Source organism: Dickeya aquatica (assembly GCF_900095885.1).
GTDB classification, from domain to species: Bacteria; Pseudomonadota; Gammaproteobacteria; order Enterobacterales; family Enterobacteriaceae; genus Dickeya; species Dickeya aquatica.
Genome location: NZ_LT615367.1, coordinates 1,153,182 through 1,268,524, shown reverse-complemented (window position 1 = coordinate 1,268,524; position 115,343 = coordinate 1,153,182). Strand labels below are relative to the sequence as shown.

The following is a 115,343-nucleotide window of genomic DNA, read 5'->3' as shown; positions in this document are numbered from 1 at the left end:
TATTCGGCGGTCAGCCAGCCGACGGTGCGGCTGGGATCAAGCCCGTCGGCACTGTCGCTGCGCCCGTGGGATTCCAGCATCAGGCGCAGCGGTTGCACGCCAAAACGCTGCTGACAGGCCGAAACAAACGCCGCCAGCAACACCTCATCAACCCGCGCCTGAAAACGCACAGGCAGCGTGGTCAGCACCGCCTGAGTCAGCCCGGCATCAAGGATGCGACGTTGCTGCCCGCGCGTGCCTTCACGATCGCGCACCGGGTCGAACGCCACGCGCCCGAGCCGCGCCAGCGCGGGGTTCATCACCGCCTGCCAGAAGGGCAGCTCGGCGCGGCGCGCCACAACCTGACTTTTCAGGCTGGCAGACCAGTCATACAACGAGCAACTTTCTGCGGGCAGCACGCACGATTGCCCAGCCATCGCCGCCATCGCCGCCTGACGCAGCTCCGGCAACAGAGTGCGCCATGACACGCCATCCACCACCAGATGATGCGCCACCAGCACCAAGGCGCACGCCTCTTCCGCACGCTGCAACAACACGGCGTGCGCCATGACGCCAGCAGCCGGATCAAGCCGGGCGACGGCATATTCAAACGCTTCATCGGCACACTGATCCAGCGTTTGCGACAGCGAAACCGGCCACACCGATTGCGCTATCGCTGGCGCAACTGATGCCTCAATCACCAACTGCCCGTCACGAAGAACCGCACACAACGCCGGATGAGCCTGCGCCAGCGCACGGCACGCCTGTGCCAGATGTTCTGCTTGCAGTGCGGGCGGCAATGATACAAACACGCCATGAGCAAAAAGCGTGTTCAGGCCCGCCTGCCGGGCAAAGCTGTGCACAATCGGCAAGCCATCCAGCACACCATAGCGTTGACTGGCGTTAATGGCCTGCTGCGTGTCAAGCGGTTGCAGCGCCTGCGCCATCCGCGCCGGTGTACGTTCGGCAAAGATTGTTTTCGGGCGCAGTACCCACCCTTCGCGGCGTAACAGCGTGCCAAGCCCCATGGCAGAAATACTGTCACCGCCGAGGGCGAAGAAATCCGCTTCAGCGCTCACGGTGGTGAGTTTCAGTAACCGGGCAATCGCCTGGCAGATCATCTGCTCGTGCGCGGTTTCGGGCGCACGCCCGACGGATTCCTGCGCCGGTTCAGGTTTGGGCAGCGCCTGACGGTCAATTTTGCCGTTTACCGTCAGCGGCAGTTCCGCCATCACCATCAGCACCGACGGCAGCATGTAATCCGGCAGGTGTTGCGCCAGTTGCTCTAGCAGGCGAGCAGCGATATCTGGCCGTTGCCGCTCGGCGGCATCAGGCAGCGAGCAGTAACCAATCAGGCGGTGCGTCGCGCCCAGCGGTTCGGCAATCACCACCGCGCTGCTGACCTGCTCGAGCGCCACCAGCGCATTCTCCACTTCACCGAGTTCAACGCGGAAGCCACGAATTTTAATTTGGTGATCGCTGCGGCCAATGAACGTCAGTTGCCCGTCATGACGCCAGCGCATCAAATCACCGGTGCGGTACATCACCGCGCCGGGAATAAACGGACAGGCGACAAAGCGGCTGGCGGTTAAATCCGGTCGATGCAAATACCCGCGCGCCAGCCCCGGCCCGGCGATATACAGCTCACCGGCCACGCCGACCGGCACCGGTTGCAGCGCATTATCCAGCAGCCACACCCGGGTGTTGGCGACCGGCTGGCCCAGCACCGGCTGGTCAGCCAGCGTCACGCGTGCGCCCAGCGTATCAATGGTGTATTCAGACGGCCCGTAATAGTTATGGATCTCCATCTGCGGATGCTGGCGCATCAGTTGCCACAGTCGCGGCGTGGCCGCCTCGCCGCCTATCATCACAAAGGCGGGCTGATGGTTATCGGCTTCCAGCAGGCCGCTGTCGATCATCTGGGTGAAAAACGACGGCGTAATGTCCAGCAGATCGATAGGCGTCTGCGTCAGGTGCTGTACCAGCGCCCAGGCGTCTTTGCGCAACTCTTCGTCGAAAATATGCAGCTCGCTGCCCATCATCATGCAAAACAGCGGCTCCCAGGAGGAATCAAACGAGAAGGAGGCGGTATGCCCGGCGCGCAAACGGCGACCGTGCTGTTTGGCAAAGCGCGCGATCGCCGGCCCGAACAGGAAACTGGAGTGAGACATCATCAGGTTCAGCAACCCGGCGTGGGTGCTCATCACCCCTTTGGGTTTTCCGGTCGAACCCGAGGTATAAATCATGTAAGCCAGATGCTCACCGCGCAGCGGCGTGCGCCGCTGTTGATCCGTCACCACCTCGCCAGACAAGCGGGCACAGACCGCCTGCCAGTGCGCATCATCCAGGCATTGCACCGGCGAAAGCGCCGGGATCTGCGCCTGCACGCGCTGGTGAGTGAGCACCATCGCTGGCTGTGCATCTTCGCACATCAGCGCCAGCCGCTCTTTGGGGTAATCGAGATCCAGCGGCATGTACGCCGCCCCGCAGGCCAGAACCCCGAAGATAGCCACCACCGAGTCTACCGAACGCGGCACCGCAATGGCGACCACTTCGCCGGGGCCAATGCCCTGCGCCATCAGCCACCGCGCCAGTTGCATTGCACGCGCCGACAACTGGCGATAGCTCAGCCGCACCTCACCGCACACCACCGCCAGCGCATCAGGCTGCTGCATTACCTGCTGTTGCAGGCAATCGAGCACGGTATGCAACGCCGGAGGGAGCGTCAGTTGCGGGCCTCGCCCCCAGCTGTCAATATTTCGCCACTCTTGCTCATCGAGCAACGGCAGGGTGCGAATATCCCGTTCCGGCTGTTGTGCCAGGCGTGTAATCAATGTTTCTAAACGCTGGGCGTGCGCCTGCAACGCGCTCGCGTCATACCGCGCCGGGTTGGCCACCAGCGTCAGTTGCAGTTGGCTGCCCTGCATGCCAAGGGTGAATTCCAGGTCGTCCACCGGCCCCATCGCCAGCACATGCGGCGTAACCGGCGTGTCGCCCAGCGTGATGTCGGTGTGGTACACCTTAACGTTAATCACCGGGCCATACAGCGCCTCGCTGCCACCCACCAGCCCCAGATCGCGCCGCAGTTGTTCGGCATCATAGCGCTGGTGGCGGCGCACGCGCTGAATTTCCGCCTGCACATCCCGCACCACGTCGGTTAGCGTCATCCCGGCCTGAATATGCAGTTGCAACGGCAGCACATTCACCACCGGCCCGGTGGCACTGAGCGCCGCCGACCCCATCCGGCGCATGAAAGGAAAGCCGACCGACAGGCGCGCGTCACCGCTCATGCGATGCAAATAGACCATCAGCGCAGCCATCACCACATCCGTCGCCTGTACCCGTGCGCCCAGTTGCTGCGCCAGCGACACCAACGGCGCGGCGGGCAGCGTCAACGCGTGGTGCAGATGGCGGGCGGCGGCGGGCGGCACCTCACCAATGTCTGCGGCCAGCGACACCGGCGCGGGCAAATCGCGGGCGTGCTGTTGCCAGAAAGCCGCATCACGCTGGTTATCTTCTGCATGTTGCCACGCCTGGTATTCTGCCACGACCTCGGCAAACGAGGTAAATGGCGACGGCGGTGGCGTTTCACCCCGCAAGCGCGCGTTATAAATCGTCACGATGCGTTGCGTCAGCGCCTCAAAGCTAAACCCGTCGAGCATCAGATGGTGAAAACGCTGATACCAGAACCAGCGTTCAGGGGCAGCCGACACCCGCATGATGACCTGTCGGTAAAGCGGCTGGTCGCCATCGGCTGGCAGCGCAGCGGCGAGATCGTCGTGCATCAGGGCAAAAGCGGCCTGCTCGCCATCATCGCGCGCACTCAAGTCGAGCACCTCTGCGGCAATGATGGCCGCACCGTCAGCCGGCTCAGGCAGCCATTGAACCGGCACGCCATCGGCATTCAGGCCAAAGCGGGCTTGTACGGTGTCAGCTTCCGCCAGCCCTTCGCGAATCGCTAAAGACAGGCAGGCTGGATCAATCGGGCCATGCAATTCCAGCGCATGGGCTACGGTAAACACATTCGGTTCGCTGGCGATTTGTTCCGCCATCCAGATACCGGGCTGGGCTGCCACTAACGGCAATTCGCGATACGCCGCGCCGTGCGCGGACGTTAAGCATGATTCTGACACGTTGTTTTCCTTACTCCCTCAACACACACCACGCTGACCGGCTTTCGGGTCAGGCTTCGTTCGCTTGCAGGACTGACGGGCGCATGTCCTGCCAATAGGTTTCGATGTACTCGATACAGGCGGCGCGCGGCTGTGGCCCAAATACGGCCTGCCACCCGTCGGGAACGGCGGCAAACATCGGCCACAGGCTGTACTGCTGCTGAGTGTTGATGAGCACCTGAAATGTCAGCCTGTCATCATCAAAGGGATTACATTGTTCCTGGCTCATGGTTGCTCCTGATTCATGGTGGTTACCTCGTGTGATAGGATGGCCGGGTCGTTTAACAGCCAGCTCAGGCCGTCAATCAGCCCGCCGCGCCAGCACAGCGTGTCATGTCCACCGGCGTACTCTCGCCAGTGAAGGCGATGTCCGGCGGCAGACAATGCCTGGCGCATTTGCTGGTTAACGAACGCAATATCGGCTTCACGCCGTCCGGCTTCCTGAAAAATCACCAGCGGCGTGGTGGTGCGTCCACCTTGCCGTACCTGATGGATTAACTGCCCCGGCTCCAGTGTGTCGCGCCGGTCAAAATCGGTAATAAAACGCACCTGCGGCCACCAGAATGAGCCGGACTGCGTAAGGATTCGTCCAAACCGCTCAGGCCAGTGCAACCCGGCATAGAGTGCCGCCAGCCCGCCATAGCTTTGGCCAGCCACCACGGTGCGGTCAGGATCTTCGCTAAATGGCGTTATTTGCGCCGCCTGCACAAGCAACTCCTGTTGTAGTGCCAGCCAGAACTCGGCGCAGCAGGGCAACTCGCGGCTGCGGGTCGGCATGTCAATGGCGTCTATCAACAGCCACACCGCCGGTGGCAGTGCACCGGCGGCGGTTTGAGCATCCAAAACCGCGAACACCGGTTTTTCTACCGCCCATTTCTGACCGTCGAGCAAAATCGCCAGCGGGCGTTGCGCGGGCTCGCGGCTATCGCCCGTGGTGTAGAGCCAGATACGGCGCTGGTTGCCGAGCCGCGGGCTGCGCCAGACAAACGTCGTCAGGCGTTTGACATCGGGTGCTGACGCCTTTCCGTAATCCACCACCTGCCAGGCGTGCTGTGGCAAGGCGTTTGGCATCTGGGCCAGCGAAAGCTGCGCTCCCCACGGCTGATAGCGGTTCAGCGGGTCGGCTATCGCGGCCTCAGACACGGAACGCCACCATGCCCGCTGCTGCTGCTCACACTGTTGGGCATCAGCACTGAACCGCGGTGGGCACTGCGCTGCCGACACCGGGATCAGTGAGTAACTGCCTCGCCAGTCACGCTCCAGCGCAACCGACCAGTGCCACACATCCGTGGCGGCTAAACGCTCCAGGCTTTGCGGGTCAAGGCTGTGATGATCGGTCACGCCGTTGACATCGGCATAGACCCGCACCGTCGTGGAGTGATGCTCATCACCCTGCGGGTCACGCCAAAAAAAAGTGGCCGTAACCCTGGCCTCATCCAGCGCTTCCACCAGCGGTGTACCTAACCCGGCAAGTTGCTGCCACCACGACTCGCTGCCAGCCTCGCGGGATGACAGCAATGCCGCGCTGAAGCCTGATGGCAGTACAGCCAACCGTTCAATGCTCTGGCTCATCCTGTAACGCCCTTACATTTGTTTAACAAAATTTATGCTTCACTTTAAACAATGACAAAACTATATATTGATACAAATCATATTGAGAACTATTTACATTTGCAATAAGATGCAGCCCTCGATGTCGGCCAGAGCATATCGGAGTGAACTCCGACAAAAATCAGTTTTGATAAACATCAAGATATTGATTTTAAAATAAACAACTTCAAAACCCAGGATGAAGACCCCGGCTGGCAACGAGGAGATAGGTAACACATAAAAAATAACGTTTTCTACAGGAGGGGCTCACTGATGCTACGCACCAGGAAGAAACAATTAATAAAACTAACGTCTTGGCAAAAAAACAGAAATAGCATGCCGGTTGTTTTCGCATCCACCGTATTACTGGCAACATCGGCCAATGCGGCACAAACCAACACCAGCACCGATACCATGGTGGTGGAGGCACGCGCAGGAGAAAGCGTGATCGCCCCGATGAAAGGGATCGTGGCAAAAGAGAGCGCATCTGGCACCAAGACCAGCGTACCGCTCATCAAAACGCCGCAATCGATAACCGTTGTCACCCGTGACCAGATGGATGCGCAGGCGGTTTCCTCAGTTTCTGATGCACTCAACTACTCCAGTGGCGTTCTCACCAATTATCGCGGCTCATCCAACCGAAATGATGAAGTGATTACGCGCGGCTTTCGTTACGCGCCCAAGTTTCTTGATGGGCTGAGCTATGGCCTGAGCGGGCAAGGGGCTGCATTAGGGAAAATTGACCCGTGGCTGCTTGAGCGGGTTGAACTGGTACATGGGCCTGCGTCCGTACTCTACGGTCAGGTCAACCCCGGCGGGCTTATCAGCATGACCAGCAAACGCCCCACCGCTGAAACCATCCGTAAAGTTCAGTTCAGCACAGGCAACCAGCATCTGGGCGAGGCGGCGTTTGATTTTGGCGGCGCACTCAACGATGACAAAACCCTGCTCTACCGCCTGAATGGTATTGGCAGTACCCGCAATGAATTTGTCAATGATTACAAGCAGCAGCGTGTCGCCATCGCCCCGGCGCTGACCTGGCTGCCCAACAGCGATACCAGCTTCACCCTGTTAACCAGCTACCAAAATGACCCTAAAGCAGGCTACCGTAATTTCCTGCCCAAAATCGGGACAGTCACCGAAGCCAGTGCGGGTTATGTGCCCTATGACATGAATGTCAGCGATCCGCACTACAGCCGTTCTAAACGTGAACAAATCGGCCTCGGCTATATTTTCGACCATTCCTTTAACGACAACGTCTCTTTTCAGCAAAACTTCCGCTATTCACAGTTGAAAGAGCGCTATAAATATCTGGTTTACACTTGGAGTAACCCAGAAATCTCCGACACATCACTGTCTCGACGTCAGGTACGTGAAGAGTTGAACGCAGATGAAATGGGGCTGGATAATCAGCTCAAGATCAAACTGGCGACAGGTGATGTAGAACATACGCTGTTAAGCGGCCTTGATTACAAATGGCAGGATCGCGATTACAACTACTGGCGTAATGGTGGCAATCAATACAACTTTGACTGGTCAAAACCGAACTATGATGGTTCCTATCTGGTCAGTGACAGTCAGTTAGCACTCAATCAGTCTCACAAGAAGAAACTCAATCAACTGGGTGTTTATCTGCAAGACCAGATGGAGTGGAATCAGTGGAATTTACTGCTGTCCGGGCGTCATGACTGGAGTGAAATACGCACACAAGATCGCACCACCGGCACCACGACCCAGCAAAACGATGGTAAATTCACCGGCCGTGCCGGTTTGTTGTATGCCTTCGACAACGGAATTTCTCCCTACGCCAGCTATAGCACCTCATTCGAACCTAACCTCGATTCTGGCGCACCCGGTACTCCGGCTTTTAAACCAACCACCGGTGAACAAAAAGAGGTGGGGATAAAATTCCAGCCTAAAGGCAGTAATACCCTGCTAAGCGTATCGCTGTTTGATATCACGCAGAAAAATATCACCACTTACAACAGCGTAACCCAATACAACGAGCAGATCGGTAAAGTCACGTCCCAAGGGGTAGAAACGGAACTCCGCACCCAGTTAACTCCGGCTATTAGCCTGATGGCCGCCTACACCTATACCGATGCGGTGACGAAAGAGAGCAACACGGCAAGCCAGGTCAACAAGTCGCCGTCATCTATCCCGCGCCATACCGCCTCGACCTGGGGCAGTTACACCGTTCAGGATGGCCTGCTGAAAGGCACCACATTCGGCACGGGTGTGCGTTATATCGGCACCACCTATGGCGATAACGCCGAGAGCTTCAAAGTACCGGCTTACACCTTGTATGACGCCATGGCCCGTTACGACTTGGGCGAGGCCTCAGCCAGCCTGAAAGGCGCTACGGTGCAGTTGAACGTCAATAACCTGACCGACAAGCACTATGTAGCGTCATGCGGCGGTGAGGCGGCCTGCTTCTACGGCAGCGGGCGCACTGTTGTCGCCACCGTCAATTACAGCTGGTAACACCGGGTCATGGACGACACCACCACAGGGTGGGCAACTGCCCTGTGGTGACATCGTACCGACAGGTTCACTCATAGCCCTTTTTATTCACCCACGACAAAAGGAGCGCACCGTGTCAATCGCTGCTACCCCGTCTTCCTCGCTGGATGCCCGTCAGCTCCAGCCTGAGGATTTTCTGTTTTTGTCACCGGAACACCATCAGCACGCCTGTGCCAGCCTGTATGCGCGTGGGTGCTACGCTGATTTCTCACCGGTGCTGGAGCACGCCAGCCAGTCACCGGGCGAGCTCACGCAACAACTGATGACACATTTTCATGCCGCACGCCGCGAAGGGATTACCCGCCCGGTGCTGGTTGGGGCCATTCCGTTTGACAAGCGTCAGCCTGCCCGGCTGTTTATCCCTCAGCATACCCAGTGGTTTGCACGCCACACCCTGAGTGATGACGCCCCAGCGGCAACGCCACTGAAAGTGAACACGGTTCGCGAAATACCGGAAAAAGATCGCTTCTGTCAGATGGTCAGCGCCGGTGTCGCCGCCACGCGCAGCGGCGAGCTCGATAAAATCGTCCTGTCTCGCCTGTTGGATATCGACACCGCACAACCGCTCAACTCCATGCGCCTGTTGCTGCAACTCAATTTGCAAAATCCCTGGAGTTATAATTTCCATGTTCCGCTGGGGAAGGGAGCGGCGCTTATTGGTGCCAGCCCGGAACTGCTGTTACACCAGCAAGGTGAGCAGATCCTCACCCAGCCGTTAGCCGGTTCAGCTCACCGCAGCGCCGACCCGCAAGAAGATAACCAGTTGCGGCGCACATTGATGGCATCGGCCAAGGACAGGCATGAACATCGGCTGGTTATTGATGACATCCGCCGGGTATTGGCCCCCTACTGCACGACGCTCGAGATTCCTGATACCCCCACGTTGCTGAGTACGCCCGTTTTGTGGCATCTGGCAAGCCGCATTCAGGGCACGCTCAACGACCCACAGCTCAATGCCCTCACCCTCGCGTGCCTGTTGCACCCGACACCGGCGCTATGTGGCGTACCTTATGACGCCGCGCGCACGCGTATCGCCGAGCTTGAGCCCTTTAACCGTGGTTTATTTGGCGGCATTGTCGGCTGGTGTGATGAACACGGTCAGGGACAATGGGTGGTAACGATTCGCTGTGGTGAAGTACAGGGTCAACGGGTAAGGCTGTTTGCCGGAGCCGGTATCGTGCCTGACTCACAGCCGCTGTCAGAATGGCATGAAACCGGTGTCAAATTGAGCACCATGCTGCGCGCATTTGGTCTGAGTCAGAGTCAGGAGTGTGCAGCATGATGACTGAATTCACCCGCTGGCCTGCCGAGCTGGAACAACGCTATCGAAAGCAGGGTTACTGGCTGGACTTACCGCTGTGCGATATTCTCACCCGCCATGCCGGAAGCCATGCCATCGCGCTTATCGATGGCGAGCGAACCCTCAGCTACCAGCAAATGAACCAACAGGTCGCGCAACTGGCCAGCGCCCTGCAACGCCGCGGGCTTAAACCGGGGCAAACGGCGCTGGTTCAGCTCGGCAATGTGGCTGAGTTTTATCTGGTGTTCTTCGCGTTGCTGCGCGCCGGTATCGTGCCGGTCAACGCGCTGTTCAACCATCAGCGCAGCGAACTGTGTGCCTATGCCGACCAAATCGCCCCGGCGCTGCTGATTGCCGACCGCCGCCACCCGCTGTTCGCCGACGGTAACTTTATTGATGAATTACGCCAGCGCTGCCCATCGTTACAGCACGTCATTATGCATAATGAGGCAGAGTGCGCGCAGAGTCTGTCATCGCTTTTGCAAACAGACGACGCGCCGCTGCCTGCGACCGGCACCCCGGCGGATGATGTGGCTTTCTTCCAGCTTTCCGGCGGCAGTACCGGCACGCCAAAGCTCATCCCCCGCACCCACAACGATTACTACTACAGCATTCGCGCAAGCGCTGAGATCTGCCAGGTCAGTGCGCAAACCCGTTTTCTGTGTGCACTGCCGGCGGCGCATAACTACCCGCTCAGCTCACCCGGTGCGCTCGGGGTGTTTTACGCTGGTGGCACCGTAGTAATGGCAAGCGATCCCAGCCCGGAGCACTGCTTTGCACTGATAGCACGCCACAAGATAACCCTGACCGCCCTGGTGCCCCCGGCGGTCACTCTGTGGCTGGAAGCAGCAGCGCTCGCTGAGCAACGCCAGGCGTTATCCAGCCTGCAAGTGCTGCAAGTCGGCGGCGCACGCCTTGGCGAAGCGTTAGCACGGCGAATTCCAGCCGAGCTGGGCTGCCAGCTCCAGCAAGTCTTTGGTATGGCCGAAGGGCTGGTGAATTACACCCGTCTGGACGATGACGACACCCTCTGCTTTACCACTCAGGGCCGCCCTATCAGTGAAGATGATGAGGTTTGGGTGGCTGATGCCAACGGCAATCCGCTGGCCTATGGCGAAGCAGGCCGCCTGATGACACGCGGGCCTTACACCTTCCGCGGTTACTACCGCAGCCCGGAACATAACCAGCAGGTTTTTGACGCCAATGGTTTTTACTGCTCCGGCGATGTGGTGATCCAGCGCGCCGACGGTTACCTACAGGTCGTTGGCCGTGAAAAAGACCAAATCAATCGCGGTGGCGAAAAAATTGCCGCCGAAGAGATAGAGAACCTGTTACTGCGCCACCCTCAGATTCTCAATGTCGCACTGGTCGCCGTACCCGACCCCGTTATGGGCGAAAAAAGCTGGGCCTTTGTTGTTGCCCGTGAGCCGGTTAAAAGCGTGGTGTTACGACGTCATCTGCGCGAACAGGGCATCGCCGACTACAAACTGCCCGACCGGTTTGAACACCTGCCCACGCTGCCAGAAACCGCCGTGGGCAAAATCGATAAACAACGGTTGCGCCAGTTGGCGCAGCAATCGCTAACCGCCGCGAACGCAGGAGAATAAATCATGGCTATTCCGATGCTTAACAGTTACCCGCTTCCTACCAAGGCCGAGTTGCCGGTCAACAAAGTCAAGTGGCAGGTTGAATCACACCGTGCTGCCCTGCTGATTCACGATATGCAGAACTATTTTCTGAACTTCTGGGAAACCAGCAGCCCGCTGACGGCACAACTGATTGCCAATATCGTGCGTATCCGCCAGCTTTGCCATCAGCTTGGCATCCCGGTGTTCTATACCGCGCAGCCGAATGCGCAAAGCGATAAAGACCGGGCGTTGCTGAATGACATGTGGGGGCCGGGGCTCAACCGCCACCCGGATCAACAACAAATTACTGCCGCACTCACACCGGATGAGTGCGATACAGTGCTGGTGAAGTGGCGCTACAGCGCGTTTCACCGCTCCGATCTGGAACAACGCCTGCACACCGCTGGCCGCGACCAGTTAATCATTTGTGGGGTTTACGCCCATATCGGTTGCCTGACCACCGCCACCGATGCGTTCATGCGTGATATCCAGCCGTTCATGGTAGCCGATGCGCTGGCCGACTTTTCGCGCGAAGAACACATGATGGCGTTACGCTACACCGCTGGCCGCTGTGGCCGCGTTCTGGATAGCGAGCAGTTACTCAGCGAATTAACAGCACAGCCGGATAACAGCCTGACCCGCCTGCGCGCCGAGTTATTGCCATTACTGGATGGCGATGCCGACCCGGCTGACGATGAAAACTTGCTCGATTACGGCCTTGATTCAGTCAGCATCATGTCGCTGGTGACTCGCTGGCGTCAGCAAGGCCATGATGTTGATTTCGTCACGCTGGTGAAAAAGCCGACCTTACGCCACTGGCACCAGTTATTGATGCAGGTCAGGGAGGAAGCATGAGTATCCGCGCAGATTTCAGCGGCAAACAGGTGTGGATAACCGGTGCCGGACGCGGCATCGGGTATGATATTGCCTGTCGTTTTCTTGAGGCCGGGGCGGACGTCACCGGTTTTGACCTCGCGTTTCCCGGCGACACCCCGGCCTTTCGCGCCATTGCGCTGGATATCGGTGATGCCGCTGCGGTGGCGGATGCCTGTGCCACACTGCTGGCTCACACGCCCCGGCTTGATGTTCTGGTTAATGGCGCGGGGATCTTGCGCATGGGGGCGACCGAAGCGCTCAGCCAGGCTGACTGGCAGGACTGCCTGCGGGTTAACGCGGGGGAGCCTTTCACCTGTTTCAGGCGCCTGATCCCACAGTTTCAGCAGCAACGTGCGGGTGCCATCATCACGATAGGCTCCAATGCCGCCCATGTGCCACGGGTTGGCATGGCGGCTTACTGTGCCTCAAAAGCCGCGCTGCGCAGCCTGTGCCTGACCGCAGGTCTGGAGCTGGCTGCGTATGGCGTGCGCTGCAATCTGGTGTCACCGGGGTCAACCGATACCCCGATGCAACGCAGCCTGTGGCATTCGGCCGATGCCGAACAGCACACCATCAACGGTTTCCCGAATCAATTTAAGCTGGGTATTCCTCTTGGCAAAATTGCGCAGCCACGGGAAATAACCGATACGGTGCTGTTTCTGGCCAGTGAATCCGCCAGTCACATTACCTTGCAGGACATTGTTATCGACGGTGGCGCAACGCTGGGTGCCTGATGAGCAGAGAAAGCAAAAGCAGTGTTATCTGGCAACGCGAGGCATCACTTGACGCACTCAATCAGATGGCCGATGCCAGCCTGCTCTCCCACCTGGGTATCCGGTTTACCGGCATAACGGCGCGCAGCCTTGAAGCAACGCTGCCAGTGGATGCGCGCACCCGCCAGCCGTTTGGCCTGTTGCACGGTGGTGCGGCAGTGGTGCTGGCAGAATCGCTCGGCTCGATGGCGAGTTGGTTATGTAGCAAGCCGGGAGCCAGCGTGGTCGGCACGGAAATCAATGCCAGCCACCTGCGGGCGGTAACGGAGGGCGACGTGCGCGGCATTTGCCAGCCGCTACATCTGGGAACTCGTTCACAGGTATGGCAAACCGAGATAGTTGATAGCCATGGTCGTTGCTGTTGCATTGCCCGGCTCACCACCACTATCATGCAGCCATAATCGCGCGATAGACCGTTGAGCAAGACGAGAGACCAATACGGGCTTTCCCTGAAAAAAGCGGCGCGTGCCTGACACAAACCGCTTTTTTATTCTGCTTGTTTTTACTCTGTTTGTTTTCATTCGGCTTACCGTTCACGCGGTAAGCGGCTTCGCTTGACGATGGGCGCGGCGTTATACTTTTTCGTCCAGTAGCCCTTCAGCAAAGCGCGCCAAACGCTGCAACCCATACTCCCACGGGCCAAACCCTGACTCGGCATTAATATGGCCGCCCTCGCCGACATCAACCAAATCACTCCCCCAGGCATTCGCCCAATACTCCGCACGGGAGAATGTCATCAGTGGATCGTTATGGCTGGCAAAGGCAAGGCTGGGTACCGACAGCGGCAGGGCATGAATACTCTCTTCTATCTCAAAACGCATCGGTTCAGCGGGTGCAACCAACATCACACCAGCAATGCCCGGCGCATTCTGTTGCACCATTTGGCAGGCAGCAAGCGCACCAAAACTGTGTCCTATTAACACCACTGGCTTGTCACAGGTTGACAGTTCACGCCGGATGGCCAGCACCCAGCGATCCAGATGTGGCTGATACCACTCCTTCTGGCGAATACGCCGCCAAAACGGAAACCGGCGCTCCCAATAACTTTGCCAATGGTCGTCATCACTGTCGCGTAATCCTGGTACCAGCACCATGGTCAGGCGTGCATCAAGGGCCACCAGCCGGTTATCCACTTCTGTTGTCTGCATCAGGTTCTGTGTCTCCCTGTTGATTGTCTGCCAGGGGGGTGGCACACCCGGCGAATGGCGGACACCCCACATCCCTTCATTACAATTTGATAACAATATTAGTCTGGTTTACAGCCTACCACGGGATGAGCAATTTGTATTCTGCCTTCGACACCCCAGGACGCCGGCGTCTCAATGCCAGAAGGCATCCCTCAGCAACAAATAAAAAGCCACCGCACGTCGGCTTACCCAGGCAGGCGCTACTTTCGCTGTGATTAAATGCTATCGGCCAGGAATTTAGCACTGCACCTATTGAATTTGGCCCTTGCTCCGGCGTAGATTGAGCACCGATTCCACTATCGACTGTAGCTTGCCTTGGCTGTGTGTGACACATGACAGGTAAATGCAGCGATAACAGGAAGAACGGTGGCGGTTACCCCGTTCCTGAACGCTAAACTGCGCAATCGGAATCATTGCTGGCGTGACAAAGCTGGAGAGAAATCAGTGAAGTACTTATTCATGGGCGTTTCATTTATTCTGTTTTTATGGGTAGGCACTTTTTTACTGATGCTGGAATAATCCTGACGATATTTCCTCATCATTTTCGGCAGGCAACAGGCCTGTCGTGATAACAATAAAACATCATCAGGCACACAAGAAAGACGAATAGACGACAGGCTGGCCGGAGCAATCCGCCAGCCTGTTTTTTCTCGCTGTGATCCTGCGTGGCACAACAAGTACGGGTCGCTGTGCATTGCTCTTAGTCAATAGCTGCCGTTGCCCAAGGCATTCAGTATCAGCGCTATCGCTCCTGCCAGTGCCAGCCAGGGGCCAAACGCCAGCGGCTGTTGCATATTCATGCGGCGAACACTGCGCCATACCAGCGTTATCACCAGCCCGGCCAAGGACGCTATCAACACCAGATTGGGGAGCGCCTGCCACCCCACCCACGCACCTAGCGCTGACAGCAGTTTAAAATCACCATGTCCTAATGCCTCCCGGCCACTCAGCAGGCGAAACGCCCAGTAAATCAACCATAGCGACAGATAGCCTGCCAGTGCGCCGATCACCGCCTCACTGAGCGGGACAAAGGTATCAGACAGGTTAAACGCCAGGCCAAGCCATAGCAGGGGAAACGTCAAGACATCCGGTAGCAGTTGAGTGCGGGCATCAATAGTCGCCAGCACTAACAGCAAGCTGAAACACACGGAGGCCCCCAGTAGCGCAAACCCTGGTTGCCAGAGCGCCCCTGCCAGCATAAACAGCGCACCGGTGAGCAGTTCCGTCAGCGGATAGCGCCACGACACCTCGCCACCACAGCAGTGCGCACGCCCACGCAGCCATAACCAGCTCAGTAAGGGGATATTATCAATCACCCGCAAACGCTTAGAGCAGTGCGGGCAGGATGAGGGCGGCCAGATAAGATCATAACGGCTGGCGGGAACACCCGCTGGCATATTCAGGTGGAAACGCGCCTCCTGTTGCCAGCGGCGCTCCAGCATCTGTGGTAAACGATAAATAACCACATTCAAAAAGCTGCCAATCATCACCCCCAGCAACAGCAAGGTTGCCAGCCAAACGCGCGGAAACGCGCTGGCGAAGGCGAGCAGATCCATGTTTTTCTCCCATCCTATCCCTGACAGCCGCTATGCTGACATAAGCCGATAACCCACACCAGACTGACGGATAATTACGCCCGGCTTTTGCGCACAGGCTCGCAAATAGGTTGATACGCACGAAACTACATACAGCCAAAGCACGCACGTCCAGAGCACGCTTTTTACAGCACGCGTTCGAGTGACAGGCGAGTCACTTCCACCATACCGGGGCTATTCGGCACCGACGATACATCAAGCCCTTGAGTGGTCACGCCGTTTTTCTGCTCCAGTTCAGCCAGCCAGTGCAGCAGGTTATTAAAATCACTGCGCGCCAGCGTCACTGACACCTGTGACGCTTGTGGTTGCATGCGCAACACCGTAATGCCATAGCGTGCCGCGCTTTGCGGCACCAGCACCGTCAGGCTGATATCACGCCCGGCAATTTGCCGACGCGCCCCTTCAGGCGGCGGCAGCCGGGGAGACTGTTGCTGCATCCAGCGTACTGTCTGGCGCTCTCGGTCAATGGTCATCTGCCACTGGCGCGCCATCTCTTGCCACGGCATCCAGCATAAGTAGTAGAGCAGGCATAACGCCAGCAGTGCGCCGCAAGACAACGTCATCAACCGCTCCCGCGGGCTCATTACCTGCCAGCGACGACGTAACTCATTCATGGCTGACTCCTTAGCACCAGTTGACCTTCCACATGATCTTTTTCTTGCTTCATTTCACCCGGCGGGATTTGAAAATAGGCTTGCGCCTGTTGCCGAAATTGTTCCATTTGCGCATAGGACGTCGCCCGCAGACTCAAACGCAGTTCATCACGGCTGCGTTCATAAGAGAGCGACTGAAGCGAAACCCCCTCATTTTGCGCCACCAGTTGCTGTAGCCGGTTCATCTGCTCGGTCAGCGCAAACCCGCTGGTACCATTGCTGGCTTCTTGCAAGTGGCGCTGCATTTGTGCCCTGGGGTTAGACACCTGCTTCTCATCAGGAAAAAGCTTGCGGTAAACCCGGACACTCTCCTGACGCCAGTAATCAGCCTGACGGTATAACTGATAATGCGTCCAGACTGACTCACCCAGCACCAGCAACAGCCAGGCCGCTAAGGCAATCAGCACACTGCGCCAGGGCAAAATCGCCTGTTGCCAGGGTTTGACCGGCGTAAACTCCGCCTGGCGCAAATCCATACTTAAAGGGAGGTTGGCCTGCGCGGCCAGCGTGAGCAAATCCGTCACAGGTTGCGGCTGCCAGGTGAGTGCCGACGCAGGCACCGGGCTATAACAATGTACCGCAGGTAATGGCTGGAAACCGGCAAGCAATGTCTGATACCAACTGGCTTCTGCCGCCATCACCACGCCGGACGCTTGCCGAAACAGCCACACATTCTGATGATGGATAGCACTCCAGGCGCTGTCCGCCCGCGGCAATACCAGCGCATCCGGCAATAAGGTTTCCAGCGTGACACCAAGGTCGGCACACTGCGTAAGCCAGGCTTGCAGACGTGATTTCTGCACCACGGCAACGGTCGCATTTTCGCCTTGTATCTCCATAACGGCAAAATGCAGTTGATCGATATCGCAGGCCACCTGCTCCTCAAGCATAAACGGAATGGCCTGTAGCAACTGCCGACGCGACTGGCGTGGCAACGACAGCGAATGAAATGTCACTTCCGTTGACGGCACCAATACGCGTGCCGACATCACCGGATAATCCTCCAGCACGGCGTGTAACTGAGCCTGGGTGCCTTGCCCTTGTGTCACCACCTGATGACGGCTGACCGACCAAATCAGCCACTCCAGATGATCGGATGCATCAGCACTCAAACGCAGGATAACCTGCTGCTTACCGCTGACGTTTTCTGTCCTGTTCATGGGTTCACCGTCCTATATCCCCCGTACTGACGCTGTACCACCTCGATCTGTGTACCTCGATGAAACAGACTGCGTTGATAGAATTCACTGTCGTCTACCCGTATTTGAATATCGGCGAAAAACCAGTCGCTTTTGACCGCCAGAACTTGCTGTGCACCATTTTTGACGTTTTCTGGCAGACCGGATGCCGCCATAAAGTCTTTGAGGTTGCGCCATCCCTGAGGCGGACGCTGAGTCAAAATACGCTCGGCCCCATCAATGCTGACTTCTCCCCTAAACAGGGCTGATAACAACGGAGCGTGTTCTGGTGTCAGTGTATTGATATTGATAACCAGTTTATCGACGGGTAACACGCAAACGTAAGGTAGCAATCGGCGATATAGCCCGGCATTGACCCCTAATACCGCGCGCAATTCAGTGACATCCGTCATTCGTTGATTACCAGGATGAAAGTTAGCATAACTGTCATCTTCAGCACCGTTCATCAGCGGTTCCGTATCCTCATCAAGCCAGTCGCGCACGGCATCAGTCACAGCGTCAGCGTGTTTGGGGTCTTCCCCCAGAACCATCAGCAACTGACGAAAAACCTGTGCAGCGTAGGGCCCGTGTTCCTGATCCCCCCCACCCACTTTAGGCGGTGATGACGTCTCACTACGGTTGCTATTCCCTGATGTGTTCCCCGAGGCCGAAGTATTGCCCCCGTTACTGTTTGCAGGAGCTGGTTTTTTCGGCGGGCTGAGTGCATTCAGATTAAGACACGCTTGCCCGTCCTGAACCTGGGCGCGAATTTCACTGCCATCAGCCATCTGCTGGTGATCGACTTTCGACCAGGACTGACCAATGAACGTTATCTCCGGCGAATCGAGCGCATCGCGTTGCAAGGTACTGGCAATCAGCGCTTCGGCACCCAATGCATACCAGCGTGCCTGAGTACGATTGAGTAAATTGCTGGTTCGTTGCCACGCTTTACCGCTACGTTCAGTAATCGATGCCGCAATTGTCACCATCAGTGACAGCATCAACATCACAATTAATAGTGCGACACCACGTTGCCGACGACTCATGAATCACCTCCGCTATTGTCATCAGCCACTGGCGCACTCGGCTCATCTGACGAAGATGTGTCGGTATTATCCGCTGGCGTTTGCTCGCCACCCTCTTTGTTGTCTTCGTTGTTGGTATTGCCGTTCGCAGGCCCTTTAGCCTGAGCCGGAAGGTAGCGCGGAGTGACGATAAAGATACGCGTTATCTCACCGTAATCACGCAACGTCACCACGACGGCAATACCTTGTGGCAAGGCGGTGGCATCATCCCATTTGTCCTGCCATCCATCCTTACCAAAAAACCGTAATACAAATCCGCTGACGTTGGTGAGCAGTGGTCGTACCGCCGCTTCTTGCGTTGATAACGGTTCAGATGAGTCATGAAACAGGCGTTCAAGCACGTCACCACGCAGTCGATACCCTACCCGTTGCAGCTCGGAGCGCGGCAAGATTCCCAGCGGATTCAGCCAGCCATTTCGAATAAAACTGACCGCCCAGTCGGTACTCCCCAGTTGATAGCGCTCAGCATAAAAACCCAGCTCGTAGCCCTGACTGCGACGCGGTACAATTTGTGAAAAATCGCGCTCGATCAGAGAAAAAGCCCGCTGTAACTCCGACAATCGCGCCTCTTTACGCGCTGAAGCCTCATCGTTGCGCATCACGCCGTTCATCACCTGAGACGCCGCCAGGCTGAGGGCGGCGAAAATCGCCAGCGCCAGCATCACCTCCAGCAGAGTAAAGCCGTAAACTGAACGCCTCACCGTGCAGGCTCTCCCGGGTTGACCTGATAACTACGCAATACCGCATCAGCCACCCGGCTGTCACGATCGTGGCGCACTTCTACATCCACCGCCCGCACCGACGGGTCCGCCGTCGCCACGCCCTGAATGCGCCAAAACCAACTGGAGCCGGCAAAATTAATTTCACCATCAACCCATTGCGTTTGCGGCCACTGTTTTTCCAGTCGCATCGCCGCCTGCTGATTTTCGGCTATCCATAACGCAAGCGTCTTTTCTTCCAGCCGACTCAGGCTGTTTGCCTGCTGTGCGGTGGTTTTCAGCACCGTTAAGCCAGCCAGCGCGAAAATCACCAACGCTACCATCACTTCAAGCAACGTCATTCCCTGTTGTTTCATGCGCAGACTGTCCTTAATGTTCTGATTCCGATGAGGTTTTTACCTGCCCGTTGGTATCTACCTGAAGCCAGGTAACATCACTGCCATTACGCAAGCTCAGACGAAACGGCGTCACCTCACCGCCTGGCAGAATCAGAATATGCGGGTCGCCATTGCCTGGTGAAAACCCGGTTCCTTCACCCGCCACAGCCTGAGTAGAGAGCTCTATCTGGAAGCTGGCTGGCAGTTCGCTGGGGGATGACATTCGATACGGTTGCCAGGGTATCCAGACATAGCGCAAACGTTGCTGATCCTCCGGCGAATTCTCCACCACCTGACGTTGCAGTAATGCGTACTGCCAGCGGTGGGGCTGGATATAAATCCCCAGGATATGGTCATTCATCTGACTCTCCTCCACCGCATACTGCAATTGTGCTTTAAAACGGGCTATTTGCCATTCACTGCTCTGCTGTTTCGGCGCAGGGATTGCCATCATCACCAGCGTGGCAGCCACGCCAGCCAGTAACACGACCAGCATGATTTCCAGTAGCGTAAACCCGCGCTGACGCACGGTTACTGATTCCCGTTATTGCTATTGGCGTTACCGTGCGTACCGTTACCCACATTCCAGTTACCAATATCATCATCCGTTTCCGGCATGCCATCAGGCCCATAAGAGAACACATCAATCTTGCCGTGATGCCCAGGGCTTACCAGTTGATACTCAGCCCCCCACGGGTCCTGCGGCAGACGGCGGATATACCCATCCTGCGGGTAGTTACGCGCTTCCGGCGGCGTAGTCGGTTTTTTCACCAATGCCGCCAGACCTTGCTCGGTTGTGGGGTAACGGCTGTTATCGAGTTTGTACATGTCCAGCGCACTCTCCAGCGCCACTATGTCGCTGATGGCTTTCTGCCTGTCGGCTTTTTCTTTATTGCCCATCAGGTTGGGCACAACCAGGCTTGCCAATACGCCAAGAATGACGATGACCACCATAATTTCCAACAGGGTAAAACCTCGCTGACGTCGTTCCATCTTTTTCTTACCTCATTAACGTATCAATCTTTGCTACATACTCATCAGGGTGTTCAATTGCAGGATAGGCTGGAGAATAGCCAGCACGATAAACAACACAATCCCCGCCATACTGACGACCAGTAACGGTTCAAATAACCCCAACGCCAGCGTCATCTGAGCGCTGAACTCTCTATCCTGATTATCTGCTGCACGCGTTAACATGCTATCAAGTTCACCGCTACGCTCACCGCTGGCTATCATATGTCGCATCATCGGTGGAAACAGCGATGTCTGCTCCAGCGCCTTGTGCAGGCTCACGCCTTCACGTACAGCATCCGTGGCCTGTCCCAGCCGGAAACGGGCATAGTCGTTGGTCAACACATCGCCGCTAATACGCATCGCCTGAAGTAATGGCACTGCGCTGGAGTTAAGGATACTGAGCGTGCGGGCATAGCGGGCGGTATTAAGCCCGCGGGCAATACGCCCGATCAGCGGTAAAAACAGCAGACGGCGATGAAACACCAGTCGGTATTTTTCCTGACGCAGCAAAACCCGGCCGCCCATAATCAGCACCACCAGCAACAGCACCACCCAAGGGCCAAACGTTCTGACAGCATCGCTCACACTCATCAAAAGACGGGTCGAAAGCGGCAGAGCCTGCTTCATGTGAATAAACTGCTCAACCACCTTAGGTACCACCGCAGAAAGCAAAATGGACACCACCGAGATCGCCACCAGCGTCAACACACAGGGATAGATCATGGCTTGCTGGATACGGCTGCGCATCTGCTGGCGCTGTTCGGTGTAATCCGCCAGCCGGTTGAGCACGGCGTCCAGATGCCCCGATGCCTCCCCCGCTGCAACCATTGCACAGTACAAACGCTCAAAACTGCCGGGAAAATTCCCCATCGCTTCAGCCAGCGAGTGCCCTTCCACCACTTTGCCCCGCACCGCCGCCATTAATGCACTCAGTTTGGGTTTTTCACTCTGTTTGGCTACCGCATCCAAAGCCTCTTCCAGCGGTAACGCCGCCGCAACCAACGTTGCCAGTTGGCGAGTCAGTAATGCCAAGTCACTTGCGCTAATGCGGTGAGAACGGCGTAAGGATAAAGAGAAACCGTTACGGGTGTTCATTTCACCCCGTTGTTCTTCAATCCGAACCGGTATCAGCCCTTTTTCACGCAGCAACTGACGGGCATGACGTGCGGAATCGGCCTCCTGCATCCCCTGGCTCTTTTTTCCCTGAGCATTCAATGCCTGATACTGGAACAGCGCCATGTCATTCCTCTTTTGTTACACGTACCACCTCTTCCCAGGTGGTTATCCCCGCCAGAACCTTATCCAGGCCATCCTGACGAATTGTTACCCGCTTCTCTCCCAGCATACGGGCAATCCCTAACTCACTTTCGCCACGGTGAATGGCGGTACGCACCGTATCATCAATAAGCAACAATTCATGAATGCCTGTCCGGCCACGATATCCCGTGTAATTACACTTATCACACCCACCAGGATGATAAAGCGTGGTGCCTTGTGGCAGGCTGGTTTGCTCTGCCTGCTCCGCGTCAATCGTATACGGCTGGCGGCATTCAGGGCATAGCGTGCGCACCAGCCGCTGGGCCAGAACGCCCAACAACGAGGTAGAGAGCAAAAATGGCTCAACCCCCATATCCTGTAAACGAGATAACGCCCCCAGTGCACTGTTGGTATGCAAGGTGGACAACACCAGGTGCCCGGTCAGAGAGGCTTGCACCGCGATTTGCGCCGTTTCACCGTCGCGGATCTCACCGACCAGCACCACATCCGGGTCCTGACGCAAAATAGCACGCAGCCCACGGGCAAAGGTCATGTCTACTTTCGGGTTAACCTGTGTCTGGCCAATGCCGTCGAGTTCGTATTCAATCGGGTCTTCTACCGTCATGATATTACGCTCGGCAGAATTGAGACGGCTCAAGGCCGCATACAGGGTGGTACTTTTTCCCGAACCGGTAGGCCCGGTGACCAAAATGATGCCGTGAGGGCGATGGATAAGCGTATCTAACTGACGGCGATGATGAGCCGCCATGCCTAACGTTTCCAAATCCAGACGAACACTGTTTTTATCAAGCAGACGCAATACCACACGCTCCCCATAATTGGAGGGCAGCGTGGAGACGCGCACATCGATGGCACGACCACCAATGCGCAACGCCATGCGTCCATCCTGCGGAATGCGTTTTTCTGCAATATCCAGCTTCGTCATCACCTTGATACGCGATACCAGCAGTGATGCCAGTTGCCGCTGCGGGCGCAGAATTTCACGCAATACCCCATCAATACGAAACCGAATCAACAAATGACGCTCAAAGGTTTCAATATGAATATCCGACGCCTTGTGTTTAATGGCCTCGGTTAGCATGGCGTTGATGAGACGAATAATCGGCGCATCGTCCTCGGCATCCAGCAGGTCATCGCTGTCTGGCAGTTCCTCTGCCAGAGTATAAAAATCGATATCGTTACCGATATCTTCCATCAACCGGCGCGCCTCTTCGGAGTCTCGCTGATAGCGCATCACCAGTTGCCGCTCAAACTCGTCCGGGCTGACTTGTGTGATAGCGAGCTCCCGGCCCGCTACCCGCCGCGCCTCCAGCAACGCCTGAGCGGGCGTTTGCGGCACACAGAAAACCTCAGCCACGTCAGCAGCATCGCTCTGCAATAGCAAAATCTGCTGAGCCCGGGCAAATGCAAAAGGCAATACCGGCCGTAATTCAGCCGTGTTGATGGGCTGATCGCTCATCGGCCCTCCGGCTGATAAAACGCGGCGATAGACGACTGCACCTGACGGAAGGTGTAGCTATTGCCCCCGGGCAGACGCACCGTATTGCTGTCAAGCACACCTTTGCCATCACCGCGTTGCTGTTGCTGTTCATTATTAAAGCTACGGTATTTGCTGATAGACGCATCCTGAAACTGTTGAGGGTCACGAATAATCGTTGGGCGCAGGAACAGCATCAGGTTACGTTTGCTCATCGTCTGGCTCTTTGAACGGAACAGATTACCCAACACAGGAATATCCCCTAATAACGGTACTTTGTTATTGGTTTCAATCGTGCTTTTATCCAGTAAACCGCCGACCACCACGGTTTCACCGTTTGTCACCATGACGGCATTATTCACCGTGCGGGTATTAAACGTCGCACCCAGCGAGCTGTTTGTGCTGTTGTTACTGTCCGCCACACTGGACACTTCCTGCTCTATTTGCAACAGCACCGAGTCGCCCTCATTAATCTGCGGTTTCACGCGCAATTTAATGCCCACCGTTTTGCGCTCAACGGTGTTAAAAATATTGTTCCCAGATCCCACCGTCGTTTGCGAACCTGTGAGTACCGGGACTTCCTGACCCACATTGAAGGTGGCTTCCATATTATCCAGCGTAACGATACTCGGCGTAGCGAGTACGTCGTTTTTGCTGTCGCTGGACAGGGCTGTCAACAACATCGACCAGTTACCCCGGTAGAAACCAGCCGCAATACCGTTGAAGCTGCCGAGCGCACTCGCGTAGCTCGTCGTGAGCGTGCCATCACTGCGGTATTGATCGGTGCCAATAACCGCCGTCGAAATCGGAATGCCGGTATTGGTAAATTGGGTCATTCCGGCACGCTTATTGGCCCACTGGATGCCCAGATTCAGCCCATCTGCATCCTGAATTTCAGCAATAATAGCCTCAACCAGTACCTGTGGACGGCGAATATCCAGTTGATTAATCACCTGCTCAAGGTCACGCATGATATCGGGTGGTGCCGTGATGATGAGCGAGTTAGTCTGGTCATGCGCACGAACAATCACTTCCTTACCTTGAATGGTAATGGTGCGACCACCAGAACTATTGGCGGAGCCAAACGCTGAACCAAAGCCCATGCTTGAGTTCGATGATGAGGATGTGCTACCCGACGATGAGTTGGATGAGCTAGTGGTGCTGTTATTGTTAGTCGAACCGCTTCCCGCACGGGATGAAGACGACGAACGGGAGGAATTCGATGACGAATTGCGATTACCGCTGGTTCCATTACCTGCCAGTACCTCAATGAGATCCAACGCTTTAGCATACTTCAGGTAAATTACCTTGGTTCCGCCTTGCACCACCTGTTTGCGATCCAGTTGACGAATCATCTCGACTGCACGGTTACGCGCGTTCTCCTCACCGCTCACGACAACCGAGTTGGTGCGCTCGTCAGCAACCACATTGGCAACCATCGTACTTGGTAAGGCGTTTTTCTCGTCATTCTTACCCAGTTCGTTTATCAGCTTAGCCACATCCTCTGCCGAAGCATGCGTCAGTGGCACTGTCACCATCTCTCTGTCACCAGTTTTATCAACCGTATCAACGATTTCCACCAGACGTTTGATGACCGCTGCTCGCCCGGTCATCAACAACACGTTCGACGGTTCGTAATGCACCACCGTACCGGCACCGGCGTTATCATTTAACTGGCGTAACAACGGTGCCAGATCGCGGGCCGTCACATTACTCAGCGGCACCACTCGCGTTACCAGCTCATCACCAACGCCCGGCTGCGCACTGTTCGCCAGTGGAATCGAGGAGGATTTTGCGTCTTTTGAGCGAATGACTTTCAGTACCCCGTTATCCATTGGCACAACGGAAAAACCATAGACATCGAGTACGCTAAGAAAGAACTGATAATATTGATCTTCGTTCATCATATCGTAGCTGCGAACACTGATGGTGCCACGTACCGTAGGATCAATAATGACCGTTTTGTTTAAATTCTTACTGACGGTATTAATGAATTCTTGAATATCCGTCCCTTTAAAACTGGCAGAGAATTCCGCCGACCAGCTATATGTTGAGCCGAGCAGGAGAACGGTAAACCCCAGCCACCCCCAGCGTTTTTTTATCCTTTTGCCAAGCACGTTACTCGTCTCCCCCAAATTCCATATAAATATCCTGCCGTTGGCCATCCCGCTCCACGGTCAGGGTAAAGTTGTGCACATCAGCCATACGCTCCATAGCCTTTTTTGCCTGTTCCTCATCACGTAAATCCAGGCCATTCAGGGCAACAGCCATATCATTATCCTGAAGCCCGACACGATAGAATGAATCACTTTTCGGCCCAGGGTTCAGCCGATAACCTTGCAACTTGTTATCATTAATAATCGGGGAAAATGAAACATAATCGCTCATCGCCGTCGATGCTCGCTGTTGCAATTGCTCTTTTAACTGCGCGCCAGGTACACCGTCAGAACTCCCTTCCTCCTGGCCGTACAATCCCAGCACTTCATAGCGCCCCTGATATTGCAGCACCACCTTATCTGCGCGAATGGAGACAATTTTGGCGCTATAACCAGGCACGTCTTCATTTACTCCACGGCTAAATTGCTCATTATCTTTACTAATAATGGCGATAGAACGGGACGCATCGTCCCCCACCATGACACCAGTCAGTGAGAGATTCAGGGTTGAAGGCGGCAAGTCCGTCATCTGCGATGCGTCCAGCGCTCCGGCTTTGCCTTTATCAGGTGACAAACCAAACAGAGTGAAATCATTCAGGGTGACAGGCTGTTGCCGCGCCTGGGCTGGCGTTATTTGCACACTGGCTATCGGCGTGTTGTCGGGCAGGCCGATACGCCAGAAGATCATTGCCAATTGTTGGCAAATCAACAGCATCAAAAGATAAAACGAAATCCGTCTGATGACAGACGGAGATAACGGTGGCAGTTTCGTGATATTCATCTGCAAACATTATCCCTATGTGTTCGCCGATTATCCTTGCCGCATTCATCACACGGCATAAGGGCCATACAACGTCGTTTCAAAGCGTGCCAGCACACCTGCAAAATACGACGTATCTGTATACTACTTACTGTCTTTGCATCATCCGGCACTCCCCGCCCCCGGTGTTCAGGTCGATAACCCTGTGGCCATGACACGAATACTGATACACCCTAAAAGCGTGGAGACACCACCATGATACTGACTCGTCTGCGACTGTGCCTGCTGCAACAGCGTGCACAGCACGGGCTTTTGCCTGCCTAATCGTATTATCGGCAGACAGGCGTCCTGTTTCCTGTTGTGCCAGACGATTTGCCGCACCGATGGTGCCGGATAAAGGCTAAAAGCGCTCAACAATGTAACGCAGGTTTATGGCAAACAATCACCCGTTCAGCCACTGTTTTCCCCGCTATTTTTCAGTAACGAAAAATTTTTAACAACGAAGCACACCTAACGAACAAACCGGCCTGAACATCAAAATACAGCGCAGCAAAACAACTGGGACACATATGATTTCCGGATACGGAATAATCACATTTCATTTACATCAACACGATATATTTATATATCGTGACGTTACTTATTGTAATGAAAGAAACATCACAACGCTTATTTCTTCTCTATCCGTCTCTTGTCTGCCAAGGGGCGTTAAATACGATAAACACCGGAAAAATCATCACCCGTTATTTATTATTCACCCCGACAAGCAGAGTAACAGACTCCTCATATTGCTGTCTTACTCAACGTTGCAGATTGTGGACATTCCTCAGGATAGCCACCACTGAGTGACTGATGATATATTCCCCACGGTCATCTTTTTAAGCACACTTATTTTTCATACCGTGCCAATCAAACAGAAACATCACCAATCTGACAGTAAAACGCCGTTTCATTAAACCATATCCCTGGTTTTTTTTTGCGACCAGGCTCAAAATTTTACTGGCATTAGTGAGCAACGTAATAGAATGTTGTTGAAATGGCATTCAGGTCACATAAACAGGATTAAGCGTTGATTATTCCTTCTCTTTTCCTGAAAAATAAGGCAACGGGCAGTCATTCGATTGCACCTGTTGTCATGCGTCTGGGATAGGCGTAAGGCCGTATAACGTTTGAGGTAAAACGTGGAAAATACACCGGAAGTTAGCACATCATATCAAACGCATTATCGTATTCCCGGTTACTTGCTGATTGTCTATGCCGTGCTGGTATTTGGCTTAGGGTGGTTTGCTCACCAACGCTGGTCAGACATTCATCCCCCTTCAACATCAACAGCGTCTGCGGCGACCATCGCCCATCCATCTGGCGCTAACGACGTGGTGTTACCAACGCACAAAAACAATGATGATGCCTCACACCGCACATTGCTTCAGCCAGGAGCAACGGCACTGGCAACAGCGCTGGCAGAACCGTCGCCAGAAGGCACTGAAGAAACCAGCGCCGCCCCGACAGCCACCGTTTCTGCGGTAAAAGGCTGGCAAACCGCTAAACCAGGCGAACTGCCTTATATTGCCTTCAGTGCACATGTGTATACCTCTGATACAGACAAACGCAGCGTTACGCTGAATGGCGAGCGTTATCGTGAGGGAGACATGCCATATCCTGGGCTTATTATTGAGCAAATTGAACAGGATATGGTGATTCTGAGTTTTGATGGCGAGCCGTTTATTCTGGACTCACTGCAAGACTGGCCCGGCGGAAAACCGGATACGGACGCAACCACAACTAACGATGAGTCAGGCGAAAGCAAACCGACGCTGAAAGCGCCAAAGGCCGCAAAAACAGCAAAACGTGATTAGCCGGTGGCGTGATGCGTGGTCATCGGCACAATACAACTGCGGGCTACACCACGCAGTTGTATTGGCAACAGCATTTAGCGGGTGGTACGCATGGCATCAATAAACGGCGCTATCGAGCGATTAAAAGCAGAACACTGTGTCGTCTTGGGCGTGCCATCTTTCACCAGCCCCTGATACAGGTTCTCACTCAGTTGAGGTAACGACGTATAACGGCGCGTATCCCACCCTTTTTGCGCGGCAACTTTCATTGCCGTTTTAAGGAACACACCGTCATCAGGTAAATCACTGCGCTCACACTGCACCCGCAGGTATTTACTGGCCGCAACCAACGATGCCAGTTGGTTAATCTGTTCATTGACCGATACGCTGGCAGCCGCCCCCGTCGGTGCAGTGCTGGGTTTCTTCGGTGCATTCTGGCACGCAGCCAGCCCCAGACAGCAAAGCCCCAGCAAAGCCGTTTTAGCTGAAAATAACGCGCGTAATGAAGATAATGATTTTAGCGAAGATAATTGCATGACTCGACTCGTCTTATTGATTAAGTTCCATCTCAGGAATGGCTAGCAAACCACGCTCCCTTTGCCGCGACAAGCAGCGACAAAGGAGGGCGTGATCAAAGCATCAGAAAAATATTTCTGCAAGCCAGACTGACGGCTTACTCGGCTTTTTTAGTTGCGCCAAACACCCCATCCGCCCGGAACATGGCTTTAATGCCTCGCACCGCCTGACGAATGCGATCCTGATTTTCTATTAGCGCAAAGCGAACGTGGGTGTCACCATAATCTCCAAAACCGATCCCTGGCGACACACAGACCTTAGCTTCGGCTAACAGGCGCTTGGCAAACTCCAGCGATCCCAAATGGGCATAGGCATCTGGGATTTTTGCCCACACATACATCGACGCTTTTGGCTCATCCACCATCCATCCCGCCTCATGTAGCCCACGCACCAGCACATTACGGCGCTGGCGATATTGCTCGGCAATATCGCGCACGCATTGCTGGTCACCTTCCAATGCTGCGATTGCTGCCACCTGCAAGGGCGTAAACGTCCCGTAGTCGTGATAACTCTTGATACGCGCCAGTGCACTCACCAGCTCAGAATTACCAACCATAAAACCGATACGCCAGCCCGCCATGTTGTAGCTTTTAGAGAGGGTAAAGAACTCAACGGCAATCTCTTTGGCACCCGGCACCTGCATAATTGAAGGCGCTTGCCAGCCATCATAGACAATATCGGCATAGGCCAGATCGTGCACCACCAGGACACCGTACTGTTTCGCCAGCGCCACCACGCGTTCAAAAAAGTCCAGATCCACGCACTGGGCCGTTGGGTTTGAGGGAAAGCCCAAAATCATCATTTTGGGTTTGGGAATACTCTCTCTGATGGCACGCTCCAGTTCGGTGAAAAAATCGACCCCATCAACCAGCGGAACCGATCGAACCTGTGCGCCAGCAATCACGGCACCATAAATGTGGATGGGATAACTCGGATTTGGTACCAGCACCGTATCACCATGATCCAGTGTCGCCAGCATCAAGTGAGCTAACCCCTCTTTAGAACCGATAGTGACAATAGCCTCGCTTTCCGGGTCAATATCAACCTGATAGCGCTCTGCGTACCAACGGGAAATAGCCCGACGCAAACGCGGAATACCGCGTGATGTCGAATAGCCATGCGTGTCTTCACGCTGAGCCACCGTGCAGAGTTTTTCAACAATATGCGGCGGCGTTGGGCCATCGGGATTACCCATACTAAAATCAATGATGTCCTCACCGCGACGGCGGGCTGCCATCTTCAGTTCTGCGGTGATATTAAAAACATAAGGAGGGAGACGTTCAATGCGCGAGAAACGACGTGGAGAGTTAAAATCAGCCATAGGATCCTCAAAATAACGTGAGCGCCCGGACCGTCCGAGCGACGCCTGATCCGCGAAGCGGAGCGTTTTTCACCCTATCCCAGTTCAGTAAAGCTGTCGATAGCAGCGCGCATTTTTTTATCGTTCTTCCACTTTCGTGCAGTTCGGGTGAAGGCTGCGGTATTCACAGACGTCAATCACCGCGCCGAATAAAAGACGTTATCAGGCTCTTTCACCCGATAACCGAAATCAGTATCTTGGTGCGCCGTAGCGACATGTGACAATGTTTACCCGGTGACAGGCAGCCTATAGCAATACTGCCTGTCTTTCTCTTTGCGAACATTTCGCCATTACCTGAATCGCTTTTCTATCAATTCAGTGACCGCATAGTTGCTGACGTAAAATCTCACCAAAGGAGTGTTGCTGTGCCGCGTATTGTTTATCTGGATGGCCAATATCTGGCTGAATCACAAGCTAAAATTTCAATTTTTGATCGCGGCTTTTTGTTTGCTGACGCCGTATACGAAGTCACCAGTGTGATTAATGGTGGGTTGGTGGATATCGATGCGCATCTGGCACGGCTACAACGCTCTTGTCATGAATTATCGCTCTCTCTGCCTGTCTCGATTGATAAATTAAAAACGATTCATCAGCAGTTAATTGCCAAAAATCAACTTCATGAAGGCGCTATTTATCTGCAAATTAGCCGTGGTAATGCAGGAGATCGTGACTTTTATTTCCCGTCATCAGATATCAAGCCAACGCTGGTGCTGTTTACACAATCACGCCCGATTATCGCACACCCCAAAGCTGAAACCGGCCTATCGGTTGTCACCTGCCCGGATATTCGCTGGCATCGTCGTGATATCAAAACCGTTAGCCTGCTGGCGGCAAGCATGGCAAAAGAGTATGCCCACGCCCACCAGGCGGATGATGCATTGTTGGTTGAAAATGGCTTTATTACCGAGGGAACGTCCTGCAACTGCTACATGGTGCAGGCAGATAACACCGTCATTACGCGTCCACTGAACCATGATATTTTGCACGGCATCACCCGCCAGTCATTGCTGCGGCTGGCCGAACACCATCACATTCGCATAGAAGAACGCCCCTTCTCGCCGCAAGAGGCGCGCCATGCGCAGGAAATGTTCATCACCTCTGCCACCTCACTGGTTCTGCCGGTCATCAGTCTTGATGGACATACTATTGCAGAGGGTAAACCCGGCCCGATAACTCGCCGCCTGCGCGAGATTTATATCGATATGGCCCATGCACAGACGCGCTAATCCATCAGGCTCGCGGCCAGCCCATGCATAGCCCCGTTCCTCTCGGCGGGGCTTACAGGACGGCAGATAACGCAGATCTATCAAGGACGCTGAACATCCGTTTGCAGGGTCGCGATATCTACATTGCTTTCCAGCACCATTTTTTGCGGCACGGCCAGTGGAATACTTTCGGCTCTTAAACGCTTAATAATATCAAACAGCAGATCGCTCTTGGCAGATGACACCATTCGCGGGCTCCCCACAGATCCAGTCACACTCAATACCATACCATTAGGGGTTAACTGGCTAAACATCACTGACGGCGCGGGTGTCTCCAGTATTTTTTCATGGCCATGATAAGCCTCCAGCAGAATGCCTTTGACTTTTTCCGGGTCAATATCCAAAGGAAAAGTTAATGCCAATGTCGCCACACCCATGGGGTTACCCATAGTAATATTGCGCACATTCTGTGAGATAAACTGAGAGTTAGGGACAATCACCGTGGAGCGGTCACCTAATTGAATTTCCGTGGCTCGAACATTAATGCGCCGGATATCGCCTTCCACCCCGCTGATATTGACCAGGTCACCCACTTTTACCGGGCGTTCGGTCAGAAGAATCAAGCCGGAAATAAAGTTCTTCACAATTTCCTGCAAGCCAAAACCAATCCCCACCGATAGCGCACTGACAATCCAGGCCAGTTTGCTCCACTCAATACCCAATGTTGCCAGCGTCAGCAAAATAATCAGGATATAACCGATATTGGAAAAGAGTGTCACCAGCGAGGCTTTAATGCCTGCCTCTAACATCGTTTTGGGTAAGAACTCATGTTCCAGCCAACGCCGGGATACACGTAAGCTATAAACCCCCACTATGAGTAAAATAGCCGCATTAACTAAATGAGCAGGCACAATACTGATAGATTCAAGCCCTTTGCCGCCCCATATTTCAACCGCTTTTTGAACCACTTCCACCGGTGTTGTCGAGCCAAACGCACCGTTGAGCAAGGCGACAATCGACATCAGGACTAACAGCACCTTCAGCCCCGCAGACAAAATAGCCGCCGCCTGATCAAGATGGCGATCATCTAGATTCAACGTCCGTTTAATTTGCCTGCCGCTGGCAAATGCGGGTGAGAATAAACTTTCACTCACATCCTCAACAAAGGTCGTGGACAAGTACAGCAGCGAAATAACCATACCGACCCAAATCAATTCATACGTAAGGAAACGCGCCAGTGAGATATAACCAATCAATAATGACACCAGCACGGCGAACGTTGTCAACAACACGGCCAGATGAATAATGCCAGACAACGTTGACTGGGCTTCAGGTGTTTCACCTGCCTCCACCATCCGCTTTCTAATCTGGTTACTGCGCAGAGCAATTGCCCCAGACGTCAGCATCAAAAAGAGGGATGACAAGCCGTTCCCGACAATCGTCACCCCGACAGAAATTCCGCTGGTGGTATTAATTTGCTCAAGAACGCCAAACACAAACAGGAAACTGGTGGCAATAATCGCAAATGGTTCCATCGCCTTCGCCACCGGGTTGGCAATGGCAGGCAAACGCCATGACGGCCGCTTATTGGAAAGAAACGCGCGTCCGAGCCCGGAAATCATGGAGCAGAACACCACCAATCGCACCAGGCTATCCATAAAGGCAACCGCGCGATCGCTGGCATCACCATGACGAATAAACGCATAATCAACCAGCAGTGCTGCGCTCCCCACCATCAGCACCGTGGAAAACACCACGGCAATCGCTAAAAAGCTGCGCCGTAATCGACCTTCGGGTAGTAGGTGAATACCCGCCCATGCCAGATATTTCTCCAGCAAACGCCTGCCGATAGTGCTCAGCCCAATAGCCAGCAACAGAAAAAATATCGTCCCGTAGCGCCATTCCGCCTGCCAGGCTGTCAAAAACGACGCTTTCAGGTCGTCTTTCAAATCAGCCAGCCGCTGAATATCTTCAGCCGTTGTTTTTAACACCGGTGACCAAAAACGGCTGCTAAGGAGGCTACCTGAATTAAGTGCCAGTTGATTTTTTAGCGCATTACGACGCAAAGCCAGAATCTGTGTTGACAGATTTTCCGCACCGTTTTTAATCGCCTGCACCTGATTGAGTTGCGCATCCAGCTTCTGTTTTTGCTGATTGAGCGTCGCGCGTTTACGTGTAACTTCGGCAGTTTCACTCACCGCGGCCTGAGGCAATGGCGCAGGCCCCAGCACATCCAATTGCGCCTGCAATTGAGCACGCATTGGTACCATAACACCGGCGAGCTTATCCGCACTGGTTACCAGTTCCCGTGTCGTATCATTCAGCGCATTCAGCTTTGCATCCGCTGTTGTACCTGAAACTTGCTGCTTAATAGCATCAAGCTGTTTTTGCAATTTAACCAGTTCAGCATCGACATTGACTTTTTCTGCCGCCTGCTCCTGCCCTTCCGGTTCAGGATCGGTTGCCGCAATCCCCAGTGGGCTAAAAACCAGTAACGCTATCAGCCATAGCCAGCCATAAGACTTCAATAACCCTTTATGCATAACGCTCCACATACCTTTTTATACGGCTGCCAGCCACAGTTCATCTCTCATCAACACCACGCCACACGACGATAAAAGCGCCAAATCAAGAACCGTTTTCTCGACCATAGACCCAGTGGCGAATAACTTACTCACCTACGGGGGCGAAATTCAAACACTATTGACTGAATCGCTCAATATAGGAATCCACTTCCCAAATATCGATTATTTCACTGCGACGAGAAAAGACAGAAAAGACTGTTCAGGGATTCGCCGACTGACACGAATCCCACGCCAATTCATTGACTCAAAAAGGATGACCGGTATAATCCAGCGCACATTATCGTGCGGGTGAAAACATGACTCACGCACGGTACTCATCACGCTTCTTATCAAAGCGCCCTTAGCTCAGTTGGATAGAGCAACGGCCTTCTAAGCCGTAGGTCACAGGTTCGAATCCTGTAGGGCGTACCAATTAAATCAATTAGTTACACTAAAACTCCTCTCCTGTGTCATGCTCATGAAAAGTTTATGTAACGGCTAGTGTAAGTAAAATTTCTCAATGCAAATCAACGTTAGCGTGAACTAGCCAGCATCCCCGGATAATGCTTCGCCACGATATCATTCATCTTTTCTGTCAGATCGCACCGCTTAAAAGTGATGTGTGCAGTTCCCTTCTGGAAGTAACGAATACTGAAGAAATCATCTTCGTAGACATCCTGCGATGGGTTGTCCCGAATATGCTCCATCAATCGGGTAGTAACATCGCCACGGTTGTCGGGAATCGGTTTACCATCGAGCAGAAACAGCATTCTTTCCAGGTCTGCCAGCTGATCTCGTCTCCAGCCCCAGTTCAGACTAAATCCCCAGCGGTTATGCGTCACCAGATTGTTGACGATGATCTTTTTACCAAAGCTGCAGGGACTATTGGTTTTGTAATCCCACGACAGCCCTTTAAAGACATTGATGATCCCACGTTCGAAGACATCCATTTTGTTGAGATGTAACTGTTCAAAGGTGGTGAGGATATTGGCTTCGCTAATAGCAGGAAGGTCGCCCTCTTCCAGGTTTTTATGCCACTGGTCGCGGGCCTGGGCATCCATCAAGGCTATCATGCCGGACTTCAACATCAAGTCTCGCCAGATACTGCGGTCAATATTACGGGTAATGGCAGGTATGGCTTTATCCACCGTCTCTGTTAACCAGCTATCATAGCGGTGCCCGGATTTCATCGCCCAGTCTTGTGCGGTACCACCGCCGATTTCTGCGGTTAATCGGGAAAGACTATCAAGCATTTCGATAATCTGTTTAATCTGACTCAGGACAGCATCACGACCGCGTACAATGCGTTCAATATTGGTTGAGCAAATCAGTTCGCGATGCTCAGTTAAGACTTCAGCCTGTGTTTGCATGATATTTTATCCATAGAAAGAAAATGTCCCTGCCAACACCGGCAAGAACATTATGTAAGGAGTGAATAAGAAGAGAAGGTCAGGAAGGTAAATCAGGAAGACGGCACGCAAAATTTACTGGGCAATGTGCTTAGCCTTTTTTCGCAATAACCCCGTCGCTTGCCTTGCCCGAAGAATATCAACAGCCCGCAGATAAGGTGATGGCTCATGACCACTCAATCCTTGTCTGTCGATACGTACCAGCTGATACTTTTCAACCAGGAAGTTAACCGCATCGGCCAGAGTGATACCGGCGTCAATATGTTCCTGAATAACCCGCTTATCACTAAAAGGCGTGTCGTTTAACGCCAGTCCATAATGCTGTTGCAGCACGCGAGTTAAAAGTATCTGCCAGATAATCACCGGTGGCGGGCAGGACTTGCCCCTTCGGTCATCTGCTAAAGGAAAATTTTTCATATTTTATTCTCAGACGAGTGAATTGAGATTGATGTGTAAGGGATAAATAATGAGGATAAAATCACCAGACAGGCATGGGAATATCATTCCGTCAGAAGGAAAACCTCGCCAACACTCAACGTTTTTACTGAATAATGTTAATCAAATGTATGAGCACAATACTCACATTCATAGCGGTCGAAGATGACGCCATCCAGTGCAGCGCCTGTCACTGCCCCCGCTGTCGCTCCAGCGATAAATCGTCCGAATAATGTACCTATAGTTGCGCCTGCAATCGTGCCAACAACAGGAATGGCTGAACCAATGGCAGCCCCACTTAAAGCCCCTGATACACCGCCAGCAACAGCGCCCCCTTTCTTGCCGGTATGACGCTCCCGAACTCGGTGGGAGTTACATACTGGGCAACGAATGTTATTTTTCATCATAATTTCCTTCTGTGTTTGGGTAAGTTCCAGCTTCGTTTTTCAAAATAACGTTTTCATCATTGAATAATGTGCCGCTCAACGTCAGCCCACAGGACTGTAACAGCAGGCTTATCAGTAACATTAGCCAGCCCCCCCAGGCAGTGGATATGGCATCGTCACTCGCCGGATTGTTGCAGGTAAGATTTTCATTTTTTTTCTCGCGTGAATTAAAAAGGTTTAACGTTTTGTGGGGTAAATGACGATGTAGACGTAGCCATGCGAACCAAGAGTATCCGCTTCGCATGTCAGCCCCTTCACATACAGCGTGACGCTGTGCTGGTGGCGGGGATTAAGTTCGCCGCTGGTGAGCATTAGTTCCATCTGTTTCATCAGTACCGGAAAGTCCTGGTCCAGATGGCATAACTCTGCATCACTGAATGTCCCGGCGATGCTGGTACGGTCAGCCAGGTAATGCAGGCAGTTGCCTTCCTGGACCAGCCGTGCGCCAAAGCTCGGGGTGATATCGCGTTTCAGTCCCCACCAAGGCGCTTTCGTGTGGTTGCTTGCTGTCGGTGTTTTATTCGACAATGTAGCGCTCCTTAATTATGAGTTAATTCAGCGTGACACAACGCAGGGCCACATACGGGCCGTTGAAGTCCTGACGTCGTTCGGCGTATACAGCCAGTACCCCGCTAATATCCTGCACCTCGCGCCCGGCGTAGTGGCAGATGCTGCCGGACCACTTATATTTCCCTTTGCAAAACCGAAATAAGCGGGACTGCGGATGCTGACTGTAGATTGTCATCGCTTGACGCTTGCTGATGATATTCATCACTGTTTTCTCCTTATAGCCAGCCGCGTTCGGCAAACGAGACAATCTCGATCCCGCCGACAATCAGATGGTCCAACAGGTGGATGTCCACTAGGGCAAGTGCCTGCATAAGGCGCAGCGTGATGGTTTTATCTGCCTGGCTGGGTGTGGGGTCACCGGAAGGATGGTTGTGGGCGATAATCACCGTCGCCGCATTGAAGTACAGGGCCCGCTTGACCACCTCGCGAGGATGTATCTCGGTACTGTTAATTGTGCCGGTGAATAGTGTTTCATGGGCAATCAACTGGTTCTGCTGGTTCAGGTACAGCACTATAAACTCTTCGCGCTCTAGTCCAGCCATTTTCAGTTTCAGCCAGTCACGGGCAGCCTGAGTGGAGGTGAATGCCACGCCTGTTTCGCGCAGGTGTCGGTCAAGCAGCGCTAAAGCGCGTTTTACCGTGCGTTGTGCGGTTAGTGGAAGGACCGGAGTCAGTGGGATAAGTGACTGTTCCATCATGGGTATCCTTAATCAATAATGCGAAAAATGGCGTGGGATTCAGGGTGCTGCAGGGCGTAATCCTGCAGGCGGTAATAGTGCTCAGTCATGGCGTCACACTCCGTGCGGCAGGCGTGGTGGCTGTACGCGAGGAGACAGACGGCTATCCCGGCAGCTTCCGCGCTTATTTCCGCACCATTGCCGTTCACGTTGTTGAACAGATGCCATTTATCGTCACTGTCAGTATCAGGGGCCATAAACGCCCCGCCATTGCTGAGCGTGTAAAAAGACCAGATACCACCGCTGTACTCATCACAGAAGCGGTCCATCCAGGCGAAAATACGGGGTTCCAGCGTTATCCACTGCGGGATAGAGCCAAAGTGCTGCAGCCAGAAATCGAGACGCTGCTCGTCAGGTACTGGTGTTACAGTAAGGTCAAATTGAGACTCATTAGCGGATATCAATTCGCGTTGAGTTTGTGTCGTCATGGATATTCTCCGTCAATAAAAACGCCAGCGACGATGGCTGCCGTATGGGAAATAAAGGACATGCAGGGATGATGAATGAGTGTGGTCAGGAGGAGGATGCTCTGAGGATGCCTGACTTGCGGATATAACGGTTAAGCCCTTACCGGCATCAGGTTCAAAGCACCACGCCCGCCAGCCCTTAGACCTTCAGAGTCACGAACCACCAGGCGGAAGTGGCTACTCTGGTCATCTTCAATGCTGAGGTTGTGATACCGGCGGGTAACCGCTTCGGCCTGCTGTCGGGTAAACGGTCCCGGTGGCAGCATGTGAGATTCAGGCATTCGGTGTACCTTAAAAACAAAAGCCCCTGACGCAGATGCGTCAGGGGCTGTGGGAGTTTGCATGTGTGGTGGGATTGTCAGTAACCGGTTTGCACCTTATACAGCCGCAGGGTTTTGCTGCCCCGTACAATTTTCACATACAGGGCATTATCTTTCGTGCCACGCACAAAACCGGCCTGCACATCGCCCTTACAGTCACCACCATCGTAAGGAATGTTGACACCGGTCTGGCGCACGAGGTCGATAACCCCGAAGCTTAAGTCTTCACAGGCCGGGCCCGGCAGGTCGTGAATCAGAGCAAATTTATGGTCGTCGCTTAAACCGGTCAGTGAGCACATGGAGGTGTTGATGTCATTTCCCTGGCACCAGTACTCCTGGCCGGGATTGTCTTTATCCATCAGGCTTGCCGGAAGTTGAGCGGCACCGGCACTAAATGCGGCAAGTGACAGAATGAGGGCGGGTACAGCAGATGTCATTATTTTCAGCATGGTTTTCTTCCTGAATTAATCCAGCCCGCTGTCGGGCAAAATGAGGTAGATTGGTATCGGGTGTTATCAGAAGCGCCGGTAGCGAAACAGCTCTTTGCCCTGATAAAGTGCCACCAGGTCGTCATATTCCGGCTTCTTCTGGTTGGGCTTAAAGGTCACTATCGTGCCCGGACGGCACAGGTCTTTTACGGTGAGCCCAAATTTCTTGTCCGGAGTAATGGTGAATCCCTTCGACACATCGTTGTGCATGATGGTTATCCAGCCCCACAGGCCGCCTTCGCAGCCTTTAAAAGGTGCTGAACGCACCGTGACCATCACGCCCAGACGATCAACAGACATGGCTTCGCATTTCCCGGTAACCTGGCGATGCGCATCACACCAGAAAATTTTCCCGTTGTTGTCACTGACGGCTGCAGGGAGCGTCCGGTTATAAGGCTGGGCCTGAGCTCCTGCACAGAGCAGCAGGCTGCCTGTAATGCTCAGTATCTTAAGCAGTGTTTTCATTATGTTATTCCTCAAGAGGGGAGATATCCGCAGGTGATGGTTCAGGCCACCACAGTCAGAATTAACATCAACAACCATACCCAGAAGTAAGCTGGTTTCTGCCCAAGGGTTTTCGCCCGTCGCCACAGATAGAATGGCACCAACCAAGCCAGTTTACCGAACGTGGTGGTATCCACTCCGGCCTTACGCAGACGTCGTTCATCGAGATACCCCAGAGCGATATTGAGCAGCAGCGTGATAAACCAGTACTCCCCGTCCGAGACAGCCTCATATGCCTCGTCAAAAGACATTCCGTTCAGCCCAGCCGTCCACAGCTCAAGCGCATAACCAATGAAGGGAGCAAATGCCAGCGTCCATACCACTCCACCCGGAATGCGGTTTCCTGGTAATGCTGGTGGAGTTGTGCTGTGGAGCAGCGCCGAAGCCAGCGGGGTTGCGGAGATTGGCTGCCACTCAGTCATACCCTGTCGCCATACCAAAGTGGATGCAGTCAGTTCACCGCGCATAATCAGGCCGGTGATGTCGTCTTCAGTCACATTGTCGTGACGTATGCCATTTTTCTCGTAATGCCAGATCATTGTTTTTCCTTCTTAACAGAGGTAATTAAATCAGTATGTTGCCTGGATCCTCCTCAGAGGGCCCAGGAGACAGGGCTTCGCGGATATAGCTGAAGTGCGGAAGAGCCCGGATAAAGCCCGCCTGTGTGGTTAACTGGCTGAGACGTTTTAGCGGGGTGAACGTGGTGTTGAGTACTGTCACCGCATGGATGGTCGCCAGAGGATGCACGGTGATATACCCGTTAAGTTCACCGGTGAGGTACCAGCAGCCGTCGAATGAAATCAGTCGGTACGGGGCCAGCCCGTCACAGCGTTCTCCCTCGGCCAGCAGCAGTACCCGCTGGCAGGCAGTAATGGCACTGACGAGGTGGTAAAACACCAGCGAGCTGGCCGGTGACACTGACTGTGGGGGTTGCCACACCAGACAGGGCATCCCTCCTGCGGTGAGCAGCATGCCCGCCAGACGCCGGTCCAGCCCCGGAAAAATATCGGCCAGTCCGGCCCGGTGCGCGAAGGTCAGCGCATCCAGCTCCCCCTGTACGCCCCCACCGGTGCTGCGCAGGCGGCATTGCCCCCGTCGATACTCAAGGTCGAGGTACATCAGCCGTTCGCGAAAATCCCGTCGCAGGGTACGGACTGACACACCAAACTCTGCAGCCAGCCGCGCCATGTTCAGCGTTTCACCTGCAACCAGGCGGCTGATTATCAGTGACAGCCTGACAGCCAGCCGATCATGACGGCGCTCTGTCTGTGCCATCTTAAATCTCCGTAATAGTTAACTGACTGAATATGAAATGATTCTAAAGAGGGGGGCGGACAGGGTATGGACATGGAATGAACTATTTTTTATCTACCTCCGGAAGCAGGCCCGACGCGGCACACCGTGAAATGCGGTGATAAAACACTCAACCCAATGAGGGGGGAAACGGACAGGGAGTGTCCTTTGTTAACATGGCGATAACACTTTCAGGACTGAAACCCACTCAGCATCGTTTCCGCCATCACCCAGAGAGCCCGGTTGAGCTTCACATCTCCGTCGATACCACGCACGGCGCGGGTATGCGTTCGCCCGCCTTTTGCACTCCTGCCACTGAGCCCGCCCTTAATCAGGTTCTCCTGAATACGCTGGTACGTGGTCCACAGATCACTGCTCTCATCCTGCCAGCGGCGTGGGGAGAGTATCTGAGGTGCTGTCACCGGCTGGTGGTCCTCACCGAAACGGTACGTCAGTGCAGCCTGTGCCAGAGCCTGTTGTGCAGGTGGCGGCAGCATCAGCGACTGCATGGCATCCCGCTTCTCTTCCACACGGTCAAAAATCCCCAGCACTTCATACGCTCCCTCAATCACCTGACTTACGACATCTCCTTTGTGCGGCACCCGCACCTCGCCAAACGACTCACCGCAGACGAGCCCGTTCTGGCATACCGCACGGAATAATCCTGGCAGCATCTGATACGAACTGGAGCCATCGTGGGAGTTGAGCAGAATAATTTCCGGGACCTGTTTGCCGGTAATTTGCCCCTCCCGACGCAGTCGCAGCATGTGCTTTGTATGCTCACGACGCCCTGGGTCACGCACTCTGGTCTGGCAGGCAAAGAAGGGCTGAAAGCCTTCGCGCTGCAGGTTTTCAAGAACGGTAATGGTTGGTATCCAGGTATATCGTGCGCTGCGTGACGCGTGCTTGTCCTCGCTGAAGACACTGGGCACCACGCGAAACAGCTCTTCACGGGTTAACGGACGGTCACAACGAATAAGGTTTGCTGCGCCAAAGCGCGAAGCCAGACGGCTCATAAACAGACTCCTCATGATGGATAAATAAAGACAAAAAAGCCCTGCCGCTCAATCGCGGCAGGGCTGAGGAAACGATGGGTTAGAAGGGGCAATTCAGAAGAAGAAATTCCAGACTGTACGAGCGACCGATACCACGATGTCGCGTACAGACTGGATGACTGTCCGAACCGAGGCCGGTATCAAGGGCATGCTGCTTACCGTGTCCAACACCGAGCCGACCGTTTCACCAAAATCGTCACGGGCTTTTTTATTAACAGTGTCAGTACGAAGCGGCGCACTGAGCTGTACCGCTACAGGACTGCTGGCCTCACGCGGCAGGCAACGAATCATTCGCTCCGCCATCACCCGCAGCCCCCATTGCAAACGTACCGACACTGCGCAGACAGGGTTTACCGGCTGGAAAAACTCATGTAGCAGGCAGATTTTGCGGCTGATATTTTGTTTCTGCTCTGTAGACAGCTTTTCACCACCGCTGGTGGGTTCGGCCTTATCCGACTGACTGATAACAAACAACACCTTATGCCGGTATGCCCCGCCAATCACCTGATGATAAAAATGCTCATCCACGGACAGCGCACGGTCATCGGCCTTAATCAGCCACAGCACCAGGTCGAGGTGCGGCAGTTGCTGGCGATACATAGCAGCATATTGCGCATCACGACTTTCGCTTTCACCGACACCGGGCAGATCGACTATGGTCATAAAGCGTTCGCCAATCTGCAAACGAAAGCGCAAGGGTTCGCGTGTGCAGGCGCTCACATCGCTGACCGGAGAGATTTTTCCGGCAAACAGCGCATTACAGAGTGATGATTTACCCGACCCGGTTTTCCCCATTATGCCGATAACGGGCTCGTATTGTGTTAACTGACGAATCTGCTGCATGACTCGCGCGCAGGCCCATTCCGGTAAACCGCTAAGCGAACGATGCAGCGAATGCAAACCATCCTGATTTCTCATGACATCTCCGAGATAAAGAAAACAAAAACAGCGACCCCTTGCGGATTAGCTGTAGATGCGGTGCGTTCAGGAAGATGATATCTATCTGAAATGACTTAGAATATATGCAGGTTGGTCAATATCATTCAGTGATTGAGCCGTTTTGGCGTCCACTCCCAACACAGTAATAACCTGGCTTAGGTACCATTTTCCCCACTCATATCCCACTTCTTTACGCCCTGGCGTTTGTGATTACCTCTATTACAGGTATCATTTTGCGCAATGCATTCTAAAAAAATGTCGTAGCAGCACATGATGCACTGCTACCGTTGTCTACTCTGAGGATTTTCATGAACAACGCTGAACAACTGTTTCTTAATGAGCTGGATAACAAATTCTGGAAGGCCGCTGACAAACTGCGTGCCAACATGGATGCCGCCAACTACAAGCATGTGGTGCTGGGGCTTATTTTCCTGAAGTATGTTTCCGATGCCTTTGAGGCCCGTCAGCAGGAGCTGACCACCCTGTTCCGCGATGTCGGTAATCCCGACAACATCTACGCCATGTCACGTAATGATTACGACTGCGACGAAGAATACGCCCAGGCTATCCGGGACGAACTGGAAGTTGAAGATTACTACACCGAGAAGAATGTTTTCTGGGTGCCAAAGGCCGCACGTTGGGAAACACTGAAAAACAAAGCCATGCTGCCGACTGGTACGGTGCTGTGGGTGGATGAAAACACCGGACAGGATGTGAAGCTGCGCTCCGTCTCCTGGCTGGTAGACAACGCGCTGGATGAAATTGAAAAAACCAACCCGAAGCTGAAAGGTATTCTGAACCGCATTAGCCAGTACCAGTTAGGCAACGAGGTGCTGACCGGGCTGATTAACACCTTCTCTGACGCTAACTTCAGCAACCCGGAGTATAACGGTGAGAAACTCAGCTTAAAGAGCAAAGACATTCTCGGCCACGTGTACGAATATTTCCTCGGCCAGTTTGCGCTGGCAGAAGGCAAACAGGGGGGGCAGTACTATACGCCAAAAAGTATCGTTACTTTGATTGTCGAAATGCTGCAACCTTACAACGGGCGCGTGTATGACCCGGCAATGGGTTCTGGCGGGTTCTTTGTTTCCAGCGACCGCTTTATTGAAGAGCACGCAGGCGAAAAAAATTACAATGCCGCTGAGCAGAAGCGCAATATCTCCGTCTATGGCCAGGAGTCGAACCCGACCACCTGGAAGCTGGCTGCGATGAATATGGCAATCCGGGGTATCGACTTTAACTTCGGCAGCAAAAACGCCGACACCCTGTTGGACGATCAGCACCCGGATCTGCGTGCCGACTTCGTGATGGCTAATCCTCCGTTCAATATGAAGGAGTGGTGGAACGCGAAGCTGGAAAACGATGTGCGCTGGAAATATGGCACGCCACCGCAGGGCAACGCCAACTTTGCGTGGATGCAGCATATGATCCACCACCTGGCACCAAAAGGTTCAATGGCGCTGTTGCTGGCCAACGGTTCGATGAGCTCTAACACCAACAACGAAGGCGACATTCGCCGCAACCTGATCGAAGCGGATCTGGTGGAATGTATGGTGGCACTGCCAGGTCAGTTATTTACCAACACCCAAATCCCGGCCTGTATCTGGCTTCTGACTAAAGATAAATCGGGCGGCAATGGTAAAGCGCACCGTAAAGGCGAAGTGCTGTTTATTGATGCCCGCCAGATTGGCTATATGAAAGACCGCGTACTGCGCGACTTTACCCGCGAGGATATCGCCAAAATTGCCGATACCTTCCACGCCTGGCAGGCGGATAAGGACTACGAAGACGAAGCCGGGTTCTGCTTCTCTGCAACACTGGAAGATATCCAGAAAAATGACTTTGTTCTAACCCCAGGGCGCTATGTTGGTGCCGCCGAGCAGGATGAAGACGATGAGCCGTTTGCCAAGAAGATGGCACGACTGACAACGCAGCTTAAAGATCAGCTGGAAGAGAGCGCAAAACTGGAAGCACAGATTAAGGCGAATCTTGGGGGGCTGGGTTATGAGTTTTGAATTATTTGAATACAAAATTGAGGATTTAGGTAAGGTTATCACTGGTAAAACACCGCCCGCCAAAATTAGTGATGCTTTTAGCACACAAGGTATTCCTTTTGTAACGCCAAAAGATATGGATGGTCGGAGACTTATAAATAAAACCGAACGGTATTTGTCTTCTCAGGGTGTCGAAGCGGTACGGAATTGCTTGCTGCCTCAAAATAGCATTGCAGTGTCTTGTATTGGTTCGGATATGGGGAAAACGGTTTTATTACCTGGTAAAAGTATTACTAATCAGCAGATAAATGCCATTGTTGTAGATTCAGATCGTTTTGATTATAAGTATGTCTATTATTATCTTTCAACTCTGCAGGATGCGTTCAAAGCAATTTCTGGAGGAAGTGCAACCCCAATTTTGAATAAGGGCCACTTTAGCCAATTTAAGGTTTCTTTACCCGTTAAATCCGTACAAAAGAAAATTGCTTTAATACTTGACTCCTTGGATACAAAAATAGAAATAAATACCGAAATCAATCAAACCCTCGAACAAATGGCACAAGCCCTTTTCAAAAGCTGGTTTGTCGATTTTGAACCGGTAAAAGCCAAAATGGCAGTACTGGAAGCAGGCGGCTCGCAGGAAGACGCGACGCTTGCAGCCATGATGACGATTTCCGGGAAAGATGTTGATGCGCTGGCAGTTTTTGAGCGTGAACACCCTGAGCAATATGCCGAGTTGAAAGCCACGGCAGAGCTATTTCCATCTGCGTTGCAGGAGAGTGAGTTAGGGGAGATTCCGATAGGTTGGGACATTAAGAACATTAAATCACTGTCTCTTGCTCTGTCGAAAGGAACCACTCCAGCCAAGAAGGATTTAAGCTCAGAAGAAAATCAAAATATTAATTTTTTAAAAGTTAAAGATATTGGTGATGATGGTCTGATTAATGTTTTTAGTCTGGATAAAATATCGAAACGCGTTCATGAGATGGTTTTAAAACGCTCGATACTTCAATCTAATGATATTCTTTTCTCAATAGCAGGTACAATTGGCCGTGTAGCTGTTGTTGAAAATGAAATGCTGGCTTGCAATTGCAATCAAGCGATTGCATTTATCAGGTTAAAGGATAGTGCGTCATATCTCAATTTGATTAGACTTAATTTGCAATCAAAGAGAATCCAACAAGAAGTTCAATCAAAAGTTGTCCAGGGTGTTCAGGCTAATCTTAGTTTGACAGCCTTAGGCGAGCTTAAGGTTATCCTTCCTTCTGACAACGTATTGATATCTTTTAATAATGTTATTACCCCGTTATGGGAACAACAATTATCAATTACCAATAGTATCATGTGTTTAACCCAACTCCGCGACACCCTTCTCCCCAAACTCCTCTCCGGCGAAATCACTCTGCCGGAAGCTGAGCAGGCGGTAAGCGAGGCGGAACATGTATAAAGTCGACCGCCCAAACAATAGCCTTCAGTCGCTGTTGGAAGTCTCTTTTAGCAGCCTCGGCTTTCGTGAACGCGATCACCTGCAGGAGTGGTTGGCGAAAAACCCGCAGGTGCTGACCAAAAAAGACGACAAAGAAGACGAACTACTCATTATCCAGAAAGAGTTTGCAGGTTTCGACGATACCAAAGAGCGCCTCGACCTGCTGGCGCTGGATAAAAAAGGCAACTTGGTCATCATCGAAAACAAGCTCGATGACTCCGGGCGCGATGTGGTGTGGCAGGCGCTGAAATATGCCGGTTACTGCGCCAATCTACGCTAGGAAAGCGTGGTGGAGATCTTCCAGCTTTATCTGGATCAGTACGAATCGGCAGAGATCCGTAAGGCACCTGAAGTTATCGCTGAATTTATGGGCTGGGAAAATCTGAAAGAGGGTGTACTCAACCGCAAAGGCACCCAGCGTGTCATTATGGTGGCGGCTAACTTTCGCAAAGAGGTTACCAATACAGCGCTGTGGCTGATGCAGTTTGGTATCCGCGCGCAATGCTTCAAAGTCACGCCATACCGTTTCGGCGAGGATGTCTTTGTCGATATCCGCCAGGTCATCCCAACCCCGGAAGCGGAGTCATACATGATTGGAATGGCGCAAAAAGAGGCGGAAGAACAATCAGCCACCAGCAGCAGCGAACTGCAACAGCGTCACTATCTGCGCCGCGAGTTCTGGACGATGGCGCTGGAAAAATTCCGCACCAGCCCCTGCTCACTGTTTAACAACCGCGCTCCCTCAACCGATCACTGGCTTGCTGCCGGGTCAGGTGTCAGCGGTGTGCCGTTTGAACTGATCTTTTCTCAGAAAGATGCCCGCGTGCAGCTCAATATTTCACGTGGTGATGCACTGGAAAATACCTGGCTTTTTGAGCGTCTACAGGAACGCAGAACGCATATCGAATCGTTATTTGGTGAGCCGCTCGACTGGCGGTTATTGCCTGAAAGAAAGAGCTGCCAGATCGTCTGTTCAAAGGCGTTTGACGGTGGCAATAAAGAGATCTGGCCTGCCATTATCGACTGGATGATGGATAGTATGAATCGTCTGGAAAAAACGATTCGCCCGAGCTTACTGGAACTGGCAATTGAACTTAAGCAGACAGGATTGATTACCGAGGGAGAGGAAGAGTAATGCTGAGCGAAGACGATTTAGAACAGCAAAGCCTGCAATGGTTTGCTGAACTGGGCTGGGAAGTATTGCACGGACCGGATATTGCGCCAGATGGCAACCATCCGCTGCGTGCTTCGTTCCACGATGTGTTTTTGCGCCCGGTGCTACTGGAGCAATTGCAAAAGATTAACCCACATCTCCCGGTTGCCGTGCTGGATGAGGTGATACAGCGTATCGGCCATGCGCAAAGCCCGGATCTGGTCGTCAGTAACAAAGCCTTCCATCACCTGCTGCTCGACGGCGTGCCGGTGCGGTACAAGCATGATGACAGAGTCATTCACGATAAAGCGCTGCTGATGGATTTTAACCATCCGAAGCATAACCGCTTTACGGTGGTGAATCAGGTAGCCATCCAGGGAACGAAGCAGATTCGTCGCCCGGATGTCATCTGCTATATCAACGGTCTGCCCATAGCAGTAATTGAGCTGAAAAGTCCGATTGATGCTAATGCCGATATCTGGGCGGCATTTAACCAGTTGCAGACCTATAAAAACGAACTCAGCGACCTGTTTATCTGCAACGAAGCGCTGGTGGTCAGCGATGGCTACAACGCCCGTATTGGCTCTCTCACCGCGAACGAAGAGCGCTTCCTGCCGTGGAAAACGCTGTCTAATGAAGACGACAAACCGCTGTTTGAGTGGCAACTTGAAACTGTAGTGAAAGGGTTCTTTAACCGCGAACTTCTGCTCGACTACATTCGTTACTTCATCCTGTTTGAAAGCGACGGCAAACGGCTGATTAAAAAAATTGCCGCCTATCATCAGTTCCATGCCGTACGTGAAGCAGTGGCAGCGACAATTGTGGCCTCTACCGGTAAACATTTACCGTTGCGCAGCAACATCACGCCAGGCAGTAAAAAAGCAGGCGTGGTGTGGCACACGCAGGGTTCAGGGAAGAGTATTTCGATGTGCTGTTACGCCGGGAAACTGCTGCAACAAGCGGAAATGAACAACCCGACCATCGTGGTGGTGACTGACCGTAACGATCTCGACGGCCAACTGTATGCCACCTTCTGCCAGGCACAGGATTTGCTTAAGCAGGAACCGTTGCAGGCGAACGACCGCGACCAGCTCCGAGAGATGCTCAACGCCCGTGAATCAGGCGGGATTATTTTTACCACCGTGCAAAAATTTGCCCCGCTGGATGGTGAACAAACTCATCCGGCGCTAAACCTGCGCAGTAATATCGTCGTCATTTCCGATGAGGCGCACCGCAGCCAGTATGGGCTCAGCGCCACACTGGACCGGGAAACCGGCGCTTATAAGTACGGTTACGCCAAACATATGCGCGATGCGTTACCCAATGCGTCGTTTATGGGGTTTACCGGAACACCGGTTTCTTCCGAAGACAAAGACACCCGCGCGGTGTTTGGTGATTACGTCTCTATCTACGATATTCAGGATGCAGTGGAAGACGGCGCAACCGTGCCTATCTACTATGAATCGCGCCTGGCAAAACTCGACCTCAACCACGAAGAGCTGGAAACTCTGTCAGAACAAGTGGATGAGCTGGTCGAAGATGAAGAGACCGATCAGAAAGAGAAAACCAAAAGCGACTGGAGCCGTCTGGAAAAACTGGTCGGTTCTGAACCGCGTATCAATCAGGTGGCCGCCGATCTAGTTCAGCATTTTGAGGCACGTAATGCCACAATGAATGGCAAAGCAATGATTGTTGCCATGAGCCGAGAGATCTGCGTGAAGCTGTATGATGCGCTGGTGGCTCTACGCCCGGAGTGGCACAGTGATGACGTCGAGAAAGGTGAAATCAAAATCATCATGACCGGCTCAGCCTCCGATAATAAATTCCTTCAGCCGCACATCTACAATAAGCAGACCAAAAAACGCCTTGAAGCGCGCTTTAAAGATCTCAACGACCCGTTGAAACTGGTGATTGTGCGCGATATGTGGCTTACCGGGTTTGATGCGCCATGTTGTCATACGATGTACATCGATAAACCGATGCGCGGGCATAACCTGATGCAGGCTATTGCGCGCGTCAACCGCGTCTTCAAGGATAAACCGGGCGGTTTAGTGGTGGATTACATTGGAATCGCCAATGAACTGAAACAGGCGTTGAAAACCTATACCGATTCAAAAGGTAAAGGGCAGACGACTGTCGATGCCCATGAAGCGTTCGCCATCCTGCTTGAAAAACTGGATGTGATTCATGGAATGTTTGCTAAAACACCAACCGCCGCCGGGTTTGATTACACCGGTTTTGCAGAGGTGCCCCAACAGTTTTTACTCAAAGCCGCAGATTATGTGCTGGGCCTCGATGATGGTAAGAAGCGCTTTTTCGATGTCGTGCTGGCGATGAACAAAGCCTGGTCACTGTGCAGTACGTTAGATGAAGCCAAACCCTTGCAAAAAGAGATCGCGTTTTTGTCGGCGGTGAAAGTAGCGATCATCAAGCTGACGACAACCGACAAAAAATTCAGCCAGTCAGAGAAAAACACGTTGCTTGGCAAAATCCTCGATAACGCCATTATTGCGACGGGCGTGGATGATGTGTTTGCGCTGGCAGGTTTGGATAAGCCGAATATCGGATTGTTGTCAGACGAGTTTCTGGAAGAAGTGCGCGAATTGCCGCAGCGCAATCTGGCAGTGGAGTTGCTGGAGAAACTGCTGAACGATGGCATTCATGCCCGCACCAAAAACAACGTGGTGCAGGAGAAGAAATACTCAGATCGTCTGAAAGCCGTGCTGCTCAAATACAATAACCGCGCCATTGAAACCGCGCAGGTGATTGAAGAACTGATCCAGATGGCAAAAGAGTTTCAGGAAGCAATGGCGCGTGATGAAGCGCTGGGGCTAAACCCGGACGAAATCGCGTTCTACGATGCACTGGCGGAAAACGAAAGCGCGGTACGAGAGCTGGGTGATGACGTCCTTAAGAAACTGGCTATCGAAGTCACGTTAAAATTGCGTCAATCCACAACTGTAGACTGGCAGGTACGAGAAAGCGTGCGCGCGCGGTTACGCATTCTGGTGCGTCAGACGCTGCGTAAGTACAAGTATCCGCCGGATAAAACACCTTATGCAGTTGAGCTGATACTGAAGCAGGCTGAAGTCGTTTCGAATAGTTGGACAGTTTGAGGTTCAATTGAGTTAGCTCAGACCTGATCCTGGCACTGTTACGGTACAGAGCTTGACCTAAGCTGACAGGCTGCTTTGTGCCAGGAGCGGGCATTGCTAAGTCCGCATTGCATTAATTAGAGGGGGCAGGTCAAGGCTCATAATGTTCATGCCTGGAGTTGAGCGCAAAGAAACCGTTATGGCTTTGCGCTCAACTGCCCTCCGACTCATTCTGTGATAACCACGACATTCTCTCGGTATTACCAATAATTATACGTTCTGCCGCGCTGCAATCTGCAACGCCGCGCGGACTTCTTCATAGACGGGTAGCGCAACTCCCGGCGTATCCAACGTCGCGATCACAACATAAGGCACCCGGAGTTTCTTGATACCTGCACGACCATAACAGTTGATGCGGATGGCAAGCTGATCGCCTCTGGTAAACACCGATGCACGATTACCTCTGCGAACCTCATGATAAACAGTACCATTTTTGAGGTGGGAGGGGTAGTTATCGAATTCATCTAAATCGATAGCGCCAAAAGCAGGACTAGCCCACAGCTGAGCACCACGGTAGTCTTTATGACCATAATTTACTGGTGAGAACCAAGCCACCGTCACAATGAGTCGACGGTTGACGGTCCTCGCAGCCAGACTCGGGGGAAGTGGTAAGAAGAAATCCTGTGCCTTTTCACCCTCGATGACGTTGGTGTACAGCAGAGTAGCCTGGTTGTCATGGCAGAAATGAATACGGCGTTCATTCACCCGGCCAAAACCCAAATATTGGTTAAGGTCGGACTTGAATGTCCGACTGCCGTTTACGTCAAGATGGCGGCTGATAAGCTGTCTTGACAGCACATTATGTTCAGCGCCATGGATCAACATGGCCTTAAGTATCAAAGCATCAGGGGCTTTAGAGAGCGCCTCCCCATAGCCAAGTTCTTTCATTTCCTGAAGCGTTTCATGAAGCATGGCAAGCCTGCGGGTTGCCAGCGCTGCCGCATTACTTGTGCCCGATGTAAATCCATACTGATTAATCGCCCCTCCAACTCCAGGCATGGCGGACTGAAGCCCAGGTCCGAAGCGGGGCGTCTGAGATATAACCAGTCTGACAGGATCACGGGCTGTAATGGTTTTATTTATATAGGTCTGTCTGCCGCCAGGCATATGAATTTCGGGTTTGACCGATTTACGCCTGCCGAGCGCAACAGGGTTGATAGGGGAGAACATCCCCTGTGTTCTAAAAATATCGACCTGATTTGTCGGTATTGCACCGGTATAGCCGTCGTGATGCGTTGCACCAACGGTCAGAGCGTTGATTGACTCAGCTGGCGACAGTAAACGTCGCAGCGGACGCTGTAATGCAATGGCTTTAAGGGCATGTTCTTCTAGCTCATCAGGCGTAAGTGCACTAAAGTCGTCCCCTGCAACATTATCCAGAACTAACTGCATTCCAGAATTACCCGCACTAACGACAAAAAGTACCTGAAACTCGACAGAAAGCCAGTCAAGCATTCGCGCCCACGGACTGATATGCGCGTCAAACATTCTGCAGGGATCGCCCACGGACAGGTTAATGACCGACACATCTGGAGCGGTAGGGGGGTGGCCGTTTTCACCTCTTTTCATTCTGACTACGGCCCGATGAATCAGATCAGCTGGAAGATAGTGAGTCGGTATCTGCTCTCTAACGCTTCCGTTAAATCCTGTGCTACCAGGTGCCATGATAGGCCTGACATGAATGCGACGTCGAAGCGGAGGCTCTTCGGGATCGGACAAATCGCCGTGTACAATCAATGAAGCCATTGAAGTCCCATGGCTCTGGTGGGAAGGTACATCATAAAGTGCCTCAAAATCATCAGGGTCATCAATTTCGAGTCTACCACTCAACGCCTGATGATTCTCAAGCGGGAGCCCATCAAGTAAAGCAATCACTGGACTGGCATAGGGATCTGGCATGGACTGATGACCGAACGGCAACCCCTCATTGGCAACCGTATTCTCGCTGTTCACTAGGATTGCGCATTGTCCGAGTGGCCTGAAATACATAACATCGTCACAGCGCATGAGTTCCAGAATTCCAGCTCCATCGGCCAGCACCTGCTCAACCCTGCTGATCGGCAACTGACCAACAAGTGCGTGATAGCTGATCCCCTTATGGAGACATCCTCCGGTGATGCTTCCACCTGCCTGGGCAATAAGGCGTCTTATCCGCGTTTCCGCTCTGGCCTGCTCTGCGGGTAATGCCCTGTACCAGAGTTCGATTTCAAATGGCACAGGAGCGTCATATCCAGCCGCAGCATCCTCTACGAGGGCCTGCCAATTTTCCACAACCGACGTTGCCTCCAGCCTGTCGCGTGTATCCCAGAACCTAATATCAATCAGCCTGTTAAATACCTCTTTCAGGGCTCCATAGCCACGTTCAACGGTACGGGTTCTCTGATATTCGCGCCACAATGCCAAAAGTCGGCTCAACCCAGCCTGATTACTCATGGTGAGGTAAGCATTTTTGGAAGTGGGCGTCCGTCTGCTGTTGCTTAGCGTATAATAATCTTCGCTATCAAAAGATTTTTCGAGCAGGGATGAGGATAGGTATTCAAAACCTTTAACGCGGGCAAGCGCATTAGCAACGCCCTGAATTTCACCCGCAACTTCTAGAACGAGGACTTTTTCTGGGAGGAACCCCTCGGCAGTATCGGCAAACTCAATGTATTCCGCAAATTTACGTTCGAGCCTCTCCACCTTGGGTATTACCCGATCGGCCTGAATATTAAAGGGTGGTGATTGAATCGATGATACAAAGGGCGGAAGGTCGTCCCTCTTATTGACTGCTTTCGGTGTAGTAAATATGAGTAGAGGGTTCTTCGCCACTTCACGTTCCTTTTATGTGAATTAATTTTCCTGCCGATATCTATCCGTCCAGTATTTGAGGCAATGAGCGGAAATATCCTTTAGCTTATTTTTACTTGTGGGGAGGCCGAGCACGTATTTACGTTGCACGTCGAGAGCAAATTCTTCGAGTTCGGCAAAGCTCAGTCCTGACAGTTTTCTGGCAAGGGTTGAAGGAGCCAGTCCCAGAGAGTGGCCGACCCGTTTTTCAAATTCTTCGAACCATTTCATTGCCATACGCTGTGTTGGGGCGGGCACTGTTATCTGTAACTGAAATCTGCGCCAAATGGCTTTATCGAGCATTGATTCATGGTTTGTAGCCCCCACGACCACAACATGACTAGGTAATAAATCAATCTGCTTAAGCAGCGAGTTCACCACACGCTTCATTTCACCATTGTCATTTGCATCTTCGCGCTCTTTTCCGATGGCGTCAAACTCATCAAAAAAGAGAACGCAACGCTGAGTTTTCACAAACTCAAATAATTTATCAATCTGCTGCGCTGTCTCGCCGAGATAACGATTAATTATGCCTTCATATTTAACCGTGAAGAACGGTAGAGAAAGATGATTTGCAAGAGCCTCGGCAATAGAGGTTTTACCATTACCAGGAGGGCCCGAAAGAAGAAGTTTATGTCGGGGTTCAAGATTATAAGACCGCAGAACATCTCGGCGTGCGTGCTCTTCAATAAGCTCCATAAACTGGGTGATAACTGATTCAGGAACAATCAAGTCATCAATAATTTTGCGCGGTTGAATTTCATAGAACGCATTCTGTAGATCATTATCGTAGGTGTAGCGACGTGTCTCACCCGAACCTGAACTAGTAAGAATATTTTTTAACTTGTCCGCCAGCTGATACTGGTGGCGTGCCGTGGCCTCCGCAGCTATCGCCTCTGCGGTAATTTTGAAACGAGGCAGGTCCCCCTTTATCCCCATTTCTACTAAATTCAGCACTAAGTCGGCTCTGGCCATTGTTTACCTCACATTACTACAGAGTCTAGTTTATCAAGCCGAACAGAGCTGGCAAACACATATCTGGTCAACCCTTCAATCTAGGCTCTCATGCTTCCATGGAGTGCTAGAACAAGCTCGCTCCCCGCAGGGATTTTAAAATTACAGTAGTGCTCACCTTCTGAATCATGGCGCACTGAATCGCCATAAGCCAAGTGGTCATCTTTAATCGCTGGCGTTATCTCTTCCAACTTCTGCTGCTCGCTCTTGGCAGACCTCGCGACTCTCAAGTAGGCCGCTTCGTGCTGTGAGTTCAACGGGTCGATGCAACGCTATCCTTAATCAAGGGGGGACGTTGCCAGCTTAAATGCTGCAATCATCAATACGGAACTTAGCTCTTAGACAGTGGCATACCCGTAGCTATTAGCCCAAAAATGTATGTCCCGCTCTCTGAGGGCTGCTACAACCTGCTACATGTAGCAGGTTGTAGCAGGGTACCGAGGCACAATATCGAATTTTTTACTTCGAAATGTAACCATTATGTTAATGTCTCGGTGGGGCATCAGCCCCTACCCGAGGAACCATTAACGACCTAATCCACCTAAGCATGAGCACTGGCTTGTGCCAAAGTTGCGGTAAACGCTGTAGGTATCCTTGGTCCTGGTTTTCGCCAGATACGCCAGTCGAATTAGGAAACCCCAGTAGACTGGGCTACGATCCAAGGCGTCGAATCGGCTAAACCTATAAACAGCATTTGGTGGGAATTCAGCTAATGTTGCGTAATCAGGGTAATCAAGCCCTAGAGCACTGCACCAAGCTTTCTGTATTCGGGTAGCCATATTGTCAGCATCGGGGTCCTGGTAATTACCCAAATACCCATAGACATCGGCATTGAACAACAACACAAGGTGATAATGCGGGTGTACGCTTGTATCTCGTTCTCTACACCATCCATAAGATGGTAATGTCGGATCTCCCGGTCTTCTGGACCGGTTATGATCCGCCCGTAACTGACTTTTCAGTGACTCGAAGAAGCGAGTGATTGCCTGCGTATCATCGCGCTGGAAGCATATTGGTAGATCAGGCTCTCCCGGTACATGAGACAGAGCGAACCTCGTGTCAGTACGAATAGCCAGTATCCGGTTATGCAGCTCCAGCGTGTCGTAGACCATTTCAAGCAGTGAATTGAGAATATTGAGGTCAATGGGTGATCTATACTTTCTGGAGGCTATTTCTACCAAGTCATCAATCTCTGCATTGCTAAGCTTATACTGCGAATTCATAATAATCCTTAAGTTTGTAAATATTAATATTTGGATAATGGGTAGCCCTCACGCTACCCATGTGATGTTGGATATACTCCCTATAGGGGGATGTACAGGTGTAGGATATAGAATAACCACTGAGATATATTACATATACCAGTTAAAATCCATTGGTTGTCCTCACTAGTAATTTAACCTGAATCCGCTGTGTCACTGTGCTTAAGGTCAAAAAAAAATATTAACCAGACAGATTTTAATTGCTCTGAAGTTATTCGAAGTTAGGTAGCTTACTCATCGCTATCGATCCCGAGTATAAAATAGGGATGTTAGTCTTCTCAGCCAAGTCTTTCGGTTCCATTGTTGAACCAATAAATTTTACATAATTAACCCCTCCTCTTTCGAATAATTGCACTACACCTTCAGACTCAAGTTGTTTTAAAGTAGGCATCAGGTTTTCTGAACTCCTTACGGAATATGGACCTTTCTTAATAAGATCATTTCTTTTGAAGTCGTAAGAACCATTGCTAACGAGATTGTCTTCTAGGTACCATGCCAACTTTTCAGCTCTTGTAGGTTTTCGAGTGGAATCAACCTTAGCGATAAGATGATTAATAAAAAATTCTGTTATTTTTAATGATGATGTTAAAGTTTCCTTCGTAATTACTGGTGAGTCAGGTGTAATAAACATTTGCATGACTGCTGCAATCCGTGAAGCATGCTCCATAAATCGAGCACTAAAATCATCATAATGGTGTAGTTCGCCTCCTTTTTTTATTTTTTCCTGAATTTGTCTACTCTGTAAACTCCAGATGCTTTGTGCCTCAGAAGAAAAAGTAACAAATATACGTTCTTCATTTTTTTCTCTACGCCTCATTCCATCCTGCAAATGCTTGGTGACAATAGAAAAAAATTCTTCCAGCCCTGGTTCATCAGTCCATGTACCAGCATCAGGGATACAGATCAATTCAGGGATCTGTTCCATGTCGACCGGCAATAAGCGAGCCAAACATCCTGAATTCCTTGCTTTTTCACCCTGTTTTTCAAGAAAGTCATCAAATAAACCGGGCTGCATCATCAGCAGCATCGTTAGCCGTGCATCATCAACATCGTAACTGTCACGTGAAGCCCTGCTGTCTGCAATTCTTCCTTCTCCCCAAAGAGAGTTGAGTACGGGTGTATTGCGGAAAAGATTACTGTCGAAGGGCCCTCCAGCCTCATCAGACCCGAGCATCAACGATGGGGAGCCCTGCGCTAATATCTTTCTAAGTCCCTCACTTGTGGTGTCATTTTTAGTAAGATACTTTCTTATCGGTATAACTGGTTTTCTTAGATAGCATTCCTCCTGTTTATTGCGTGCTTCGCTTTCACCAGTTATCTGACGAATAGCTTTACTGTATTGTTTTTTATACTCTTTAAATTCCACTTCCCATGATGCAATCTCTAGTTCATAGCGCTCCTTCTTTAGCAGGAAATCATCTTTCAACGCATTTTCCAGTCGATAGATTGGCTCCATCAACAATTTAAATACAGTTGATTTTCTGCTTCCGGATCTTGCTAACAACAGAAGATAAAGCGATGTAAAAGTTTTCCCATTCTTAAGCTGAACATCAAATTTATCCTGGCAGGCATACGCCATTACCCCAAGTAATACGGTAAAAATAAGTTCAGCGGCAGCTCCCGTTTTAAAATGTATGTAACTTATCAATCGCTGTGAAAATGTCGGTAACGTTTGAAACTCTAAAGACAGTTCTTTTATTTTTTTACTCTTATTTCTTTTGGTCATGCATATTAGACCCTTTTTATCATTGAAAAATCAAATGACTTCAGGGGAGATCCACTTATCTATATAAGCAAATCTCCATCCTAATAATGAAATGTAAAGTTTTATGAGACGAGAAAACCTCTCGCCATCTAATTTAAATTAAATTTCCATAAATACTAAACATCAACTACCTGCAATGACTTTAAATAATTTCTGACATCATCTAAAAACCAATAATTTCTATTATTAAGGTTGATTGGTCTAACTAGCCCTGATGGGAGTCGATCATTACATAGCCACATTCTGATCGTCTGAGGTTTACGCTTGAGCAAGTTAGCTAATTCCGTCGTGGATACAAGCGAGATATTATCCATTTCTGATAATTGCAATACTTTGGATTGATTCATGCTGCCACCTCTGTAATAGAGTTGTTGGCAAATGAATTTAATGGGAGAGTAAGGAGACAAAAACAAGAAAGGAAGAGGGAACCAAAACCACTGGCAGGTTCGGGATCACTTCCATCGTTAGAACCAGAAGATGAAGAGTTTTTAGCTGATTTGCTGCTACGCCGTGACTTAATTGCCGAGCCAGTACGTGGCACACAATGAGATATCATATTCTGAAGTGTAAGGCTGAGTGACTTAACCCTTAGGTGTTTCTGATGAATAGCCTGATTCATTGCATGAAGAGCAACTTTCTTGTAATGATTTTTAAACCATTCATCAAGAGGCTGTGCATTAGCTGATGGTGCATGGTATTGGATTTCAAAACTTACATCATTCGACCCTAGCATGTTCGCCAGAATTTCTTGATCATCGTTAATGGTGCTGGAACTAGTATTAAGATCAAACATCCTGATACATCTCCTTTATGGTTAAGATTATGAGTCGATTTTTATCTAAGTTTATAGGTTTGTCAACATACAAAAATCATCATTAACCTATTGATAAAAAAGAAAATCAACGCATATCAACGTTTTTTTCTTTGCTGATTTTTGCTTGTTCCAGTATCCAAATCTCGATTTTTTCATGCCACTTACGTAACAAATCTAATGGGCGGCGGCGATAGTGTTTCTCAGCAAGGGCACTAGGTTTATGGCCCATAATCTGCGCAACAACGCCTGTCGGTACTTCGACCCATTCTGAAAGCGTACCGAAGCTTCGGCGTAGGCCGTGTAAGCTTATATGAGGAAGTTTTGCTCGCAGCAAAGCTTGGTTATGAGCCTTTCTGGGTTCAACTATTTTTCCGCTTTTACTGTTACTATTAAAAACCCATTGGCTGTTATCAGACTTCGCTTTTCTTGTATTGGCCAGTTTTGACAATAGGGCTGATACATATGGCGTCAGCGGAATAGTACGTTCGCCTTCAACCTTATCCTTGATGCGCATACTGGACCATTTGAAATCAATATCCTCCCAGCACAGTGAAGCAATTTCCTCTCGGCGTGCTCCCGTCAGCAAGAGCACCTGAAGGTAGGTTGATATCATTGGATTGCTTAACCGTTTTACTTCGGTAAACCAGTTTTCAAGCTGCTCTTTTTGCAAACAGTCATCAGCTTTACTGGCTGATACGGGGACCATTTTTCTGACGTTTCTATCTTGTGTTAAGTCTGTCGGTATTACGCCGTGAAACTGTTTATGGTCTTCAACCCACTTAAGGAATGTTCGCAGTATCCGATAGGCGTTAGCGGTAACAGTAGGGCGAGTTTGTCTTTCTCGGGTTAACCAATCAGTTACAAGCATTGGTGTTATTTCGCTGAGTGGCAAATCAAGAAAGTATGCCAGCGGTGCAGCCATCGTTTGACCGTTACCTACTTTTTTGGCATTGCCGCCTCGATCTGAAAGCCTTATGTGATCGGCAAGGTATCGCTGAGAATAGGGGCGTTTGGTCTTTGCACTTATGCCCGTTTTTAACTCTTCAAGATATTCCTCCCAAGCAACAGAAAAGATCACTTTTCCCCTGTGATATTCAGCTTGCTGAGATTGCAGCGCAGCGATTTTCTCGGCTTTTGCAATTCTGGGGTCTGTTCCAGTATCTACCAAGGTTTGCAATCGTCTGGCTTCGCTTCGGGCATCATCAATCTTCCAGTCATTGATATTGCCGATGGTCATGCGCAGCGTTTTGCCCAGAAATACACTTTGGAAAATATATGCTTTCGTTCCTTTAGTTGCGCGGCAAGCCAGTGCTGGCACTTCCGTATCCCAAAGAAAGACTTGGGATTTACCTTCAGTGAGTTCAAATTTACGGAGGCGTTCTAAGGTGAGTTTTTGTCTTGAAATAGCCATTGGGCGCTCCTTAACGGGTTTCTGACATTAGAATCTAATGTAACGGCGTATGTAAGTAAACTCAGTCCATAGAGATCCATTCCCATCAATTTGCATCAACATGAGGAATCCTATACTGTAATGTTTTATAAGTAAAAAGTGATTTTTTTAATTGGTTTTCAGGGGGTAAAAAAAGAAGACCTACGCACTTCTAAGCCGTAGGTCACAGGTTCGAATCCTGTAGGGCGTACCATAAAAATCAATTAGTTATATAGATAGCCTCTAAATACGAAATTGATACAGGTGCTCTAGCGGGTGTCGTTGCGATTTACGATGATTTGCACTTCTCAAGTGCTGATATGCGCTCAGATAGAGCGTCAATCTTATCGATTAAAGCCAGGCTGTGTCCCGTAACTATTTTTTGTACAATCAGGGACATGAGTTCACCACAAAAAGTGCTTCAATTTGGCTCGTTACGATTTCCCCGATGAAGCATGGGCGCTGATGTCTCCCATGCTGCCACCTGAAAGAGGCTCTTCCAGAGGCGGGCGTCCTTACGTTGCGCACAGACATGTCATGAATGGCGTATTTGGGGGGCTTTGCTCTGGCGCGCCGTGGCGGGATTTACCTGAGCGCTATGGTCACTGGAAAACCCTTTACAACCGTTTTAACCGGTGGTCTAAAGCCGGAGTAATGAACAGTGTTTTCAATAAATTACTCCAGATTCTGGATGAATGCGCATTGATTGACTGGGATGTTATCGCGCTGGATGGCAGTAATGTTCGCGCCCTGAAGGCGGCGGCCGGTGCGAAAAAAACATCCCGATGAACACGAGGACCATGGGCTGGGTCGCTCTCGCGGCGGCTTTGGCACCAAAATCCATCTGGCGACAGATGGCACAGGGTTACCCTTAAGTTTTTGCCTGAGCGGCGGACAAGCCCACGAAAGCCGATACGCGGAAACCCGGCTTAACCGGGTCGGGATTATCCGAAAAAGCGGGCATCTGAAATCACGTCCGAAAGCGGTACTGGCGGATAAGGGTTACTCAAGCAACAGTCTTCGCATTTATTTGAAAATAAAAAGAATAAAAGCAGTTGTTAGGTTAAGGGACACAGCCTAAATCCCTTAAAGGGAACTCAGTCCGAATTGAGCGAGTCTTTTCAATCGCCAAATATCCCAAATCACCCACCGGACCGAGCGATGCCGATCATAGCAGCAGTCGCTGATGAAGAACGACAACTGATGTGCCAGCCAGCCCAACAGACCCGCGATAATCCGTCAAATATCTTATTTCGTCTGCTCTTCGTGCGGGATGTTGAACCAGGTGACATACAACACAGGCAGGAATAATAGCGTCAGGACGGTGCCGACGATAATACCGCCCATCATGGCATAAGCCATTGGCCCCCAGAAAATCTCGCGCGCGATGGGAATGAGAGCAAGCGTGGCGGCGGCAGCGGTTAACATGATCGGCCGCATACGATGTTCGGTGGCCTGTACCACTGCCTGCCAGGGCGATATTCCTTCGGCACGTAAGGTGTCGATATGCACGACCAGAATCACCGAGTTGCGGATTAAAATGCCCACCAGCGCCAACACACCCAAAATGGCGACAAAGCCCAGAGGGGAATTACTCAGCAGCAATGCCGCCACCACGCCTATCAAGGCCAACGGAGCCACAGAAAACACCAACAACAGACGATGAAAACTTTGTAACTGAATCATCAACATGGTAGCCATGACAAAAAGCATGACGGGGACCACCTTCACTATCGGTGCCTGTGCTTTCGCACTCTCTTCAACCGCTCCGCCTGTTTCTATCGTATAGCCCTGAGGAAGGCTCTGTCGTAACACCTCCACGTTTGGCTCAAGAGCCTGCACAATGGTTGCAGGTTGAATATCTCCGCTGACGCCCGCTTTCAGCGTGATGGTGGCAGCCCGATCGCGCCGCCAGATAGTCGGTTGCTCAAGCTGATAACTGAACGTCGCGACGGAGGATAGCGGGACTTGCCGACCATTGTTTCCATCGAGCTGCAAATCCAGCAACGCGTCCACCGAACCGCGATCTTTTGCCTGACCTCGCCACAATACGTTGATCAGATAGATATCGTCGCGAACCTGCGTGACCACCTCGCCACCGGTCAGACCATTCAGCGCCTGGGCAATAGCCTGCGAGGAAACCCCCATCTGACGGGCCTTATCTTGCAATACGTTCACCTTGACCACCCGGGCAGGTTCATTCCAGTCGAATGCCAGATTGGTCAATGAGGGGTTTTGTCCGATAACAGCGGCCAGTTTATGCGCCTCGGTGCGTACTGTCTGGATGTCCGGCCCGGCGACCCGGTACTGCACCGGCTTACCCACTGGCGGGCCTACGTCCAGCAGCTTGACGTAGGCATCCGTGCCGGGGAATGTGTGAGCCAGGTAGGCGCGATACTCTTTTTGCAAACGGTCCCGGGTTTTGATGTCTTTCGCCACAATCACCATCTGGCCGAGCGACACCGAAGAGGGCTGAACATCGAAGGATAAAATAAAGCGCGGTGCGCCAGTGCCGATATAACTCGACCAGTGATCGACATCGGGATTATTTTGCAATTTCTCCCGCTCGAATTGCGCCATTTGCCGGCTGGTTTCCTCAATAGAACTGTTTTGCGGCAGGTTCCAGTCCACGATCAGCTCCGGCCGGTCAGAACTGGGGAAAAACTGATGTTGCACCAGCGACATACACAGAACGGAAACGATAAAGGCCGCACAGGTACTGCCAATGGTTAACCACCGATGGCGCAGACAATATTGCAGCATGCGGGAAAACGTGTGGTCGGTGCGGCTCTTGTGCTCGGCTTTCTTTGTTATCGTCTTCGGCAGCAGTGCTACGCCCAACAGCGGGGCGATCAGTACCGCGACAACCCAGGACACGATCAGTGAAACAGCGATCACCACAAACAACGTGAACAGAAATTCGCCGGCATTACTGGCATTAAAACCGACGGGAATGAAACTGGCTACCGTGACCAGCGTTCCGGTTAACATCGGAAAAGCGGTGGAGGTGTAGACATGCGTTGCCGCTTTTCTGAGGCTATCCCCCATTTCCAGACGGGCCACCATCATTTCTGTCGCAATCATCGCATCATCGACCAACAGTCCTAACGCGATAATCAGTGCACCCAGGGATATGCGTTGTAATGAAATGCCGGAGTAATACATCACCAGGAAAGTGATGGCCAGCACCAGCGGAATGGAAATGGCCACCACCAGGCCAGCCCTGACGCCGAGGCTGATAAAACTGATCGCCAGCACAATGACCACCGCTTCAAATAAGGCACGGGTAAAGCCGGACACGGCGTCATCCACAATCGCGGGTTGGTCGGACACTTTGGACACCGACACCCCGGCCGGCAGGTCGTGCATAATATGGTCGATAATCCGATCCAGCGCATGGCCGAACACTAGCAAGTTGCTGCCTGACTTGATGCCTACCGCCAGCGCGATGGCGGGTTTGCCGTCGTAACGAAATAGCGAAGTCGGTGGATCAACATAACCACGGGTAATGTTGACCACGTCGGTAAGCGGGAAGAAGCGATTATTAATACGTAAGTTGATGTGTCGCAGGCTTTGCTCGGAGGCGAAGCCGCCATCCACCCGTAATGCAATACGGTCCGATCCCGCTTCAATAACGCCGGACGCAGTCACGGCATTCTGAGCCTGCAATGCCGCGATAACGTCACTGCGGCTTACACCCAGTTCGGCACTTTTGCGGGGATTGAACTCAAGGTAAATCACTTCATCCTGCGCGCCAAGGATCTCAACGCGTCCGACGTTGGGGATGGTCAGGACTTTCTTTTGCGCATCGTTGACATAATCACGCAACTGGCGTTGGCTGATGCCATCGCTGGTGAAGGCATAAATATTACCGAACACATCATCGAAGCGATCGTTTAAAAAAGGGCCCTGTATACCAACTGGAAAATTGCCCTGGATATCCGCCATCATATTGCGAACCCGTTGCCAGATGGCACGAACATCCTTTGACGGCGTATCTTCCTTCAAATCGACGAAAATAACCGTTTTTCCAGCCGTTGTCTGGCTGCGGGTGTGACTTAATGTATCGATTTCCTGTAGTTTTTTTTCAATACGGTCAGTCACCTGATTTGTCATTTCTTCCGCAGTGGCTCCGGGCCACTGCGCCTGTATGACCATCGTTTTGATGGTAAATGCGGGATCTTCTTCTCTTCCCAGTTCCTGATAGGAAAAGAAACCGATCACCGCAGAAATAATGATGAAATACCACACCAGAGATCGGTGCTCCAGCGCCCAGTCCGAAAGGTTAAATTTGTTCACAGCGTAGACGTCCTCTCAATGCGGATTTTTTGCCCCGGTTGCAAGCTGTTCACACCGGCAATAACGATCTGCTCACCTTCCTGCAATCCACCCAATACACGTACCGAATCCCCCTGTGATGCAGGCATTAACTGGATTTCTCTCAGGCTGACGGTCAGGCTGGATGGGTTAATCACCCAGACGAAATGCGCCTGCTGTCGTTCAAGGATGGCGGTAGCGGGGACAACCAACGGTGTGTCAGTCTTTCGTGCCATCAGGGGGAAACGGTCACCACGGTGCCTAAACGAAACGCCTCGGGCGCATCATTAATGGCAATTTTCACCCGGCGCATGCGCGTCGCCGCATCTGCCGCCGGGGCAATCTCTCTCAGTTCTCCAGTCCATTTCACGGCGGGATCCATCTGCAGCGCGACCTCAAACCGATGGCCCAGAGTCACGTCTTTTAGCTGAGATTCCGGCAGGTCAACCACGGCATCGCGCTCACCCAGATAAGCTATCTGCAATACCGTCTGACCAGCAGCCACCGTCTGCCCGGTCTCAACCGACACTGCGGTGATGACACCATCCACGCGCGCTTTCAGTTCGGCATAACTTAACTGCTCACTGGCTTTGCGTAGTCTGGCCTGTGCCACATCGACTGCCGCCTGAGCGGCGGTAAGGCTTTGTTCGGCCGCCTCAAGGTTCTCAACGCTGGTGACATTGACCGCTGCAAGACTCCGTTGACGCTTCGCCGTGATAACGGCGTTTTGCAGTTTTGCCTGGGCATCTTGCACGCTAGCCCGCGCACTTTGTACAGCGAACGCCAACGCCAGAGGATCGAGCCGGGCGAGTACCTGCCCGGCTTTCACCTCATCGCCCACCTCAACATGCCGGGACACGACACGGCCCGGCGTTTGAAAGGAAAGCGCGGAGGTGACACGCGGCTGCACCGTCCCGGCCAGGCTCATCCCGCCGGAGGATTCCTTAAGCGCTGTGGCAGATAACACGTAACGCGGCGAGGGATTGACGGCGGCTTTATCATCACACCCCGCGATTGATGCCAGCACCATCGCCATCGGGCCCATTAAAAACCATTGTTGTCGGTTCATGTCACGGTTGCTCCCTGGAAACATGCTGTCCTGCTACCAGAAATTTGCTGCCCTCAGTCACCACCCACGCACCGGATGTAAGACCGGCGGTCACGATAACGTCTTGCGAACGATAGCGTGCAACCGAGATCTCATGCAGGGAAACCGTATCTTTCCCTTCCGCTATCACCCACACCGCGGGTTTGCCCTGATGTGATGTCAGCGCACCGGGTGGCAGTAAAATGCCCGGTTGCTCGCTGACCACGATATTGCCGACAACGGGTGCGCCGAGCGGCCATTGCGCAGAGACGGGTAATGCGGTTTTAACGTGCACGGTGCCACTGGCTTCATCCAGCACGGGGGCCATTTCGCGTACTTGCGCGGTGACAGCCTCCCCTTCTTCTGCCGAAATCAATCTCACCAGGAGGGCATCGCCAGCATGTTCATTGAGTAAAATCGCTTCCGGTACATCAAATACCGCATCACGGGGGCCATCATGCGCCAGAGTGAGCACGGTTTGTGCTGAAGCGACCACCTGTCCAACTTCCAGTTGCCGCGAAACAATCACACCATCAGCATCGGACTTGAGTTCGGTATACGTCAGTGCATCCTTCGCCGTATCAAGTGAAGACTGCGCGCTGACCACCCCAGCCTGCGCACTGCTTAAATCCTCACGCGCCTGATCCCACTCGGCCTGTGGGATAGCGTGGATTGTCAGCAACTTTTGGTCGCGACTAAAAATACGTTGTTTTAGCTGGAGCGTTGCGCGTGCCGAATGCAACGTTGCCAGGGCAACATCCACGTCTGCTTTTTTTTCGATATCATCAAGGCGGGCAAGGACCTGTCCTTTCTGAACCCGGCTTCCGACATCAACCAGACGTGCAATAACTCGCCCTTCGGTGCGGAATGCCAGATCGGCCTGAAAGCGCGCCGTCACCTCCCCCGAGATTTGCGCCTCATTTTGATACCGGACCTTTTGCACCTGTCGTGCTTTTACCGGCTGCGGAGGTGGCGTCAGCGCCTGTTTTTGCTCGTCACACCCTGTCAGGGCTATCCAGGCTAACCCGTACGCGATCATCGAAAACCGTGGCATGGGATCCTCATCGTTAAAACCGTATAAATAGACGTTACGTGTAAAATTGACTGACTTGTCAGTCAATTAAATGCGCAACACGTTTGATGCCCGTTAAAAATGGCTTCACTTTTTCGTATTGATTTTCAGTGGTATTGAAGTGTGTCATGATCGTAGCAGAACATGATCGAACGTCGCCCCGCCCCCTAAGGAGTACGGTGGAATGTTAAACAAGATGACGCGGGCTGAACAAAAAGCGCAGCGCCCTCAGAAAATTCTGGAAGCCGCTTTTGAAGAGTTCAGCCTCAAAGGTTATGCCGCAGCCCGGCTTGATGACATTGCCAAACGTATCGGTATCAGTAAGGGGACCATTTACCTCTACTTTCCGACGAAAGAAGCCTTATTCGAGGCGATGACTCATCACCACTCTCAGCCTTACCGGGACGTTCTGACCACCGCAGAATCCTTTAAAGGCAGTTGCTCTGAGCGTCTGCGAGCGTTGCTTTTGTTTGCCTTCGAAAAGATCTCCAAAGATAAAAAAATCCAACAATTGCTACGATTGTCACTGACTGAAGGCTCCCGTTTTCCGGAGATCGTTGACCGCTATTACCACGAGTTTGTCGGGCCGCTCGCCGGAGCAATAGGTAAACTACTGGCTGATGGCGTTGCAGCCGGGGAGTTTCGTGCCGGGCCGGCAACAAGCACCCCCGAGGTGATAATGGGCTCGATTTTGCATCTGATGATATTGCATATTAATGTCCCCGGCCGCCGACGTATCAATAAACAAACGTTAGTAGAAGCCCATCTGGATCTGACACTGAATGGCTTGCGGGCCCACCAATCATAGTCCGCCTGCCAACGCCGGCCTCTTAGTATCGAAGGTAAACACCGTGCGGCAGCGTTCATCCTCAACCCAGGCGTGATTCACTTCGCTTAACGGACGTCGCTGGAATGGAATGGAGAAATCGCTCCGTGCGGCGGCGTCCAGCAGTTCGCTGACAGAAGCAACCAGTTCTGAATTCGATACGCTGCCAAGCCCGCTGCCCATCAGCGTCAGCCCTGAAGAACGCAATAATTTACTGTGTAGCGCAATATCCTGACCGCTCAGCGAACCGATTTGGACAAAGCGCACCACTTTCTCACCGCCAGCAGTGGCGGCGACCATAATATCAAGTGCGCTCTGGCCCCAAAGATAGTCCAGTACCACATCGATGCCCTCAGCCATCAATGCTGGCAGTGTGGTCGGCAATGTATCCAGCGTAATCGCCACATCGGCACCTTCCGCACGCAGTTTCTCCAGAACCTGTTGGTTGCGGCCGGTAACAATCACTTTTCCGGCACCAAGGTGGCGAGCAATACGCACGGCCAGTCCGCCGGATGTACCGGTTGCACCGTTTATCAGTACCGTTTCTCCTTTATGCAGTTTTGCCCGGCGCGTTAATGCCACCCAGGAAGACATACCGGGATTGGCCAGCGCGGCGGCCTGCACCAGATCCAGCGAGGCAGGTAGCGGCACGATACCCCCGACTGGCACCTGCGTTCTCTGCGCCATGCTTCCCCAGGGCGAAGTAAATGCCAAAAAGTAGACCGGATCGCCGTTACTGAGGTATCCCGTGCCGTCAATCCCGGCGATAAAAGGATACTGTAGCGATGCGCTGTAATGGGTGCCTGCCGCGCGTGATTTGGCCAATTGGCTCACCGCGGATGCTTTCACCGAGACCACTACATGCTTGTCATCGGCTTGGGGTTCCGGGAAATCACCGTACACCGGCGGTTTCCCTTTTTCAGTAACAATGGCGGCTTTCATGTTATCACCTTCAGTTAATAAGATAATGCGTGTATTATGCACACATTATGTTTACCCTGGGATAATGTCAATGAAAAATGTGCAAAATACACATAACTGTGAAACCTTCGATGACTTGCATGATGCGCTGCTGACTATCGTCGGTGTGTTTAACCGCCCTCAACGCGATGAACTGATGATAAAAGAATCCGGCATTCAGCTTGATCGCGCGCTGTTTCCGCTACTGGTGCAGATAAGCCGTTTTGGCCCCATCGGCGTAGTCGAACTCGCCGACCGTGTTGGCCGTGATTACACCACGGTGAGCCGTCAGGTCGCTAAGCTGGAGGAGACGGGGCTGGCGCAACGCCAGAAGAACATCAAGGATAAGCGGGTAAATGAAGCCATCATTACTGAAGCGGGCAAAGCGATGACCGATAAAATCGACGCCACGCGCGCGCGGATATACCGACATGTTTTTGAAGAATGGCAGGATCATGAACGCACGGAACTGACAAGATTACTGCGGAAATTTGTGATGGATTTTGCCATATCGGAAAGTGACAAAAAAAGCGATTAAGCATTGCGCCACAATACTTCACTGGCACAAGAGCGTCATACTGCCTTCTGCCAGTTTTTCAGCTTCGCGGCCCCGATAATGAAAGATGCACGAATCGCCAGCCCTCCCCCTTAATCCTGGGATAAGGCAGTACGCGTCAATATATCCATACAGCTACCGGCTTTGATTTCTCCGGTCCAGCGCTCTGTCATCGCAGATATATAAGAATATATTACTTACCCGAGGTGTACTTTTCTAAAAACACATCATTTTTTGTTACCTGTTATTAGAAAGCCATTATCAGCATATAAGAACAATACGTTTATCATCTGCTACCTGATTATTTTTCAGATAACACAATACGCTGGAATTCTTGCCTGATTGTATGAGTCCCCTATAAAAGGAATTGGCGGGATATTATTGGCAAGATACCATAGGGCTGATTTCAGGCTGATTAGCGTAAGGGCAGCGTTTTATGTCAGACAATCGTGAAATGATGCTATGCCACGATCTTGCAAACAAGGCGAAGATCATGTCGATTTGTACGATAAGACAGACAAAATCCCGTTTGATCGTCTGGATCGGTTTTTTAAAGAAAATCTGAAATAGTTTTAGCGCCGGGGAAAGGCCGTTAATTGTCAATGTGCGCGTGGTCTACTGTCACGATATCCCTTCGCGCACATGCTTTTTCGACAGCGGCGTTATGCTTCATCAAAGGCTTTTTTGTCTTCCGTCAGAATGTGTTCGATACAGAGCTCGTAGACAAGAAACTGTGAAATAGCATCAAGCTCCAGATTTCCTCTTGAGAACAAATTAACCAGATAATCTAATCGATCAATCAGGCTTTTGTGCCGCTGATGATGCTCAGCTCTGGCTGGCGATGCCTTATCTGATGATATCGATTTCTCCTCAATAATAAAGTGAGATAACATCGCTTCCCGCAGCCGTGCAATATAACTCAGTAACTGTGCTTTACTGTAATCCCGTTGGGCATACGTGGCCCATTCATTAGTAAGGTTGATGAGGTTAACATGATCACTATCAATATCATTTAACCCCGTTGATAAATTATCAGACCAAATAATTGCAGGTGCATTCTTTTCAAATTGAATCGGAACATCAAATAACGCCTTATTTTTTCCTGTTATTTTTGCGTCATATAATGCTCTGTCTGCACGATCAAACCAGCAACTCCATGTATCGGTACTCAGACAAAGAGATAAACCAATACTTACACTCAGTGTTCTGTCAGGCAGAGATACCTCATTATTCACAGCACGACATAAACGGTTGGCAATCTCGTGCAACCCGGAAAGCCCAGTGTTGGGGAAAATGACCACCAGTTCCTCTCCGCCCCATCGCCCTATAATATCCGTATCCCGTAATTGGGCCCTGCACACGGCTGATATTTTAGTTAATATCTGATCGCCAACGACATGCCCGTAGACATCGTTGACCTGTTTAAAATTATCAATATCGATGATCGCCAGAGCTACCGGTGTGCCATAGCGCTTCAGACGGCCCATTTCATAAGCCGCGACTTCATCAATTTTACGCCGGTTCCAGAGACTGGTTAACCCGTCTTTCAGGATTAACTCCATATTTAAGTAATCTGTCCGCTCCTTCGTCATGAGAATAAAACCAACAGAAAAGAAAATTACCGTAATCAAAACAGAGACATATAGCACCATCTGCGATATATCTCCTGAATAAAGACCTTTTATATCTTGTGAACGTAATAACGCAAAAAAGACCCGATACGTCAGTATCAGCATATTGGCCAGAATAGCGAAAAGAACCAGATATTTCCCCCGGCCCTTAATCTGACGCCAGAAGCGCGAGAACGCATAAATAGCCATTAGCTCAATGCAAACATAAGCAGATGAGTTATAAATGATGCGGGCGTCTTTACTTTCTTTATAAAAAAACGAAACCAGCGTCACATATGCAATCAGGAACAGTTGAGTTTTTGATGGGGCTGGGATTTTTAGGAATTTATAAATCCCCGCTATCCACATAGAAATACTGATGGCAATACAGGTTTCACCAGCCCAAATGAACAGGCTACCGTAGCTCGCGGCGGTAATGAAAAGGAGATACCCAATCCCATGCGCTATATTCGCGAAAGAGACATGATATAACCCAGATTTTCGCTCTGAGTCAGATGCTAATGATATCGTTATCCCAAAAGTGAAATTAATGACAACAATAAGTAAAAAAATTGTTTTAACATCCAGCATTAATCACGACCTTAATATTGAGGAAAGATTAATATTCATTAATTATTTTAATGTAATGCATGAGGCAAGATATTTTAGTTTAAAAGTTTTACCTGAAAATGACCACGAGTAGAAAGTAAAAGATTATTGCAACCTGGAATTATTTTTAGAGGAGGTATCAGAAAATGAAATTACAGCAGAAAAAATTTCGGGGGTTATGATAACTCAGGTTCTTACCTATAAAAGCATTACCGCCATCGCGCGCGTTTAAGTAATGCCACATTAAATATGTTAAGACAAAACACAGTATCCCCTCACCAGGTAAGGGAATCCCCTTTGCTTAAGTACACAAAGGGGAAACAGGATTAGATCTCGAAATCAGCCAGCGCCTTGCCACTATCAAGGGCTTCTTTGATAGCTTTCGGTGTACGGCCCTGACCTGTCCACGTCTGTTCATCGCCATTTTCATCAACATACTTATATTTGGCCGGACGAGGAGTGCGTTTGGATTTAGCCGGTGCAGACTTAACACTTTCCAGCAATTCTGACGGATCAATTCCATCTTCTAACAGCTGAGCGCGCAGTGCTTCGATTTTAGCCTGACGTTCAGCATTTTGTTGTTGAGTGCTGGCTTCTTCTTCACGCCGGTCTTCCACAATAGCAGTCAGTTTTTCCAGCATCTCTTCAAGCGTCGCCAGATCGGTTTCACGAGCCTGAGCACGAAGAGTGCGAATGTTATTTAATACCTTAAGAGCTTCAGTCATTGTCAGTTGTCCTGATGAGTATGGTTATAACGCTACATTTATATATTATGATAAATCGGGAAAGTTAGACAGGTATCAATAATTAATGAAATAAGATTTTCACTCTGCTCACATTCACCAGCGTATCTCCTTGCGACTATTCTCCACACGATAAGTCAGTCTATCGCTCACAAACGCATCTGCCCGCTGCCAAAAGCCGTTTCCACGGCGTTCATCCGCATGTGATTATTCCACCTCTTTTTTAAGACAGGGGTTTCGGCAATAAAGCTTGCATCAGGTAAAAATCTGTGCGTTAATGCACCTGTCGGTTTGATATACAGACACCGTTAAAAGCAGTTTACTAAAGCAGTTCTCACTTCTAAGAGTTATCCTTGATACCCCTTCTTTTTGAGTTTCCTCTTTACGTTATGATTTTAATCTGTAACTCAGGCCATATTCGATAAAGAAATCAATGAGAAGGTTGTAAACATGTCTAATAAAATGACTGGTTTGGTAAAATGGTTTAATGCTGATAAAGGCTTCGGATTTATCTCCCCACTGGATGGTTCTAAAGACGTCTTTGTCCACTTTTCTGCTATTCAAAGTAACGATTACCGTACGCTGAATGAAGGGCAGAAAGTCGAGTTTGCGGTAGAAAGCAGCGCCAAAGGCCCCTCTGCTGCCAATGTCGTTATTCTCTAAAGGATAATGTTATTATTTTGAATTCTTATTTTAAATGCCCATGTTGTCAGGGCTCGCAATACAGAACATCACCTTTTGATGTTTCGGCACAAAATCCGCACGGCGCAAAATGTATTTTTTGTAAGTCCGTGATGGTAATGGCCGTTAACACCGCCCTATTAAGCGGGCACCACATGGCGAACATGCGTGTGCACAATGGCGCTACTCTGAGCTAATTTCTCGGTAAGTCGCATTTTAATTAAAGACAAAGACCTGGTGCTTTGTCTTTTTTTTATCTAGTGATTACCTCATCACAGCCGCTATTTTCAGGCCAGCGACTCGCCGGCTCTCTGACACCCAATAAACGCCCCCGATGCAACACCTGACCTTGACCAATGACAAGGTGGCGTGAGCACAGCTTCTTATAATCAAGTCTGTTTATCTTCTCACTGGTGTGAAAGCATGGAATATCAACTGAAGCTCGACTGGCCCGAATTTTTAGAAAAGTACTGGCAGAAACAACCCGTTGTATTAAAGAATGCGCTGGCTAATTTTGTCGATCCGATTACACCGGATGAATTGGCCGGACTGGCGATGGAAGCCGAAGTCGATAGCCGCTTGGTGAGTTATCACCATAACCAGTGGCAGGCCTGGAATGGGCCATTCGAATCATTTGATCATCTGGGAGAAACCGGCTGGTCATTGCTGGCACAAGCGGTCAACCACTGGCATGCGCCCAGTGCTGAGCTGGTTCGCCCATTTCGGGTGTTGCCGGACTGGCGTTTAGACGATTTGATGATCTCCTTTTCGGTGCCGGGTGGTGGTGTCGGCCCGCATATTGACCAATATGACGTGTTTATTATTCAAGGGATGGGCCGTCGTCGCTGGCGTGTTGGCGATAAGCTGCCGATGCGCCAGTTCTGCCCTCATCCGGCATTGCTGCATGTTGACCCGTTCGCACCGATTATTGATGAAGAGCTAGCGCCAGGCGATATTCTCTACATTCCACCGGGATTCCCACACGATGGGCAGACGATAGAAACCGCGCTCAACTACTCCGTTGGCTTTCGTGGCCCCAACGGACGTGACTTAATCAGCAGTTTTGCCGATTATGCGCTTGAGCACGATCTGGGCGGCGAGCACTACAGTGACCCGGATTTAACCTGCCGGGAACATCCGGGCCGGGTTGAAGAGTACGAACTTGAACGGCTGCGCACCATGATGATGGATGTCATCAACCAACCGGAAGCCTTCACGCAATGGTTTGGCCGCTTTGCCACCACGCCTCGTCATGAATTGGATATCGCGCCCGCCAATCCTCCTTATGAGTCAGCAGAAATCACCGAGGCCCTGCTCGCGGGGAAACGCTTATCCGGTTTAAACGGTTTGCGGGTGCTGAACGTAAGCGAGCGTTTTTTCGTCAACAGTGAGCCGATGAAAATGGCCGATGACAAAGGCGCTGACGCGCTGTGCCGCTATACACTCATTAGCAAAAATGAACTGGGTGAGGCGTTACATAATCCCAAATTCATGATGCAACTGACCGATCTGGTCAATCAGGGCTACTGGTTTTTTGACGAATAACCGGCCATGTAAACCTGATGGCGGATAACAACAGTTTCGCGCAGCAGATGTGATGACTCACACAGCGCTAACCTCATCGGTTGGCTAGACTAAAGATTGAACGAATCTGACCGATACCAAAGGGGTACTGGCGGAATTTGCCGGTATTCCTTTGTACCCATGGCCATCCTGCGATGGGCATGTGTCTCAGTCGCTTGTTTGCACTGCCAGACATATCGGTACGCCTTTAGCCTCTAACACAGGATAACTACGATGGATGTTTCACAAATCGCTTCCCTTTCCTCTGGTTTGAGCAACATGCAGTTGAGCAGTGAAATTGGTACCCAGGTGTTGAAAAAATCATTGGATAACCAGAAAGATACCGTTAACAGCCTTGTCCAGTCCATCCCACCGTTACCGGCTAATCCGGCGGTTGGGCGCAACATTAACACCACAGCATAATGTACGCGGCAGCACAGAATGTGTTGCCCTTATGTCTCAGTAAGTGGATGTCACCGACAGAAACCCGGTCGTAACGCGAGCGGGTTTCTTTTTGCTATCTCATTATCCTGACGGGGTTATTTCTTCTGGCGTGCAGGGTGTTTGCCCGCCACTATTGACTCAGCCGATGGGCAATTTGCCGCAACTCGTCGGCAATTTGCTGTAAATCACGCTGTTCGTCACTGCGCGGGCCAGTGGAATTACGCACAACCAGCCGGGCAGGCAGAATGGAGGAAGATCGCTGCATGTCGCTATCGCTGGCTCCCAGCAGCCGCTGCACCGCCTCTTTTCCCTGCAAGTCGAGATCCAGCGATACGGTGGTCAATGCCGGATGAAAAAACGAACTTTCATACGTGCCGTCATAGCCAATCACTGATTTCTGACCGGGAATGGTCTGCTGATTCTGATGAAACGCGCTCAATACGCCCAGCGCCATTTGGTCGTTCGCCACCAGTACCGCACTGAACTGCGGCGTTTCGCGCAGCATCTGTAGCGCACAGGCATAACCGCTTTGCGCATCCCAGTTGCCGTGCAACACGCTGACAGGGGCAAGCCCATACCCCTCCAGCGTTTCCAGCCAGTTTTTCAAACGCAGCCGCGCCGACACCGAGCCTGCCGGCCCTGCCAGCAAGGCAATATCACGGTGCCCCAGTTCGTAGAGATACTTCACGCTGGCTCGTGTGCCATCTGCCGGATTGAACGACACATTAAACACAGAGCTATAGGGGTCAACATCCAGAAAGAGACACAGAATATCGTCGTTATCCGTCGCAATACGTTCTGCTTCATCGGTTTCCAGCGGCACATTGATGATAACCTTATCAACCCGCTGTGACTTGAGTTCATTGATGGAATCCTGAATGCCATGATTGACGTTCTCATCAATCATCGAGATCAACACCTGATAACCTTCCGTATTCGCATATCTTTTTACGGCGGCGGCCACCTGTGAAGGCGCATGTAACGCCAGCGAGGTCGTCACCAGCCCAATGGTCATACTCTGTTTACCCACCAGTTGCTGGGCCAGGCGGTTAGGCACATAACGCAGCAATTCTATTGCCTGCTCAACCTTGCGGCGCGTGGCTTCAGAGACATTAGCCGATTTATTCAATACCCGAGATACGGTTTGATAAGAAACGCCTGCATGGCGTGCAACATCTTCTAACGTAGCGCTTTTCGACTTCATGGCCGGCTTTCCCGTCGTGGTTTTCTGTAAATTGTAACAGCAGGCCCCAAGAAAAACTCATGGGCTACCGCACACTCTGCCCAATCCAACAAAAAGTATTACGTTCACAAACAAGAAACTCGTGATGAAGCTCACCAGTTTTTACAAAACAAAATGATTTATTTGCACTAAATCACAACAAACAAACGAACGCATTGCCGAGTTTTGCGTTTAGGCATTTTATTGAGCAATAAATGTGAACGTAATACATAACAACAAGCAACACGAGGTCATTATGAACATCAAACGCCTGACAGTCCCTACCGCTCTCACCGCTATGCTGACCTGCGGGCCGCTGCTCGCGGCCAATATTCCTGTTGATTTTCATGGTTATCTGCGCGGTGGTGTCGGCGTATCAAACGACGGCGGTATGGCGCAATGGCAGAAAAACAAAATAGGTCGGCTGGGTAACGAAAACGATACCTATGGCGAGGTGGAGTTAGGTTCCGAGGTGTACAAAAAAGATGACGTCAGTTTCTACGTTGATAGCATGGTCAGCATGGTGTCTGATGGATCTAACGACAATGAAACCACCCTCGGTAATGATGCCCAATTCGGCCTGCGTCAGTTAAATTTACAAGTCAAAGGCCTGGTTCCCGGCGATCGTAATGCGGTTATCTGGGGCGGGAAACGCTATTACCAGCGCCACGACCTGCATATTATCGACACCAAATACTGGAATATTTCCGGCTCCGGTGCCGGGCTGGAAAACTACAGCCTTGGCCCTGGCGCATTGTCGGTCGCCTGGCTGCGGGGTGATGCCAATGCGGTTGATGACCGCATTAATGGCAACAGTAACGTCAACATCAACTATGCCGATGTGCGCTATGCCGGGCTGAAACCCTGGAAAGGAGCCTGGACGGAATTTGGTATTGACTACGCCATGCCCAACGTCACCAAAAAACAAAAAGAGTTCGGCGGCCTGTATGACGCAGATAACGGCGTGATGCTGACCGGCGAAATCAGTCAGGACATGCTGGGTGGCTATAACAAAGTGGTGCTGCAATACGCCAATAAAGGCCTGGCGCAAAACATGGTGTCGCAAGGCGGTGGCTGGTATGACATGTGGAATCAGGTCAACAGCGCAACCGGCTATCGCGTGATTAATACCGGCCTTATTCCATTGACTGACCGTCTCTCTTTCAATCATGTGCTGACCTGGGGCTCGGCCAACCAGATTAATGAAGCGACCGATACCACCCGATTATTGTCGCTGGTCGGACGCATGCAATATCAGTTTACCGATTATGTGCGCGGTATTGGTGAGGTTGGGGCCTTTACCCAGAAAGACAACTTTAAAAATGGCACTTCATTTAAGCAAAGCGGTCAGAAATATACGCTGGCCGTGGCATTGGCCGCCGGCCCTGCGTTTATGTCACGCCCGGAACTGCGCTTTTATACCTCCTATCTGAATGACAGCCAGGATGGTAAACCGTTTAAAGACGGCACCGCCAGTAATACCTGGAATGCGGGGGTGCAGGTCGAAGCCTGGTGGTAATAACGGGCGCATACACTGAACGCATAACCGCACTCTCTGAAATATCATCTTCATCATTATTTTTGTATATGGATTATTGATTCGCTGTGATTCGAGGATAACGCTTTATGGTTATCCTCTTTTTTTTCTAACACACCCATAAAAAACTGGCGGGGAGAGATTCTCGCCCCGCCCAATATCACTGTTTTATTCGTGTATTTCAGAAATAATTATAACGGTTATTTTTATCGCTTTATTATTCCCCCCTTCACGAGAGAAGTGCTCCGTTAATAACTGGCGTAGCGCATCGGATTGCTGACCAAATATCGCGTGGACTTGCTGGCCGAGAATAATCACGCCTAATGCGCCTTCCTGTTGTAGCCCCTGTGAGTCAACCAGCTTGAGGTTTTTCACCGTGACGCGCAGGCGGGTAATGCAGGCATCAACCTGTTCGATATTCGCCTGACCGCCAAAGCCATGCAGCAGGCGCTGAATATGCTGTTTCTCGGCCTCCGTAAACGCCGGGGCGGGTTTAGGCTGGCTAAAATAACGGGTAAATGCACGCAGCTTAATCATGGATATACTCCTTGGCATGGTGTGATGAAGCGATGGGATTGATAACGCCTGACGCGGGTGGCCAGGCGTGGTGAAGACAGGGCAATCAGGCAAGGTGGCGATGGAGCACCCGGCATCCCCAGGCGCTGAGGGCAATATCCGTCACCGGTTCACCGGTCAATTTATCGCAATAACCGGCTGGCACCGCCACAGACTGCGGCTGGGCGCTGTAGTTACCGATAAAAATAAACTCCTCATCAGGGTGGCTACGGCGCTGGGCGCTCACGCCCGGCGGCAACACGGTTTCCAGCGCACGCGGCAGCGCCAGCTCGCGGATAAGCGCGGTGAAAAAATCCCGCTGGAATGCCAGATCGTTGCGTGAGGTGACATACCAGGCTTTGCCTTCACCGACATGATTGACGGTCACAGCCGGGCGCCTGGCATAAAAATCATCACAATAACTGGCTTGCGCCAGCGCGCCTTCCAGATGAATAAGCTCACACAAATGGCGTGCCTGATAAGGCCCTTTGAGCCCCAGCGTGTTGCCAGCAACTCCCAGCACGCGGTTAAATTCCCCCTCCGCCAGGCAGTCAATCTCCTCAGCCCAAATGCCGAAAAGCGCGCGCAGCGGGCCGGGAAAACCGCCTAAATGACACAGGTCGCTTTCATTAACAATGCCGCTCCAGTAGGTCATCACCACCTGCCCGCCCTGACGCACAAACGCCTCCAGCCGTTCGGCAAAGCCGGGGCGCACCATATAGAGCATCGGTGCTATCAGTAGCCGGTAAGCGCTGAAATCCCCATCGGCGTTAATCACATCCACCGCCACCCCCTGCTCCCAAAATGGCCGATAGTGTTCTGCCAGCGTTTTTTCATACTCCAGCCCGAGATTGCGCGGCCCTTGTGCATCATCCATTGCCCAGCGGCTCTCCCAGTCAAACAGGATGGCCACCTGCGCCTCAACCCGGCTGCCCGCAACATCGCCAAGCTTCGAGAGCATATCGCCAAGCGCCGCCACCTCGCGCCCGACGCGGGTATCAACATGCCCGACGTGATCAACCACCGCGCCGTGGAATTTCTCCACCGACCCGCGGCTTTTACGCCACTGGAAATACTGCACCGCATCCGCTCCGTGCGCCACCGCCTGTAGCGAAGACAGAATATGCATGCCCGGTTTTTTCAGCTTACTCAGCGGCTGCCAGTTGGTGGTGCTGGGCGTAGACTCCATCAGGACAAACGGCTGCCCCTGTTTTAGCGAGCGCATCAGGTCGTGGTACATGGCGGTATAGCAGGCAAGCGTGGCGTCGTCTTTATCGCGGTGCCACATCGGGTAACTGTCCCAGGAGACGAAATCCAGCACCTGCGCAAACTGCCAGTAATCGTAGTCGTAGAAATATTCCATAAAGTTGGTGGTGGCCGGTAACGCCGGATTCACCCGTTTTAATGGCGCAATCTCCCCGGCGCAAAAATCCATCGCCTGCGCCGTATTAAAACGCCGCCAGTCAAGGTTTAAACCGTGAATAGAAACCTCGCCGTGTGGCGCGGGCGAGTCAATTTGTGACCAGTCGCTATACGTGTGGCTCCAGAAATCGCTCCACCAGGCGTGATTAAGGGCCTCCAGCGTGACATAACGCGCCTGTAACCAGCGGCGAAAGGCCTGCTGGCAGCGCTCGCAATGGCACTCACCGCTATATTCATTAGAGATATGCCAGCCAATCACCGCCGGGTGATGGCCATAGCGCTCTGCCAGCAGGGTATTGATCTGCCGCACTTTCTCGCGGTACACCGGCGATGAAAGGCAATGATTATGACGACCGCCATGCAAGGCCTGCACCCTGTCACGCCCGACCCGCAGTACCTCAGGGTAACGCTGTGACAGCCAGGCCGGGCGCGCGCCGCTCGGGGTCGCCAGAAACACGGATACGCCACGCTGATGCAATTTATCCAGCAGCGTATCGAGCCAGTCAAAGTGGTATTGCCCCTCTTGCGGTTCGAGCTTTGACCAGCTGAAAATACCGACTGACATGACATTGCATTTCACCTGCTGCATCATGGCAATGTCATCATCAATCACATCGGGATAATTCGCCCATTGCTCTGGATTATAATCCGCGCCATGCAATAGCCCTTCAACCTTTGCAAACAAAGGTGGAAATCGTTTCATAGAACATCCTTAAGACATTATTCTTTTGCGGTATATCTGCTGATATTCAGGGGGCTGACGGCACGAGGGATCGTGCCGTCAAATACAATAAAAAATCAGCGTCTCGGTTATTTAAATATCTTGATAGAAGGCAACACCTCACCCTGACAATTAAATAACGCCTGATTTTCACGGGCATTGCCTAATTTCCAATTGTCATTGATGTAATTCATGCCAGCCTGTGTCGCCCAGGTATTTCCCGGCACCGTTATCCAGGCCGGCTCCCAATAAAACACACCTTTGCCGCGCTGGCTGGGCACATCAATCACGCTTTGCATTAAATCGCGCATGAAATCCGCCTGCCCCTGCACCGTTGCCGGGTAGCCGCCGTCTTTGGCTTCTTTAGCGCCAAAGCTGTTTTCCGCATTATCGCAATTCGCCAGCGTGTAGCCGTAAGCGGCCTCGACCACAATCACATCTTTGTTATAGCGCTGGCTGATGTCATCCATATTGGTTTTCAGCGCGCTGATGGGGCCATTCCAGTAGGTATACATCGACAGGCCAATCACATCGAAGGGCACACCACGCCTGGTGATTTCATCAAACCACCAGCGGAAGGTGTCATTCTTCGTGCCTTCAGCCAGATGCAGCATGATTTTTACCTGACCCGGTGAGCTCAGGTTCTCACGTAAACCGGCAATCGCGGCATTGAGTAACCCGGCCAGCCGGTCAAACTCACCGCCGCCCTGCCCCCAGCTTTTGCCCTCCGGCCACAGAATGCCGCCATTGGCCTCATTGCCAATCTGTACCATATCCGGCAACACCCCTTCGCGCTTAAAGCGGGCGATGGTGTCGCGAGTGTAATCATGTACGGCGGTTTTGAGCGCCTCGTAGGGGAGGTTCGCCCAGGCTTTCGGCTTGAACTGCTTACCGGGGTCAGTCCAGAAATCGCTGTAGTGAAAATCGAGCAGCAACTTCATGCCCTGCGCCTTGGCGCGTTTAGCCAGCACCAACGTTGTGGCAAGGTCATTGTCACCGCCGCCATACGGGTTTCCGGCTGCGTCTTTGGGGTCAACCCACAACCGCAGGCGGATATAATTCACGCCGTTTTTCTTCAGCACGACTATCGGGTCAGCCCGCTGGTGATTCTCGTCATAGAACACCGCGCCCTGCCGCTCCACTTCCAGCAGCGTAGAAATATCAGCCCCTTTGATAAAACCGGCCGGTGTATTGCGCAGCGGTTTAATCACCACCGATTCCGCCGCCATCAGCGGTGAGGTGGCAAGGGCAAGAGAAACAGCCAGTAATGTGGGTATCATCTTTTTCATGGTGATCATCCTTTGGTACTGCCCGAGGTCAGGCCGGAGACAAAATATTTCTGCAACATCAGGTACAGCAGGGCTATCGGCACCGCAATCAGCACCGCCCCGGCGGCATAGGTGGTGTAACTGGCCCCCATTTTTTGCGCCACCAGGTTATACAGGCCGATAGGGAGCGTGTATTTATCCGGGGTGCGCAAAATGGTACTGGCGAGAATGAAATCCCCCAGCGGGCCGGTGAACGAGAACAGCGCCACCACCGCAATAATCGGTTTGGACAGCGGCATAATGATTTCAATAAAAATGCGGAAATTCCCGGCCCCATCCATGCGGGCCGACTCATCCAAATCGCGGGGGATAGCGTCGAGATAGCCCTTCATCAGGTAGGTATTCATCGGGATCATGCCGCCGACATACACCAGCACCAGCGCCAGATGGCTATTGATAAGCCCCAGCAGTTGCGACAACACAAAAATGGCAATCAACGCGGAAAATTGCGGGATCATCTGCAACAGCAGAAACAGCATCAGCCCGTTCTGCCGCCCTTTGAAGCGAAAGCGAGAAAAAGCATAGGCGGTAAAACTGACGCTTATCAGCGTCAACACCATGGTCAGGAAGCTGATTTTCATCGAGTTCCAGTACCAGCTCAGGTAGTTAACCTGGCCGTTAAACAGGTCGGCATAATGCTGAAACGACAGGTTTTCTGGAATGATGGCGGTACTGAGCAGGCTGTTACCGGCATTGAGCGACGCGCCCACCGTCCAGACCAGCGGATAGATAATGATGACGGACACCATCATGATGACCAGCCAGGACAGCGTCAGCCGAATCGCTTTTTCACGCCGGATGCTGCCTTGATGTCGCCGAATAGACGAGCCCTGAGCGCTGGGTTGAGATCTGAACATCGCGTTCTCCTTAAGCCATGTCATCATTTTTAAACGCGCGGCTGGCACGGAACTGCCACAGCGCCACCCCAACCACAAACACCGACAGCAAAATGGTGATAGTGGCGGCAATCGCATACTGCGATGACGACATCGTCAGCTTATAAATCCACGACACCAGAATATCCGTGCCTCCGGCATTCGAGCCTGCCACCGCCGGGCCGCCGTTGTTAAACAGGTAGATGATGTTGAAATTGTTAAAATTGAAGGTGTATTGGGTGATGATGATCGGCGCAATCGAATACAGCACCAGCGGCAGCGTAATGGTGCGCAACTTCGTCCAGTTGCTCGCGCCATCCATCGTGGCGGCTTCATACAAATCATCAGGAATGGCTTGCAACACGCCGGTGGTCATGGCGAACACGAACGGAAAACCAAGCCAGGTTTGCATCATAATCAGCGCGGTTTTCGTCCAGAACGGGTCGGTCAGCCAGGCCTTGGGGCTGATGCCCAGCGCAGCCAGAATCGCATTATTAATAACGCCGAACGAGTCGTTAAACATCCCGGCGAACACCAAAATGGTGACAAACCCCGGCACCGCCCAGGGCAGAATAAAAATCGTGCGGATCAGCGGCTTAAAGCGCAAATCTTTCTGATTCACCAGAATCGCCAGCATCACCCCCACCGTGCATTGCAGCGTTGTGGCAAGTAACGTCCACACTACCGTCCACTGCAACACATCAAAGAACGTCGAGCGCCAGATACTCAGGGTAAAAATGCTGACAAAATTCTTCACGCCAACCCACTCCACCAGTTTGGCCGGCGGGGTGTGGTAGAGGTTGTAGTTGGTAAATGCAATGGCAAAACCAAACAGAATCGGGAAAATCACCACGAACACCAGCAGGATAAAGCCCGGCGTAATCATCAGGTAAGGGAAGCCGTCACTGAGCAGTAAACGGTACTGTTGACGCACGCTATGTAGCGCCAGCCCCGCATCGCGCCGCTTGCCATTGCGCCACGCATCGCGCCATGACAGCGCGTAAATCAGCACGCCAAATGCGATGATAATCAGGCTGATTATCCCCTCAGCCAGCAGGAAGATAGAGTTATCGCGCGGCACCTCTTCTCCCAGCGTATACACGCCCCAAAGCCCGGTGTGCAGAAAATCCCGGAAGACGCCCAGATAGCTGCCGAGCAGCACCAGAAACACCATCCCTTTCGCCCACTGACGATGGTAAAACTGCCCGCCGCCGGGCACCACTGCGCACAGCAGCGCCATCCAGGCGTGACGACTGCAATGCTTCTCCCCCGATAAGGGTTCGCCGGAACTGATAATCACACGCTGCTCCTTCTCATCACGGGAGGTGGCCCTCCCGTCTGGTATTGCCTGTTGCATTCACTCATCACGTTTGCCGACATGACACCGACTGGCATGTCGGCAAACAAAGCGCATCAACCCACGGCTCGCTTACTGGTTGCTGGCTTGCATGGCTTCGACCTGCATTTTGATTTGCTTAACAGCGTTATCGAGCGCGGCCTGTGGCTCTTGCTTACCCGTCAGGCTCAACTCCAGCGCGGCGTTGGCGGGGCTCCAGACTTCGCCCATTTCGGGAATGCCCGGCATCGGCACCGCTCTGGCGGACTGAACCGCCACGGCGCTGGCTTTCTCATCGTTTTTGATAAGGGGGTCATCAATCATGCTCTTTTGCGGCGGAATTTCGCCGGTACGCTGGTAGCGCACCTTGACGTAGTTCGGCTGGTTGATGAACTGCATAAACTGCTGTGCCAGCGCTTTATCCTTGCTCCAGGTCGATACCACATAGCCTTTCACGCCCAGAAACGAGCTCATCGGCTTGCCATCAGGCAGCGTCGGCAATGGCACGACACCATAATGAATCCCGGCGGCTTCATAGGGCTGGAACGCCCAGGGGCCGTTAATCACCGCCGCCGCTTTTTTCTCGGTAAACAGTGAATCGATGGCATTGAGCCCGTTATCACCGAGGATCCCTGACGGAAACAGCTTGTCGGCGTAAAATTTACGCAACAGCGTCACCGCTTCAACCGCGCCGGGTTTATTCAGGCCAATATCCAGCGGATTCAGCCCGCCCTTGTCGTTTTTGCCGAAAATGTACCCGCCCATCGGCCCGATAGCGCCCCAGCTGTAATAAATCTGATCAAACTTCGCCAGCAGGCCAAAGCGGTTTTGCGCCTGCTGCTGGCGCGAAAAGTCATACCACTCTTGCAGGCTGGCGGGCAGCTTCGTAACCAGCGCTTTGTTGTAGATAAGCACCAGTGTTTCCACCGCCTTGGGCAAGCCGTAGGTCTGGTTGTTCATGCGAAATGCGGCGATGGAGGCGTCGGTAAAGCTCTGTTGCGTCGCGTTATCTATCGTCAGCGGTGCAATCAGCCCCTGTACTACCGCGCCGCCGAGCTGATCGTTGGGGATAACCAGCACATCCGGGCCAATACCCGAGGGGCCATCGAGTCGCAGCTTTTCCAGTTGCTGGGCAAAAGGCATCTCCAGCACATTCACTTTCACGTTGTACTGTTTTTCAAAATCAGCAATGGCGTCCTTAATTCCATCGGACTTGCGGATATCTTCCCACACGGTCAGTTGTCCGGCGGCCTGGAGAGGAAAGGCCAACAGTGAGCTGGCCGCAGTGGCAGAGAACAGCAGGGCGGTAAGTAACTTGGTTTTCATTATCGACCTCTTGTGAAGGTATAACATTTTTATTTTTAAAAACCGGTGATAACACCTGGGGAAACGCATCATCGCTGATATTACAGGGCATCTCACAGCTGATTTACTGCCAGCGATAATGTTATACGCTACGCTAACCATAGGGATATGACGACAGGAAAGTGACTATTGTGTGATCACAATTGCAGAAATGAAACACAGCGGTATGGCGCTAAAAACAAGGTCGTTATAGTCGCTTTAAGGCAACAGCACTGTCAGTCGTCAAGAAAAAATTGTTATACGTAATACATACACTGGCAGACCAACACGCCACGCGACCCGGTATCAGGTCACTGAATAGCACGCCCGGCAGAGGAAGAACGCATGTCCAGCATACGCTTGAAAAATGTCACCAAACGCTTTGGTAATACGGAAACGCTGCACAATATCAATCTGGATATCGAGGCCGGTGAGTTCGCGGTTTTTGTCGGCCCCTCGGGCTGCGGTAAATCGACCTTGCTGCGCATGATTGCCGGGCTTGAAGAGATAAGCGATGGCCACATTCTTATCGATAACGCCATCATGAATGACGTTGCTCCGGCGCACCGTGGCGTGGCCATGGTGTTCCAGTCTTACGCGCTCTACCCACACATGACCGTTGCCGAAAACATGGGCTACGGACTGAAAGTGAACAAGGTGCCCAAAGATCGCATTCGTCATCAGGTCGAGATGGTGGCCAAAACGCTGCAACTGTCGCACCTGCTTGATCGCAAACCCAAACAGCTTTCCGGCGGCCAGCGCCAGCGCGTTGCAATTGGCCGCGCCATCGTGCGTAACCCAAGAGTGTTTATGTTCGATGAGCCGCTCTCCAACCTGGATGCCGAACTGCGGGTGGATATGCGTCTGCACATCGCACGGCTGCATCAGGAATTAAAAACGACGATGGTCTATGTCACTCACGATCAGGTCGAAGCCATGACGCTGGCCGATAAAATCGTGGTGATGAAAGACGGCAAAGTGGAGCAATGCGGCTCGCCGATGGCGCTGTATTACAACCCGAAGAACCGTTTTGTCGCCGGGTTTATCGGCTCGCCTAAAATGAATTTCCTGCCCGCCACCGTGGTCGCCTGGCAGCCGGGTCAGGTGCAGCTCGCACTGACCACGGAAAAAATCGTCACGCTCAATATCGACACCCCACCCCGTCAGGTGGGTGAAAGCATCACGCTGGGTATTCGCCCGGAACACCTCAATACATCCGGCGCACAGCAGGCCACGCTGGATTTTCAGTGCGAAGTGGTCGAACGGCTCGGCAACAACACCTATCTGTTCGGCCAGTGCTATGGGCGGGATGGCGTGAAAATTTTGCTGCCCGGCGATGTGCAATTTAGCCCCTGGCAGGCCATCACGGTGGGTTTCGACGCGCGCCACTGCATGATTTTTGATGCAAACGGGCTGCGCGTCAGTGCGGATATTCCGGTGCCGGGGCTGCACTGATCGTTAATTGATACAGGCAATCAGGCAAGGCCGCGTTGCCAGTGCTAAAGAAGGGATAAGGGAAGCACAGGGAGGCGCAATAAAATGGCATGGATGCCCGCTTACTGTGATTTTCCGTCGCCGTGAAGATGCGACAGGGTTGATTCGCCTATTATCCCCGTTCACCATCCATAACCACGATTATTTCATGATGCATATCAAACGTAAAAAATCATTCTCTCCCCATCGCGGCAATAAATAAAACACAACCCAAAGAAAAATCCTTGATTTCACTTCACGGACTCAGCATTCATTTTTTCAGAAAAAACACCCCTACAAACAGACAACAACAATAAACTCGCCATAGCAATAAACTTGCCAGAAAAATCCGATATAAATAAAAAAAATTGACGATGACCAATTTAATTGGCGAGAATCCAAATCCCCTGAAAAAACGGAGAATATCACCAATGTCTATTCGTCCTGAAAAAATAAATAAAAAATCGGTTTTAACGTTGCTGTTAGGCCTTGCTGTTTCTGGGTGTGCCAGCCACACCATTTATTCCACACCTCAACCCCCCCCGTTCAAAAAGACCCCTATTTTAGAGGCTTATTTTGATGAAATGCTGATTATTCCGGTGGTAATTAACCATCAGAGTTTTAATTTCCTGGTCGATACAGGTGCCAGTTTTACAACGATTGATAAACGTGTTGCCAAAAAAATCACCAGACCGCTATTAATCACAGAAATTGCGGAAATTTACCGGGAAGGGTTAACACATATCAATACCGTCTATGATCGCATAAAACCTGAGAGCGACATCGCCGTTAAGCCGCTTCCTTTCTCGATTGGCTCAGAGGAAATCCGAGACAATGATCTCTGGTTGGCCATCGATTTATCCCGCCTTTCCGAAGCTATGGGTACTAATATTGATGGCATTATCGGTATTGATACATTCCGCAAACTCAACTGGATGGTGGATAATAAAAAGCAGCGATTAACCATCAGCAAAGATGCACCTGGCGCTAACACCTATCAGAAATGTACCGCATACGATAACCGATACAATAACATGCCGGTACTTTGGTTTGATGTGGATGACAGCGAACTCGCGCTCTACGTTGACACCGGCGCAGACAGTAATAATGTTGATATCGAAGTCATCAAAATGATAGAAAAAATAAAGGGGAAAGACGCCGTAACACGCAATACTGAGAATAGTGCCGCCGTTGATCTTGGTGGTATAGTCACTGAAAACAGCTACATTCTGAAAGGCATAACGTTTGCTGGTATGCCGCTTGGTGAAATCAATGTCAGCGCCAATCAAAATAAACATTTCGCTATCGGCATGGATTTTTTATCCCGCTTTGATCGCTATGCGTTTATACCTTCCCGAATGATGTTCTGTTATGACACCCAGAGCATTGAAAGGAAAGAAATAAAAGCACAACGCCACATTGCAATTCGCGCCAGGGATAAACAAATCGAGGTGTTCTATAACCCGGATGATGTATTAAAGAAAACAGGCCTGCGCAACGGTGATATTTTACTTAAAGTGAATGATATCACCTATGCGCCAGCACAGATTAACCAGGTCAGGGAACATCTGAAACAGATCCCCAAAGGAAAATTAAAGCTAACCATTGTGCGCAACCATGAGCAGAGAGATATTTACCTCTGATATACAGCCCCGTCTTTAGCTATATTGGTAGCTATTTTTTAACATACCACTCTCCCTATTAACAAACAGGTGGGGCACATTTCTCGCAGGCCACCAGCCTGATCTTCTCTGCCGGGCCATGCATGCACGGCCCGCTCCCTGGTGAAAAACCAACAGAGAACGGACTAACGCAGCGCCCTTATCTACTACACTGAATAATTCCTTTTCATTATTATTTAATACCACTCAGATTTATACCCTTAGATAAATAAAACAAACAAAATAATATACTAGTTATTTCAATGCGAATTTTGTGATTTATTTCTATTACTCTTTTTATTTTTTGATCTATAGTGAATCTGATACTGTCAGGAAGTACCCGCTTTTATTTATTTTTCTCTCTCAATTGAATGAGAGTCAATATCTGTGGGATTTACAAGGAGATTGTATGTTTAAGTATGTATTGCCTCTGCTCGCACTCACGCTGTCCGTGCCTTCTTTCGCTGCCAAAACCACGTTGATGTTGTCGCAAAAAGACAGCATCAATTATCTCGGCTGGTCTACTGAAGAAGGTAAAGTTGCACGTCAGGAAGTGTATCGTGGCACAACCGCTAACGCGGATTTGCGCGAGCGCATTGCGGTATTGGATGCTGAAACCCGCACCTTCCAGGACGACAGCGCAAACAGCGGCGTCAATTACTGGTACTGGGTGGATGTGGTGAGCTCAAGTAAAGAGCAAAGCCCGTCTAATGCCGTAACCACCGCACCACAAACCGGCCTGCTGCGCGCGGCACAAGCCACCTCCGAGTGCAAACCCGGAGCATCGTTTGAGAACCGCAATGTAGACTGTGGCGGTGTCACCATCGGTACCAGTTGCCCGAATGACAGCGATAAACAAAAACCGTTGATCATTTTGAAAAACGCCTCACTGAAGAACCTGCGCATTTCTGCCTCCGGCGGTGCTGACGGTATCCATTGTGAAAGCGGCAACTGCACCATTGAAAACGTGATTTGGGAAGACATCTGTGAAGACGCCGCCACCAATAACGGCAAAACCATGACCATCATCGGCGGTATCGCGCATAACGCCAAAAACGGTTACGGTGGCAAGCCGGACAAAGTGTTGCAGCAGAACGCCAAAAACAGCACCACCGTGGTAAAAGGCAACTTCACCCTGACCGGTGAACACGGCAAACTGTGGCGCTCCTGCGGTGACTGCACCAACAACGGCGGCCCGCGTTTCCTGAACGTTGATGGTCTGATTGTCAATGGCACCATTGGCAGCATTGCTGGCGTTAACCGTAACTTCGGCGATGTCGCTACCCTGAAAAACATCAAGATCAAAGACTACAAAGCAGGTAAACCGAAGATTTGTGAAGAGTACAAGGGCGTGGAGAAAGGTCAAGGCGAGTCACCCAAGTACGGCGACGAGGATTTCTGGAATACCGCCAACTGCAAAGTTAGCCGTTCTGATGTCACCAAACTCTGACAGGTTTACCCGGCCGGTTAACAGCGGTTTTTTTGCTGGTACAGCGCCCTGTTAACATCATGACCGATTAGCACAACACGGGCTTTCTGACGTATCACTCTACTGTCTGTGTACCAGGACCGGGCCATCCGCCCGGTCTTTTTGTGATTTAACGCCTAAACCGTTAGCGTGGCCGCCAGCGCCTCTACCCGCCGAATCGCCTGATGCAACAACTCAGCGGTGACGGCAAAAGGCATGTTGACCATATCGGGAGCGGCAACGGCAGCATCCACAATCGCCGACAGTTCAGAGGCACTCAGGTCAGGGCAAATCGCCGCCAGTGTCAACGGCACCGCACAATTCTGCGCCAGACGGATCGCCGCCAGCAGCTCTTCATCGCTGCGCTGCTCCAGTGCCAGCAGGCACAGATTGCCATACCCCACCAGCAGACCATGACCAAATTCGCGGGTTTTGTCGCACACGGTAAAGCCTTCATACAGGGCGTGAGCGGCAGCAGCATGGGCTCCGCTTGCCATCAGCGAGGTCAGCCCGGCGAACAGGAAGATGGCATCCAGCACCTGATCGAGCGCGTCGCTATGCTGCCCGGCCATCACCGCACGACAGGCGGCTTCACCGTACTGTTCTATCAACCGAAAACAAATTTCGCTGTTAGCGCGTGACGAAGCAGCAAAACCGCCGCCGTTGTCACCATGATCGATAGCACGAAACTCATACCACTTCGCCAGCGTATCGCCCAGACCGGCCGCCAGCCAGCGCAATGGCGCTTGCGCCAGCAACGCACTGTCGATAACCACGGCAGCAGGGGCCACCGGCAAGTGATAGAGATCGTGAAAGTGGCCGTCATCGTGATAACGCACGGATAACGGTGTCACAGCCGCACAGGTAGCCGCGATGGTCGGCAACGTCACCACCGGAATACCGCACTGAAACGCCACCGCTTTGCCGGTATCAAGTGCCTTGCCGCCGCCGACTGCCAGCAACAGATCGCTGCCGGTTTCGTGCACCCGCGAGCACAGTCTTTCAATCTGGCCGACGCTGCACTGCTCGCCAGACCACTCCACCGCCGTCAGCGTTACTCCCGCCTGCCGCAATTGTTCGATAATCACCGTCTGCGCCGCTGCCAGCGCCTGATGTCCTCCCGTCACCAATACCCGCCCCCCAAGACGGGCACAAATCTCACCGAGTTGTTGACTGACGCCCGCCCCGCGTACCACGGTAGCGGGGAAAAAAACCTGCTGCATAATAATTCCCTGACTGATGACATGATAAAAAGCGATGCACAACCTGACCGGTACTGAACCCGCAAACTGAGCAATAAACCTGACACGCGATGGCTGTCACAAGCACGCCACCGTAACGTCTTTACCGGTGGCAAAGCATGACTAAAAAAATCGCTTTCACACCATAGGATTATCTTATCCATACGCCGTATGGCTTCGCACCCGAACGCACAAAGGCGGCCTCAGCCGCCTTTGGTATCCAGATAATGAAAGCCCCGAATGCGCCGCTCAGCCGGTTGATTTCACCATCGGCAAATTCAACTGATGCGCCCTGGCACAGGCACTTGCCGCGTCATAACCGGCATCAGCATGACGCATCACGCCGGTCGCCGGGTCATTCCACAGTACCCGTGCCAGCCGGGCATCGGCTTGCGCCGTGCCATCACAGACAATCACCATACCGGCATGCTGGGAAAACCCCATCCCTACGCCACCGCCATGATGCAGGCTCACCCAGGTGGCACTACCGGCCGTATTGAGCAGGGCATTGAGTAGCGGCCAGTCGGATACCGCATCCGAGCCGTCCTGCATCGCTTCCGTTTCCCGGTTAGGCGATGCCACCGAACCACAGTCCAGATGGTCGCGGCCAATTACCACCGGGGCACTCAGCTCGCCGTTACGCACCATTTCGTTGAACGCCAGCCCGGCCAGATGGCGCTCGCCCAGCCCCAGCCAGCAGATGCGCGCAGGCAACCCCTGAAAGGCGATGCGCTCGCGCGCCATGTCCAGCCAACGGTGCAGGTGATGATTCTCCGGGAACAGCGCTTTCAGTTTGGCGTCGGTTTTGTAGATATCTTCCGGGTCGCCAGACAGCGCCACCCAGCGGAACGGCCCTTTTCCTTCGCAAAACAGCGGGCGAATATAGGCAGGCACAAAGCCCGGAAAATCAAAGGCGTTGCGTACACCTTCATCAAAGGCGCGCTGGCGAATATTGTTGCCGTAATCCACGGTGGGCACGCCCATATGATGAAAATCCAGCATCGCCTGCACATGCACCGCCATGGACGCGTTGGCCGCATTCACCACCGCCTGCGGGTTGCTGATGCGCTCTTGTTGCCAGCGCGCCACGCTCCAGCCTGCGGGCAGGTAGCCGTTGAGCGGGTCGTGCGCCGAGGTTTGATCGGTGACGATATCCGGTTTCATGCCACCGGCGTTGGCGCGCTTCACCAGCTCGGGCAGCACCTCGGCAGCGTTGCCGAGCAAACCGACCGAGAGCGCCTTTTTCTGCGCACAGGCTTCGGCAATCATCGCCAGCGCATCATCAAGGTTGTCAGCTTTAACATCGAGATAGCGGGTGCGTAAGCGAAAATCGATGCGGGATTCCTGACACTCGACCGCCAGCACGCTGGCACCGGCCAGCACCCCGGCCAGCGGCTGCGCGCCGCCCATGCCGCCAAGACCGGCGGTGAGTATCCACTTACCGTGCAAATCGCCCTGATAGTGCTGGCGGCCCGCTTCGGCGAAGGTTTCATACGTGCCCTGCACGATGCCCTGCGCGCCGATATAAATCCATGACCCGGCGGTCATCTGGCCGTACATCATCAGCCCGGCTTTATCCAGCGCGTGGAAATGCTCCCAGTTCGCCCAGTGCGGCACCAGATTGGAGTTGGCAATCAATACGCGCGGGGCATCGACATGGGTGCGAAACACGCCGACCGGCTTGCCGGACTGCACCAGCAGGGTTTCATCGGCTTTCAAGTGGCGCAGGCTGGTCAGGATGGCGTCAAAACACGCCCAGTTGCGCGCCGCCTTGCCGATACCGCCGTACACCACCAAATCCTCCGGGCGTTCCGCCACGTCTGGGTCGAGGTTGTTTTGGATCATGCGCCAGGCCGCTTCAATCAGCCAGTTTTCACAATGCAAAGTGCTTCCGTGTGGGGCGCGTACCACGCGGGCAACAGACGATGTCGTTGAAACAGAGGAGGTCATGACAGATTCCTTATCAGGCAGAAGCCGGGGCCGCGGCATAACTGGGTAGCAATGTGGCGATAACCGATGGCCAGCGCGTGCGGCTGGCCCACTGGCGCATACGCTCAATATCGGTTGCCATCAGGCGGTCGTGGTCCAAAAATGCAACCTGTTCGCGCACCTGTGCCAGTTCACTTTCCAGCAATGGCGAGCTTTGCAGCGGGCGATGGAAATCAATGCCCTGTGCGGCAGCCATCGCTTCAATGCCAACCACGGTGGCGGTGTTAAAACACATGTCACCAAGACGACGCGCAGCGTAAGTCGCCATGGAGACGTGATCTTCCTGATTGGCCGAGGTCGGCAGGCTGTCAACGCTGCCGGGGTGAGCCAGCGACTTGTTTTCCGACGCCAGCGCCGCAGCGGTCACTTGCGCAATCATAAAACCGGAATTGACGCCGCCGTCGTTAACCAGAAACGGCGGCAGCCCGGACAGCGAGCTATCGAGCAGCAGCGCCATGCGGCGCTCGGAAATCGCGCCAATCTCGGCGACCGCCAGCGCAATGATGTCGGCGGCGAACGCCACCGGTTCGGCATGGAAATTACCGCCGGAAATCACCTCATCCTCCTGCGGGAATACCAGCGGGTTATCCGATGCCGCATTGGCCTCAATACGTAACACCTGGGCGGCGTGGCGCACATTATCCAGACAAGCTCCCATCACCTGTGGGATGCAGCGAATGGAATACGGATCTTGTACCCGGCCACACGCGGCGTGAGAGCACAGGATTTCGCTGCCAGCCAGCAGCTCACTGACCGCAGCCGCTACCGCAATCTGCCCTTGCTGACCACGCGCCTGATGAATGCGGGCATCAAACGGTTTTACCGAACCTTTGATAGCCTCCAGTGACAAGGCTCCGGCCACCAGCGCGGCGGCAAACACCTTTTCAGACTCAAATAACCCGCGTAACGCCAGTGCGGTAGAAACCTGCGTGCCATTCAGCAACGCCAGCCCCTCTTTGGGTTCAAGCACCAGCGGAGCCACTCCGGCATGGGCCAGCGCCGCCTGCGCAGAGAGGAACTCGCCGTTGACCCGTGCCTGCCCTTCCCCTAGCAGCAGTAACGCGAGATGCGCCAGCGGAGCCAGATCGCCACTGGCACCGACAGAGCCTTTCTCAGGGATACAGGGCATGACGCCTGCGTTAAACAGCGCCAGCAGCGTATCAACAACCAGCAGGCGCACGCCGGAATGGCCACGCGCCAGACTGATAATTTTGGTGGCGATGACCAGACGTACCACCTCATCGGCCAGCAGTGCGCCAATCCCTGCGCAGTGTGACAACACCAGGTTGCGCTGCAACTCGGCCAATCGTTCGGGGGCGATGCGCGTCTGGGCCAGTTTGCCAAAACCGGTATTAATGCCATAGACCACGCGATCCTGACGAAGAATGTGCTGCACCGTCTGCTGCGCGGCCTGTACCGCCGTGCGCGATGACGCATCCAGCGTTAGCGTCACGCCACCCTGATAAATCGCGCGTAGCGTCGCCAGATCTACGGCCCCCGGCGTCAGGCAAATGCGTTGGGTTTGAGACATATATCTAATCCTGTATAGACAAGTGAAACAACAAAAGCGCGCCGGGGATGACAACCGCTCCCCTGCCTGCTGCCTGGGCGTAATGCCGCAGTGAATATCCTTTTTCACTGCACATCCCTGACATGACCGGTATCCGCCACGCCATAAAATACAGACCTGATGTTAAGGGTATAGTCTCTGGATACGGGAAAATCCACCGCACAGCCAGTTGGGTGGATACTGACACTCCAGGCTCCCGCGACAACGGCTCTGCCCTGCTAGCGTCATTGGCTGGCGGTGCATCAGGCATCACGCTTTAGGCGAGCCGCATGATTAACTTGTCTATACAAGCAAGAGGCATGCCAGAAACACGCAGGCGTCATAAGCCCACGCAGGCAGCCGTGTTATCAGGGAGAATCGACAACAAGCAGAAGGGAAAATCACCGCAGTGGCCCCAAAATGGTGCGCACTGCCCCGCTTTCACCCACCAACAGCACGCCTGAGCACCAAAGAACGCACAGCCACATGCCCGCTGGCGTACATACCGTAGATCAACCGGCTCTCAGGGAGATAAAACCCGGTTATCGCTTCGGGAGGGATCACCGCGACCGTCGCCTTTAGCAAACCTCACTCTAAATGCGGTTTTCTATACAGGGTTGGGGGTTGTTCGTTACACTGCCCTATCAGACGAGACATGTTCGAGGATAGTGATGTGATAGAGCAGCAAACCGCCGCCCAGCTCGCTGCCGTGATGAGTGACGCCCCCGCACCGATTTATCTGCGCGTCAAGCAGGCCATCATCAGCCAGATCCGCAGTGGTATCTGGCAATCGCACCAGCGGGTGCCCTCAGAAAGTGAACTGGTCAGTGAACTTGGTGTGAGCCGCATGACGATTAACCGGGCGCTGCGCGAGCTCACCAGTGAAGGCTTCCTGGTGCGAATGCAGGGAGTGGGCACCTTTGTCGCCGAGCAGAAAGCGCAGACCGCTTTGCTGGAAGTACATAATATTGCAGATGAAATCACCGCCCGAGGCCATCGCCACCGTTGTCAGGTACTGTTGCTGACAACACTGGCAGCAGATAGCGAGCAAGCGACGTTGCTGGATATCCTCCCCGGCCAGCCGCTGTTTCACTCACACATCGTGCATTATGAAAATGACGTGCCGGTACAACTTGAGCAACGCTACGTCAATCCGCAACTGGCTCCTGACTACCTGCAACAGGATTTTGCGCAAGACACCCCCCACAGTTACCTCAGCCGCGTCGCACCGCTGACAGCCGGTGAACACCGGGTTGAGGCGGTGGCAGCCAGTGCCGGGCAGCGTGAACTTCTGGCGCTCGGTGAACGGGAGCCTTGTCTTTTGATCCACCGGCGCACCTGGCACGGCTCACGCGTTGTCACCGCCGCACAGCTGTTTTATCCCGGTTCCCGTTATCAGCTCGTTGGCCGCTTTAGCGGCTGATACCCGGCATCCGGTGTCGGGTGAGTCGGCGTTATCGCGGCGTACAGCAATTGTGAGCCGGGCTGGCGTGGCGTCAGTGCCGGAGGGGCTTGCGGGGTGCGCCACCAGACACCGTCACCACAGCACAAACGCCGCAGGCCGCAATCCCACTCGCCTGACAGCACGTATACCAGCCCGTCGCCGCCTTCTTGCCGCGGCAAGAACCGGCTGACCACGCCGACATCAGCGTGATAATCACGTCTGTCGGTCATGATATTGAGCGCCAGACTCGGCGCACCATCTGGCCGGGCACGCACCGTCTGCTCCCCCTGAAACGCGAATGGCACAAAGCCGCCAAGCCGGTGTCGCCAGCCGTCACCCAGTAGATCAACCGCCTCGCCCGACACCGGTGTCATCACCCGGTCTACTCCGGGAAACAGTGAGAAATCCCCTTCATGCATCAGAGTGGCGAGACTGGCACGCCAGCCAAACTCGCCCTCGTTATCAGGGCGGGCAATCCGGCAAATTTCACGCGTTTCACCGCCGCCATTTTTCCAGCGACTCACGGCAAGCCGGGAGAGCGAGAAAAAGACCATCACAAAACCCCCTGTAGCGACTGCATCAGGGCGATAAACCGGGTGTCATACTCTTCATCAAGCCGGTGGTGGCCGTCTTCAATCACCGCGTGACCCGCTACCCACACGTCACGGATCTGCTGGCGCTCACCGGCAAACAGCCAGCGGTTAAGCAACTGTCCATCGGTAATGCCAGCCAGCATCGCATCCTCACGTAACACCAGCCAGTCGGCGCGCCAGCCCACACTCAGCTCGCCTGTCGGCACCCGGCAAGCCTGCGCCCCGCCGGCCAGTGCCTGACGGTAGAGCACATCGCCGACTGCCGGTTGCTGTGCCAGCGCGATACGATTACGGGCGCGGTCACGCAGCCGTTGCCCATACTCCAGCCAGCGTAGCTCCTCTTGCACATTCAGTGAAACATGACTGTCTGAACCAATCCCCCAGCGCCCGCCCAGCGCCACGTAACGGTCCAGCGGAAAAATGCCGTCACCAAGGTTTGCCTCCGTGGTCGGGCATAGCCCCGCCACCGCCAGGCTGCCTGCCAGCCGGTGCAGCTCGGTGTCATCCAAATGGGTGGCATGTACCAGACACCAGCGTGCATCGACCGCAAAGCGGTTAAACAGCCATTGCACCGGGCGTTCACCGCAAAAGTGCAGGCAGTCCTCCACCTCCTGCTGCTGCTCGGCGATATGAATATGTACCGGCAGGCCGCTGTCCGTGGCTTCGAGCACGTCTTCCATCTGGTTTTGGCTCACCGCCCGCAGCGAATGAAAACACACGCCATGATTGAGCAACGGATACGGCTGTACCAGCGTGGCCAGTGCCTGCTGCTGTTGCAGATAGCTGTCAACATCCTGGATAAAGCGCACCTGGCCGGGCTGCGCCGGGCGTGCGCCAAACCCGCTGTAATGGTAGAGCACCGGCAGTAACGTCTGACCAATGCCCACTCGCTGCGCGGCTGCCAGCACATGGCGCAGCATGTCATGCTGGCGATACGGTTTGCCTTGCTGGTCATGATGCAGGTAGTGAAATTCCGCCACCTGCGTGTAACCGCCCTTGAGCATATCGATGTACAGCCGGGTGGCGATAACCCCCACCTGCTCTGGCGTCAATTGCGCCACCAACCGATACATCCGTTCACGCCAGGTCCAGAAACTGTCCGGCGAGCGCCCGGCCACCTCGGTTAACCCGGCCATCGCGCGCTGAAAGGCATGGGAGTGCAAATTGGTCATCCCCGGCAGCACGATACCGGGCAGGCATTGTGCCCCTTGCGGTGAGGCCTCTGCCGTCACCGATTGCAAATATCCCTGTTCATCTACGCTCAAGCGTACATTACGCGCCATACCCTGCGGCAAGAGGGCGCGAGCGGCAAAATAATCGGCCATGACAACGTCCTGTGAAATGTGAAGAAGCTTATTGTATAGACATACCTATACGCTAAAGTGAGCGCAGGCTGGCATAAGGCTTTTTTATCTTTCCGGCACAACCGTACAAACGGCGAAGCGCCCCACAGAATAAGAAATTCCTATTCCGCCATCCCTTGCTGAAAATCACGGCGGGCGTATAACTTGTCTATACAAGATGATAACAGCAGAGGCAATACGCGATGACACTACCCTGCGACAGTCTGTGGCTGGGGGCCACGCTGGTCACACTGCGTGGCGGGCGCTACGAGATTATCGACGACGGGGCACTGGCAGTCAGCGGCGGGCGAATTGTCTGGCTGGGGCCGCGCCAGCAGTTGCCTGATATAGCCGCCCCCCGTACCACGGATTTCGGCGGCGGGATAATCACCCCTGGGTTGATTGATTGCCATACGCATCTGGTGTTCGGCGGCGATCGCAGCGCTGAATTTGAACAACGCCTCAACGGCGTCAGCTATGCCGAGATTGCCGCCGCCGGTGGCGGCATTCTCGCTACCGTCAAGGCAACCCGTCAGGCGTCGCCTGCGCGCTTGCTTGACGATGCACGCTCGCGCCTGCGCCCATTGCTGGCCGAGGGCGTCACCACGGTTGAAATAAAATCTGGATATGGGCTGGATGTCGATAACGAGCTGAAAATGCTTAACGTTATCCGCGAGCTGGGGCAGACCATGCCGGTACAGGTTGTTGCCACCTGTCTTGCCGCCCATGCCATTCCGCCGGAGTATGCCGGGCAACCACAGGCGTGGATAACCGAGGTCTGTCAAACACTGCTGCCGCAGGTCGCCCGTGCACAGCTCGCCGATGCGGTGGACGCATTTTGTGAACATCTGGCATTTAGCCCGGCACAGGTCGGGCAAGTGTTTGACGCCGCTCAGGCACTGGGGTTACCAGTCAAACTGCATGCTGAACAGTTATCATCACTGCATGGCAGCGCACTTGCCGCTCGCTTTGGCGCACTCTCGGCAGACCATCTGGAATACGCCACTGAACAGGATGTCGCCGCGATGGCAAGCGCCGGGACTGTCGCGGTATTGCTGCCCGGTGCCTATTATCTGCTGCGTGAAACACGTTGCCCGCCGGTAGACCTGTTGCGCCGTTATGGTGTACCGATGGCGATTGCCACTGACTGTAATCCCGGCACGTCCCCTGCGCTGTCGTTACGTCTGATGCTGAATATGGCCTGCACGCTGTTCGGCCTGACGCCGGAAGAGGCGCTGGCAAGCGTGACCATTCATGCTGCACGCGCGCTGGGGTTGGGTGATTCGCAGGGTTCGCTGGAATGCGGCAAAGTGGCCGATTTTGTCCACTGGCCGGTGGCGCACCCGGCAGAGCTGGTGTACTGGCTGGGTGGCCAGCTTCCCTGTACCACGATTTTTCGCGGAGAAATACGCTCATGACCCCGTATACGTTTCTCGCCGGTGACAGCCCGCTGTTGCTGAGTATTCCCCATGCCGGTACGGCGCTGACCCCTGACGTGGCTGAGGCACTCAGCCCGGCCGCACAACCGCTGCCGGACACTGACTGGCACATCCCTGAACTTTATGCCTTTGCCCAGGCCCAGGGAGCCAGCATTCTGACAGGGTGTTACTCACGTCTGGTCATTGACCTTAACCGACCGGCTGATGACCAGCCGCTTTACTCCTCGGCCACCACCGGGCTGTTCCCTGATGTCCTGTTTGACGGCACCCCTGCGTTTTTGCCGGGCAAAACGCCTTCTGCCTCCTTACGCCAGCAGTATCTGGATCAGATCTGGCAGCCTTATCATCACCAGCTTCAGCACGAACTGGCGCGCCTCAAACAGCGTTATGGTTATGCCTTGCTGTTTGATGCTCACTCGATTGCCTCACACATTCCGCGTTTGTTTGCTGGCCAATTGCCAGATTTAAACCTCGGCAGCAATGACGGCCTGAGCTGTGCACCTGCGCTGGAAAGTGCGATCGCCGCAACATGCCAGTCCCAGTCGCACTGGAGCTGGGTGCTCAATGGCCGGTTTCGCGGTGGTTACATCACCCGGGCCTATGGCCAGCCGGCGCAGCACCAGCACGCGATACAACTGGAGCTTTCACAGTGCAACTACATGGATGAAAAACCACCGTTTAGCTGGCAGCCAGCCAAGGCGCAGGCATTGCAACCGATGCTGGCTCAGATCATACAGACGTTTATGGATGCCGCTGCCCGCCTTTACCGCCACGGCTGATCGCCAGCGGTGGCTGAGGCGCATGCGCGACCGGGTGCAACAGATTGTCGGATACCACAAACTTATCGACCGTCTGTTGCATGTGGTCAGCCTGCTGGTCAAGCAACTGGCTGGCGCTGGCGGCCTGCGATACCAGTGCCGCATTTTGCTGCGTCACCTGCTCTAACTGATTTAATGCCAGATGCACCTGCGCAACGCCCAGCGCCTGTTCATTTGCTGCTGTGGCGATATCGCCAACAAAATCCCTGACCTGTGTGGCACTGGACATGATGTGTTGCATGGTGTCACTGCTGCGAGCCACCAGCGTCACACCAGCCTGAACCTGCGCCTCACTGGCCGTAATCAGCTCTCTGATGCGTTGTGATTCCGCGGCACTGCGTTGCGCCAGATTTCGCACTTCCGTTGCAACAACAGCAAAACCTCGCCCCTGCTCACCCGCTCGCGCAGCCTCTACCGAGGCATTCAGCGCCAGCAAATTGGTTTGAAACGCGATGGCATCTATCACTCCGGTTATCTGCGACATCTGCTCGCTGGATTGGCGGATCAGCGTCATCGCCTCACGGGCTTGCAGCGTGACGTTATCGGCCACATTGTTCTGCGTTTCCATGCTTTTCATCAGTTCCGCCGCCTGACTGGCATAATCGGCCGTCTGCTTCACGGCGATGGTAATCTGCTCCATGCTGCTGGCCGTTTCCACCAGCGAGGCAGCCTGCTCGTCGGTACGCTGCGCCAGACTCTGATTGCCCTGGGTAATATCATGGCTGGCTTGTCCTACCCAGCCCGCGCTCTGTTTAATCGTCACAATGATGTGTTCGATATTTTCCAGCGCACGGTTATAGGCGCGATTTAACTGTGAGAGTTCATCTTCACCCGGCACCGTTAACCGACACGTTAAATCATTGCCCATATCATCGATGGTTTTTAATGTTGAGGTCAGTTGGCGGTAAATACTGCGGGCCACCCAGACCGCCAGTAACAGCGCCAGCAACACCGCCGCCAGCGTACCGCCGAGATAGCCGTAACCACTCATGCGCGCTTGCTGCTCAAGCCGGGAAGCCCAGTCCAGTAAATCGGCAGAAACCGTGTCTTCAATCCCTTTCAGGCGGTCTATGCGCAGGCTCTGTTGCTTAAACCACTCATTGGCATCAATACCAAACCCGCCGCTGGCGGCCTTGGCAAAGGCGGTATCGCGCATTTTCAGCGCCGTTTGTACCGAAGCGTCATTGAGTATCGCCTGCATCTGCTGGCGTTGCGATGGCTCGGCAAACTGATTAAATGCCGTAGCGTAGGCACTTTCCATGCCAACCAGTTGGCTAAAACGCTCATATTGACCGGGCGCAAAGCTGTCAACGGCAAACACCTCGGACAACAGTGCACGCATGACACCGGCCTGCTCTTTAAGACTCAACAGATTGTAATACGCCACCACACGCGTAATCAGCCCGCCATCCGTGACCTGATGGCTCATATCGCCCACCACGCCAATCAGGTCACTGATGCTGGCGGTGTACTGGCCTACCACCTGCGTGGCCGGTATCACGAAACCATCGATTTGTGTACGCAGTGACGCCAGCCCCTGCAAACGTTGCTGTACACGCTGCAAACGCGCGGTCATTTCACTGCCCGACGCCGCTGACGCGCTCAGCCACAACGCTGCCAGCGCTTTATCCGTTGCACCACGCTGTTCACGCAGCGGCTCTGCAAATTTTTGTCCTTTACTGCCAATGTAACCGGCGCTCATACCCCGTTCGCGCTGCAACTCATGCACCGCATTACCCGCACGCTGGGCCAGTATCAACTGCGTGGAAAACTGGGCCATATCTTGTTCAACGTGACGCCGCTCCAGCATACCCAGAGCAGCAAACCACAGCAGGGCAAACAGTAACGGCACCAGCGCCAGTGCAAATTTGTAACGTATGGAAAGAGAGGAAAATCGCAGCATGTACCACCCCTGTTATTGCCCAAAAAAAATGCGAGACGCCAATCCCGCTCACTCTCTCGGAGCGGTTAACGGGCGATTAAGGCTTTATCATCATGCAATTATGGAAACTGTATGCTCTTAAACGCGGCCTGAAACTCCCCCTAAAGGAGTACATATGCCTAAAATGACGGGCGGTTATCACTTTTTTATTATAGTCATGCGATCTCGTGTGCTCCGAAAAATTCATGTTTTTTCTGTTATTTGTCAGCCATAAGCACCACTTTTCACCGGCACGACTGGCGCGGCCCGCTATCCGCCGCACGGGTGACAACCGTGCTGGCCTGCGGGCCTTCCCTTATTGAGATACAGCCATCAGGCGGTGCGGACAGGCCGTTAATGCGGCAAACATCGCAATTAATCACGATACAACGCCTGACAGCCCGCACAGCTTCTGCCAAAATAGGCGTCATCCCCCGCATTGAAAATGATGGATTTTCTGTACATGGTTGCAAAAATTATTGATGGTAAAACGATTGCGCAGCAGGTGAAAGACGAAGTTGCCGCGCGCGTCAGGCAGCGTTTAGCTGAGGGTAAACGCGCGCCGGGGCTGGCGGTCGTGCTGGTCGGTGACAATCCGGCTTCACAGATTTATGTCGCCAGCAAACGTAAAGTGTGTGAAGAGGTCGGGTTTGTTTCCCAATCATATGACTTACCGGCAACCACCACCGAACCTGAACTGCTGGCGTTAATCGATGAACTGAATGCGGATGCCACCATCGATGGCATTCTGGTGCAATTGCCACTGCCTGCGGGGATAGACAACACCAAAGTCATTGAACGTATCGCTGCGGATAAAGACGTTGACGGTTTCCACCCTTATAACGTCGGCCGCCTGTGCCAGCGTGCGCCGCTGCTGCGCCCTTGCACACCACGCGGTATCGTGACGTTGCTGGAGCGTTACAACATCAACATGTTTGGTCTTAACGCAGTTGTCGTTGGCGCATCCAATATTGTTGGCCGCCCGATGAGCATGGAGCTCCTGCTGGCCGGGTGCACCACCACCGTTACCCACCGTTTTACCAAAGACCTGCGTCATCATGTCGAACATGCTGACCTGCTGGTGGTGGCGGTCGGTAAGCCGGGCTTTATTCCCGGTGAGTGGATAAAACCGGGTGCTATCGTTATTGATGTCGGCATCAACCGGCTGGAAAATGGCAAGGTGGTGGGCGATGTTAACTTCGCAGAAGCACACGTGCGCGCCGCTTACATTACACCGGTTCCCGGTGGTGTCGGCCCGATGACGGTCGCCACACTGATTCAAAACACCTTGCAAGCGTGCGAGGAATACCACGACCCCCTCACACAGGCATAACGAATGAGCATTTTCCATCTCGATAAACACCCGCACGTTGAACTGTGCGATTTGCTGAAACTACAAGGCTGGAGCGAAAGCGGCGCGGCCGCCAAGCTGGCGATTGCCGCAGGCGATGTCACGGTGGATGGACACACCGAAACCCGCAAGCGCTGCAAAATCCTCGCCGGCCAGGTGGTGCGCTTTAACGGGCAGAGCGTCACGGTTCAGGCATAAGGCCTGCTGTACGTCGTGTCACTCTCGAAATGAACTGTAAAGAAAGGCCCGCTTGCGGGCCTTTCTTATTGATACGCTACGGAACCGGTAACGTGTTCTATCCGGCTTGTGACGTCACTTATTTACGACGCCAGATGGTGCCTTGTGCGCCATCTTCCAGCACAATGCCCATCTCCGTCAGCCGGTTACGGGCGGCATCTGCCAGCGCCCAGTCTTTCGCCTGACGCGCGTCATTGCGTTGCTTAATCAGCGCGTCAATCTCCTGAACTTCGCTATCGTCGGTCTGGGCACCATTTTGCAAGAACACTTCCGGATCCTGCGCCAGCAGACCAAGCACGCCAGCCAGCTGGCGCAGCGCCGACGCCAGCGCATTGGCCGCCACGCCATCTTCCGTTTTCAGGCGGTTGACCTCGCGCGCCATATCAAATAATACCGAATAGGCTTCCGGCGTGTTGAAATCATCATCCATCGCCTCACGGAAACGGCACTCAAACTCCTCGCCACCTGCCGCCGTTGCCGTGACATCGGTGCCGCGTAACGCGGTATACAAGCGCTCCAGCGAGGCGCGTGCCTGCCGGAGGTTCTCTTCGGTGTAATTCAACTGGCTGCGATAATGGCCAGAAATCAGGAAATAGCGAATGGTTTCTGCGTCATAGTGCTGTAGCACATCACGCACCGTGAAGAAATTGTTCAGCGATTTGGACATCTTCTCGCGGTCAACCATCACCATACCGGAATGCATCCAGTAATTGACGTAATCCCCGCCATGCGCACAGGTAGACTGGGCAATCTCATTTTCATGATGCGGGAACATCAGATCCGAGCCACCGCCGTGAATATCAAACTGCTCACCCAGTTGTTTGCAGTTCATCGCTGAACACTCGATATGCCAGCCAGGGCGGCCATTGCCCCACGGCGAAGGCCAGCTTGGCTCACCCGCTTTGGACATTTTCCACAACACGAAATCCATTGGGTTGCGTTTGACTTCGGTGATTTCGACCCGAGCCCCCGCCTTCAACTGCTCCAGATCCTGACGAGAGAGCACACCGTAACCGGGGGCGCTATCGACACTGAACATCACATCGCCGTTTTGCGCCACGTAGGCATGGCGGCGGGCAATCAGTTTTTCCACCAGTTCGATAATATCGGCGATATGGCGGGTGGCACGCGGCTCTTCATCCGGTGGCAGAATATTCAGCGCATGAAAATCGGTGTGCATTTCCGCAATCATACGCCCGGTCAGTTGTTCGATGGTTTCGCCGTTTTCCGTCGCCCTTTTGATGATTTTATCGTCAATATCGGTGATATTGCGCACATATTTCAGGTCATAACCGAGATAGCGCAAATAGCGTGATACCACATCAAATGCCACAAACGTACGCCCATGACCGATATGACACAGGTCGTAAACGGTTATCCCGCACACATACATGCCAACTTTGCCAGCGTGAATGGGTTTGAATTCCTCTTTTTGACGACTCAGGGTATTAAAGATCTTTAGCATCAGGGCATTCCATGGTGTTCACAAGCCAGGGGGTCGCAGGACGGGGTCATCGCAGGAAGTGCGCAAAACAGTCTGCGGTACGCATCATTAATAAAATCAGTGTTTATCCGGTTTTCGGATCCAGCTGCGTATTGAAACCTGAACCCTGCGCTATTGCAAGCCAACGCACCTATTATTAGGCCATTGTCGGCTATTCATCATCCAGATGGGGTAAACGAACAAACCCGGCCATGGCCGGGTTTGTTCAGTGGTGAGCGCGCAAGCACGATCAGCGCACGTTTTTATCGCCAATAGCATTTAGCGCCAGCGCGGATTACTCATCACAGAGTATTTACCGCTACCCAGCAAGGCAATGGCAATACCGGCAAAGAAATAGACAGCCACGCCCTCAATTCCCCAGGCACCGGTTTTATCCAGCGTGAAAATCGCTTCAGGGTGTGCCAGCAGGAACGCCACCAGCATGGTAAACGAGAAAGACAGCGCAGCCGGGCGAGTCAAAATCCCCAGAATCATCAGAACCGGTGTAATCACCTCTCCGACAAATACACCATAAGCAATAAACCCCGGCAAGCCGTGAGCAGCCAGCATTCCCTGAATAGCGCCGACACCTGCGATGAGTTTATGAACACCGTGAAACAACATCAGAATACTGAATGCCAGTCGTAAAACCAGCTTGCCGCCGTCCGGGTTGTCTAACAGCTGATTAATCCGGTCTAACATAATTTACCTACCTGTATAGTGAATATTGAATGAACAGTGCGTTAACGAGAGTGACTATCAACCGCAGTTAGAATAAATTTAGAAAGTAAAAAAACCTATCGAAATGAAACCAATTATTGATTTAACGCAATAAAAATGTATTTCAAATAAATTCAATGAAATAGGTAAGGTAAACGAATAAATTTGAAATAAAATAACGTACGGTAGCAATCAGACTAACTGACGCCCCTCCCCTATGCTGACTCAACCATTCACTTATGTTATAAGAGCGCTCTTGGCGGCTTCGCGCCTTGGTGAACATCTCTCATTATTCTGTGTATTGGCTTACAGTAAGGTTCATTTATGATTACGTTTCATACCAACCACGGCGACATCGTGATTAACACCTTTGCGGATAAAGCACCGCTTAGCGTGGAAAACTTTCTGAACTACTGCCGCAGCGGTTTTTACGATAACACCATTTTTCACCGCGTTATTAATGGTTTCATGATCCAGGGCGGCGGCTTTGAACCGGGCATGAAACAGAAAGACACCAACGCCCCCATCAAGAACGAAGCGAACAACGGTCTGGCGAACAATCGCGGTACGCTGGCGATGGCTCGCACGGCTGACCCGCACTCTGCCACTGCGCAGTTCTTCATTAACGTGGTCGATAATGATTTTCTGAATTTCAAATCTGAAAGCATGAATGGCTGGGGCTATTGCGTATTTGCCGAAGTGGCAGAAGGTATGGACGTGGTAGACAAAATCAAAGCCGTGGCAACCGGGCGCAGCGGTATGCATCAGGATGTGCCGAAAGAAGATGTCGTGGTGACTCATGTCACCGTTAGCGAGTAATTCAGTTGCATGACCACGCTATTTATTAGCGATCTGCACCTTAGTGAGCACGAACCGGCGATCACCGCCGGTTTTCTGCGTTTTCTGCGTGAAGAGGCACCGGGAGCTGACGCCCTGTACATTCTTGGCGATCTGTTCGATGCCTGGATAGGCGACGACGACCCGGCGACACTGCACAGCACCGTCGCCAACGCGCTGCATGACCTGACGCAAAACGGCACCCCTTGTTACTTTGTGCACGGCAATCGTGATTTTTTACTCGGTAAACACTTCGCCCGTCGCAGCGGTTTACAGCTATTGCCGACGGAAACGGTGCTCACCCTGTATGGCCGCCGCACACTGTTAATGCACGGCGACACGCTGTGTACGGACGATCTGGCGTATCAACGCTTTCGCCGCAAAGTTCACAACCCGTTGATTCAGTTTCTTTTCAGGTTATTACCTCTCTCGTTACGCCTGAGTATCGCCGCCCGGATGCGTGCAGCCAGCCAGCAGGCCAATCAGCATAAATCCATGACGATTATGGATGTGAATGCCGCAGCGGTGATAGCACGGTTGCAACACCATCAGGCGACGTTGTTGATCCACGGCCACACCCATCGCCCGGCCATTCATCACATTGATGGCGCAGGCCTCACCGCCGAGCGGGCCGTACTTGGGGCATGGCATCATCAGGGGTCTGTTTTGCAGGTGAATCATGACGGCCTGCGTCTGACCACCTTTGCGCTGTAACACGCGATTTACCGAATTTTTGCCGTCAGAAGCCCTTTTCATCGCCACGCAACCGTTTTCCTCCCCTCTGGCTCATGATATGCTCTACGCCCTCGCGACCTGTGGCTTGGCTGGCAGGTCGCCGTTGCGCCACGCAATGACCGCATCACGCACGATGACCGCCACGTTCTATCGTCGTTGATAGCTCACCATCGTCATGCAAACCACAGGAGCATTACAGGCATGTCATCCAACGCTGCCCCGGCGAAAATCGCTATTGTCATGGGTTCAAAGAGTGACTGGGCCACCATGCAGTTTGCCGCAGACATTCTCACAACGCTGAACCTGCCTTATCACGTCGAAGTCGTCTCTGCACACCGCACGCCCGACAAACTGTTTCGCTTTGCCGAGCAGGCTGATGAAAACGGCTTTGATGTCATCATCGCTGGCGCAGGTGGCGCGGCACATCTGCCGGGTATGCTGGCGGCGAAAACGCTGGTGCCGGTGCTGGGTGTACCGGTGCAAAGCGCAGCATTAAGCGGCGTTGACAGCCTTTACTCCATCGTCCAAATGCCGCGCGGCATTCCGGTCGGTACGCTGGCTATCGGCAAAGCCGGTGCGGCCAACGCCGCGCTGCTGGCCGCGCAGATTCTGGCACGCCATGACCGTGAGCTGGCAACACGTCTTGCCGCCTGGCGTCAGGCGCAAACCGACGAAGTGCTCACTCACCCAGACCCGAGGGAAGAGGCATGAAACCGGTTTGCGTTCTGGGCAACGGCCAGTTAGGCCGTATGCTACGTCAGGCCGGTGAACCGCTCGGTATTGCGGTTTACCCCGTCGGGCTGGATGCCGAGCCGGAGTCGGTTCCGGTACAGCACAGCATTATCACCGCAGAGATAGAACGCTGGCCTGAAACCGCGCTGACCCGCCAGTTGGCGCAGCACCCCGCCTTCGTCAACCGCGATATTTTCCCACGGCTGGCCGATCGCTATAGCCAAAAGCAGCTGCTGGATACGCTCAATCTGGCGACCGCGCCCTGGCAGTTACTGGCATCGGCATCAGAGTGGCCCCAGGTGTTTGCCGCGCTTGGCGAGCTTGCCATCGTCAAGCGCCGTGTCGGCGGTTATGACGGCCGCGGCCAGTGGCGTATCCGCCCCGCAGAGGAGCCAGGCCTGCCTGCCGAGTGCTACGGTGAATGCATTGTTGAGCAGGGTATCGCGTTTTCCGGCGAAGTCTCGCTGGTGGGTGCACGCAACGCACAAGGTCAATGCGTATTTTATCCGCTCACCCACAACCTGCATGAAGAGGGCATTCTGCGCACCAGCGTCGCGCTGCCTGAGCCGGATGCGGTTTTGCAGCAACAGGCTGAGCAGATGCTGTCGGCCATCATGAATCACCTGAATTACGTTGGTGTGATGGCCATGGAGTGCTTTGTGGTCGGCGATCGCCTGCTGATTAACGAGCTGGCTCCCCGCGTGCACAACAGCGGCCACTGGACGCAAAACGGTGCATCCATCAGCCAGTTCGAACTGCACCTGCGGGCGATTCTCGACCTGCCGTTGCCAGTACCGGTGGTTGCCAGCCCGTCGGTGATGGTGAACTTGATTGGCACCGACCTGAATCCCGCGTGGTTAACGCTCCCCTTGATTCACCTGCACTGGTATGAAAAAGAGGTACGAGCAGGGCGAAAAGTCGGCCACCTGAACCTGAATCACCCCAGTGAAACCGCGCTGCGCACCGCATTGACCCAACTGGCTCCGCTGTTGCCAGAGGCTTATCAGTCGGGCCTGCTCTGGGCCGGGAAGCACCTGGGCGGTTAACACGGATATGTCATCGGGCAGCCAGCCTGCCCGATATTAACAGGGTGTGATAATCGGGTTAATGACATGGTGTTATGACGATGTGTTTTTATGATGTCCTATTTCTTTCAGGCCATATTTCTGTCGCCTCATCTTCCCATAACATCATTTTTCCATGAATACGTTGTGCTGTTTTTTCACTCGGCGTATTTTATTTACCAGCGATGTTATTTCCTCATGTTATTCATTCACTCCAATTAATTAACGCATCAAAAAAGATACCAGTGAAAATAAATTATTTAAGGCATCAATAATGATATTTTATTTTTATTTATTCAGTGCTAAAATAATTTACTTCCGTTCGTTTCTGTGATCACCTCACTATTATTCCTCAACGCTCAGGATATAAAATGCTGCCACTATAAACATGACAACAATTCACATGATGTCTTGTGTGGCACCTGCGAATTATCTCTGTATTGGTCTGTGGCCGGTACGGTATTTTTATACTCTGTGTTCACCTAGGAGAAACATTCATGAGCACAATCCAAGATAGCAGCCAGGTACTGGAGCAAACTTCAGCCTGGCGTAAGACAGATACCGTCTGGATGCTTGGCCTGTATGGCACGGCAATTGGCGCAGGCGTACTGTTTTTACCCATCAATGCGGGTATTGGTGGTTTGATTCCATTGATTATTATGGCAATCATTGCATTCCCGATGACGTATTTCTCTCACCGTGCATTATGCCGCTTCGTGTTATCGGGTAAAAAAAATGGTGAAGATATTACCGAAGTGGTGGAAGAGCATTTCGGCACCGGTGCAGGGAAATTAATTACCCTGCTTTATTTTTTCGCTATTTATCCGATTCTTCTGGTTTACAGCGTTGCGATTACCAATACGGTTGACAGCTTTATTACTCACCAGCTGCATTTGCCGTCACCGCCTCGCGCCGTTTTATCATTACTGCTGATCCTTGGCTTAATGTTTATTGTGCGCTTTGGTGAAGCCATGATTGTAAAAGCCATGAGTGTTCTGGTTTATCCGTTTGTGGCCGTATTAATGATGCTGGCGCTGTATTTGGTACCGCACTGGAATACCACTGTTTTTCATAATATTTCGCTGACAAATAGCACTACCGGTAATAGCTTGCTGGCGACGTTATGGCTGGCTATTCCGGTCATGGTTTTCTCCTTTAACCATTCTCCGATTATTTCCTCATTTGCGGTGGCGAAACGCCGTGAATATGGCGAAAACGCCGAGAAAAAATGCTCCCGTATTCTGGCTTGCAGCCACATCATGATGGTGCTGACAGTGATGTTCTTCGTGTTCAGCTGTGTGCTTGCCCTTTCCCCGGCGGATTTGATGGAAGCCAAATCACAGAACATTTCGATTCTGTCTTACCTGGCCAACCACTTTAACAACCCGGTGATGGGATACATGGCTCCGGTTATTGCCACCATCGCCATCTCCAAATCGTTCCTCGGTCACTATCTGGGTGCCGGTGAAGGCCTTAACGGCATGATGATAAAAATGCTGCGTAGCCGGGGTAAAACCGTTCCGGTAGCCAGGCTAAACCGCATTACCGCGCTGTTTATGCTGCTCACCACCTGGCTGGTTGCCACGCTGAACCCCAGTATTCTGGGCATGATAGAAACGATGGGTGGCCCGGTTATTGCCTGCCTGCTGTTCCTGATGCCGATGTACGCCATCCGTAAAGTTCCGGCAATGCGTCAGTACAGCGGCGCGTTGAGCAATGTGTTTGTCACCCTGCTGGGCCTGATTGCCATCACCGCCATTGTCTACACCCTGTTCGAGTAATCTCTGTTTGCCCCCCGGTGCAGGCACATGCAGCCTGCACCATCTGAAAGGAACCTCCTATGGTCAGCGTATTTGATATTTTCAAAATTGGTATCGGCCCTTCCAGCTCCCATACCGTTGGCCCGATGAAAGCTGGCAATATGTTTACTGACGACCTGCTCAAGCAGTCGCTGATGCCGCTGGTTGATAGCCTTGTTGTGGATGTCTACGGCTCGCTGGCATTGACCGGCAAAGGCCACCATACCGATATCGCGATTATCATGGGGCTGGCAGGTAATCTGCCCGATAGCGTGGATATCGATGCTATTCCGGCCTTTATCCAGCAGGTACAGCAAACGCAGCGCCTGCCGCTGCTCAATGGCCGCTATGAAGTCAATTTCCCACTGGAGCACGCACTGCGTTTTCAGCCCGAAAATCTGCCCTTACATGAAAATGGCATGACCATTCGTGCACTGGATGCCCATCAACATGTGCTGTATAGCAAGACCTACTATTCGATTGGTGGCGGATTTGTCGTCGATCAGGAACACTTTGGCCAGCCCATAACGCAGGACGAGCAGGCTCCGTGGCCGTTCTACTCTGCGCGACAATTACTGCAACACTGCCACGACAATTGTCTGTCGCTCTCTGCGGTGATGATGAAAAACGAAATTGCCATGCATGGCCGTGAGTCGCTTGAGGCCTACTTCGCGGCAGTCTGGCAAACCATGCAGAATGCCATCCACCGTGGTATGAACACCGAAGGTGTGCTGCCAGGCCCGCTGCGAGTGCCGCGCCGCGCTTCTGCACTCCACCGCCTGTTGTTTACCAATGGCCGCTTTTCCAATGACCCGATGGACGCCATGGACTGGGTAAACATGTTTGCCATGGCGGTTTCTGAAGAGAATGCTGCCGGGGGGCGAGTTGTGACGGCACCAACCAACGGTGCCTGCGGCATTATTCCCGCGGTGCTCGCCTACTATGACCGTTTTATTCAGCCGGTCACACCCGATACCTGCCTGCGTTATTTTCTGGCCTCAGGAGCCATTGGCATCCTGTTTAAAACCAACGCCTCAATTTCTGGTGCAGAAGTCGGGTGCCAGGGGGAAGTTGGCGTCGCTTGTTCGATGGCAGCGGCGGGTCTTGCCGAGTTGCTTGGAGCCAACCCGGAACAGGTGTGCATTGCCGCAGAAATCGGCATGGAGCATAACCTCGGATTAACCTGCGATCCGGTGGCAGGCCAGGTACAGGTGCCGTGCATTGAGCGCAATGCGATTGCATCCGTCAAGGCTATCAATGCCGCACGGATGGCGATTCGCCGTTCCAGTGAACCCCGGGTGTCGCTGGATAAGGTGATTGAAACGATGTATGAAACCGGCAAAGACATGAATGCCAAATACCGTGAAACCTCGCGCGGCGGGCTGGCCATTAAAGTGGTGCAGTGCGAATAACCTTCGCGGCCATCACCCAGCATCACCCTTTACACGCCGGGATACCACCCGGCGTTTTTGCCTTTGTTCAGGCGTTTTTTTTCTCGTTATCCGGCCATGACCAGATAAGGTTGTTTTCTGCGGCCGACACATACCAGTCAAGGGCGCTGGCAACCGGTTTCGGCATCGCATCCGACAGAGCGGCAGGCACCGTGTTTGTCTCGCTGGTTTTCTTGCGAATACGTACCGGGGTTCGGGGTTGCCCGCCGTTTAACCGGGCGTTGAAGTTTTCCACTTCGGTATCAAACAGAATGCCTTCCAGTTGATGTAACCGGTTTAATCCACGCAGGATAGACAGCAAGCTGCTCAAGGTGATGGATTCGCCCATTTCAGCGCGTTTGATGGTCGCAATACCAAGCCCGGCCCGCTCGGCCAAATCCACCTGCGATAATCGTTGCTGAATGCGGGCGTCTTTTATCCGCTGACACAGCTCGGTGATAATTTCGCCTTCGCTCATGGTGCTGAATCTCATAATACCTACCGCCATACGCGTGAATGAAAACCGTGGCTATTTTATCACCTCCGAAGTAAATCTCACGGATAATTAATGACGCTCATCAATTATTTTGATCCAACACATAAAATATCATCACGCACATTACTGAATGAGCTGCCAGTACGTATGTTTTAGTCAATACGTCTGCGATGTTAAAAACACAGGCAGCGCTAACGCCGCCTGTAAAAAGGCCTTACTGAATATTGAGCGAGGTACTCAATGTGCGGTTAGGGGAATTAATTGAGGTTGATTGATAACGGAATACAACCGATGACAGGTTATCGGCATTAAAATAGGCCATCCAGCCAGAAACGATAGTGCCCGCCGGGCAGGTTTCGGTATAACGACCATTCACGATACACACCGCATTCACCTGATACGGGCTGGTTTGCCCGCCGTTAATCCAGCCAATGCGATTACCACCGTATCCCGTTTCCAGCACCGCAATACGCAATGTACCACCGGTGTAACCGCTCAGCGAGAAGGTGCCCGACGGCACAGCCTGCCAGCCGCCTTTTTGTGCCGAATAGACCGAATAGACGCGCACCGAACTTAATGCCGGGGCTGGCGCACGCAGCGGGCCGTGTTCAGCAGAAGCAGTATTCTGTTCTGAACGCGCATACAGCGGGTTATCAGCCAACGGCGAGTCGAGCGCCGTAATGACGGTCTGTACCGGCTCTTCAACGGATTGTGCATAAACGGGAGACAGTGCTGCGACAACCATGCCCAGAGTAAAACTTATTTTTGTAGATATTCTCATCCTGAGTGATTCCATTAAAATATGCAGCTTATTGCTGCCAGAACTAGCTTAGTTCACCCTCAAAAAATCACAAAAAAAGAAAAATAAAAAAACAGATCGCCCTAAATAATTCCCAGGAAGGAGAGAGAAACAATCACGATAAAAACCAGAAGTGAAAATAAAAAAACGAATTAATAAATCAAAGTTAATATTAGAAAACCCCACAATATCATTGCAGGGTATTTCATTAACCAAAACGCCCCGTAATATAGTCTTCTGTCCGGCGATCGGACGGAGCGGTAAATAACCGGTCTGTTTCGTTGTATTCAATTAAACGGCCGTGGTGAATAAACGCGGTGTAATCAGAAACCCGGGCAGCCTGCTGCATGTTATGTGTCACTAACACTAGCGTGAAGCGGTGTTTCAGCGCGCCCATCAGTTCTTCGATAACCAGCGTTGAAATAGGATCTAATGCCGAGGTCGGTTCATCTAACAACAACACCTCAGGTTCAATCGCAATGGCCCTGGCAATCACCAGCCGCTGCTGCTGACCGCTGGAGAGCGTCAACGCATTATCCCCTAACCGGTCTTTGACTTCATGCCATAATGCCGCTGACCGCAGCGCGCTTTCCACCGTTTCATCCAGTAAGCGGCGCGCTTTAACCCCTTGCAGCCGCAAGCCGTAAATCACATTCTCATAGATAGATTTAGGAAACGGATTCGGGCGCTGAAACACCATGCCAACCCGACGGCGCAGCGTTGAAACCTCCAGCGCCGGGTCATTGATGCGCATCCCCTGCAAGCAGATATCCCCTTCGATACGGCAATGATCCACCAGGTCATTCATGCGGTTAAAACAGCGCAATAATGTTGATTTACCACAGCCGGACGGGCCGATTAACGCCGTTACCCGATGTTTGGGGATGCGCACAGAGATATCACACAGTGCCTGCTTGCTGCCGTAGTACAGATTTAACCCGTCAACCGCAAGGGCGGTGTGTTCATCCGGCAAGTGATGAACATCCATTACTGGCTGTGGTTCTCGTTGTTTCAGCATGCCCTTAGCTCTCCATTATCCGGTTTCATCGCCCGGTGACTTTGTTGGCGCGTGTCAGAGTGACATGGCCCGGTATTTTTCGCGCAGCACATGGCGAATACCGATAGCCGCCAGATTGAGCGCCACCACTATCAGCACCAGCAGCAATGCGGTGATATACACCAGCGGGCGCGCCGCTTCCTCATCCGGGCTTTGAAACGCCAGATCGTAAATCTGAAACCCTAGATGCATAAATTTCCTCTCCAGATGGAGATAAGGGAAAAAAGCATCCACCGGCAAGGCAGGAACCGATTTCACCACCCCGACCAGCATCAGCGGAGCCGTCTCTCCCGCGGCTCGGGCAATGGCCAGAATAAGCCCGGTCATCATTGACGGGACAGCCATTGGCAACACCACGCGCCACAGCGTCTCTGCACGCGTTGCGCCTAGCGCCAGCGACCCGTGTCGCAGGGCGACGGGAATACGCGATAAGCCCTCTTCGGTTGAGACGATAACCACCGGCAATGTCAGTAACGCCAGCGTCAGCGAGGCCCATAGCAGCCCCGGCGTCCCGAGCGTCGGGTTCGGCAACGATTGCGCATAAAACCACTGATCGAGCGTTCCGCCAACCAGATAGACAAAAAACCCCAACCCAAAGACGCCGTAAACAATCGACGGCACCCCCGCCAGATTCGCCACCGCAATTCGGACCCAGCGAGTCAGGCTATTGTTATCGGCATATTCATGCAAATAGACCGCCGCGACCACCCCTAATGGCATGACAATCACCGACATCAGCAGCACCAGCAGCACGGTGCCAAAAATGGCCGGGAACAGTTGCCCTGGGCTGCTGTCATCCGGGGCAAACCGGGTCAGCATGGTGCCCAGCACGTCCAGCGCCTGACGGGCTTTTTCAGCCAAAGATAGCCGGTTCGGATACCAGGCGCGCTCAATCATACTTACCGGTATGGTATGGCGCAGCCCCTGCGCATCACGCAGCACCAGCGCCGTTCGGTTGATATCCGTATTGAGTGACAGCAGTTGCTGATTAAGCGTATCAAAGTGGCGTTCAAGCTCGCTGCGCCCGGCTTTCAGGCGCGCCTGTGCCTGAGAATCCAGCCGATTTTCCCGCCGTAAGCGCGCTTCTTGCTGACGTAAATCGTCAAAACGCTGATTCAGCCGGCTCATCTCGTTAAGACGCACGTCTTGCGCCAGCGTCATCCATTCATGAACCCGCATGATGCGTTGCTGTAAGACGGCGGGCAAATTATCCGACACCAGCGGCTGCCCGTCTTCCGTCATGCCATCCAGATAACCGTAAGCCATACCGTTGCTTGCCCGGCGCACAGCCAACACCTCGGCGGGCTGGCGCATCTCGGTGATGGTATGGGATAACAGCGCCTGAAAACTCTGCCCATAGCGCTCACGCCAGCCGGTTTTCACCAGATAGCGGGTTGCGCCTTCTGGCGGTGCGTTGGCTATTCCGGCA

97 protein-coding genes, 1 tRNA gene and 3 pseudogenes (2 of these 101 cut by a window edge) are annotated in these 115,343 nt (G+C 52.7%); 36 read left to right on the top strand and 65 right to left on the bottom strand.

What is annotated here, in order from left to right; genetic code table 11:
* The 3 genes in view from DAQ1742_RS05780 to fes are tightly spaced (at most 49 nt apart) and all read right to left on the bottom strand, a layout consistent with a single transcriptional unit that may run on beyond the window.
* On the bottom strand, window positions 1-4,112 hold the beginning of the coding sequence (locus DAQ1742_RS05780; RefSeq protein WP_035343297.1) for an amino acid adenylation domain-containing protein. 4,423 nt of this gene lie to the left of the window's left edge; 4,112 of the gene's 8,535 nt are visible here — the first part of the coding sequence; it begins with the start codon at window positions 4,110-4,112; its stop codon lies beyond the left edge, outside the window.
* A 49-nt stretch (window positions 4,113-4,161) separates the two neighbouring features.
* Window positions 4,162-4,380 carry an MbtH family protein gene (locus DAQ1742_RS05775; RefSeq protein WP_035343298.1) on the bottom strand — a complete coding sequence of 73 codons (219 nt, stop codon included), beginning with the start codon at window positions 4,378-4,380 and terminating at the stop codon, window positions 4,162-4,164.
* On the bottom strand, window positions 4,377-5,723 hold the full coding sequence (fes, locus tag DAQ1742_RS05770) for an enterochelin esterase (protein WP_051124098.1): 1,347 nt from the start codon (window positions 5,721-5,723) through the stop codon (window positions 4,377-4,379). Before fes ends, DAQ1742_RS05775 begins: the two co-directional genes overlap by 4 nt.
* A gap of 291 nt (window positions 5,724-6,014) precedes the next feature.
* On the opposite strand from fes, the gene DAQ1742_RS05765 reads away from it, so the two are divergent.
* The 6 genes from DAQ1742_RS05765 to DAQ1742_RS05740 all read left to right on the top strand — a co-directional run bounded on the left by DAQ1742_RS05765 (window position 6,015) and on the right by DAQ1742_RS05740 (window position 13,242).
* Entirely contained in the window at window positions 6,015-8,225 is a 2,211-nt protein-coding gene (locus DAQ1742_RS05765; protein ID WP_035343300.1) for a TonB-dependent siderophore receptor, read from the top strand.
* A 112-nt stretch (window positions 8,226-8,337) separates the two neighbouring features.
* Complete coding sequence (locus DAQ1742_RS05760; RefSeq protein WP_035343302.1) at window positions 8,338-9,546, top strand: isochorismate synthase; 1,209 nt, start codon at window positions 8,338-8,340, stop codon at window positions 9,544-9,546.
* Window positions 9,543-11,171, top strand: a complete 1,629-nt coding sequence (locus DAQ1742_RS05755; protein ID WP_035343304.1) for a (2,3-dihydroxybenzoyl)adenylate synthase — start codon at window positions 9,543-9,545, stop codon at window positions 11,169-11,171. Before DAQ1742_RS05760 ends, DAQ1742_RS05755 begins: the two co-directional genes overlap by 4 nt.
* A gap of 3 nt (window positions 11,172-11,174) precedes the next feature.
* On the top strand, window positions 11,175-12,047 hold the full coding sequence (locus DAQ1742_RS05750) for an isochorismatase (RefSeq protein WP_035343306.1): 873 nt from the start codon (window positions 11,175-11,177) through the stop codon (window positions 12,045-12,047).
* Complete coding sequence (gene dhbA, locus DAQ1742_RS05745; protein ID WP_180706252.1) at window positions 12,044-12,802, top strand: 2,3-dihydro-2,3-dihydroxybenzoate dehydrogenase; 759 nt, start codon at window positions 12,044-12,046, stop codon at window positions 12,800-12,802. Before DAQ1742_RS05750 ends, dhbA begins: the two co-directional genes overlap by 4 nt.
* A complete protein-coding gene (locus DAQ1742_RS05740; protein ID WP_035343310.1) occupies window positions 12,802-13,242 on the top strand; it encodes a hotdog fold thioesterase in 441 nt (146 codons plus the stop codon). The genes dhbA and DAQ1742_RS05740 overlap by 1 nt, the downstream gene beginning before the upstream one ends.
* Window positions 13,243-13,413: 171 nt before the next feature.
* Here DAQ1742_RS05740 and DAQ1742_RS05735 read toward each other — a convergent pair whose 3' ends face one another.
* On the bottom strand, window positions 13,414-13,989 hold the full coding sequence (locus DAQ1742_RS05735) for an RBBP9/YdeN family alpha/beta hydrolase (protein WP_035343311.1): 576 nt from the start codon (window positions 13,987-13,989) through the stop codon (window positions 13,414-13,416).
* A 498-nt stretch (window positions 13,990-14,487) separates the two neighbouring features.
* Here DAQ1742_RS05735 and ypdK point away from each other — a divergent pair, with 498 nt between their 5' ends.
* A complete protein-coding gene (gene ypdK, locus DAQ1742_RS20840; RefSeq protein ID WP_099048981.1) occupies window positions 14,488-14,547 on the top strand; it encodes a membrane protein YpdK in 60 nt (19 codons plus the stop codon).
* Window positions 14,548-14,732: 185 nt separating this feature from the next.
* On the opposite strand, the gene DAQ1742_RS05725 is transcribed toward ypdK, so the two are convergent.
* The 12 genes from DAQ1742_RS05725 to gspC form a co-directional block, all read right to left on the bottom strand.
* Window positions 14,733-15,584 (bottom strand): prepilin peptidase, encoded by an 852-nt coding sequence (locus tag DAQ1742_RS05725; RefSeq protein WP_180706251.1) that lies wholly within the window; start codon window positions 15,582-15,584, stop codon window positions 14,733-14,735.
* 164 nt (window positions 15,585-15,748) lie between these two features.
* A complete protein-coding gene (gspM, locus tag DAQ1742_RS05720) occupies window positions 15,749-16,237 on the bottom strand; it encodes a type II secretion system protein GspM (protein ID WP_035343315.1) in 489 nt (162 codons plus the stop codon).
* Window positions 16,234-17,436 (bottom strand): type II secretion system protein GspL, encoded by a 1,203-nt coding sequence (gene gspL, locus DAQ1742_RS05715; protein WP_067487186.1) that lies wholly within the window; start codon window positions 17,434-17,436, stop codon window positions 16,234-16,236. Before gspL ends, gspM begins: the two co-directional genes overlap by 4 nt.
* Window positions 17,433-18,500 carry a type II secretion system minor pseudopilin GspK gene (gspK, locus tag DAQ1742_RS05710; RefSeq protein ID WP_035343320.1) on the bottom strand — a complete coding sequence of 356 codons (1,068 nt, stop codon included), beginning with the start codon at window positions 18,498-18,500 and terminating at the stop codon, window positions 17,433-17,435. Before gspK ends, gspL begins: the two co-directional genes overlap by 4 nt.
* Window positions 18,497-19,240, bottom strand: coding sequence for a type II secretion system minor pseudopilin GspJ (gene gspJ, locus DAQ1742_RS05705; protein WP_074384649.1), 744 nt, complete (start codon window positions 19,238-19,240; stop codon window positions 18,497-18,499). The genes gspK and gspJ overlap by 4 nt, the downstream gene beginning before the upstream one ends.
* On the bottom strand, window positions 19,237-19,614 hold the full coding sequence (gene gspI / locus DAQ1742_RS05700) for a type II secretion system minor pseudopilin GspI (protein ID WP_035343324.1): 378 nt from the start codon (window positions 19,612-19,614) through the stop codon (window positions 19,237-19,239). Before gspI ends, gspJ begins: the two co-directional genes overlap by 4 nt.
* Before the next feature lie 13 nt (window positions 19,615-19,627).
* The gene (gene gspH, locus DAQ1742_RS05695) at window positions 19,628-20,164 is read right to left on the bottom strand and encodes a type II secretion system minor pseudopilin GspH (protein ID WP_067487193.1); all 537 of its coding nucleotides are present in this window, start codon (window positions 20,162-20,164) and stop codon (window positions 19,628-19,630) included.
* 2 nt (window positions 20,165-20,166) lie between these two features.
* Window positions 20,167-20,628, bottom strand: coding sequence for a type II secretion system major pseudopilin GspG (gene gspG / locus DAQ1742_RS05690; RefSeq protein WP_035343328.1), 462 nt, complete (start codon window positions 20,626-20,628; stop codon window positions 20,167-20,169).
* A 33-nt stretch (window positions 20,629-20,661) separates the two neighbouring features.
* The gene (gene gspF, locus DAQ1742_RS05685; RefSeq protein WP_067487196.1) at window positions 20,662-21,888 is read right to left on the bottom strand and encodes a type II secretion system inner membrane protein GspF; all 1,227 of its coding nucleotides are present in this window, start codon (window positions 21,886-21,888) and stop codon (window positions 20,662-20,664) included.
* Between the two features lies 1 nt (window position 21,889).
* Entirely contained in the window at window positions 21,890-23,386 is a 1,497-nt protein-coding gene (gene gspE, locus DAQ1742_RS05680; RefSeq protein ID WP_067487198.1) for a type II secretion system ATPase GspE, read from the bottom strand.
* Window positions 23,383-25,521 (bottom strand): type II secretion system secretin GspD, encoded by a 2,139-nt coding sequence (gspD, locus tag DAQ1742_RS05675; protein WP_035343334.1) that lies wholly within the window; start codon window positions 25,519-25,521, stop codon window positions 23,383-23,385. Before gspD ends, gspE begins: the two co-directional genes overlap by 4 nt.
* Window position 25,522: 1 nt before the next feature.
* A complete protein-coding gene (gene gspC / locus DAQ1742_RS05670; RefSeq protein ID WP_035343338.1) occupies window positions 25,523-26,341 on the bottom strand; it encodes a type II secretion system protein GspC in 819 nt (272 codons plus the stop codon).
* A 1,160-nt stretch (window positions 26,342-27,501) separates the two neighbouring features.
* Between gspC and gspB the strand changes: the two genes are divergently transcribed.
* The gene (gene gspB / locus DAQ1742_RS05665; RefSeq protein ID WP_035343340.1) at window positions 27,502-28,176 is read left to right on the top strand and encodes a type II secretion system assembly factor GspB; all 675 of its coding nucleotides are present in this window, start codon (window positions 27,502-27,504) and stop codon (window positions 28,174-28,176) included.
* Between the two features lie 74 nt (window positions 28,177-28,250).
* Here gspB and gspS read toward each other — a convergent pair whose 3' ends face one another.
* A complete protein-coding gene (gene gspS / locus DAQ1742_RS05660) occupies window positions 28,251-28,691 on the bottom strand; it encodes a type II secretion system pilot lipoprotein GspS (RefSeq protein WP_051124100.1) in 441 nt (146 codons plus the stop codon).
* A gap of 137 nt (window positions 28,692-28,828) precedes the next feature.
* A complete protein-coding gene (gene alaC / locus DAQ1742_RS05655) occupies window positions 28,829-30,052 on the bottom strand; it encodes an alanine transaminase (protein WP_035343342.1) in 1,224 nt (407 codons plus the stop codon).
* A gap of 404 nt (window positions 30,053-30,456) precedes the next feature.
* Here alaC and DAQ1742_RS05650 point away from each other — a divergent pair, with 404 nt between their 5' ends.
* Window positions 30,457-31,317: a D-amino-acid transaminase gene (locus DAQ1742_RS05650; RefSeq protein WP_035343343.1), complete on the top strand. Its 861-nt coding sequence runs from the start codon at window positions 30,457-30,459 to the stop codon at window positions 31,315-31,317.
* Between the two features lie 80 nt (window positions 31,318-31,397).
* Here the strand turns inward: DAQ1742_RS05650 and DAQ1742_RS05645 are convergent, their stop codons facing one another.
* Window positions 31,398-33,839 carry a DUF3772 domain-containing protein gene (locus DAQ1742_RS05645; protein ID WP_180706250.1) on the bottom strand — a complete coding sequence of 814 codons (2,442 nt, stop codon included), beginning with the start codon at window positions 33,837-33,839 and terminating at the stop codon, window positions 31,398-31,400.
* 376 nt (window positions 33,840-34,215) lie between these two features.
* Between DAQ1742_RS05645 and DAQ1742_RS05640 the strand changes: the two genes are divergently transcribed.
* A tRNA-Arg gene (locus tag DAQ1742_RS05640) sits at window positions 34,216-34,292 on the top strand.
* Between the two features lie 101 nt (window positions 34,293-34,393).
* Here the strand turns inward: DAQ1742_RS05640 and DAQ1742_RS05635 are convergent.
* From DAQ1742_RS05635 to DAQ1742_RS05570, 14 genes and pseudogenes are all read right to left on the bottom strand, one after another.
* Window positions 34,394-35,230, bottom strand: coding sequence for a DUF4942 domain-containing protein (locus tag DAQ1742_RS05635; protein WP_035343347.1), 837 nt, complete (start codon window positions 35,228-35,230; stop codon window positions 34,394-34,396).
* Window positions 35,231-35,344: 114 nt separating this feature from the next.
* The gene (locus DAQ1742_RS05630) at window positions 35,345-35,686 is read right to left on the bottom strand and encodes a TA system toxin CbtA family protein (RefSeq protein WP_035343349.1); all 342 of its coding nucleotides are present in this window, start codon (window positions 35,684-35,686) and stop codon (window positions 35,345-35,347) included.
* A 137-nt stretch (window positions 35,687-35,823) separates the two neighbouring features.
* On the bottom strand, window positions 35,824-36,111 hold the full coding sequence (locus DAQ1742_RS05625; protein WP_232046591.1) for a hypothetical protein: 288 nt from the start codon (window positions 36,109-36,111) through the stop codon (window positions 35,824-35,826).
* 216 nt (window positions 36,112-36,327) lie between these two features.
* Window positions 36,328-36,678: a type IV toxin-antitoxin system YeeU family antitoxin gene (locus DAQ1742_RS05620; RefSeq protein WP_035343352.1), complete on the bottom strand. Its 351-nt coding sequence runs from the start codon at window positions 36,676-36,678 to the stop codon at window positions 36,328-36,330.
* A gap of 22 nt (window positions 36,679-36,700) precedes the next feature.
* A complete protein-coding gene (locus DAQ1742_RS05615) occupies window positions 36,701-36,922 on the bottom strand; it encodes a DUF987 domain-containing protein (RefSeq protein ID WP_035343354.1) in 222 nt (73 codons plus the stop codon).
* Window positions 36,923-36,935: 13 nt separating this feature from the next.
* Window positions 36,936-37,418 carry a RadC family protein gene (gene radC, locus DAQ1742_RS05610; RefSeq protein ID WP_035343357.1) on the bottom strand — a complete coding sequence of 161 codons (483 nt, stop codon included), beginning with the start codon at window positions 37,416-37,418 and terminating at the stop codon, window positions 36,936-36,938.
* Between the two features lie 8 nt (window positions 37,419-37,426).
* Window positions 37,427-37,885 (bottom strand): antirestriction protein, encoded by a 459-nt coding sequence (locus DAQ1742_RS05605; protein ID WP_035343359.1) that lies wholly within the window; start codon window positions 37,883-37,885, stop codon window positions 37,427-37,429.
* 85 nt (window positions 37,886-37,970) lie between these two features.
* Window positions 37,971-38,205, bottom strand: a pseudogene (locus DAQ1742_RS05600) (DUF905 domain-containing protein).
* Between the two features lie 77 nt (window positions 38,206-38,282).
* Window positions 38,283-38,693: a hypothetical protein gene (locus tag DAQ1742_RS05595; protein WP_035343365.1), complete on the bottom strand. Its 411-nt coding sequence runs from the start codon at window positions 38,691-38,693 to the stop codon at window positions 38,283-38,285.
* Window positions 38,694-38,759: 66 nt separating this feature from the next.
* Window positions 38,760-39,197, bottom strand: coding sequence for a hypothetical protein (locus DAQ1742_RS05590; RefSeq protein ID WP_035343367.1), 438 nt, complete (start codon window positions 39,195-39,197; stop codon window positions 38,760-38,762).
* Between the two features lie 41 nt (window positions 39,198-39,238).
* Window positions 39,239-39,775: a DUF4339 domain-containing protein gene (locus DAQ1742_RS05585; RefSeq protein WP_035343370.1), complete on the bottom strand. Its 537-nt coding sequence runs from the start codon at window positions 39,773-39,775 to the stop codon at window positions 39,239-39,241.
* Window positions 39,776-39,800: 25 nt separating this feature from the next.
* Window positions 39,801-40,511, bottom strand: coding sequence for a DeoR family transcriptional regulator (locus DAQ1742_RS05580; RefSeq protein ID WP_035343372.1), 711 nt, complete (start codon window positions 40,509-40,511; stop codon window positions 39,801-39,803).
* 209 nt (window positions 40,512-40,720) lie between these two features.
* Window positions 40,721-41,545, bottom strand: a complete 825-nt coding sequence (locus tag DAQ1742_RS05575) for a DUF932 domain-containing protein (RefSeq protein ID WP_035343374.1) — start codon at window positions 41,543-41,545, stop codon at window positions 40,721-40,723.
* A gap of 93 nt (window positions 41,546-41,638) precedes the next feature.
* Window positions 41,639-42,502, bottom strand: coding sequence for a GTPase family protein (locus DAQ1742_RS05570; protein WP_035343376.1), 864 nt, complete (start codon window positions 42,500-42,502; stop codon window positions 41,639-41,641).
* A gap of 329 nt (window positions 42,503-42,831) precedes the next feature.
* Here DAQ1742_RS05570 and DAQ1742_RS05565 point away from each other — a divergent pair, with 329 nt between their 5' ends.
* From DAQ1742_RS05565 to DAQ1742_RS05550, 4 genes and pseudogenes are all read left to right on the top strand, one after another.
* Window positions 42,832-44,541 carry a class I SAM-dependent DNA methyltransferase gene (locus tag DAQ1742_RS05565; protein WP_035343378.1) on the top strand — a complete coding sequence of 570 codons (1,710 nt, stop codon included), beginning with the start codon at window positions 42,832-42,834 and terminating at the stop codon, window positions 44,539-44,541.
* Window positions 44,531-45,967, top strand: coding sequence for a restriction endonuclease subunit S (locus tag DAQ1742_RS05560; protein WP_051124101.1), 1,437 nt, complete (start codon window positions 44,531-44,533; stop codon window positions 45,965-45,967). Before DAQ1742_RS05565 ends, DAQ1742_RS05560 begins: the two co-directional genes overlap by 11 nt.
* A pseudogene (locus DAQ1742_RS05555) lies at window positions 45,960-47,141 on the top strand (DUF4268 domain-containing protein). The gene DAQ1742_RS05560 and the pseudogene DAQ1742_RS05555 overlap by 8 nt, the downstream one beginning before the upstream one ends.
* Window positions 47,141-50,275 (top strand): type I restriction endonuclease subunit R, encoded by a 3,135-nt coding sequence (locus DAQ1742_RS05550; RefSeq protein WP_035343380.1) that lies wholly within the window; start codon window positions 47,141-47,143, stop codon window positions 50,273-50,275. Before DAQ1742_RS05555 ends, DAQ1742_RS05550 begins: the two are co-directional and overlap by 1 nt.
* Before the next feature lie 249 nt (window positions 50,276-50,524).
* On the opposite strand, the gene DAQ1742_RS05545 is transcribed toward DAQ1742_RS05550, so the two are convergent.
* From DAQ1742_RS05545 to DAQ1742_RS05520, 6 genes are all read right to left on the bottom strand, one after another.
* The gene (locus tag DAQ1742_RS05545; protein WP_035343382.1) at window positions 50,525-53,125 is read right to left on the bottom strand and encodes a S8 family peptidase; all 2,601 of its coding nucleotides are present in this window, start codon (window positions 53,123-53,125) and stop codon (window positions 50,525-50,527) included.
* Between the two features lie 21 nt (window positions 53,126-53,146).
* Window positions 53,147-54,118 (bottom strand): AAA family ATPase, encoded by a 972-nt coding sequence (locus DAQ1742_RS05540; protein WP_035343384.1) that lies wholly within the window; start codon window positions 54,116-54,118, stop codon window positions 53,147-53,149.
* Window positions 54,119-54,681: 563 nt separating this feature from the next.
* The gene (locus tag DAQ1742_RS05535; protein WP_035343388.1) at window positions 54,682-55,380 is read right to left on the bottom strand and encodes an inovirus Gp2 family protein; all 699 of its coding nucleotides are present in this window, start codon (window positions 55,378-55,380) and stop codon (window positions 54,682-54,684) included.
* A 250-nt stretch (window positions 55,381-55,630) separates the two neighbouring features.
* Complete coding sequence (locus DAQ1742_RS05530; protein ID WP_035343392.1) at window positions 55,631-57,145, bottom strand: YfjI family protein; 1,515 nt, start codon at window positions 57,143-57,145, stop codon at window positions 55,631-55,633.
* Window positions 57,146-57,527: 382 nt separating this feature from the next.
* Window positions 57,528-57,977 (bottom strand): hypothetical protein, encoded by a 450-nt coding sequence (locus DAQ1742_RS05525; RefSeq protein ID WP_145916204.1) that lies wholly within the window; start codon window positions 57,975-57,977, stop codon window positions 57,528-57,530.
* Between the two features lie 106 nt (window positions 57,978-58,083).
* Window positions 58,084-59,409 (bottom strand): tyrosine-type recombinase/integrase, encoded by a 1,326-nt coding sequence (locus tag DAQ1742_RS05520; RefSeq protein ID WP_035343394.1) that lies wholly within the window; start codon window positions 59,407-59,409, stop codon window positions 58,084-58,086.
* 444 nt (window positions 59,410-59,853) lie between these two features.
* Here DAQ1742_RS05520 and DAQ1742_RS05515 point away from each other — a divergent pair.
* A pseudogene (locus tag DAQ1742_RS05515) lies at window positions 59,854-60,487 on the top strand (IS5 family transposase); the annotation flags it as partial.
* 188 nt (window positions 60,488-60,675) lie between these two features.
* Here the strand turns inward: DAQ1742_RS05515 and DAQ1742_RS05510 are convergent.
* From DAQ1742_RS05510 to DAQ1742_RS05495, 4 genes are read right to left on the bottom strand one after another with little or no spacing between them, the layout of a single operon-like run.
* Window positions 60,676-63,726 (bottom strand): efflux RND transporter permease subunit, encoded by a 3,051-nt coding sequence (locus tag DAQ1742_RS05510; protein ID WP_067487201.1) that lies wholly within the window; start codon window positions 63,724-63,726, stop codon window positions 60,676-60,678.
* On the bottom strand, window positions 63,723-63,980 hold the full coding sequence (locus DAQ1742_RS05505) for an efflux RND transporter periplasmic adaptor subunit (protein WP_180706249.1): 258 nt from the start codon (window positions 63,978-63,980) through the stop codon (window positions 63,723-63,725). Before DAQ1742_RS05505 ends, DAQ1742_RS05510 begins: the two co-directional genes overlap by 4 nt.
* A complete protein-coding gene (locus tag DAQ1742_RS05500) occupies window positions 63,980-64,813 on the bottom strand; it encodes an efflux RND transporter periplasmic adaptor subunit (RefSeq protein ID WP_180706248.1) in 834 nt (277 codons plus the stop codon). Before DAQ1742_RS05500 ends, DAQ1742_RS05505 begins: the two co-directional genes overlap by 1 nt.
* 1 nt (window position 64,814) lies before the next feature.
* Window positions 64,815-65,885 carry an efflux RND transporter periplasmic adaptor subunit gene (locus DAQ1742_RS05495; protein WP_035343398.1) on the bottom strand — a complete coding sequence of 357 codons (1,071 nt, stop codon included), beginning with the start codon at window positions 65,883-65,885 and terminating at the stop codon, window positions 64,815-64,817.
* A gap of 202 nt (window positions 65,886-66,087) precedes the next feature.
* On the opposite strand from DAQ1742_RS05495, the gene DAQ1742_RS05490 reads away from it, so the two are divergent.
* Entirely contained in the window at window positions 66,088-66,711 is a 624-nt protein-coding gene (locus DAQ1742_RS05490; RefSeq protein WP_035343399.1) for a TetR/AcrR family transcriptional regulator, read from the top strand.
* On the opposite strand, the gene DAQ1742_RS05485 is transcribed toward DAQ1742_RS05490, so the two are convergent.
* Window positions 66,706-67,671: a quinone oxidoreductase family protein gene (locus DAQ1742_RS05485; protein ID WP_051124102.1), complete on the bottom strand. Its 966-nt coding sequence runs from the start codon at window positions 67,669-67,671 to the stop codon at window positions 66,706-66,708. The genes DAQ1742_RS05490 and DAQ1742_RS05485 overlap by 6 nt on opposite strands.
* Before the next feature lie 70 nt (window positions 67,672-67,741).
* Between DAQ1742_RS05485 and DAQ1742_RS05480 the strand changes: the two genes are divergently transcribed.
* Window positions 67,742-68,227 carry a MarR family winged helix-turn-helix transcriptional regulator gene (locus DAQ1742_RS05480; protein WP_035343401.1) on the top strand — a complete coding sequence of 162 codons (486 nt, stop codon included), beginning with the start codon at window positions 67,742-67,744 and terminating at the stop codon, window positions 68,225-68,227.
* A gap of 680 nt (window positions 68,228-68,907) precedes the next feature.
* Here the strand turns inward: DAQ1742_RS05480 and DAQ1742_RS05475 are convergent.
* Both DAQ1742_RS05475 and DAQ1742_RS05470 read right to left on the bottom strand, forming a co-directional pair.
* Window positions 68,908-70,446 carry a diguanylate cyclase gene (locus DAQ1742_RS05475; protein WP_067487204.1) on the bottom strand — a complete coding sequence of 513 codons (1,539 nt, stop codon included), beginning with the start codon at window positions 70,444-70,446 and terminating at the stop codon, window positions 68,908-68,910.
* A 344-nt stretch (window positions 70,447-70,790) separates the two neighbouring features.
* On the bottom strand, window positions 70,791-71,189 hold the full coding sequence (locus tag DAQ1742_RS05470) for an H-NS family histone-like protein (protein WP_035343403.1): 399 nt from the start codon (window positions 71,187-71,189) through the stop codon (window positions 70,791-70,793).
* A 468-nt stretch (window positions 71,190-71,657) separates the two neighbouring features.
* Between DAQ1742_RS05470 and cspE the strand changes: the two genes are divergently transcribed.
* From cspE to DAQ1742_RS05455, 4 genes are all read left to right on the top strand, one after another.
* Complete coding sequence (cspE, locus tag DAQ1742_RS05465) at window positions 71,658-71,870, top strand: transcription antiterminator/RNA stability regulator CspE (protein ID WP_035343404.1); 213 nt, start codon at window positions 71,658-71,660, stop codon at window positions 71,868-71,870.
* Between the two features lie 11 nt (window positions 71,871-71,881).
* Window positions 71,882-72,085: a cold shock small protein YmcF gene (ymcF, locus tag DAQ1742_RS20460; RefSeq protein WP_071604100.1), complete on the top strand. Its 204-nt coding sequence runs from the start codon at window positions 71,882-71,884 to the stop codon at window positions 72,083-72,085.
* A 226-nt stretch (window positions 72,086-72,311) separates the two neighbouring features.
* Complete coding sequence (locus DAQ1742_RS05460; protein ID WP_180706246.1) at window positions 72,312-73,433, top strand: ribosomal protein uL16 3-hydroxylase; 1,122 nt, start codon at window positions 72,312-72,314, stop codon at window positions 73,431-73,433.
* 252 nt (window positions 73,434-73,685) lie between these two features.
* The gene (locus DAQ1742_RS05455; RefSeq protein WP_035343406.1) at window positions 73,686-73,874 is read left to right on the top strand and encodes a YjfB family protein; all 189 of its coding nucleotides are present in this window, start codon (window positions 73,686-73,688) and stop codon (window positions 73,872-73,874) included.
* Window positions 73,875-74,025: 151 nt separating this feature from the next.
* On the opposite strand, the gene DAQ1742_RS05450 is transcribed toward DAQ1742_RS05455, so the two are convergent.
* The gene (locus DAQ1742_RS05450; protein ID WP_035343407.1) at window positions 74,026-75,099 is read right to left on the bottom strand and encodes a LacI family DNA-binding transcriptional regulator; all 1,074 of its coding nucleotides are present in this window, start codon (window positions 75,097-75,099) and stop codon (window positions 74,026-74,028) included.
* A 274-nt stretch (window positions 75,100-75,373) separates the two neighbouring features.
* Here DAQ1742_RS05450 and DAQ1742_RS05445 point away from each other — a divergent pair, with 274 nt between their 5' ends.
* On the top strand, window positions 75,374-76,636 hold the full coding sequence (locus tag DAQ1742_RS05445; RefSeq protein ID WP_035343409.1) for a maltoporin: 1,263 nt from the start codon (window positions 75,374-75,376) through the stop codon (window positions 76,634-76,636).
* Between the two features lie 186 nt (window positions 76,637-76,822).
* Here the strand turns inward: DAQ1742_RS05445 and DAQ1742_RS05440 are convergent, their stop codons facing one another.
* From DAQ1742_RS05440 to DAQ1742_RS05415, 6 genes are all read right to left on the bottom strand, one after another.
* Window positions 76,823-77,191 (bottom strand): PTS transporter subunit EIIB, encoded by a 369-nt coding sequence (locus DAQ1742_RS05440; protein WP_180706245.1) that lies wholly within the window; start codon window positions 77,189-77,191, stop codon window positions 76,823-76,825.
* A gap of 85 nt (window positions 77,192-77,276) precedes the next feature.
* Window positions 77,277-79,334 (bottom strand): beta-galactosidase, encoded by a 2,058-nt coding sequence (locus tag DAQ1742_RS05435; protein WP_035343411.1) that lies wholly within the window; start codon window positions 79,332-79,334, stop codon window positions 77,277-77,279.
* 107 nt (window positions 79,335-79,441) lie between these two features.
* Complete coding sequence (locus tag DAQ1742_RS05430) at window positions 79,442-80,641, bottom strand: glycoside hydrolase family 53 protein (protein WP_035343414.1); 1,200 nt, start codon at window positions 80,639-80,641, stop codon at window positions 79,442-79,444.
* Window positions 80,642-80,646: 5 nt separating this feature from the next.
* Window positions 80,647-81,537 (bottom strand): sugar ABC transporter permease, encoded by an 891-nt coding sequence (locus DAQ1742_RS05425; RefSeq protein WP_051124103.1) that lies wholly within the window; start codon window positions 81,535-81,537, stop codon window positions 80,647-80,649.
* A gap of 10 nt (window positions 81,538-81,547) precedes the next feature.
* Entirely contained in the window at window positions 81,548-82,855 is a 1,308-nt protein-coding gene (locus tag DAQ1742_RS05420) for a carbohydrate ABC transporter permease (RefSeq protein ID WP_067487207.1), read from the bottom strand.
* Window positions 82,856-82,984: 129 nt separating this feature from the next.
* On the bottom strand, window positions 82,985-84,217 hold the full coding sequence (locus tag DAQ1742_RS05415; protein WP_035343418.1) for an extracellular solute-binding protein: 1,233 nt from the start codon (window positions 84,215-84,217) through the stop codon (window positions 82,985-82,987).
* Window positions 84,218-84,580: 363 nt separating this feature from the next.
* Between DAQ1742_RS05415 and DAQ1742_RS05410 the strand changes: the two genes are divergently transcribed.
* The 3 genes from DAQ1742_RS05410 to pelI all read left to right on the top strand — a co-directional run bounded on the left by DAQ1742_RS05410 (window position 84,581) and on the right by pelI (window position 88,819).
* A complete protein-coding gene (locus DAQ1742_RS05410) occupies window positions 84,581-85,690 on the top strand; it encodes an ABC transporter ATP-binding protein (RefSeq protein WP_067487210.1) in 1,110 nt (369 codons plus the stop codon).
* Between the two features lie 449 nt (window positions 85,691-86,139).
* Window positions 86,140-87,351, top strand: coding sequence for an aspartyl protease family protein (locus DAQ1742_RS05405; protein WP_180706244.1), 1,212 nt, complete (start codon window positions 86,140-86,142; stop codon window positions 87,349-87,351).
* 427 nt (window positions 87,352-87,778) lie between these two features.
* Complete coding sequence (gene pelI / locus DAQ1742_RS05400) at window positions 87,779-88,819, top strand: pectate lyase PelI (RefSeq protein ID WP_035343425.1); 1,041 nt, start codon at window positions 87,779-87,781, stop codon at window positions 88,817-88,819.
* A 155-nt stretch (window positions 88,820-88,974) separates the two neighbouring features.
* Here the strand turns inward: pelI and DAQ1742_RS05395 are convergent, their stop codons facing one another.
* The 3 genes from DAQ1742_RS05395 to hutH form a co-directional block, all read right to left on the bottom strand.
* Window positions 88,975-90,063 carry an iron-containing alcohol dehydrogenase family protein gene (locus DAQ1742_RS05395; protein WP_083961170.1) on the bottom strand — a complete coding sequence of 363 codons (1,089 nt, stop codon included), beginning with the start codon at window positions 90,061-90,063 and terminating at the stop codon, window positions 88,975-88,977.
* 264 nt (window positions 90,064-90,327) lie between these two features.
* Entirely contained in the window at window positions 90,328-92,028 is a 1,701-nt protein-coding gene (gene hutU / locus DAQ1742_RS05390) for a urocanate hydratase (protein ID WP_035343429.1), read from the bottom strand.
* A 13-nt stretch (window positions 92,029-92,041) separates the two neighbouring features.
* Window positions 92,042-93,598, bottom strand: a complete 1,557-nt coding sequence (gene hutH, locus DAQ1742_RS05385; protein ID WP_067487215.1) for a histidine ammonia-lyase — start codon at window positions 93,596-93,598, stop codon at window positions 92,042-92,044.
* 673 nt (window positions 93,599-94,271) lie between these two features.
* Here hutH and hutC point away from each other — a divergent pair.
* Window positions 94,272-95,039: a histidine utilization repressor gene (hutC, locus tag DAQ1742_RS05380; protein WP_051124104.1), complete on the top strand. Its 768-nt coding sequence runs from the start codon at window positions 94,272-94,274 to the stop codon at window positions 95,037-95,039.
* Here the strand turns inward: hutC and DAQ1742_RS05375 are convergent.
* Window positions 95,012-95,614 carry a HutD/Ves family protein gene (locus DAQ1742_RS05375; RefSeq protein WP_051124105.1) on the bottom strand — a complete coding sequence of 201 codons (603 nt, stop codon included), beginning with the start codon at window positions 95,612-95,614 and terminating at the stop codon, window positions 95,012-95,014. The genes hutC and DAQ1742_RS05375 overlap by 28 nt on opposite strands.
* Entirely contained in the window at window positions 95,614-96,978 is a 1,365-nt protein-coding gene (locus DAQ1742_RS05370) for a formimidoylglutamate deiminase (protein ID WP_035343439.1), read from the bottom strand. Before DAQ1742_RS05370 ends, DAQ1742_RS05375 begins: the two co-directional genes overlap by 1 nt.
* Before the next feature lie 221 nt (window positions 96,979-97,199).
* Between DAQ1742_RS05370 and hutI the strand changes: the two genes are divergently transcribed.
* Together hutI and hutG are read left to right on the top strand one after the other, a co-directional pair.
* Entirely contained in the window at window positions 97,200-98,414 is a 1,215-nt protein-coding gene (gene hutI / locus DAQ1742_RS05365) for an imidazolonepropionase (RefSeq protein ID WP_035343440.1), read from the top strand.
* Entirely contained in the window at window positions 98,411-99,214 is an 804-nt protein-coding gene (hutG, locus tag DAQ1742_RS05360) for an N-formylglutamate deformylase (RefSeq protein ID WP_035343441.1), read from the top strand. Before hutI ends, hutG begins: the two co-directional genes overlap by 4 nt.
* Here hutG and DAQ1742_RS05355 read toward each other — a convergent pair.
* The gene (locus tag DAQ1742_RS05355; protein WP_067487218.1) at window positions 99,177-101,156 is read right to left on the bottom strand and encodes a methyl-accepting chemotaxis protein; all 1,980 of its coding nucleotides are present in this window, start codon (window positions 101,154-101,156) and stop codon (window positions 99,177-99,179) included. The genes hutG and DAQ1742_RS05355 overlap by 38 nt on opposite strands.
* Window positions 101,157-101,637: 481 nt before the next feature.
* Between DAQ1742_RS05355 and folD the strand changes: the two genes are divergently transcribed.
* Together folD and ybcJ are read left to right on the top strand one after the other, a co-directional pair.
* Window positions 101,638-102,507 carry a bifunctional methylenetetrahydrofolate dehydrogenase/methenyltetrahydrofolate cyclohydrolase FolD gene (gene folD / locus DAQ1742_RS05350; protein WP_035343442.1) on the top strand — a complete coding sequence of 290 codons (870 nt, stop codon included), beginning with the start codon at window positions 101,638-101,640 and terminating at the stop codon, window positions 102,505-102,507.
* 3 nt (window positions 102,508-102,510) lie between these two features.
* Window positions 102,511-102,723, top strand: a complete 213-nt coding sequence (gene ybcJ / locus DAQ1742_RS05345) for a ribosome-associated protein YbcJ (RefSeq protein WP_035343444.1) — start codon at window positions 102,511-102,513, stop codon at window positions 102,721-102,723.
* 118 nt (window positions 102,724-102,841) lie between these two features.
* Here ybcJ and cysS read toward each other — a convergent pair whose 3' ends face one another.
* Together cysS and DAQ1742_RS05335 are read right to left on the bottom strand one after the other, a co-directional pair.
* A complete protein-coding gene (gene cysS / locus DAQ1742_RS05340) occupies window positions 102,842-104,227 on the bottom strand; it encodes a cysteine--tRNA ligase (RefSeq protein WP_035343445.1) in 1,386 nt (461 codons plus the stop codon).
* 297 nt (window positions 104,228-104,524) lie between these two features.
* On the bottom strand, window positions 104,525-104,947 hold the full coding sequence (locus tag DAQ1742_RS05335; protein ID WP_067487221.1) for a DoxX family protein: 423 nt from the start codon (window positions 104,945-104,947) through the stop codon (window positions 104,525-104,527).
* Window positions 104,948-105,289: 342 nt separating this feature from the next.
* On the opposite strand from DAQ1742_RS05335, the gene ppiB reads away from it, so the two are divergent.
* The 6 genes from ppiB (at window position 105,290) to DAQ1742_RS05305 (ending at window position 111,544) form a co-directional block, all read left to right on the top strand.
* Window positions 105,290-105,784 carry a peptidylprolyl isomerase B gene (gene ppiB, locus DAQ1742_RS05330; RefSeq protein WP_035343447.1) on the top strand — a complete coding sequence of 165 codons (495 nt, stop codon included), beginning with the start codon at window positions 105,290-105,292 and terminating at the stop codon, window positions 105,782-105,784.
* 9 nt (window positions 105,785-105,793) lie between these two features.
* Window positions 105,794-106,516 (top strand): UDP-2,3-diacylglucosamine diphosphatase, encoded by a 723-nt coding sequence (gene lpxH / locus DAQ1742_RS05325; protein WP_035343449.1) that lies wholly within the window; start codon window positions 105,794-105,796, stop codon window positions 106,514-106,516.
* Between the two features lie 222 nt (window positions 106,517-106,738).
* Entirely contained in the window at window positions 106,739-107,248 is a 510-nt protein-coding gene (purE, locus tag DAQ1742_RS05320; RefSeq protein WP_035343451.1) for a 5-(carboxyamino)imidazole ribonucleotide mutase, read from the top strand.
* Window positions 107,245-108,315 carry a 5-(carboxyamino)imidazole ribonucleotide synthase gene (gene purK / locus DAQ1742_RS05315; RefSeq protein WP_035343453.1) on the top strand — a complete coding sequence of 357 codons (1,071 nt, stop codon included), beginning with the start codon at window positions 107,245-107,247 and terminating at the stop codon, window positions 108,313-108,315. Before purE ends, purK begins: the two co-directional genes overlap by 4 nt.
* Before the next feature lie 515 nt (window positions 108,316-108,830).
* Complete coding sequence (locus tag DAQ1742_RS05310) at window positions 108,831-110,114, top strand: HAAAP family serine/threonine permease (protein WP_035343455.1); 1,284 nt, start codon at window positions 108,831-108,833, stop codon at window positions 110,112-110,114.
* Between the two features lie 59 nt (window positions 110,115-110,173).
* Window positions 110,174-111,544, top strand: coding sequence for an L-serine ammonia-lyase (locus DAQ1742_RS05305; protein ID WP_035343458.1), 1,371 nt, complete (start codon window positions 110,174-110,176; stop codon window positions 111,542-111,544).
* 67 nt (window positions 111,545-111,611) lie between these two features.
* Here DAQ1742_RS05305 and DAQ1742_RS05300 read toward each other — a convergent pair whose 3' ends face one another.
* The 4 genes from DAQ1742_RS05300 to pstA all read right to left on the bottom strand — a co-directional run.
* Entirely contained in the window at window positions 111,612-112,055 is a 444-nt protein-coding gene (locus DAQ1742_RS05300; RefSeq protein WP_035346241.1) for a helix-turn-helix domain-containing protein, read from the bottom strand.
* Window positions 112,056-112,272: 217 nt separating this feature from the next.
* Entirely contained in the window at window positions 112,273-112,839 is a 567-nt protein-coding gene (locus tag DAQ1742_RS05295; protein ID WP_051124106.1) for a YolA family protein, read from the bottom strand.
* A gap of 226 nt (window positions 112,840-113,065) precedes the next feature.
* A complete protein-coding gene (pstB, locus tag DAQ1742_RS05290; protein WP_035343460.1) occupies window positions 113,066-113,875 on the bottom strand; it encodes a phosphate ABC transporter ATP-binding protein PstB in 810 nt (269 codons plus the stop codon).
* 54 nt (window positions 113,876-113,929) lie between these two features.
* A protein-coding gene (pstA, locus tag DAQ1742_RS05285) for a phosphate ABC transporter permease PstA (RefSeq protein ID WP_035343462.1) crosses the window boundary here: on the bottom strand, window positions 113,930-115,343 show its 3' portion. 233 nt of this gene lie beyond the right edge of the window; 1,414 of the gene's 1,647 nt are visible here — the last part of the coding sequence; its start codon lies beyond the right edge, outside the window; its stop codon occupies window positions 113,930-113,932.

Excerpts from the sequence above, each read along its gene's own strand:
- DAQ1742_RS05775 (WP_035343298.1), bottom strand. The coding sequence starts at position 4,380 with ATGAGCCAGGAACAATGTAATCCCTTTGATGATGACAGGCTGACATTT.
- fes (WP_051124098.1), bottom strand. The coding sequence starts at position 5,723 with ATGAGCCAGAGCATTGAACGGTTGGCTGTACTGCCATCAGGCTTCAGC.
- DAQ1742_RS05765 (WP_035343300.1), top strand. The coding sequence starts at position 6,015 with ATGCTACGCACCAGGAAGAAACAATTAATAAAACTAACGTCTTGGCAA.
- DAQ1742_RS05755 (WP_035343304.1), top strand. The coding sequence starts at position 9,543 with ATGATGACTGAATTCACCCGCTGGCCTGCCGAGCTGGAACAACGCTAT.
- DAQ1742_RS05750 (WP_035343306.1), top strand. The coding sequence starts at position 11,175 with ATGGCTATTCCGATGCTTAACAGTTACCCGCTTCCTACCAAGGCCGAG.
- dhbA (WP_180706252.1), top strand. The coding sequence starts at position 12,044 with ATGAGTATCCGCGCAGATTTCAGCGGCAAACAGGTGTGGATAACCGGT.
- DAQ1742_RS05740 (WP_035343310.1), top strand. The coding sequence starts at position 12,802 with ATGAGCAGAGAAAGCAAAAGCAGTGTTATCTGGCAACGCGAGGCATCA.
- DAQ1742_RS05735 (WP_035343311.1), bottom strand. The coding sequence starts at position 13,989 with ATGCAGACAACAGAAGTGGATAACCGGCTGGTGGCCCTTGATGCACGC.
- DAQ1742_RS05725 (WP_180706251.1), bottom strand. The coding sequence starts at position 15,584 with ATGGATCTGCTCGCCTTCGCCAGCGCGTTTCCGCGCGTTTGGCTGGCA.
- gspM (WP_035343315.1), bottom strand. The coding sequence starts at position 16,237 with ATGAATGAGTTACGTCGTCGCTGGCAGGTAATGAGCCCGCGGGAGCGG.
- gspL (WP_067487186.1), bottom strand. The coding sequence starts at position 17,436 with ATGAACAGGACAGAAAACGTCAGCGGTAAGCAGCAGGTTATCCTGCGT.
- gspK (WP_035343320.1), bottom strand. The coding sequence starts at position 18,500 with ATGAGTCGTCGGCAACGTGGTGTCGCACTATTAATTGTGATGTTGATG.
- gspI (WP_035343324.1), bottom strand. The coding sequence starts at position 19,614 with ATGAAACAACAGGGAATGACGTTGCTTGAAGTGATGGTAGCGTTGGTG.
- gspG (WP_035343328.1), bottom strand. The coding sequence starts at position 20,628 with ATGGAACGACGTCAGCGAGGTTTTACCCTGTTGGAAATTATGGTGGTC.
- gspF (WP_067487196.1), bottom strand. The coding sequence starts at position 21,888 with ATGGCGCTGTTCCAGTATCAGGCATTGAATGCTCAGGGAAAAAAGAGC.
- gspE (WP_067487198.1), bottom strand. The coding sequence starts at position 23,386 with ATGAGCGATCAGCCCATCAACACGGCTGAATTACGGCCGGTATTGCCT.
- gspC (WP_035343338.1), bottom strand. The coding sequence starts at position 26,341 with ATGAATATCACGAAACTGCCACCGTTATCTCCGTCTGTCATCAGACGG.
- gspS (WP_051124100.1), bottom strand. The coding sequence starts at position 28,691 with ATGCAATTATCTTCGCTAAAATCATTATCTTCATTACGCGCGTTATTT.
- alaC (WP_035343342.1), bottom strand. The coding sequence starts at position 30,052 with ATGGCTGATTTTAACTCTCCACGTCGTTTCTCGCGCATTGAACGTCTC.
- DAQ1742_RS05645 (WP_180706250.1), bottom strand. The coding sequence starts at position 33,839 with ATGCATAAAGGGTTATTGAAGTCTTATGGCTGGCTATGGCTGATAGCG.
- DAQ1742_RS05635 (WP_035343347.1), bottom strand. The coding sequence starts at position 35,230 with ATGCAAACACAGGCTGAAGTCTTAACTGAGCATCGCGAACTGATTTGC.
- DAQ1742_RS05630 (WP_035343349.1), bottom strand. The coding sequence starts at position 35,686 with ATGAAAAATTTTCCTTTAGCAGATGACCGAAGGGGCAAGTCCTGCCCG.
- DAQ1742_RS05625 (WP_232046591.1), bottom strand. The coding sequence starts at position 36,111 with ATGATGAAAAATAACATTCGTTGCCCAGTATGTAACTCCCACCGAGTT.
- DAQ1742_RS05615 (WP_035343354.1), bottom strand. The coding sequence starts at position 36,922 with ATGAATATCATCAGCAAGCGTCAAGCGATGACAATCTACAGTCAGCAT.
- radC (WP_035343357.1), bottom strand. The coding sequence starts at position 37,418 with ATGATGGAACAGTCACTTATCCCACTGACTCCGGTCCTTCCACTAACC.
- DAQ1742_RS05605 (WP_035343359.1), bottom strand. The coding sequence starts at position 37,885 with ATGACGACACAAACTCAACGCGAATTGATATCCGCTAATGAGTCTCAA.
- DAQ1742_RS05595 (WP_035343365.1), bottom strand. The coding sequence starts at position 38,693 with ATGCTGAAAATAATGACATCTGCTGTACCCGCCCTCATTCTGTCACTT.
- DAQ1742_RS05590 (WP_035343367.1), bottom strand. The coding sequence starts at position 39,197 with ATGAAAACACTGCTTAAGATACTGAGCATTACAGGCAGCCTGCTGCTC.
- DAQ1742_RS05585 (WP_035343370.1), bottom strand. The coding sequence starts at position 39,775 with ATGATCTGGCATTACGAGAAAAATGGCATACGTCACGACAATGTGACT.
- DAQ1742_RS05580 (WP_035343372.1), bottom strand. The coding sequence starts at position 40,511 with ATGGCACAGACAGAGCGCCGTCATGATCGGCTGGCTGTCAGGCTGTCA.
- DAQ1742_RS05575 (WP_035343374.1), bottom strand. The coding sequence starts at position 41,545 with ATGAGCCGTCTGGCTTCGCGCTTTGGCGCAGCAAACCTTATTCGTTGT.
- DAQ1742_RS05570 (WP_035343376.1), bottom strand. The coding sequence starts at position 42,502 with ATGAGAAATCAGGATGGTTTGCATTCGCTGCATCGTTCGCTTAGCGGT.
- DAQ1742_RS05565 (WP_035343378.1), top strand. The coding sequence starts at position 42,832 with ATGAACAACGCTGAACAACTGTTTCTTAATGAGCTGGATAACAAATTC.
- DAQ1742_RS05560 (WP_051124101.1), top strand. The coding sequence starts at position 44,531 with ATGAGTTTTGAATTATTTGAATACAAAATTGAGGATTTAGGTAAGGTT.
- DAQ1742_RS05550 (WP_035343380.1), top strand. The coding sequence starts at position 47,141 with ATGCTGAGCGAAGACGATTTAGAACAGCAAAGCCTGCAATGGTTTGCT.
- DAQ1742_RS05540 (WP_035343384.1), bottom strand. The coding sequence starts at position 54,118 with ATGGCCAGAGCCGACTTAGTGCTGAATTTAGTAGAAATGGGGATAAAG.
- DAQ1742_RS05535 (WP_035343388.1), bottom strand. The coding sequence starts at position 55,380 with ATGAATTCGCAGTATAAGCTTAGCAATGCAGAGATTGATGACTTGGTA.
- DAQ1742_RS05530 (WP_035343392.1), bottom strand. The coding sequence starts at position 57,145 with ATGACCAAAAGAAATAAGAGTAAAAAAATAAAAGAACTGTCTTTAGAG.
- DAQ1742_RS05525 (WP_145916204.1), bottom strand. The coding sequence starts at position 57,977 with ATGTTTGATCTTAATACTAGTTCCAGCACCATTAACGATGATCAAGAA.
- DAQ1742_RS05520 (WP_035343394.1), bottom strand. The coding sequence starts at position 59,409 with ATGGCTATTTCAAGACAAAAACTCACCTTAGAACGCCTCCGTAAATTT.
- DAQ1742_RS05505 (WP_180706249.1), bottom strand. The coding sequence starts at position 63,980 with ATGGCACGAAAGACTGACACACCGTTGGTTGTCCCCGCTACCGCCATC.
- DAQ1742_RS05500 (WP_180706248.1), bottom strand. The coding sequence starts at position 64,813 with ATGAACCGACAACAATGGTTTTTAATGGGCCCGATGGCGATGGTGCTG.
- DAQ1742_RS05495 (WP_035343398.1), bottom strand. The coding sequence starts at position 65,885 with ATGCCACGGTTTTCGATGATCGCGTACGGGTTAGCCTGGATAGCCCTG.
- DAQ1742_RS05490 (WP_035343399.1), top strand. The coding sequence starts at position 66,088 with ATGTTAAACAAGATGACGCGGGCTGAACAAAAAGCGCAGCGCCCTCAG.
- DAQ1742_RS05485 (WP_051124102.1), bottom strand. The coding sequence starts at position 67,671 with ATGAAAGCCGCCATTGTTACTGAAAAAGGGAAACCGCCGGTGTACGGT.
- DAQ1742_RS05480 (WP_035343401.1), top strand. The coding sequence starts at position 67,742 with ATGAAAAATGTGCAAAATACACATAACTGTGAAACCTTCGATGACTTG.
- DAQ1742_RS05475 (WP_067487204.1), bottom strand. The coding sequence starts at position 70,446 with ATGCTGGATGTTAAAACAATTTTTTTACTTATTGTTGTCATTAATTTC.
- DAQ1742_RS05470 (WP_035343403.1), bottom strand. The coding sequence starts at position 71,189 with ATGACTGAAGCTCTTAAGGTATTAAATAACATTCGCACTCTTCGTGCT.
- cspE (WP_035343404.1), top strand. The coding sequence starts at position 71,658 with ATGTCTAATAAAATGACTGGTTTGGTAAAATGGTTTAATGCTGATAAA.
- DAQ1742_RS05460 (WP_180706246.1), top strand. The coding sequence starts at position 72,312 with ATGGAATATCAACTGAAGCTCGACTGGCCCGAATTTTTAGAAAAGTAC.
- DAQ1742_RS05455 (WP_035343406.1), top strand. The coding sequence starts at position 73,686 with ATGGATGTTTCACAAATCGCTTCCCTTTCCTCTGGTTTGAGCAACATG.
- DAQ1742_RS05450 (WP_035343407.1), bottom strand. The coding sequence starts at position 75,099 with ATGAAGTCGAAAAGCGCTACGTTAGAAGATGTTGCACGCCATGCAGGC.
- DAQ1742_RS05445 (WP_035343409.1), top strand. The coding sequence starts at position 75,374 with ATGAACATCAAACGCCTGACAGTCCCTACCGCTCTCACCGCTATGCTG.
- DAQ1742_RS05440 (WP_180706245.1), bottom strand. The coding sequence starts at position 77,191 with ATGATTAAGCTGCGTGCATTTACCCGTTATTTTAGCCAGCCTAAACCC.
- DAQ1742_RS05435 (WP_035343411.1), bottom strand. The coding sequence starts at position 79,334 with ATGAAACGATTTCCACCTTTGTTTGCAAAGGTTGAAGGGCTATTGCAT.
- DAQ1742_RS05430 (WP_035343414.1), bottom strand. The coding sequence starts at position 80,641 with ATGAAAAAGATGATACCCACATTACTGGCTGTTTCTCTTGCCCTTGCC.
- DAQ1742_RS05425 (WP_051124103.1), bottom strand. The coding sequence starts at position 81,537 with ATGTTCAGATCTCAACCCAGCGCTCAGGGCTCGTCTATTCGGCGACAT.
- DAQ1742_RS05415 (WP_035343418.1), bottom strand. The coding sequence starts at position 84,217 with ATGAAAACCAAGTTACTTACCGCCCTGCTGTTCTCTGCCACTGCGGCC.
- DAQ1742_RS05410 (WP_067487210.1), top strand. The coding sequence starts at position 84,581 with ATGTCCAGCATACGCTTGAAAAATGTCACCAAACGCTTTGGTAATACG.
- DAQ1742_RS05405 (WP_180706244.1), top strand. The coding sequence starts at position 86,140 with ATGTCTATTCGTCCTGAAAAAATAAATAAAAAATCGGTTTTAACGTTG.
- pelI (WP_035343425.1), top strand. The coding sequence starts at position 87,779 with ATGTTTAAGTATGTATTGCCTCTGCTCGCACTCACGCTGTCCGTGCCT.
- hutU (WP_035343429.1), bottom strand. The coding sequence starts at position 92,028 with ATGACCTCCTCTGTTTCAACGACATCGTCTGTTGCCCGCGTGGTACGC.
- hutH (WP_067487215.1), bottom strand. The coding sequence starts at position 93,598 with ATGTCTCAAACCCAACGCATTTGCCTGACGCCGGGGGCCGTAGATCTG.
- hutC (WP_051124104.1), top strand. The coding sequence starts at position 94,272 with ATGTTCGAGGATAGTGATGTGATAGAGCAGCAAACCGCCGCCCAGCTC.
- DAQ1742_RS05375 (WP_051124105.1), bottom strand. The coding sequence starts at position 95,614 with ATGGTCTTTTTCTCGCTCTCCCGGCTTGCCGTGAGTCGCTGGAAAAAT.
- DAQ1742_RS05370 (WP_035343439.1), bottom strand. The coding sequence starts at position 96,978 with ATGGCCGATTATTTTGCCGCTCGCGCCCTCTTGCCGCAGGGTATGGCG.
- hutI (WP_035343440.1), top strand. The coding sequence starts at position 97,200 with ATGACACTACCCTGCGACAGTCTGTGGCTGGGGGCCACGCTGGTCACA.
- hutG (WP_035343441.1), top strand. The coding sequence starts at position 98,411 with ATGACCCCGTATACGTTTCTCGCCGGTGACAGCCCGCTGTTGCTGAGT.
- DAQ1742_RS05355 (WP_067487218.1), bottom strand. The coding sequence starts at position 101,156 with ATGCTGCGATTTTCCTCTCTTTCCATACGTTACAAATTTGCACTGGCG.
- folD (WP_035343442.1), top strand. The coding sequence starts at position 101,638 with ATGGTTGCAAAAATTATTGATGGTAAAACGATTGCGCAGCAGGTGAAA.
- ybcJ (WP_035343444.1), top strand. The coding sequence starts at position 102,511 with ATGAGCATTTTCCATCTCGATAAACACCCGCACGTTGAACTGTGCGAT.
- cysS (WP_035343445.1), bottom strand. The coding sequence starts at position 104,227 with ATGCTAAAGATCTTTAATACCCTGAGTCGTCAAAAAGAGGAATTCAAA.
- DAQ1742_RS05335 (WP_067487221.1), bottom strand. The coding sequence starts at position 104,947 with ATGTTAGACCGGATTAATCAGCTGTTAGACAACCCGGACGGCGGCAAG.
- ppiB (WP_035343447.1), top strand. The coding sequence starts at position 105,290 with ATGATTACGTTTCATACCAACCACGGCGACATCGTGATTAACACCTTT.
- lpxH (WP_035343449.1), top strand. The coding sequence starts at position 105,794 with ATGACCACGCTATTTATTAGCGATCTGCACCTTAGTGAGCACGAACCG.
- purE (WP_035343451.1), top strand. The coding sequence starts at position 106,739 with ATGTCATCCAACGCTGCCCCGGCGAAAATCGCTATTGTCATGGGTTCA.
- purK (WP_035343453.1), top strand. The coding sequence starts at position 107,245 with ATGAAACCGGTTTGCGTTCTGGGCAACGGCCAGTTAGGCCGTATGCTA.
- DAQ1742_RS05310 (WP_035343455.1), top strand. The coding sequence starts at position 108,831 with ATGAGCACAATCCAAGATAGCAGCCAGGTACTGGAGCAAACTTCAGCC.
- DAQ1742_RS05305 (WP_035343458.1), top strand. The coding sequence starts at position 110,174 with ATGGTCAGCGTATTTGATATTTTCAAAATTGGTATCGGCCCTTCCAGC.
- DAQ1742_RS05300 (WP_035346241.1), bottom strand. The coding sequence starts at position 112,055 with ATGAGATTCAGCACCATGAGCGAAGGCGAAATTATCACCGAGCTGTGT.
- DAQ1742_RS05295 (WP_051124106.1), bottom strand. The coding sequence starts at position 112,839 with ATGAGAATATCTACAAAAATAAGTTTTACTCTGGGCATGGTTGTCGCA.
- pstB (WP_035343460.1), bottom strand. The coding sequence starts at position 113,875 with ATGCTGAAACAACGAGAACCACAGCCAGTAATGGATGTTCATCACTTG.